This is a genomic window from Kitasatospora sp. NPDC089913, from assembly GCF_044748625.1.
In the GTDB taxonomy this organism is placed as follows: Bacteria; Actinomycetota; Actinomycetes; order Streptomycetales; family Streptomycetaceae; genus Kitasatospora.
This window is the reverse complement of sequence record NZ_JBIVGI010000023.1, coordinates 1-112504: the sequence shown is the minus strand read 5'-3', so window position 1 is coordinate 112504 and position 112504 is coordinate 1. Positions and strand designations below refer to the sequence as shown.

Here is a 112504-nt window from a genome sequence, read left to right as displayed (position 1 = left end):
GACAGGGTCCGGCCCCGGGGGGCCGGGAGGACCGGGAGGCCCGACCGCCGGGACCGGACCCGCGGGTGCACGGACCCGATCTGACGGGCCGTCCGGCCCGCGCTCTAGGATCGACGGTTCACGAAACATCGATCCCGGAGGTCACAGCCATGTCGGACCAGCGCGTAGTCGTCGTCACCGGCGGAGGGAGCGGCATCGGCGAGGCCACCGCGCGGCTGCTGCGGGCCGAGGGTCACCACGTGGTGGTGTCCGGCCGTCGGCGCGAGCCGCTGGAGCGGGTCGCCCGGGAGACGGGGGCGCTCGCGCACGTCTCCGACACCACCGAACCGGACGGCGTCCGCGGTCTGGTCGCGGCCGCCGTCGCCGCCTACGGCCGGATCGACGGACTGGTGCTCAACGCCGGTGTGGGCCGGGGCGGTTCGGTGGGCGAGGTGACACCGGAGGACTGGGAGCTGGTGATGCGGACCAATCTCACCGGCCCCTTCCTGCTGCTGCGCGAGGCGCTGCCGCACCTGCTGGTCGCGCGCGGCGCGGTGGTGGCGGTCGCCTCCGTCTCCGCGCTGCGCAACGGCGCCGGCAGTGCCGCGTACGCGACCTCGAAGGCCGCGCTGCTCCAGCTCTGCCGCTCGCTCGCCGTCGACTACGGTCGGCTCGGCCTGCGGGCCAACACCGTCTGTCCGAGCTGGGTGCGCACCGAGATGGCGGACCGCAGGATGGCGCGCTTCGCCGAGGAGGCCGGGCTGGCCGGGGGTGTCGACCAGGCCTACCGCGAGGCGACGGCGCTGACCCCGGCGGGCCGGCCGGGGGAGCCGGAGGAGGTGGCCGCCGCGATCGGCTGGCTGCTCTCCCCGGCCGCGGGTTATGTGAACGGCGCGGTGCTCACGGTCGACGGCGGGGTGACCGCGCTGGACCCCGGTACGGCGGCCTTCGGACTCCGGATGGAGCCGCGCTCGGACGGCTGACCGGAAGGCCGGTCGAGCGGCCGCTCGGTCGAGTGGCCGCCCGACCGGCCGGAGCGATGCATTTCAGTCATTGAAAGGCTGAAATCAGCAAGCGGCTTCGAAGATAAGGCTGGACGGTAATCCTCCGCTTGAATCGATGGCAGCATGTGAGGTGTGAAGCATGAAATGTCACATGGCTTCACTCTGCCGTCCCTACCCACGAACGGGAAAAGCCCGATGAATCGGCCCCTTGCCATCCTCGCCACCAGCGCCGCCCTGACCCTCGCCGGTGTGCTCCCCGGTACCGCGCTCGCCGCCGACGCGGCCGCCTCCCCGAGCGTCCCGGGGACCTGCGCCACCAGCTACCGGGGCGTGGTGGTCAACGAGATCTGCGCCATCGTCAGCGGCGACCAGGTGACCTTCCACGGCCGGACCACGCCGACCAGTGTCAGCTGGACCCCTCGCCCGGTGCCGTTCCGCCTCACCGCGAGGATCGTCGACGGCGCGGAGATCGGCACCGTCACGCAGACCGTCAACGTCAGCTGGTCGGCCACCCCGGTGGGCCGGATCTCCGGCGCCCTGCCGTGCGGCTCCACCGCCGAGGCGACCCTCGAAACCACCCAGTGGGGGTGGCCGCCGGCCGCCGTCACCCTCTCCGTCGCGGCGTCCTGCTGATCCCCGCAGAGACGTCCGCACGGCGAAGGGCCCTGCCTGGTCGGCCAGGCAGGGCCCGTCTTCCTTCGGTGCGTCAGCCGTTCCGGGCCGTTGCCGGCCGTTCGGCGCCCGCTCCCCCCGTTTCCCGACCGGGAGCCGCCCACACGGTCCCGGTCGGTGCTCAGTGCGCCCAGTGGGCTCCGGGGCCGGACCGGCTCAGCCGGGCCAGCCGGACCAGGGCGACCGGGTGGTGCCCGGCCTTGCGGGGGGAGGGGGAGAGTCGGACCGTGGACCCGGCCTCGGCCGGGCCGTCGGTCGCCGGTCCGGCGGTCGCGCTCGACGCGTGGTGGCGTGCAGTCATCACTCGGGATCCCTCCTGGTCGGGGAGCGGCTGCCCCGCTCGCTCGCCAATGACCACCAGGGAACCGGCCCGGCCCGGCCGGATCAATGCGGGTGACTACCTATCGGCGGGCGGGAACGCTGGGGGCGCCCGCCGCGCGGCACCCACGCGGGCCGGCCGACCGGTCGCCGGGCCGGCTGCGGGTGACCCCGGCCCACCCCGGCCCACCCCGCGCACCGCTCGGCCGCCGTCCTCACCCGCCCGCGCCCGCCGTCCTCACCCGCCGCCCCCGCCCGCCGGGTCCTCGGCGTCCGCCCGGGCCAGCGCCTGCGCCGTCCCGGCCCGTCCGGTGCCCAGCTTGGCCAGCACGTTCGCCACGTGGTGCTCCACCGTGCGCGGTGACAGGAAGAGGGCCTGGGCGATGTCCTGGTTGCCCGTCCCCTGCGCGAGCAGCTCCGCCACCTGACGTTCGCGCGGCGACAGCCGCTTGCCGTAACCCCGGCGGCCCGGCGAGCCGATCCCGCCGAGATCGAGGTCCCGGCGCAGCTTCCGGCAGCGGGCGGTGTCCGTGGTGGCTCCCAGCTCCAGGTAGACCCGCTCGGCGGCGGTCATCCGCTCCGCCGCCCGCGCCCGGTCGCGCGCGGCCAGCGCGGCGGCGATCCGCTCGTCGGCCCGCGCCGCCTCGTACGGCCGCCCGATGTCCTGCCAGTGGTCCCGGGCCCGGGTGAACGCCTCCGCCGCCCCCGGATCGCCGTCCGCCTCCAGCAGCAGCCCCCGGGCGAGGTGCAGCGCCGCCGTCACGGCCGGCGCGTCCCGGTCGGTGAGGGACTCCGTCGCCTCCTCGACGACCCCCGCGGCCTCGGCCCGCCCGCCCGTCGCGAGCAGCGCCTCGACGGCGACCGGCAGCAGATCGGCGGTGCGCGCCCAGGCGTCGGCCTGCCGGGCCGTGGCCAGCGCCGGCCCCACCGTGCCGGCGGCCCCGGCAGTGTCGCCCTCCAGCAGCTGGAGGCCGCCGAGCCCGGCGGCCGCCCGCAGCGCCACCGTCACCTGCGACTCCCGCTGGCCGAAGCGGGCGGCGATCTCGAGCTCCTCCCGGGCCAGCGCCAGCCGGCCCCGCCCCGCCGCGAGCCGCCCGAACAGCAGCGAGCGCTCGGCACCGGCCATCGCCAGGTCGTCGAACTCCGCTCCCAGCCGGGCGAACCGGGGCTCCACCAGGTCCCAGCGCCCGGCCAGCATGTCGAGCCGGATCAGCGCCAGCCGGCTGTAGCACTCCAGGTACGGAATGCCCGTCAGCCGGGCCAGCCGGCGGCTCTCCTCCAGCAGGTTCGCGGACCGCCGGTCGTAGCCCAGCTCGATCGCGATCTCGCCCGCGTTGTACAGCGCCCGGGTGGTCTGCCGCATCACCTCGGGGCGCTCGGAGTCGCGCGGCAGCTCGTCCAGCCGGTCCCAGACCGCCGGATCGGCGTCCCGGGCCTGGAAGGTGAGCGTGGTGGCCCGCACCGCGGCGGACACGTCCTCGTCCGGGTTGGCCGCCAGCAGGCCCTCCGCCCGGGCGAGCCACTCCCCGGCCCGGCGGCCGGCCCCGTCGCGCTCGTCCATGGCGATCGCCACCATGGCCCGCGCCGCCCGCACCGGGCGCTCCTCCAACTCCTCCAGGGACTCCCGGATCCGGTCGAAGCCCGCGCGGTTGCCGCTGTGCACCGCCATCAGGAACCCGAGCGCGAGCCGGATCTCGCCCCGGTCGGCGACCGGCAGCCGGGGGTCGGCGACCATGCCGCTCAGCACCTGCACGCTGGCCGCCGGGTCGACGTCGTCGGCCGCCAGCCGGGCCAGCGCCAGGGCCGCCCGCCCGCGGCGGCGCGGGTCGAGGTCGGGCTCGTCGAGCAGACCGCGCAGCATCCGCCGGGCACCGCCCGGGTCGCCGAGGGCGGCGGCCTGGTCGGCGGCGGCCTGGGCGAGGTCCTGCCAGGCCGGGCGGTCGCCCATGGCCAGGGTGTGTTCGGCGATCCGGGCCAGCGGCCGGGGCTCCCTGGTCCCCAGCGCGGCCGCGGCCCGCTGGTGCAGGACCCGGCGCCGCGGCCCGGCGATCCGCCCCTGCGCGACCTGGCGGGCGGCCGGGGAGCGGAAGGCGTAGCGGTCCGGTGCGGTCTCCCGCAGGACGGCAGCGTGCAGCGCCTCGGTCAGGCCGTCGGCCCCGGCCTCGGCGTCCAGTCCGGCGACGGCGGTCAGCAGCGCCTCGTCGGCCGGCGCCCCGAGGACGGCGGCGGCCGCCACGACGGCGGCGCCGTCGCCGCCCAGGCGGGCGAGCCGCTCGGTCACCGCGTCGCGCAGTCCGCGCGGGATGTCGGCGGCGGCCAGGACGGCCGCCGGGTCGACGGGGGCGGTACGCGCGGCGGAGGCACCCGCGCGGTCGGCCGGGGCGCGCTCGGCGAGTGCGGCGTCGGTGGGCGCGCGGCCGGCCGCGGTGCGCTCGGCCAGGGTGCGCTCGGCCGTCGTGTGCTCGGCCAGGGTGTGCAGGTCCTCCTCGACGGCCAGCGGCAGACCCTCGCTGCGCTCGTGCAGGACCCGCGCGAGGTCGGGCGTCGCCGCCGGGCCGAGTACCGACCGGGCCAGCGCCGCGACCGCCGTCTCGTCCAGGGGTTGCAGCCGCTCCAGCCGCACCGGCGCGTCGACATCCCCCCGCCCACCGGTCGGGTCCGGCGCCGGACGGAAGACCGCGCCGGGCGCCGGGGCACCGGGCGGCAGCTCCTCGGGACGGTAGGTGAGCACCAGCGCGAGCCGCGGCGGCAGGTCACGGGCCAGCCGCACCAGCAGGTCGAGGGTCGCGTCGTCGGCCCACTGGAGGTCCTCGACCACCAGCACCGGGGCGTCGAGCGTGGTGAGCAGCGCCCGCACCCCCTGGGCGAGCAACCGGCGCGCGGACAGCAGGGTCCCGCCGTCCGGCGGCACGGTCGGCAGCTGGGCGGCGAGATCGGGCAGCACCAGGCGCAGCGCCCCCGTGCTGGGCGGCAGCTCGGCGGGCGGCGGCAGCAGGGCGGCGGCGTCCCGCAGCGCGTCGACCACGGGCCCGAACGGCTCCGGTTCGCGCAACGGGTGGCACCGGCCGAGCAGCACCGGCCGACGGGGGGCGGTCCCGCCCCCGGAGGTCCCGCCCAGCGCCCGGACCGCCTCGGCGACCAGCCGCGACTTGCCGCTGCCCGCCTCGCCCTCGACGAGCAGGACGGCCGGGGGCCGGGCGAGCGCGTCCGTCAGCCGGGCGAGTTCACCGGCCCGGCCCACGAAGGCGGCCCCCGGGGCTCCCCCCTCCGGCGCGGCCGGCGACGACGGCCGGTTCATCGGCGCCGCGCCCGGCCGCGCCCGGCGCGGCCGTCGGCACCCCGGCGCGGGGCGGATCCAGTCTGAGCGGGCATACCCCCATGATGCCCGCGCCCGACGGGGTGGCACCGGGCGGGTGGGTCGGTGGCCCGCACGGGGCAGCGTCCCGCGGCCCCGTCCGGACGGCCCGGTCTCAGACGGCCTGGTACGCGGCCGGGTCCCCGCCGGGAGCGGGACGACGCGGGCGGACCGGGCCGAGACCGGGGACGGCGGACAGCCGCGGCACCCCGACGGGCCGGACCACCCGCCCCGGTGCCTCGACCACCTCGCAGCCCGCCCGGGCGAACCGCCGGACGGTCTCCGCGGCCGCCCGGTCGTCGAGCGCGAACACGAACGGGCCCGGCACCAGCACGACGTCCACCCAGCGGCGCTCGGCCGCCACCAGCAGGTTCTCCAGCGCCGGCAGCGGTTCCCGGGTGCTGAGCCCGTGGTCGGTGTACACGTCCGGCATCGGCAGGGCGAGCCGGTCGGCCAGCTGCTCCATGGCCGTGCGCATGTAGTCGGCCTCCCGCGCGTCGTAGGGCCGGCACCGCAGGTACACCGCGGCCCGCCGCATCGTCGGACGTGCCGCTCGGTGGAGGTCGTGCATGCCGTTCACCTGGCTCTGGTCACTGTGCGTGCGGGGGAGGTCGGCACCGGGCGGCAGGTGGGGGAGGGGCGGGGCCGGGACGGATCCCGGGCGGCCTCGGGGCCGGTACCCAGCGGACTCCCGGAACGGTACGGGGATCAATGGGGGCCACTACCTATTGCTGTGCGGGGCCGTACGTACCGCCCCCGCCCGGGCGGCCCCTGCTGCGCCCCGACAGGCGCCGGCGGCGCCCGGACCGTGCAGGTCGGCCAGGAGTCACGTCAGCCCGGGGTCCGGTCACCAGGATTCTGGTGACCGCACTCCAGCTCGGTCCCACGACGGTCGGTGACCACGTGGTCGACAATGACGTCCTCGGGGTCACCACTCTCGAAGATCCACACGACCGGGCGCTCGTCGGCAGCGACGACCGTGAACCGGGGATCCCGCGCTCCGTCTCCCGGGATCACGGTGAATTCGTCGCCCGGTGGCAGCCAGAAGTCCTCGCCGACCGGGCCACGTTCCGAGGTGGAGGTCGGCCGTGCCGTGGTGATGCACTTTTCCGCTCGGTACCTTCCTTCCTGGGCATCGCCGTGTCCGGAGGACGCCGGATCCGGCGTCCTCCCGTGCTCCGGGGCCGGGCGTTTGGGCACTGGCCCTGCGGGGAACGGGAGTTCGACAATGCACCTGATCAGCCGACCGAAGGGCCAGGACCGTTGACTCCTCCACCGCCGGGGCGGGTCGACCCCGACCTGGCCGACCGTCTGACCGACGCGGTACTGCTCTCCGGGCTCCCGGTCGCCTTCGGCGAGGAGGGGCCCGGTGTGCGGATCCGCCCGGCCCGGCCCACCGGTGACGCCGACCGGTGCGCGGGCGCGGCGGCGCTCGACTGGCTGCCCTCCCCCCGGCTGACCGGCGCCGCCGCGATGGCCGAGCCGGGGCAGTCGGCCGGTCCGGCCCGCGAGGTGGTCGGGACGGCCATGCTCAACGCGCTCGCCGAGTTCCTGCCCGCGTTCGGTCTGGAGACCACCCGGGACGGCTCCGGCGGGGAGCTCCGCGTCGTCCCGCCGGCCGTCCCGGCGGCGGGGCTCCGCGTCCCGCCCGGGGTCCTGGTGCCCCGACCCGCCGGTCCGACTCCGGTCGAACTGGGTATGACCGCCGCCCTGTTGGAGACGCTCCGGCGCAGTGCCGCGCTCGCCGGGCTGCCCCTCGCCGCCCACCTCGGCGGCACCGGCATCACGCTGGCGCCCTGCCCGCCGGGCGAGGGTGAGGGCGACGGTGGAGCCGGGGAAGGGGCCGTCGGCGCGGGCGGCGCGGCGGACATCGGCTGGAACCCGTCCCGCCGGCTCGCCGACCTGGCCGACAGCGACCGCCCGGAGGCACCCGGCGCCGGCGCCGCCCGCGCGGCGGTCGACGCCGCGATGCGCCACGCCCTCGGCACGGCCCTGCGCGCCTGCGGCACCGAACTGCGCTGGCTGCACGCCGTCCACCGCCTGCGCGCCTACGGCGAGTCCGTCCCGACGATCCGCCGCTGACGACCCGCGGCCGACGGCGGGCAGCCGTCGGCCTGTGATGATGACGAGATGGACACGAGGACCAGCGTTCTGATGGGTGGTCGGCTCCTTCGCCCGCCGTCCGAGCTCCGTCCGGGGGAACGGGCCCGGGCGGAGGCCGTCCCGGTGACGGCGGTCCGGGACGCCGATCCGGCGGCCGCGCCGCCGGAGGTCCGGACCGTCGCGGGGGAGACGCTGTTCCTCTCGGCCGTGCAGCGGGCCGAGCTGGAGGACTTCTGCCGACGGCACGGGATCCCTGTGGTGTGCAGGCCCGACGTGTGGGGCCATCTTCTCGAACCCTTCCTCGACACGGAGTTCACACCGGCGCGGCGGGCCGCGACCGCGGCGGCCCTGGCCCGGGTGGGGCTCGACGAGGCGGCGGTGGCCGGCCTCAGGGCCGAGGTCGGCCCGCTCATGGTGGCCTACAACTCCCTGCACGGGGACTGGACCCACCTGGGCCTGGCCGACCTGCTCGACGCCGCGAGCGCCGCCACGGTGCCGGAGCGGTACCGGATCGCGCCCGACCGGCTCCCGGCCTTCCGCGCCCGGGCGATGGCGATCGCCGAGCTGGGGCACACTCCCGGCGGGCCGGGCGGCCCCTGACCGTCCGTCCGCGGACCTCCGGGATTCCGCTCCGTCGCCGCAGGTGGGTGGCCCTGGGGAGCGGCGCGGCGTGTCGGCCGGGCGTGGTGCCGGGGCGTCTGCCGAAATGAGGGACGGTGGCCACTTTCCCGGCCGCCGTCCCCTTCTCACGTCTGGTGGTAGTCCATGCGTTTGTCCCCGAAGCTCGTCGGCCCCGCCGTGGCGGTGTGTCTGGCCCTGGGCGGAACCGTCGCGGCGGCCCCGCCCGCCCCGCAGGCGCCGTCCAGGACGGCGGCACAGTACTGTGCCGCCGTCGTCAGCAAGACCCTGGATCCCGCCGGGCACTCCCGCGTCCTCGGCGAGGCATGCTCCGCCGTGTCCCGCGAGGACGCGCTCGCCCTCGCGGACGCCCCCAACCGCTCCGCCGGCAAGCGCAACACCCCGGAGCGGACGATCATTCTGGAGGAGTACAAGGACGTCAACCGCGTGGAGAGCATCTACTCGTTCTACGGGGACGCCGGCGGCTGCGACGCGGAGGGCTACCACCTCGTCAACTACCTCGAGGCCGCGGAGCACGTGTCCTCGATGGACGGTTACTACGGCTGCAACAAGGTCCACCTGTGGGGCCGGGACTTCCGGGAGTCGGAGCCGGACCTGGAGCTGCCGGCCTTCGGCCTGGGTTCCTTCAACGACAACGTCCGCGAGATCCAGGTCTACCGCGGCTGACCCCGCACACGGCGGGTGGCCCGCCCCCGGACCGGTCCGGGGGCGGGCCACCCGCCCGCGCACCCGGGCCGGGGTGCGCGGGGGCGGGCGGTCAGTGGGCGCGGACGGGCACCCAGGTGCCGATGCCCCGGCAGGGGACGGTGAACGCCTCCCCGTCGACATCGCCCATCAGGCACAGGCCGGTGCCGACGTCCTGGAGCTGGAAGGCGCCGCTCGGCGCCTGCTGGTAGTTCCACTGCTGGGAAGCCGTGCCCGTGACGCAGGGGCTGGTGCGGACGGTGCCGTCGGCGTCGCTGTCCAGACACAGCCCGCTCTCCCGGTTGGTGAGGGTCGCCGGGCCGACCGGTGCCAGCGGGGTCCATGTCCACTGCTGATCGTGCGCCCGGACGCTGCAGAGGGCGGTGGAGACGGAGACACCGCCGACGTTCTCCAGGCAGCGGTCGGACATGTACTGCTGCAGCCGCACCGTGCTGCCCGCGGACGGGACGGTGGCTGCGGACGGGCCGGTGGCCGAGGCCGGTGTCGTGGCGGTCAGGGTGAACGCGGCGGCGGCCGCGGCGGCGAACAGGAACTCTCGACGCATCACTGGGATCCTTCCGGTCGTCGCGACCGCGCATCGGCCGCGCCAGGACATACCCGTCCCACGGCGCGGTCCGAGCACTCCGTCCCCAATCGTCCCTCTGTCGCACGAACCGCTCGGCCCGGTCCGGTCGGCTCCGGGCCGGTGGCGTCACCCGTCGGCGGCGTCCGGGGCGGAGGTGCCGGCCGCCGCGGCCGGGCGCTCGTGGTGGTCCAGGAGGCGGGTCAGCAGCTCGGTCAGGCGGGCGCGTTCCCCGGCATCGAGGGGGGCGAGCAGGGCGTCCTGGGCCGCGTCGACGACGGCGTCGAGGCGCCGGAGGTGGGCGCGCCCCCCGGTGGTCACCGTGATGACGTTGCGGCGGCGGTCGGCCGGGTCGGGAGTGCGCTCGACCAGGCCGCGTTCGGCGAGTTCGTTGACGACCGCGACCATGTCGCTGCGGTAGATGCCGGTGCGTCGGCTGAGCTCCGACTGGCTCGCCGGGCCGCCCTCGGTGAGTGCGGTGAGGGCGGCGAAGTGCCATTTGCGGGCGCCCTCCGCCGCCAGGCCGTCGTTCACCAGGCGGTCGGCGTGCAGGCCGTTGAGGGCCAGCAGTCGGCTGGGCAGGCTGCGGATCCGCACTGGAGCGGTGTGGCCGGTCATGGCGCCCGGGGAGCGGGGCGTCTCGTCGTTGTTCACGCCCGAAGTCTATCCATTGTGTTAGTCGCACTAACGATGTACCGTCGTGCTCGTTTACCGTTAGTGCAACTAACAAATGTGTCGGAGTGGCCGAGCGCCGCCCCGCGCGCCTCGCCCCGTGCGTGCGACGAGAGGAACCGTCCCGATGCTCACCGTCCCCGTGATCGACTCCCATCTGGCCTACCTGGACACCGGTGCCGACGACCCCGCCGCCGAGGCGGGCGGCCCGCCGGTGGTGCTGCTGCACGGCAACCCCACCTCCTCCCACCTGTGGCGCAAGGTGGTCCCGCAGCTGACCGGTCGCTCCCGGGTGCTCGCGCCCGACCTGATCGGCATGGGTGCCTCCGGCAAGCCTGCCGTCGACTACGGCTTCGACGACCAGGCCCGTTATCTGGATGCCTGGTTCGAGGCGCTCGGCCTCGACCGGGTCGTCCTGGTGGGCCACGACTGGGGTGGCGTCCTGGCGCTCGACCGGGCGGCCCGGTGTCCGGACCGGGTGGCCGGGGTCGTGCTGCTGGAGACCTTCCTCAAGCCGCTGGCCGCCGAGGAGCTGCCACCGCCGGCCCGGGCCCGGGCCGAGGCGTTCCGCACGCCCGGTGTCGGCGAGCAGCTCGTGCTGGAGCAGAACATCTTCATCGAGACGGCATTCAAGGGCGGGGTGCTGAACCCGCTCGGTGAGGACGAGGTCCGGCCCTACCGCGAGCCGTTCCCGACGCCGGAGAGTCGTCGCCCGATGCTGGCCTGGTCCCGGATGACGCCGATCGACGGCGAGCCGGCCGAGGTGGTCGCGCGGATGGAGGCGTACGGCCGCTGGCTGGCCGACAGTCCGGGGGTGCCTAAGCTGCTGCTGACCTTCGACTCCTCGCCGACCCTGCTGGTCGGGGAGGCCGTGATCGCCTGGGCGCGCGAGCACATCGCCGCGCTCACCGTCGAGCACTGCGGTCCGGCCGGGCACCATGCCCCCGAGGACCGACCGGAGGAGATCGGCCGCGCGATCGCCGGATGGCTAGGGCGGCGCCGCTTGGTGAATATCAACGCACCTGTTGTACAAGGGGATTGATTGTTGCTCGGCAAGTGGTCCAGACCATTGACGAGGGGTCGCGCGCTGCCTACGGTATGGGCATTCACCTGGCGCAGGCATGCCAAGATCCTCTTGGTCGGCGCACCCCCACGCGCGTGTCCTGGGCCGGGCGCACTCTCCATCCACCCCCACGGAGGAGCATCATGCGCAAACGCCTTGCCGTCGGCGCGGCCCTGGCCGCCGTCGCCGTCCCGCTCGCGATGGCCGTCCCGGCCAGTTCGCACGGATTCATCAACCTGCCGCCGAGCCGCTCGGCCCTGTGCGGTGCGGGTGTCGTCAAGAACTGCGGCGACATCCAGTGGGAGCCGCAGAGCGTCGAGGGCCCGAAGGGCTTCCCGACCCGCGGTCCCGCCGACGGCACCATCTGCGCCGGGGCGGACGCCCGTTGGGCCCCGCTCGACAACCCGCGCAACGGCGCCTGGCCGACCACCAAGGTGACGGCCGGTGCCCAGCAGACCTTCACCTGGGAGATCGAGGCCCGGCACTCGACCACCAACTTCCGGTACTTCCTGACCAAGCCCGGCTACGACCCGACCCAGAAGATCACCCGGGCGAACCTGGACCTCACGCCGTTCCTGACGGTCCCGTACAACGGCCGTCAGCCCGCCGCCACGACCACCCACACCGGGACCCTCCCCACGGGCCGCACCGGTCACCACGTGGTCGTCGCGGTCTGGGACGTCGCGGACACGTCGAACGCGTTCTACTCCTGCACCGACGTGCTCTTCTGAGCCGATCGGTAGCAGCACCCGCGCCCCGGGGCCGTCGGCCCCGGGGCGCGGGTGTCCGAGCGCGCGGGTGTGCCGCTCAGCCCTCGGTCCAGCCGTGGCCCTTGGCGCAACGGAGCATCGCCTCGCGCACCTTGAGCACCTGCTCGCCGGTCAGCGACGGCACCTGCGCCAGCAGCAGTTCGGTCACCTCCGCCACGAACTCGGCGGAGGTGAGGACGTCGCACTCCGCGTCGTCGTGGTCGGCCGCCGACCGCGGCACGAGCGGGACCGTACCGGCCGCGCCGGCCGGACGCGCGAGCGCGCCCTTGGGAAGGCGCACCGAGGAGGCCTTGAGCCCGCGGTCGCCCTCCTCCATCTCGAACTCGACCACCAGGCCGGAGTGCACCACGGACTCCGGCATCAACATGTCATTGACGTGCAGGAAGACGTCCTCCCCGCCGTGGTCCGGAGCGATGAACCCGTAACCCCGCACACTGTCGTAACGCACCACACGACCGGTGACCACTTCGTACCCCCAAGGACAACCCGGGCCCCCTGCCCGACACCTGACGTAGAGGATAGACGACCGGGCGCCCGGGGCGGGAGCGGACCGGGCGCTGCCGTTCGGCCGTCACCGTGTTTCGGCCGTCACCGGACCAGACCCGCCACCCGGGCCTTCCGGCGGAGGAACACCGCGAGCATCACCGTGCAGACGAGGGCGGCCGCCGCGGTCGCACCCCAGAACGGGACGGCGATCCCGCTCGGCCGCTCGGTGATCATCCGGTCCCCGTCGAGCCACACCGAGGTCTCGCGGCCGTCCGGGTACAGCTCCCGGGTCGGCCGCTCCTCGCGGAACTCCCGGTCGTCGACGAACCAGCGGTAGGTGCAGCCGTAGAGGTCGCGCCCGATGTTCTGGTCGTTGACGCTGCGCCCGGTGACCCGGCAGTCGGTCGTCGTGGCGGCCACCCGACGCGGTTCGTGCCGCGCCGCGTCGACGGCGTGGGCGGTCTGCGCGGCCGCGAACACCGTGCCCAGCGCGAACGCGGGGACCGCCAGCAGGCCGACCCAGGCCGCCGCGAAGTCGCGGTCGGGCAGATCGTTGATCACCGTCCGGGCAGTGGCGAGGAGTGCCACCAGGGCGGCGCCGGCGGCCAGCAGCCAGCCGGTCCGGCCGCCCGGCGTGTCCTGGGACTCCCACCACACGACCGGCGCCGCCGCGGCGACCAGCCCGGCCGCCACCACCGGTACCAGCACGGCGCTCCGCCGCTGCGCCGCTGTCCACCGTTCCGTGTCCCTGTCCCTGACCGCAGCCGTCAACTCGGCCCCCTTCCCCCGAGACCCGTGGTGGCGGACGCCCCCCCGGACGTCCGCCGTGACGAGTGTCACGTGCTGCTGCCCGGTGTGCCCAGCCCGTGGGCGGTCCCGGGCCCGGCCCGGGGCGGAACGGTGACACGGCCGCGACATCGTCACCCGCGCGCGACACCGTCGCCGCGGCTCTACCAGGGCACGACCTCGCCCAGGTGGTCGACGAAGTGGAGGCCGCCCGCCCCGCGGTGGCCCTCGACGGTCTCCACCACCCCCGGCACGCTCTCCTCAACGCTCAACTCGGCGTGCGGGCCGCCGAGTCCGGTGCGAACCCAGCCCGGGTCGACCAGCAGCAGGGTCCGGCCGTCGTCGGCGTGCCGGGCGGCGTCGCAGCGCATCAGCTGGTTGAGTGCGGACTTGCTGGCCCGGTAGAGGTCCTGCCTGCCCCGGGTGTTGTGCGTGATGCTGCCCTGGTCGGAGGACATGACGCCGATGGTGCCGTTCGGCGCGACCAGCGGGCGGAGGACGTCGACGACGCGCAGCGGGCTCAGCGCGTTGGTGACCATGACCTCGGTGAACATCTCCGTCGGCACCTCGCCGATCGGCAGGTCGCCCCGGGTGATGGCGGCGTTGACGAAGAGCAGGTCGAGGGTGCGTCCGGCCAGCCGGTCGCGGAGCGCCGCGACCGAGGCCGGATCGGTCATCTCCAGCGACTCGACGGTCAGTCGGCCGTCGGCGGTGTCCAACAGCTCGTGCAGGCCGGTGGGCCGGTCGCCGCGTACGGTGCCGATGACGTCCCAGCCCCGGCGGAGGTACTCGGCGGCTATCCCGAGGCCGAGGGTCCGGGAGGCACCGACGACGAGGGCGGTCCTGCGGGTGCCGGTCGTGTGCGTGTCGTTCACGAAGGCGTCGTTCATGGGGCTGTTGTTCACGAGGGTCCTGATTCGACGAGGGCCTGACGGCACCGGTGCGGAGAGCGGGACGATGTCCCGGGGCGCCCGCGCCGAGGGGCGCCGGGCGGTCACGGTACGAGTCTCCGAGCAGTGCCGACCGGGCGTCCAATACCCTTTGGGGCGCATTGATACCGTGCGGGCATGGATCTGGACCTGCGCAAGCTGCGCTACTTCGTCGCGGTGGCCGAGCACCGGCACTTCGGCCGGGCGGCGGCCGCACTGTTCATCGCCCAGCCCGTCCTCAGCCGTCAGATCCGGGCGTTCGAGCAGGAGGTGGGCTGCCCGCTGTTCACCCGGACCACCCGCAGCGTCGAACTGACCGCCGCCGGGCAGCGGTTGTACGAGGAGGCGCCCGGGATCACCGCCGCGGTGGCGGGCACCGTGCGCCGGGTGCGGGAGGCGGGCAGCCCGGAGCGCCGGCTCGTGGTGGGCTTCTCGGCGGGCCTGCACGTCGCGGAGGCGATCCGGGCCTTCACCGCGCGCCACCCGGACGTCGTGGTCGACGTGCTCCCGCTGCCCTGGGTCGAGCGGGACGTGCCGCTCCGGGACGGCCGGGCGCACGTCGGTTTCCTGCGGCACCCGTTCGACGACTCGGGGCTGCACACCGTCCCGGTCGGCCACGAGACCAAGGTCGCCTGCCTGCCGGCGGGCCACCCGCTGGCCGGGCGGCAGGCGCTGGTGCTGGCGGATCTCGAGGGTGAGCCGGTCATCACCCGGCGGACGGCCTCGTTGGAGGAGAAGTTCGAGCTGATCGCCTCCGGCCAGGGCGTCGCCCTGGTGCCGCTGAGCGTCATGCGGGCGTACGCCCGTCCCGGGCTGGTCCACCTCCCGGTCGACGACCACCCGCCGGTCGCGACCTGTCTGGCGGCGCCAGAGGGCCACGGGCCGGGACCGGTGGCCGACTTCCTGGAGACCGCCGCCGAGGTGCTCCGCGCGCCGGGGTCGTGATCCGGCCATCGTCGGAATTCCGTGCGGTGAAAGCCGGTTCGCCGTAGCATCGTCGCCGGAACGCGCGAAAGCACAGCCCGGTCGGTAGTCCGGGTGCCGCCGGCCCCGGCCGACAGTCAGTCATTCCCTCCCAGGGTGTCCGGTGCGTTCCTCCCGGCGCGCGGTCGCGCGCGGGACGCGGCACCACCATGGGGGGAAGCAGCATGGCGAGGACGTTCGCCGCCCGGCCGCCGGAGGCCGCGCCCGCAGGCCGGCCGTGCCGCGCGGGCGCCGACGGCCCCGCCGTCGACCCCCCTTCCGGCACAGCCTGTTCCGCAGCGGTCCGTCCTGTCGCAGCCGGTTCCGCCGCCGCCCGTCTCCAGGAGAGACAGGCCCCGGCCCGGACGCGTACGGGCGGCTAGCCCCTCCTCCCCGGGCACGGTCCGCGCCCTCGGCGGCACCCCGGTACCACGCGGTCGGCCGTCCCTCCCCGCTCCGGACACTCGAACGTCCGATTGTCGATCCTTCGTGGAAAGAGATCTGACCGTTCGTCAGTTGACGTTGACGGGGGACGGATCGGTCCGTGGTCGATCCGTGGCACGACCCAATCGAGAACGATCAGGAGATCACTGTGCGCATACTCTTCACCGGCCCGGCGGCGCCGAGCCACCTCTTCCCGATGGTGCCGACCGCCCAGGCCCTGCGGGCCGCCGGGCACGACGTGCTGTTCGCCAGTCCGAGCCCGTACGACCAGCTCCGGCAGGCCGGCTTCCCGATCGTCGGGATCGGCGACGGGCGGCCGCTGCGCGATTCCTTCGAGGCGACCTGGGGCGGGCAGGTCAGCTACGCCCAGCCGGGCATGACCCAGGACGAGATCCTGGAGATGGCGGCGGCCGCCTTCGCCCACGCCTCGCGCTCCACGGTCGAGGACCTGCTCGCGGTCGCCGAGCGCTGGGGCGCCGATCTGCTCGTCCACGACTCCTGCCTGGCCTCCGCCCAGCTGGTCGCGGCCCGGCTCGGCATCCCGGCGGCGCTGCAGAACTTCGGCGTCATCTCCGGCCTCGAGCTGGCCGCCCGGCTGGCCGCCCACTTCACCGATGTCTACGAGAAGCACGGTGTGGCCGCCCCCGCGCCGACCACACCGCTGAACGTCGTCCCGGCCTCGCTCGGCGGCGACCCGGGCGGACTGCGGATGCGCTACCTCCCGTACAACGGTGGGGGCGTGGTCCCGGTCGAGCTGCTGGAGCGGGGCCACCGGCCGAGGGTCGCGGTCACCCTGGGCACCGTGATCGCCGGGATCGACGGCGTGGCGGCGATCGCCCGGCTGGTCGAGTCCGCCGGGGCGGTGGACGCGGAGTTCCTGCTCGCCGTCGGCGACGCCGACCTCGGCAGGCTGGGCACCCTGCCGGACAACGTCCGCCCGCTGCCCTGGGTGCCGCTCGCGGAGCTGCTGCGGGTCTGCGACGCGGTGGTGCACCACGGGGGGTCCGGCAGCACGCTCACCGGGCTCCAGGCGGGTGTGCCCCAGCTGCTGCTGCCCCAGGGCGCCGACAACTTCGCGGTGGCCGATGCCCTGACCGCCGCCGGGGCCGCGCTGAGCGCCGGCTCCGACGCGGTCGACACCGCCCTGCTCACCCGGCTCGTCACCGACCCGGCGCTGCGCGAGGGCGCCGCGCGGCTCCGGGCCGAGAACGCGGCGCTGCCGACCCCGGCGGCCCTCGTCCCGGAGATCGAGGCCCTGGTCACCGCCCACCGGTGACCGGTCCGGACGTTCGTCGGGGGCGCTGAGGGAACGCCGCTCCCCGTCCCCGGTGGAGGTGCCGCCCCGCACCCCCACCGGGGACGGGACGGCCGCGCCGGACTCGGGCGCTCCCTGGGTGATCGTCCAGCTCCGGGGCGGTGCGCTGGTGCGCGGATCCACTCGTTCCGGGCCCGGCGCGTTGCTGCAATACCCATGTCGATCTGTCGAGGACGGTGGATGCACATGGACCTGAACACCGTGGTGGAACTGCGGGATGCCCGCGAACGCGGGACGTGGCGGCCGGGGGACGCCTGGCTGGGCGGCGGGACGTACCTGTTCTCGGAGCCCCAGCCGCACATCCGGCGGCTGTTCGACCTCAACCGGATGGGCTGGGAGCCGCTGCGGCCCACTCCGGACGGCGGGCTGGAGATCGCCGCGACCTGTACGATCGCGCAGCTCTCCCGCCACCCGAAGCCGGCCGGCTGGACGGCGGCACCGCTGTTCGAGCAGTGCTGCCGGGCCTTCCTCGCCTCCTGGAAGATCTGGAACGTGGCCACCGTCGGGGGCAACCTCTGCAACGGCCTGCCCGCCGGGCCGATGATCTCCCTCACCGCCGCCCTCGACGGCGTCTGCCGCCTGCTCGACCGCAGCGGCGCGACGCGCGTCCTGCCGGTCGGGGACTTCGTGCTCGGCGCCGGGGTCAAGGACCTGCGGCCGGGCGAACTGCTGCGCTCGATCACCCTGCCCGGCCGGGCGCTGGCCCGTCGGACGGCGTTCCGTCAGGCCTCCCTCTACGGGCTCGGCCGCTCCGGCGCCCTGGTGATCGGCACCCTGGACCCGGTGGACGGGGAGTTCGCGCTGCACATCACCGCGGCCACGGTCCGGCCGGTCCGGCTGGCGTTCGCGGTGCCGCCGAACGCCGAGGCGGTACGGGAGGCGGTGGAGCACGCCGTCGCGCCGGACGAGTACTTCGACGACATCCACGGCCTGCCGGCCTGGCGGCGGCACATGACCCTGCGGTTCGCCGAGGAGGTCCGGCGCGAGCTGGTCGAGCCCGGAAGGCCGGTCGAGCCGGTCGCACCTGTGGCACCCGCGGCGCCCGCCACCACCGAGGAGACCGCCCGATGAGCTTCACCGTCCGCGTCAACGGCGAGGACTCCGACGCCGAGCCGCGCCCCGGCCAGTGCCTGCGCACCTACCTGCGCGAACGCGGCTGGTTCGGCGTCAAGAAGGGCTGCGACGCCGGAGACTGCGGCGCCTGCACGGTGCACGTCGACGGGGAGCCGGTGCACAGCTGCCTCTACCCGGCGCGGCGCGCCGAGGGCCGCGCGGTGACCACCGTCGAGGGCCTCGCCACCGAGGACGGCCTGCACCCGGTGCAGCAGCGCTTCCTCGACGCCCAGGGCTTCCAGTGCGGCTTCTGCACGGCCGGTTTCCTGATGACCGCCGCCAAGCTCGACCAGGACCAACTCACCGACCTGCCCAGGGCACTGAAGGGGAACCTCTGCCGCTGCACCGGCTACCGGGCGATCGAGGACGCGCTCCGCGGGGTGAAGCACACCGAGGAACCGGCCCCCGGGGAGGCGGTCGGCCGCAGTCCGGGCGCCCCCGCCGGACCGCAGGTGGTCACCGGAACGGCGCGCTACACCTTCGACCTGGAGGTCGAGGGCCTGCTGCACATGAAGCTGCTCCGCTCCCCGCACCCGCACGCCCGGATCGTGTCCGTCGACACCTCGGCGGCGCTGCGCGTCCCGGGGGTACGGGCGGTGTTCACCCACCACGACGCGCCGGAGCGGCTCTACTCCTCCGCCCGGCACGAGCACCCGACCGAGGACCCGGACGACACCCGGCTGCTGGACGACGTGGTCCGCTTCGCCGGCCAGCGGGTGGCGGCGGTGGTCGCCGACAGCGAGGCCGCCGCCGAGGAGGGCTGCCGCCGGGTCGCGGTGGAGTACGAGGTGCTGCCGTACGTCCTGGACCCCGAACTCGCCATGCTGCCCGGCGCCCCGGTGCTGCACCCCAAGGGCCCCGAGTCGCGGATCGCCCGCCCGGAGAACAACGTCTGCGGCGAGGTGCACGGCGAGCTCGGCAGCGTCGAGCAGGGCTTCGCCGAGGCGGCGGTCGTGTACGAGGAGACCTTCCGCACCCAGCGGGTCCAGCACGCCAGCCTGGAGACGCACGGCTGCCTGGTGTACTTCGAGGAGCACGAGGAGACCGGCGAGGAGCGGATCGTGGTGCGCTCCTCCACCCAGGTGCCCTTCCTCACCCGGCGCGCCCTGTGCGCGCTGTACGACCTGCCGCCGGAGCGGGTCCGGGTGGTGGCGGGCCGGGTCGGCGGCGGGTTCGGCGGCAAGCAGGAGATGCTCACCGAGGACATCGCCGTCCTGGCCGCGCTGCGGCTGCGCCGGCCGGTGAAGCTGGAGTTCACCCGGGCCGAGCAGTTCCTCGGCGCCACCACCCGCCACCCGTTCACCGTCACGGTGAAGGCGGGCGCGAGGGCGGACGGCACCCTGACCGCCCTGGCGTTCCGGGTGGTCGCCAACACCGGGGCGTACGGCAACCACGGGCCGGCGGTGATGTTCCACAGCGTCGGCGAGTCGATGGGCGTCTACCGGGCGCCGCACAAGAAGGTCGAGGCCTACTCGGTCTACACCAACGGCGTGCCCGCCGGGGCGTTCCGGGGCTACGGCCTGGGCCAGGTGACCTTCGCGGTGGAGTCGGCGATGGACGAACTGGCCCGCCGGCTGGGCATGGACCCGCTGGAGTTCCGGGAGCGGAACATCATCGGCCCGGGCGAGCACATGGTCGGCCCGGCGGGCGAGGAGGAGGACCTCCACATCGCCTCCTACGGCCTGGACCAGTGCCTGCGGGTGGTGCGGGACGCCCTCGCCGACGACCGCAGCGCCGAACTCGCCCCCGAGGGCTGGCTGGTGGGCCAGGGCTTCGCGATGTCGGCGATCGCGACCGGCCCGCCCGGCGGCCACTTCGCGGACGCCGCCGTGACGCTGCTGGAGGACGGCGGTTACGACATCGCGGTCGGCACGGCCGAGTTCGGCAACGGCACCACCACCGTGCACAAGCAGATCACCGCCGGGGCGCTCGGGACGACGGTCGACCGGATCACGGTCCGGCAGTCCGACACCGACGTGGTCCGCCACGACACCGGAGCGTTCGGCTCGGCCGGTACCGTGGTCGCGGGCAAGGCTGTGATGAAGGCGGCCAACGCGCTCGCCGAACGCATCCTCAGCTTCACCGCCGAGTACGCCCGCACCCCGCGCAGCCGGATCACGCTCGGCGCCGAGGCGGTGGAGTGCGAGGGCCGCCCGGTGCCGCTCAAGGAGGTGTTCGCCGCGGCCGCGGCGCAGGGCGTGACGCTGACCGGCGAGGGGCACTGGGGCGGTTCACCGCGCTCGGTGGCGTTCAACTCGCAGTGGTTCCGGCTCGCCGTCGACCCCGACAGCGGGGAGATCCGGATCCTGCGCAGCGTCCACGGGGCCGACGCCGGCCGGGTGATGAACCCGCTGCAGTGCCGGGGCCAGGTCGAGGGCGGCGTGGCGCAGGCCCTCGGCGCCACCCTGTTCGAACGGGTCCTGGTCGACGAGCGGGGCGAGGTGACGACGGCCGCGTTCCGCCGCTACCGGCTGCCGGCCTTCGCGGACGTCCCGCGGACCGAGGTGCACTTCTCCGAGACCTCGGACGCGATCGGCCCGCTGGGTGCCAAGTCGATGAGCGAGAGCCCGTTCAACCCGGTGGCGCCGGCCTTCGCCAACGCGCTGCGCGACGCCACCGGCATCCGGTTCACCGGCACGCCGTTCCTGCGCGACCGGGTGTGGCAGGCGATCGACGAGCACCGCCGCGCCGGGGGAGTCGCCGGCGGGGGAGTCTCTCCGGCGGGCGGGTCGTCGGCGGGGTAGCCGGTGGCGGGCGGGTCGTCGGCGGGGTAGCCGGTGGCGGGCGGGTCGCCGGTGGGGAGGCCGGCGGCGGGGGAGCCGGCGCCCCGGGCCGGGGCGCCACGGCCGGGGCCTGCGGCGGAAGCGCGCGGCCGACCCGCTTGAGGTCGGGGCGGCCGCGCGTTCCCCGCACACCGATCCAAGCGGAGCGCCACTGTCCGGACCACTGGACATCGGTACCACCCGCGGGCCCCGCCGTCGGGTGATCGAACAAGAGGGAAGAAGCCACATGGCCCTTGCATTTACCATGCCCGAACGCACAGAAACATCGCATGGGCGAGGGCGGCCCGTGCGGACGGCACAGGGAGCACAACATGATCGTCGGGGACCTCCTGGCGCTGGACGAACTGCACATCGAGGTGGCCTGGGCGACCCCCGACCTGCTCGGCCGCGAGGTCACCGGGGTCACCTCCACCGACCTCCAGGACCCCGCCCGCTACCTCCGGCCCGGCGAGGTCGTGCTCACCGGCCTGGTCTGGTGGCGGCCCGAGGACACCCGCCCCGCCCCGCGGCTCGCCACCGCCCTGCGCTTCGCCAACGCCCTGCGCAGCGCCGAGGCGGCGGCGCTGCTGGCCGGCGAGGGCACCCACGGTACCGTCCCCCCGGAACTGGCCGAGGCCTGCCGCCGCCACGGCGTACCGCTGCTGTCCGTACCCAGCGGCACCAGCTTCCGGGCCGTCACCGACCGCATCTACCTGCGGCTGTGGGGCGACCTCCAGGCCGGTGCCGAAGGCCGGGCCGGGCTGCCGGCCGGCGTCCGGCGCACCCTCACCTCGATGCTGGGCGCGGACGCGCCGCTGGACGGACTGCTGCGCCGCGCCGTCGCCGACCTGGGCGTGCCCGACTGCTCCCTGGTCACCGGCGCCGGCCGGCTGCTGGCCTCCTCGGCGGACGTCCGCCCGGCCCCTCCGCGCGGCCCGGTCGCCCGCCCGGCACCGTCGCGTGCCCCGGTCGCCGTCCCGGCCCCTGCGCCCGCCCCGATCCCGGTCGGCCCGCCCGGCACGACGCCCTTCGACGGCTGGCTGCTGCAGCCGCACACCGCTCCGGGGCCCGCCGCCGCCACGATGCTGCACGGACTGGCCGAGCTGCTCGCACCGCTCGCCGAACGCGCCCGCGCCACCGCCACCGCCCAACGGCAGGCCGGTACCCGGCTGCTGGAACTCCTCGCCGCCGGCGCCGACCCGGAGGCCGACCACGCGCTGTCCCTCGCCGGACTGCCGCCGCGGCTGCCGCTCACCCCCGTGGCCGCCCGCTTCGGCCCCGCCGCCGGTACCGCCCCCGGTACCGCCCCTGGAACCCCCGCCGGTTTCGTCCCCGGCACCGCAGCCGCGCCCGGTCCCGCCGACCCGTCCGGGGCCTGGGCCGCCGCCGCGCTCGCCGAGGCCCTGCACCCGACGGCCGCCCCGTTCGTCGCCGCCCCGGACGGACGCGGCGGCGCCGTGGCACTGGTCGCCCTCCCAGAGGACGCCGTCGCCGCCGCCCTGGACCTCGCCCTGCCCCGGCTCGGCGCGGAGCCGGGGCCGGAGCCGGCCGGTGCCCGGACCGGACCGGGACGACCCGCCGCCGGCGTCGGCCCCACCGTCCCGCCCACCGCCGCCGACCTGCGCCCCGCCCTGGTGCAGGCACGCTACGCGCTGGACGCCCGCCCGCCCGGCGCGGTCGGCCGCTGGGCGGGCACGGCCTCCCTCGCCGACCTGCTGCGCGGCATCCCGCCCGAGGTCACCGCCGCCTTCCACCAGCGGCTCCTGGCCCCGCTGGTCGACCACGACCGGCAGAACACGGTCTCCCTGGTCGACACCCTCGACGCCTTCCTGCGCCACAACGCCTCCTGGTCCCGCACCGCCGAGGCCCTGCACGTCCACGTGAACACCGTGCACTACCGGGTCAAGCGGATCGAGGAACTGACCGGCCGGAGCCTGCTGCGGCTCGACGACCGGCTCGACCTCCGCACCGCCCTGCTCTGCGCCCCCGCCGCCCTGCTCCGCGCCCCCACCGTGGCGGAGGAGCCCCGGGCCGCCAAGGGACGGACCCGGAAAGCAGGCTGACGACCCGTCGGGCCGGTGCCGATCCGCGACCGTGTAGTTGGTGGTATCCCTGCACGGGACGGATGCGGTCGCCTATCCTCCAGGCGCACGGCGAGGTACGGCCTCGCCGGACGACTGGGGGGTCGCGGTGGTTCTGCACGGACGTGCGGCGGTGTTCGAGACGGTCGTGCCTTCGCTCGTCGGCCTGGAGGTGACCGGTGAGGCACCGGGCGTCAGGACGCGGCGACTGCCCGTCCCGAACGGCACCCCGCCGGTGGTCGAGTGCTCGGGCGGGCGGCTCGCCGGACGCACCGCCCTCCTGGCGGGCCTGGACGCGCGGTACGCGGCACACCTGCGCCGGGCCTCGGCCGACCTCGGCCGCCCCGACCTGGGCCGGGCCGACCTCGCACTGGCCGCCGACGACGAGGACCCGACCCGGCGCAACGCCTCGCACACCTCGGACCTGCTGTTCCACCTGCGCCGCGAACTGGGCCGGCGACCCGGGGACTTCGGCGGCAGCATCGCCTTCCCCCGGCTGGTCCAGGGCCTGCTGGCGGTCACCTCCTGGCAGGCCGCCGGCGCCGGCGAGCCGGAGGCGGCCGCCGGACGCCTGGAGAGCCTGCTCGGGGAGAGCGTCCCCACCGGCCCGGCCCGGCGCGCGCGGGTCACCCAGTGGATGCGGCAGACGGCCCCCGGCCCGGCCGCGGCGGCCCCCGGGGCCGGGCCGGACACCCTCGCAACCCGCCTGGTCGACCTCGTCACCCCGGAACTGCTCGGCCCCTCCGCCCACCGGCACGGGCTGCGCTGGTGGGCCGGCCGACAGGTCGCCGGACCGGGCACCGACCGCGTCCAGCTGAACGAGCTGGCCCGGCGCTTCCGCGGCGACCCGGACGACCGGGAGATCGCGGAACGCCACCTGATGGCCGCCTTCCTGGCGGACATCGACAGCCACTACACCTGGTCGCGCCGGATGAACCGGCTGCCGCGCCCGCTGCTGCTCCTCGACAACGCCCACACCCGGCTCGGCCGGCCGGTGATGCGCACCCTGCTCCAGGTCTGGCACGAGGAACCGCCCGGGACGCGGCCCGCCGTGGTCACCACCGTACTGGCCGGGCAGCCCTCCGGCCCCGAGCCCGACGACACCGCCCCGTCGACGCGCCACGCCGGGAGCCCGTTCTGGCGCCAGGACCGCCCCGGGACGGCGGCCGGCTGGACGGTGCGGCTGCCGCTGGCCGGGCTGGGGCTGGAGGAGGTGACCCTGATGTTCGGCACCGAGCACCCCCCGTCCGGCACCGCCCGGGTGATCCACCGGCTCAGCGCGGGCCGGGCCGGGATCGCCCACGCCCTGGTGGAGGCCGCCCGGAGGGCGATCCGCCAGGGGGACAGCGCGGAGCCGCGCCGGCTGCTCGACCTCCCGGCCCACGACGCGCCCGCGCGGACGGTCCACGAGCAGCTGCTGCGGGTCCTGGTCCCCGGGGAGCGCGACCTGGAGCGGCTGACGTACTACAGCCCGGCCCTCGACGACGGGGCCGCCGACCTGCTCGGCGCCTACTACCCGCCGAGCGACGGCAGCCCGCTGGACGTCCAGGAGGCCAGGAGGCTGCTGGAACGCAACCACTGGGCCGTCACCGCGCACCAGGCCGTCGACGCGCCCTTCGTTCAGGACCGCACCCTGCGCGCCCTGCTCGGGCACCGACTGGCCGTCCAGGTGGCCGGGGAGCCCGGCATGCAGACCTGGCGGCACCTGCACGGCACCGTGCGCGCGCGGTACGCGCCGAACGGCGCCGGGCTGCCGGACCAGGCCCTGTACCACGCGCTCGCCGTGCACGACACCGGAGTCGTCGTGCGCACCCTGCACCAGCGCCTGGCCGAACGCAGCGCCGCCGACTGGCTCGCCTCGGTCAACCTGATCTGCTCCGCGCCGCACCCGCCGGGGCCCCTGCCGGCCGCCGCCGCGACCAACGAGCAGTGCCAGGCCTGCCGGCACGGCGACGTCGCCGTGCACCGGGCGATCGACCTCCTGGTGCGCAACCTGTGGGTGCAGTCCCACCCGCTCTCGGCGCCCGCCCCGGCGCTGACCGACAGCATCCGGCTCCAACTGCTCACCCTCGCCCAGTACACCGGGGCGGCCGACCAGGCGGTGTTCTTCCAGGCGCACGAGACCTGGCCCGGACGGCTGCGCCGCTGGCACCAGGCACCCGACCTGCCGGTCTGACCCGGTCCCCGACCGCCGACGCCGATTCGCCGCCGATTCGCCGCCGGTCCGCCGCCGGTCCGACCCCGGTCGCCCCGCCCCGCCGCCGGTCCGCCGCCGGTCCGACCCCGGTCGCCCCGCCCCGCCGTTCGCCCCGGCCCGCCCTGCCCCGACCTGAGGAGACGCCCGACCGTGAAACCGTTCCTGCCCCAAGGGCCCCTGAACCGCGCGCTGGTGATCCTGCTGGCGGTCGCCGTCCTCGGCACCGCCGGCTACTTCGGCTACGGCCTCCTGACGGACCGCAGCTGCGCCGCCGGTGTGACCGAGATCGGGAACGAGTGCGTCGGCGTCACCGACGGGTCGTACGTCTTCAACGACGACCTGGGGCCGGTGACCGCGCGGATCAAGGAGGAGAACGACGGCGTGGCCGGGAAGAACCCGGTCACCGTCGCCCTGATGATCCCGCTGATCTCCGACCAGCAGGCCGAGCGGCGCGAGATGGTCGAACAGGTCCAGGGCGCCTACCTGGCCCAGTACCGGGCCAACCGCGAGGACGGGAAGCAGCCGCCGGTCCGGCTGGTCCTCGCCAACCCCGGCCGGGAGTACGGGCAGTGGCGGCACGTCGCCGACCAGCTGACCCGGTCCGCGACCGACGGCAAGGTGAACCTGCGGGCCGTCACGGGCATCAACATCAGCATCGCCAACAGCGAGGCCGCCGTGCACTACCTCACGGCGGAGAAGCACATCCCCGTCGTCGCCGGCCCGATGACCGCCGACGACATCGCCAACAGCGCCGCCGACCCGCGCCACTACCCGGGCCTGGCCCGGATCGCCCCCAGCAACAGCGACCAGGCGGACGCCCTCGCCGCCTACGGCGCGGGCATCAAGCCCGCCGAGACCCTGGTGATCGAGGACACCCGGGAGGGCGACAACTACCTCTCCACCCTGCGGGCCACCTTCGCCGAGCTCACCAAGGGCGCGCCCAACGCCCCGGAGACCTTCGAGTCCCCGCAGGACTTCACCCAGGAGGGCAACCTCGGCAACGTCTTCGACCAGATGGTGCCCGACATCTGCAGCTCCGCCGCGTCCACCCTGTTCTTCGCCGGACGCCCGGTGCAGCTGCGGCTGTTCCTGGTCGCGCTGGGCGACCGCAAGTGCAACAAGCCCTACACGGTCATCACCGGCTCGCACGCCTCCACCCTGATGGTCGACCAGAAGTTCGAGAGCAAGTGGGACTCGCTCACCAAGAGCGCGGGCATCACCGTGCGGTACACGGCGCTCGCCCACCCCGACAGCTGGGGCGGGTCGAGCACCGAGGGCCCCGGCGGCTCGAAGGGCCCGACCGCCGAGCTCGCCGCCCTGCTGCTGGCGGACGCCACCAAGCAGCCCGACCGGATCGGGCCCGCCGACCGCCGCGACGGCCGGATCATCATCACCTACGACGCGGTGACCACCGCCGTCGCGGGGATCCGCAAGGACGTCGGCGGATCCGTGTCCATGCCCTCCCTCGACGACGTCACCCAGAGCTGGCGCCGGCTGCACGGCGGCAACCGGGTGGACGGCGCCAGCGGCTGGATCTGCCTCGACCAGTACGGCAACCCGCACAACAAGGCCGTCCCGATCGTCCACCTCGACCCGGCCGTCCGCGGCGCCGTCCTGGACACCGTCGCCTGGCCGCTCGGCCACGCCCCCGACGCCAACTGCTCCATCGGCGCGGAAGGCTGAGGACCCTACCGGCCGCCCAGCGCGCCGGGCACGGCCCGGGGGAGCGCGCGGGGGAACGCGCGGGGAAGGGTGAAGCCGACCTCCGCGCCGCCCTCCGGTCGGGTGCCGGCGAACACGGTGCCGCCGTCGGCGGTGACGAGGTCGTGGACGATGGCCAGCCCCAGCCCGGAGCCCGGCGTCGACTGGGTGCCCGCCCCCCGGTAGAAGCGGTCGAAGACGGCGTCCCGCTCCTCGGGCCCGATCCCCGGCCCGAGGTCGCGCACCACCAGCCGCACGCACGGCACCCCGCCGGCACCGCCCGCACCGGCGCCGTCCCTGCCGGCACCGCCCGCACCGGCGCCGTCCCTGCCGGCACCGCCCCCGCCCCCGCCGTCGTCCCGGCCCGCACCGGCCGGTGCCGTCCCGACCAGCACCGTGACCGGAGTGTCCCCGGGGCTGAACTTGACCGCGTTGGCCAGCAGGTTGTCGATGCAGCGGTGCAGCGCGCGCGGCCGGGCGAGCACGACCGCGGCCGGGTCCCGGTCCGGCCCGGTGCCCGCCGTGCCCACGGTGATGACACGCCCGGTGCGCCGCCGGAACCGGTCCGCGCAGTCCTCGGCCGCCGCCGCCAGGTCCAGCGGCTCCGGGTCCTCGTCGGCCTGCCGGTCGACGGACAGCTCGACCAGCTCGCGCACCAGCTCGTCGAGCGCGACGCTCTCCGCGACCAGGGTGGCGAGGATCTTCTCCTCGTCCTCGGGCGCCAGCCGGCCCCGGGCCCGCTGCAACAGCTCCGCGCTCCCGCGCACCGAGGTGAGCGGGGTGCGCAGCTCGTGGCTGGCGTTCTGCACCAGCCGCTGCTGCGCCTCCCGGGAGCGGCGCAGCGCGTCGAGCATCACCTCGAAGGCGAGGGTCAGCCGACCCACCTCGTCTCGCCCCGCGGCCGGGAGCGCGGTGCCGAGGTCCTGGGTCGAACTGATCCGCTCGGCGGCGCGGGCCAGCCGACGCATCGGACGCAGGATCCGGCCGATCAGCAGCCAGCTGAGCGCGGCGCAGGCGGCGGCCGAACCCGCCGTCGTCCAGCCGATCCGCCCGAGGAACTCCCGGTCCACCCGCTCGGCGTCCGCGTAGTCCTGACTGACGACCAGCGCCCCGTGGCCCTCGCCGCGCCCCAGCACCAGCACCCCGAAGGTGCGGTCGCCGACCGAGCTCTCGGCCAGCAGCCGGCCCTCGCCGGAGCGGGCCACCGCGAGCGCGCCCGGGGGGACCGGCAGGGCGGTGCGGCCGGGGGAGAGCGGCCGCACCGTGCCGTCCGCGAGGAGCAGCTGCTCGGCGGTGTCGGGCCGCTCGGCGGGGACCCGCCCGGCGTCGAGGACGGCGGCGACGGCTTCCGCCCGGTCGGCCAGCGCCCGGTCGAACTGGTCGGCGACCGTCGCGGTGACCCCGCGGTAGGAGCTGACCACGGAGACGACGACGGCCAGCAGGGTGGCGGCCACCACCACGAGGGTGATCCTGGTGCGCAGCACTACGCGGCCCGCACGAGGTAGCCGACGTTGCGGACGGTGTGGATCAGCCGGGGTTCGCCGCCCTCCTCGCTCTTGCGGCGCAGATAGCCGATGTAGACGTCGAGCGAGCGCGAGTCGGTGTCGAAGTCGTAGCCCCAGATCCGCTCGTAGATCTGCGGGCGGGTGAGCACCGCGCCCTGGTTGCGCAGCAGCAGTTCCAGCAGGTCGAACTCGGTCTTGGTGAGGTCGAGGAGCCGGTCGCCGCGGTGGGCCCGACGCGCGGCGGTGTCCACCGCGAGGTCCTGGCAGGCCAGCACCCCCGGATCGGCGGCCGGGGCGGAGCGCCGGAGCAGGGCGCGTATCCGGGCCAGCAGTTCCTCGGTGGCGAAGGGCTTGGCCAGGTAGTCGTCCGCCCCGGCGTCCAGCCCGGCGACCCGGTCGCCGAGCTGGTGCCGGGCGGTGAGCACCAGGACCGGCAGCCGGTCGCCGCGGCGGCGCAGCATCCGGCACAGGGCCAGCCCGTCCAGCCGGGGCATCACCACGTCCACCACGGCGAGGTCGGGGCGGTGTCGCTCCAGCAGCTCCAGGGCGTCCTGCCCGTCGGTGGCGGTGAGGACCGAGTAGCCCTCGAAACGCAGCAACTGGTCGAGGGTGGTGCGGACACCGGGGTCGTCCTCGACGACGAGCACGGTGCGGCCGTGGGTGGCGGTGGCATCTGTCATGGCGTCATTCTCGCTGGTCGTGGTGGATGGTGGGGGTGCGGACGGACGCCCCGTCCGGTGTCAGCGGCGCACCGGGGAGACGGTGATCGGCGGCACGGCGGCCGTGCACGAGGTGTCGCCCGGCTGCCCGGTGCGGACGAAGGAGTCGACGATCCCCAGCGTGCAGTGCGTGGACTCCAGCTCCGCCACGTGTCCGGCGTTGGGCACCGTGACGACGGTCGAGCGCCGGAACTGGGCCGCCGACTCACGGGTGGCGCTCTCCGGGGTGTTGGAGTCGAGGTCGCCGGCGAACAGCAGCACCGGCACGTCCGGCTGCGCGGCGTCCACCGGCTGGGGGCGGGCGGTGCCGGTGCGCGGCCACCGGATGCAGGCGTCGGCGCCGTCGGTCTGCCCCTCGGTGAAGCCCTTGACGCTGAACGCCCCGAACCGGCCCGGGTCGGCCGCCGACAGCGCCGCCCGGTACTCGCGCCGGCGCTCCGGCAGCGACGAGTCCACCGACCAGGCCCGCGGGTAGTCGTTGCAGACCACGGCCAGGAAGGACGCCTGGTCCTCCCGGGTGGCGAGCCGGTAGTCGGCGTCGACCAGGGACCGCAGCGCGCGGTCGTCGCCGCGGGCCGCGTCGTGCAGCGCGGCCGGCAGCCCGCCGAGCAGCGAGGGCTCGGCCGGGCTCTCCCCGGCGCCGCGGCTGGCCGCCTCGTACAGCAGATTGGCGAGCTTGTCCTCGGTGAAGCGCAGCGTGCGGGTCGCACCGGCGGCCTCGACCCGCAGCGTGAGGGGCCGCTCGCGCAGCCTCCCGGCCACGGTGCGGAGGTCCTCGACGGCGGTGTCCCCGTCGCAGGCGCCGCTGCGCTCGCAGACCCGCTTCAGGGCCAGCGACACCGCGTCGGCGCTGGGGCGGGCCAGCGGGTCGACACCGAGCGGGTAGGCCCCGGACAGCACCATCGCGTCGACCCGCCCGGGGTGGCGGCTCGCGTACACCGGCATCAGATAGGTGCCGTAGGAGAGCCCGTAGGGGATCAGCGACTCGGCGCCGATCCGGGCCCGCACCGCGTCGATGTCGTCGGCGGTCGCGGCACTGGTGTAGCCCTCGGCGCGGGCACCCAGCGCGGCCGCGCAGCGGGCGACGGCGTCGCGCTGGCCCGCACGGTCCGCGAAGCGGTACTCGGCGTCGGTGACCCCGCACGGGATCCGCCCGGAGCGCCCGGTGCCGCGCGGGTCGACCAGCAGCACGTCGTGGCCGCCGAGCACCCCGTCGAGCCCGGCGGCGAACGCCCCGGCCCGGTCGATCGCGGTCTCCCCGGGCCCGCCGGGGTTGACCGCGACCGTCCCCAGGGCCGGGCCGGCGTCCCGGTGCCGGAGCACCGCGTACGCGACGGAGACCCTGCCCAGCCACGGCTTGCCGCTCACCACCGGCCGGTCGACGGTGCCGCAGTCCACCCGGATGCCCTCCACCGAGGGGCACCGGGCGGCGTTGCCCGGCCGTGCCCCCTGCGGCGACGCGACGGCCGCCCCGGCGGGCAGCACCGTCATCAGCACCGCCGCCCCCGCGACCGCCCCGGCCCGCCGCAGGATGCCCGTGTTCCTCGTCATGGTGGTGTCCCTTCCGTCCTGTCGTCCCCGGGTGCTTCCGGTGCTTCCCGGTGCTTCCCGGTGGTGAGGACGACACTGCCGGGCCCCGGTCAGGGGCCCGGCAGAGCGACGGCAAGGACGTGTAAGAAAACGCGGGGCCGGTTGTGCCTAGGGGTGGCGAGGTCCTCCGGTGGCACCGGTGAGCGCACAGCCCGGGCGGGTCAGGTCCAGTCGCGAGCCCGTGGTGAGGCAGCCGGCGATCCGGTCGACCTGCTGGCCGTAGCTGCGGCCCTGCACCGCGGTCACCGATCCGTCCCGGCCGACCTCACAGGGGTTGTTGTTGGTGCACTGCTCGCCGTCGCGGTTGTGGGTGTTGTTGATGCCCACGACGGTCTCCCCGTCGGACGCCAGCAGCGCGCTGCCGGAGTGGCCGGGCCCGCTGGTGCAGCCGGCGTAGCGCACCGAGCGGTCCTGCTGGTAGCCGTCCTCCCGCAGGTGCGGCACCACGGCGTCCACCGTGCACGACGGACGGTTGAAGTTGTAGGCCATGGTCAGCCGGTCACCCTTGCGCATCGGGGTGGTGGACAACCGGAAGACCTTCGCGCCCTCCGCCGCCAGCTGTGCGTACGTCTTGTCCAGCCGGTACAGCGCGATGTCGGTGCCCGACATCGTCGCGTACACCAGCCGGGTCGCGCGGGCGCTGGTCCGGGTGTAGCCGGCGGAGTCGGTGATGGTGACCGGGTCCTTCAGATCGGCGGGCCGGTCCACCAGGGCCGTGCCCGGTGCGGGCCGACCGCTCGGCACGCAGTGGCCGTTGGTCAGCACCAGTGCCGGGTCCTTGGGGCGCGCGGTGGGCGGCCGCACCACGGACCCCACGCAGTTGCCCACCTTGGCCGCGCCCTCGACGTTCGGGATCGGGTCGAACGGCGGCACATCGGTTCCGTTCACGATGCCGTTGATCCAGGGGGTGTTCTTCGCGACATCGGAGTACACACCGGGGAAGTCGGAGTCCTTGCTGCTGCCACCGACGACCGTTCCGGCCAGCACCCACTCGTTGCCCTCGCGAACCAGGGCGGGCCCTCCGGAGTCCGTCGTCCCCGGCCCGGCGGCAGGATCGACACGGCCGATGCACAAGGGCGGAATGCCCTCGACCTCGTCCAAGCACTTCTGGAGCTGCGTGACCTCGGTGTCGACCTCGCGCAGTTTGTTGGAGAAGCACGTGGTGTCGGCGAAGTCGTCGCAGCCCGTCGAGGACGGGCCCCAGCCGAGGAGGCGGGCGGGCGTCCCCGCGGCGGGCGTGGTCCCGGCCAGCCGTACGGGCTCGGCCCGCACCGGGGTGCGCAGGTGCAGCAACGCGATGTCCTCGCCCGGGGGGTCGTACTTGGCGATGCGCCGGTAGAACCGGTCGACCTCGGCGACCTCGCCGCCGGTGGTCACGTCCAGCGACCCGACGCGGACCTTCCAGTCACGGGGAACGCCCGCCTTCGAGCCGGTCGGGGTGCTGGCGCAGTGCCCCGCGGTCATCACCCAATCGGGAGCGACGAGCACGCCCCCGCACCGGTGGCCGTCCGCGCGGGGAGCGTCGTACTGGACCGAGACCATGAACGAGTACGGTTCGGTGGACTCGCTACCCCCGACGACGGCCTGTGCCGGTAAGGCGGTGGCCAGGCTCGTGATCGCCGCTGCCGCCGTCGTCAGGACGGCGGCCGTCCTCCGGCCCATCCATGTGCGCATGTGTGACTCCCGTTCGTCCGCCGCCGGCCACGAGGCCGGGCGGGTGTGTACGGAGGAACAGCATCCGGCTGTTCCGCATGGCCACGATCTTGGACGCGGGGGGCTTCCGGCAGGCTTCACCCGTGCTTCAGGCACCGCACGGCAACCGCTCGAACGTGTTTCAGCAACGTGCTTCGGCAACGTGTTTGAGCGAGGACCGGCCCGGGCCTCGGCGGGGCGGCGGACGGCCCCGCCGGCCGGCTCGACCGGGCGGCGGGCGGCCTCACCGCGGTCCTCGCACCGCTGCGTTACCGGCGCGGTCGTGCGCGCTCCCCGGGCGCACGAGGTCCCGGGGAGCGGCGGTGCCGAGGGAGCGGTCAGCGGCAGGGGAGGAGGGCGAAGGTGTAGCCCCGGGACTTGAGGGTGCGCAGGATGGCGGGCAGCGCGGCCACGGTCTGACTGCGGTCGCCGCCCCCGTCGTGCATCAGGACGACGGCGCCGGGAGTGACCCGGTCCAGCACCCGGCGCTCGATCGCGGCGCGCCCCGGCCGGGCCCAGTCCTGCGGGTCGACGCTCCACAGCTGGACGGTCTTGCCGAGCCGCGCCGCGCCGGAGCGCACGGCGGTGTTGACCGCGCCGTACGGGGGGCGCAGGCAGCTCGGCGTGGTCCCGGTCCGGGCGCGGATGCGTGCGTCGGTGGACGTCACCTGGGAGTCGAAGGCGGACTTGGAGAGGGAGCGCAGGTCGGGGTGGGACCAGCTGTGGTTCTGCACGCTGTGGCCCTGGTTGTGCACCCGGCTGGTGACCTCGGGGTACGCGGCGACGTTCTGGCCGATCTCGAAGAACGTGGCCCGGGCCCCGTACTGGGCCAGCAGCGCCAGGACCTGAGGGGTGTACCGGGGGCTCGGTCCGTCGTCGAAGGTCAGGTAGACGACCTTGGCCGGTGCCGCCTGGGCGGGGGCGGCGGGCAGGGCGACCACGGCGGTGGCGGCGGCCAGCAGGGTGCCGACGGCGAGGCGGGCGGCGCGGCGGCCCCGGGGCCGGTGCGGGGCCCGGGGCGAGGTCAGTGAGGTCACTCGGGTCGTGGTCACGGGTGCTCCCAACGGCCGCGGAACCGGAACGAACCCGGTGCCCGCCCCCCTCCCCGGCCCTCCGTCCAATGTAGCGGCCCGTACCCGCACCGTCCCGGGGCCGGACGGCGCGGGGGCGTTCTTCGGCCAGACCCGGCGTCGGCCCGGGTCGGCGGGGGCGCGCCGCCGCATTGGACGGGCGGTCGGACGGCAACCGGCCCGGCGCCGCCCGGATGCTCCGGCAGACGTCAGTCGACGCGTCGACCGAGCGCCGCGACCAGGGCGCCGACCAGCGTGTCGACCATCGCCCCGTCCGGGTCGCGGTCCGGGTTGACCTCGGTCACCACCAGCCCCGCCATCGGTGGCGCCGCGCAGAACTCGGCCAGGCAGTCGAAGGCCACGCCGATCGGCAGCCCCTCGTTGAAGTGCGGGAAGTTCGCCAGCGGGAAGTCCACCGAGTCGATCACGTCCACGTCGAAGTGCAGCACGAACCGCTCGTGGTCGGCGGCGAGCGCCCGCCAGGCGGCCCGCGCCTCGACGACCGGGTCCACCCGGGGGGCGGTGAGCTCCGTGCACGGCAGGGCACGCAGCCGGTAGCGGCCCAGCCGTTCCCGCCCCGCCGCGCCGAGTTCCACCGGGTCGTAGCCGAACGCCACGATCCCCTCGGGGCCCAGCAGCGGGGTGCGCGGACCGGCCTCCCGCAGCTCCGGCGCGCCCTCGCCGAGCAGGTGCGACAGCACCATGGTGTCCAGGATCCCGGAGCGGCTGGTGTCCGGCACCGACAGGTCGAGGTCCCCGTCGAAGTACAGCAGGCCGGTGCCGGGCCGGCGGGCCACGTACGCGGCGAGCACGCCCAGCGTGATCGTGCAGTCCCCGCCCACGACCAGGGGCACCGCGCCGTCGTCGAGGATGGCGCCGACGGCCTTGGCCACCGCGCGCACCACCTCGACCACCAGCGGCAGGTTCTGCCGGTCCCGGTGGTCGGGGTCGGTCCGGAACGGCACCACCGGCAGGTCCCCGCGGTCGGTCACCGCCACTCCGGCCGTCCGCAGCCGTTCCACCAGGCCGGCGGAGCGCAGGGCCGCCGGGGCCTTCTCCTGGCCGGGGCCGTGCGTGCCCGCGCAGGACGGGACTCCCAGCAGTGCGAACTCCTCGGCCACGGTCGCTCCCTGTCCGTTCGTCGTCCGTTCGTCCCGGTCCTGCTTCCGGCCCTGTTCCCGGCCCTGTTCCGGGCGCTGCCCGGCTCCGCCCGGCGGACCGGTCCCTGCCCGGCGGCCCCGTCCTCGTCCGGGGCCGCGTCCGCACCGGGACCGGGGCGGACGGCGGCAGCGGGCCGAGCGTAGTCGGCGGACGGCGCCGGAGGCGCGTTCATCCCGGGGTGTCGGTCCTGCCGGTCGTCGGGGCAGCGGCGGGCCCGGTGCCCGCCGGTGCCCGGGAGTACCCCGGTACGGTGGTCAGCGGGTGAAGCCGGTGACCACCTCGGCGAACTCGACCACCGGTTCCTCCGCCAGCAGCAGCGGGAACCGGTCGAGCAGCCCGGCCACGTACGGCGCCGCGAAATGGGCGTCCCGGGCCGGGCCGTCCGCGTACCGCTCCACCACCAGGAACCGCCCGCCGTCCTGGCGGGCCACCGAGTACGCCAGCGCGCCCGGTTCGCCGGCCGTGCGCCCGGCCACGTCGCGCAGCGCGGCGTCCAGTTCGTCCGCGTGCTCCGGCCTGGCCCGCAGGATCGCCAGCACCATGGTCATGAGGTCTCCTCCCGTGTCGTCCGGGCTCCAGGCTGGCCGTCGGGAGGCAGTGACGGATAGTAGAAATGCGACCGGCCGGGCCCGAGCAGCTCGGCCGGACGCTCCCCGGTGAGCCGGCGGAACTCGCGGGTGAAGTGGCTCTGGTCGTAGTACCCGGCGTCCAGCGCCGCCGGGAGGCTGTGGGGCGGCTCCTCCCGCAGCAGCAGCCGGGCGAGCCGCTGGAACCGGGCCAGCCGCTGGAACTCCTTGGGCCCGGCGCCGACCGCCGCCGGGAACATCCGTTGCAACCGCCGCGGGCCGACCCCGACCGTCTCCGCCAGCCGGTCGATCCGCAGCCCGGCGGGCCCGCGGTAGATCCGCCCCACCGCGGCGTCCAGCCACGGCTCCGGCCGCCGGTGCGCTTCGAGCAGACCGGTCAGGAAGCGGTCCAGCACCGCCACTCGCGCGACCGGACCGCGGGCCGACCGGACCCGTTCGACCAACCGCCGCCCCGGAGCGCCCCACAGCTCCTCGGTGTCCACCACCCGGTCGGCCAGTTCGTCGAGGCCGGCCGGCACCAGGTGACGCAGCGCACCGGCCCGGAACCGCACCGCCACGAACCCGGGCCGTCCCGCGCCCGCCCGGTGCTCCAGGGACCAGGGAGTGCGCCGGAGGCAGACCAGGTGCCCGGCCGGCAGCGGGGTCGGCGGTCCTCCGCCCACGGGCCGCAGGTCCACCCCGCCCGACCAGTGCACCCAGAGCTCGGCCCCGGTGCCGGGAAGCAGCCGGGGCAGCGCGCCCGCGCCGCCCTCGGACCACCAGTACCGCTCGACCAGGGCCGCGAGGGCCAGCGCGGGACGGGTGTACCTCACGGCCCGTCGGTCCGTCAGTTCCGCTTCCTGATAAGGCGATCGGCTCACCCGGAAGATGGTACGGCCATCGCCGTCGGGTCCGCGTACGATCGATCGCCATGGTGGATCTCTACGCTCCGACCGAACCGTACGACCGCGGCTTCCTCGACACCGGGGACGGCAACCGCCTCTACTACGAGCAACTGGGAAACCCGGGCGGCAAGCCCGCCGTCCATCTGCACGGCGGACCGGGCGCCGGCACGCGCGACCGTCCCACGCGGGCCTGGGACCCGTCCCGCTACCGACTGGTCCGCTTCGACCAGCGCAACTGCGGGCGCAGCACCCCGCACGCCTCGGACCCGGCCGTGGACCTGGGCGCGAACACCACCCGGCACCTGATCGAGGACATCGAGCGCCTGCGCGAGCACCTCGGCATCGAGCGCTGGCTGGTCAACGGCGCCTCCTGGGGATCGGCGCTGGCGGTGGCCTACACCCAGCGGCACCCGGAGCGGGTCACCGAGGTGGTGATCGCCGCCGTGACCACCGCCCGCCGCTCGGAGATCGACTGGCTCTACCGGGGCGTGGCGCGGTTCCGCCCGGAGGCCTGGGAGCGCTTCCGGGACGCGGTGCCGGAGGCCGAGCGCGACGGGGACCTGCTCGCCGCCTACGCCGGGCTGACGGCACACCCCGACCGGGCGGTGCGCGAGCGGGCCGCCGCCGACTGGCTGGCCTGGGAGGACGCGGTGGTGTCCGGCGAGCCCAACGGCGTGCCCGGCATGTACAGCCGCCGGGAGGCCGACGCCCGGGTGGCGTTCGTCCGGATCTGCGCCCACTTCTTCGGCCACGGTGCCTGGTTGGAGGAGGGGCAGCTGATCCGCGACGCCGGGAAGCTGGCGGGGATCCCGGCGGTGCTGGTGCACGGGCGGCACGACCTGAGCTGTCCGCCGCGGACCGCCTGGGAACTGGCCGCGGCCTGGCCGGGCGCCCGGCTGCACATCGTCGAGGACTCCGGCCACGCGGGCAGCGGGGAACTGGGCCGGCTCGTCCGCCTGGCGCTGGAGGAGTTCAAGGACCGCTGAACCGCACGACCGCGCCGGACGGCCCCGAGAGGGGCGTCCGGCGCGGTGGCTGAACGCGTCGCAGTTGTCACGCGCGGTGGTAGGGCATCGGGCCGGTGACCTCGACGCCGAGCGCACCGGCGGCCTGGCGGGCCCAGAACGGGTTGCGCAGCAGCTCGCGGCCGACCAGGACGGCGTCGGCCCGGCCCTCGGCGAGGATCCGCTCGGCCTGCTCGACGTCGGTGATCAGGCCGACCGCCGCCACCGGCAGGTCCGTCTCCGTGCGCACCGCCTCGGCGAACGGGACCTGGAAGTCGGGGACGGACTCGATCCGGGCGTCCGGGACGAGGCCGCCGGTGGAGACGTCCAGCAGGTCGACGCCGTGGGCCTGGAGTTCCTTGGCCAGCCGGACGGTGTCCTCCGAGGTCCAGCCCTCGCGCCCGTCCTCGGGGTTCTCGGTGAGCCAGTCGGTCGCCGAGACCCGGAAGAAGAGCGGGAGTTCCTCGGGCCACACCTCGCGCACGGCGTCGACGACCTCCAGCGCGAACCGGATCCGGCCCTCGAAGGAGCCGCCGTAGCCGTCGGTGCGCCGGTTGCTGTGCGGGGAGAGGAACTCGTGCACGAGGTAGCCGTGCGCCCCGTGGATCTCGGCGACCTGGAAGCCGGCGTCCAGGGCCCGGCGCGCGGCGTCGGCGAACTGCCGCACGATCGCGCCGATCTGCTCCACCGTGAGCTCCTCGGGCGAGACCCGGTCCGGCGCGAACGGCAGCGCGCTGGGTGCCACCGGCCGCCAGCCGTGCGTCTCGTCCGGAGCGATGGCCCGGCCCCGGTCGACCCAGGTCCGCTCGGTCGACGCCTTCCGCCCGGCGTGGCCGATCTGGATCGCCGGCACGGTGCCCTGCTCCTTGAGGAAGGAGGTGATCCGCCGGAACCCCTCGACCTGGGCGTCGTTCCACAGCCCGAGGTCGTAGGGCGAGATCCGGCCCTCGGGGCTCACCGCGGTGGCCTCGACGATGATCAGCCCGGTCCCGCCGGCGGCGCGCGCCGCGAGGTGGGTGAAGTGCCAGTCCGTCGGCACGCCCGCCGCCTCGCCGTCCGGCGCGGCGCTGTACTGGCACATCGGCGGCATCCACACCCGGTTGGGGACGGTCAGCGACCGCAGGGTGAAGGGGGTGAACAGGCTGGTGCTCATGTCGGACTCCAGGAGAACGGCCCAAGAGTGATTGCAGATGCAATCTCTGTGGGAACAATAGTTGCATGCGCGCCACAATCGCAAGCCTTGGTCGTGGCCGGCCGGGAGCCGGGCACGGGCCGGACACGCGCCGGGCGCGGGCTTGCCCCTGACGCGCGGGGCAGGGGTTAGCGTCCGGATGTCGGGCCGCCCCGAGGCGGCCGCACGACGCCACCAACACCACCACCGGACCCTGGAGTTCGCCATGTCCCCGTTCCCCGCCCGCACCCGTGAGGTCCGCCTCGTCGCCGCTCCGGACGGGCTTCCCGTCCCCGCCGACTTCGCCCTCGTCGAGACCCCCCTCGCCGCACCGGGGCCGGACCGGGTACTCGTCCGCAACCGCGCCTTCGTGGTCTTCCCCGGGCTGCGCAGCCTGATCGGTGGCGAGCTGCCCGCCGCCGCGCTGCCGACGGTCCGACCGGGGGACCCGATCTTCGGGCCCGCCCTCGGCGAGGTCCTGGCCGCGCCCGCCGAAGGACCGCTGCGCCCCGGGGACCTGGTGACCCACCTGCTGGGCTGGCGCGAGCACGCCGTCGCCGAGGCCGCCGCGTTCACCCGGGTGGCCGACGGCTTCCCCGACCCGCTCGCCCTGCTGTCGCCCGGCCTGGCCGCCTACGGCGCGGTGACCCGGGCGGCCGGGGTGCGGGAGGGCGACATCGTCCTCGTCACCGGCGCGGCGGGCGCGGTCGGCACGGTCGCCGGACAGGTGGCCCGGCTGCTCGGGGCCGCGCGGGTGATCGGCACCACCGGGTCGGCCGCGAAGGCGAAGCGGCTGACGGAGGAACTCGGCTACGACGCCGTCCTGGTGCGCGGTGAGCGCCCGATCGCGGACCAGCTCGCCGAGGCGGCCCCGGAAGGCATCGACGTCCTGCTCGACATGGTCGGCGGCGAGCAGCTGACGGCCGCCGTCGACGCCGCCCGGCCGGGCGCGCGGGTCGCGCTGATCGGCGCGCTCGCCGGCCAGTTCGACCCGGCCCGCCGCGGTGCCAGCTCGCCCGCCGTGGTGGACAGCTTCCGCCTGCTCCTCCTCGACGCCACCGTCCACGGCATCTCCGGCCGGCGCTACCAGGACCTGGACCCGGAATGGCGCGAACGGCTCGCGGACTGGCTGCGCTCCGGCGAACTGACCGTCCCCCGGACCGTCCTCACGGGCATCGAACAGGCTCCCGGGGCGTTGTCCAGGCTGATCGAGGGCGACCTCTTCGGCGCGCTGATCGTGGAACTGACGGACTGACGGACCGGCCGGCTCCCCGGCCGGTCGGCCGACGGACACACGGAGGACGGATGGCCGCTCGGATGAGGATCGGCGACGCGGCGGCAGCCGCCGGCACCACGCCCAGGGCGCTGCGCTTCTACGAACAGCGCGGCCTGCTCCCGCCGCCCGCCCGCAGCGCCTCCGGCCAGCGCGAGTACGGCTCGGGCACTGTGGGCAGGGTGCGGGTCATCCGCGCCCTGCTGGCCCTCGGCCTGACCGTGGAAGACCTCGTCAGCCGCTCGCACCGGCTCGACCTGCTCGCCGAGGACCCTCCGCGCAGCTGCGCCTCCGACGGGGACTTCGGGCCGGACACCTTCGCCCCGGTGGTCGAGCGGCGGCTCGCCGCGCTGGACGCGGAGATCGCCCGGCTGACCCGGCTGCGCGAGGCCCTGGCCCGCCACACCGGGACGCCGCCCGGTCCGGAGCTCCCGGGGCAGTGAGTAGTGCCGGACCCGGTGGTGCCGGACCCGGTGGTGCCGGGCAGGGTGGCGGGTCCGGCCGTCGTTCGGGTGACCCTGCGGTGCGGCGCCGATCGTGCGTGGGCGATCGAGGGTTAGGAAGTGCAGGACCGCACCGCGCCGGTGGTCCGTGGGGCCGCCGGCCCGACGAGAGGAGTCCCCGGCGTGGCCGTCCCCACCACGTTCGACCAGCGGGTGAAGAGCTACAGCCTGCCCCACGCCTACTGGCTGGCCCGGGCCGCCGATCTGGCCTACAAGGACGAGGAGACGATCGAGCGACAGGCCCGCGACTGGGGCTTCACCGAGGTGCGGCACCACGAGACCAGGTTCGCGCCGCCCTTCCCGCTCCAGGACACCCAGGCCTTCACCATGGCCGGTGAGCACATGGTCGTGACCGCCTTCCGGGGCACCGAGCCGCAGCAGATCCGCGACTGGCTGTCGGACGCCACCACCCCGCCCTGGCCGGGGCCGGCCAGGACCGGTTACATGCACTACGGCTTCGGCGAGGCCCTGGAGTCGGTGTTCCCGGACGTGCGGAAGGCCGTCACCGAGCTCCGCACCCAGGACCAGAGCGTCTGGCTCACCGGCCACAGCCTCGGCGGGGCGCTGGCCATGCTGGCCGGCGCCCGGCTGCTGCTGGAGGAACCGCGACTGGCGGCCGACGGCGTGGTCACCTTCGGCCAGCCCCGGACCTGTGACCGCCTGCTGGCCGCGGCGTACAACAAGGGCTTCCAGAAACGGATGTTCCGCTTCGTCAACAACAACGACATCGTTCCCCAGCTGCCGCCCGAGCCCGCCTACACCCATGTCGACGCGCTGCGGTACATCGACTCCGGCGGGAAGCTGCACGACTCGGTCGGCCTGGTCGGCGGGCTGGCGGACCGGGCGAAGGGTCTGACCGCCGACGCCTTCGCGCCGGCCAGTGACGGCATGCGGGACCACTTCATGCGCAACTACCTCGCCGCGCTGGAGAAGAACCTCGCCTGACCGCGGTGGGGATCCGGGCCCGTCGGGGTCCGGATCCCCCGAACGGGCCGGATTTCCGCGAACGTGTCCTCCCTGCAACCGAGTTCTGGAAGCATCGGCCTGGTTCCGGACCGATCCCGTTCCGGGAGGTGCGGCAGGAGAGGGGCCTCGGGGCGATGCAGAGGACTGGTACGAGGCGTGCGGGGTCGGCGGTTCTCGCCGGGGCGGCGGCCGCCGTGCTGGGGGTCGCGGGCTGTACGTCCGCCGGCTCCACCGGGGCGGCGGGACCGCCGTCGTCCTCGGGCCCGGTGAGCACCACGGCACCCGCTCCGACGGCCACCCCGTCGAGCGGCTCGACGGGAGCGGCGACCGCATCCCCGTCGACCGCCTCCCCGACACCCGCCGCACCGGCGCCGAGCCCGACCTGCTTCGACACCGGCATGGTCGGCGACACCACGGCGGCCGGCTACCTCTCCCGGCTCCCGGGCGCCGCGCGGATCATCGATCCGGGGATCTTCATGGACCTGGACGGCCTTCACCTGGACACCACGGGGGACCAGCGGCCCTGCGGACCGGTGACCGTGCGGATCACCCGGTTCACCGTGCGGCTGTCCCACACCGGTTCGGGCACCGTCACGCGCCCCTCGTACGCCTACAGCCCGCTGGACACCACCGAGGTGACGGTCGGCCCGGCCAACGGCATCGCCCCGGGGAGCGTGCCCCCGGCGACCTCGCACTGCGCCGGGGTGCTCTCCGTGGTCCAACTGGGCGCGCCGGTCAAGGAGGCCGACCTGCCGCAGCGGCTCGACCTGGTCGCCCCGAGCCCTGCGCCCAGCGCGCCGTACCACCAGCGGGTGAAGGTGACCGGCGAGCGCCAGGTGGCGGCCGGACTGGCCCTCCCGGCCGACGCCGCCACCTGCTGACCGCCGCCGCTGCCGCGCTACGCGGCCGGCGGCGCCCACTGCGGGTTGCGGCCGGTGAAGCCGAGCAGCACGGCCGCCCGGCCGGCGTCCGCGGGGACCTCGACCACGGGGCCGAACTTGCCGAAGGTGTCCCGGACGAAGTCGACGATCCGGGCGGCCGGGCTCTCCAGCCCCTCCGCCAGGGCGTCGGTGAGCGGGAGGTCCTGACCGGTCGCGCGGGCGATGTCCCAGGCGTGCACGGCGGCGTCCAGCGCCGCGACCGCCGCCCCGGCCCCCGCCGGCATCGGGCCCATCGGCGTCGGCACGCTCTCGGCGTCCCGGACCGACTGCCAGGCCTTCGCCGCCGCCTCCAGCACCGCCGCCAGCTCGGCGACCGCGTCGCCGCCGCCCGCCGGAGCGTCCGCCGGGGCGAACGGGTCCCCCGCCGGGGCCTCCTCGGTGATCTGCATGACCAGCGCCTGCTGGTCGAGCCGCGCGTGGTTCAGCACCTGACGCACCGTCCACTCGCTGCACGGCGTCGGCGCGCCCCAGGCGCCCTCCGGCACCCCCCGCACCACGGTCAGCAGGTAGTCGTGCGCCCCGGCCAGCAGCGCGAAACCGTCGACGGACATCCGGCATCCCCTCCAGATTCGTTCGGCATCGACCCGGGCGGCAGCAACGTCCGCCCCGAAGTCGTTCACCCTCACCATAGGCCCCACCACTGACAATCGGCAGCTCCGGCGGTCCCGGCGGCTCCGGACGGGCGGGCGCGGCCCGGGCCGCTCAGGGCGTCAGCACGATCTTGCCGCCGACCGTGCCGGACTCCGCGAGGCGCAGCGCCTCCGCGGCCCGCGACAGCGGGAGTTCGGCGGCGACCCGGGCCGTCACCTCGCCGCGGCGCACGGCGCCGAAGACCTCGCCGAGGTCGGCCCGCAGCCGGGCGCGGAAACGGTCCTTGCCCAGCCCCCGGCCCGCCCAGATGTTGTAGAAGTGGGCCCGGCGGCCGTTCGGCAGGGTGTTCCAGAGCCAGGTGCGGGCCAGGATCTTGAGCACGGGCCACTGCTTGGAGCCGCTGTCGTCCCGGGTCGAGGCGCTGCCGTAGGCGATCAGCGTGCCGCCGGGGGCGAGCAGGCTCCAGGAGTCGATCACGCTGCGCCCGCCGACGTGGTCGAACACCGCGTCCACCCCACCCGGCGCCAGCTCCCGGACCCGGGCCGCGACATCGCCGGCGCGGTAGTCGACCGGCTCGACCCCGAGTTCGCGCAGGGCCTCGTGGTGGCGGGCGGAGGCGGTGCCGATCACCCGGACGCCCGCCGCGCCGGCGAGCTGGACCAGGACGGAGCCCACGCCGCCGCTCGCACCGTGCACCAGGACGGTCTGTCCGGCGCGCACCCGCGCCCTGCGGTGCAGCATCTGCCAGGCGGTGATGCCGTTGACCACCACGGTCTCCGCCTCGGCCGGGGTGAGGCCGTCCGGCACCGGCACGGCGTCGGCGGCGTCGACGGCCACGTGGCTGGCCCAGCCGCCGACCTTCACCAGGGCGGCGACCCGCTGCCCGAGCAGCCCCGGGTCGACGCCCTCACCGGTGGCCAGCACCCGGCCCACCAGGTCGTATCCGGGCACGAAGGGGAAGGGCGGCTGGTCGTAGTACCGGCCGCGGCGCATCTGCTGCTCGGCGAAGGAGACGCCGGTGGCCTCGACGCCGATCACGATCCGGCCCCGCCCGGCCTCCGGCACGACCCCGTACCGGAGCTCCAGTCCCTCGGGGGCCACGACACCCGGCAGTACGACCTCGACCAGACGCTCGTCACTCATGGTCCTGCTCTCCTTCTTCGCTCGTCAGATGCTCTTGCGTTCGTTATAAGTTATAACTCCTTCGGGTCGTGAGCGTCAAGAGCGATCGTGAGACCCTCTAACTGCGTGCTTCCTCCAAGATCGTCGTGATAACTTCGCTCCCGCCGTGCGCCGCTGTTACCGGAGGAGGTGGGACCGATCAACGCTGCAACCCGTCGGGTACCCCTCTCTCGCATGGCCTGAGGGCTGCCCGCACCAGGCATCCCGAAAGGCCCGAACGCTGTGCACCTCGTCTCCGAAACCTCCTCCGACGGCATCCGCGAGCAGCTCCTCGTCGTCGACGACGTCCCCGCCGCGCTGTGGACGCCGGCCGGATCCGCCGCCGCCCGCCCGCTGGTCCTGCTGGGCCACGGCGGCGGCGAACACAAGAAGCAGCCCGGCATCCTGGCCCGGGCCCACCGGCTCGTGACCGAGTGCGGCTTCGCCGTGGTCGCGCCGGACGTCCCCGGACACGGCGACCGGCCGGTCGTGGAGGAGTACGACCGGCTCGCGACCGCCAATCAGGAGCGGATCGCGGCCGGCGCGGAGCCGGGGCGACTGCTCGCCGAGTTCCACGCCCTGGTGGCGCGGCGGACGGTCCCGGAATGGCGGGCCGTCCTGGACACCGTCCAGCGGCTCGACCACGTCGGCGCCGGACCGGTGGGCTACTGGGGCGTCTCTCTGGGCTGCGGGCTCGGCGTGCCGTTCGTCGCCGCCGAACCCCGGGTCCGTGCGGCGGTCCTGGGCCTGGGCGGGGCGCTCGCCTCGGCCGCCGAGGCCGCGCGGATCACCGTTCCGGTCGAGTTCCTGCTGCAGTGGGACGACGAGCGGGTGCCGCGCGAGGCGGGGCTCGCCCTCTTCGAGGCGTTCGGCTCCGCCGAGAAGACCCTGCACGCCAATCCCGGCGGGCACGGCGAGCTCCCGGCCTTCGAACTCGACAGCACCCTGCGGTTCCTCGCCCGCCACCTCGGCTGACCGCGAGCGCGGCCACCGTCCGGCCGGCTGCCGACGGTCCCTCCGGGGGCTGTCGGCGGTCTGTCGGGGGCCTGTCGGTGCGCCGACAGCGGCACTGGTGTCCTGCCGGTGTCCTGACGGTGCGTCGACAGCGGGCGCGGGGAACCTGGTCCGTGGCAGCACACGAACCAGGGGAGGCCCGCCATGCCCAACAGCACGCGACCGCAGCACTCGCGCCCGACCACCGTCCTGATCTCCGGCGCCGGGATCGCCGGCACCGCCCTCGCCCACTGGCTGGACCGCTACGGCTTCCGCGTCACCGTGGTCGAGCGCGCGCCCTCCCTGCGTGGAGGCGGCCAGCCGGTGGACATCCGCGGCAACGCCCTCGAAGTCGTCGACCGGATGGGCCTGTTGAAGGAGGTGAAGGCGCTGCGGACCGGTCTGCTGGGGATGTCCGTCGTCGACGGCGACGGCCGGGAGCTGAGCCGCACCACCGAGCGGACGGCAAGCGGCGGGCCCGTCGACGGGCCGGACGTGGAGATCCTGCGCGACGACCTGGCCGAACTGCTCGCCGGGGTGACGGACAGCGGCGTCGAGTACCGGTTCGACGACTCGATCGACACCCTGGTGCAGTACGAGGAGGGGGTCCAGGTCCGGTTCCGGGGCGGCGAGGAGCGATCCTTCGACCTCGTCGTGGGCGCCGACGGCCTGCACTCCAACACCCGCCGGCTCGTCTTCGGACCGGAGGAGGACTACCTGCACCCGATCGGTACCTACGTGGCGGGCTGGAGCGTGCCCAACCACCTGGGCCTGGACCGCTGGCAGGTCATCCACCGGCCGGGCGACTCCTCGGGGCGGCTGTGCATGGCGATGACCGTCCGGGACAACGCCGAGCTGCGTGTCTTCGTCGGCTTCGGCTCCGACGAGCCGGTCGCGCGGATGCTCCCGCGCGACCCGGCCGAACAGCGCCGCCTGGTCGCGGGAATCGCCGCGGACCTGCGCTGGGAGGTGCCGCGCTTCCTGGCGGCCCTGGACGACACCGAGGTGTTCCACTACGACGTGATCGCCCAGATCAAGATGGACCGCTGGTGGAACGGCCGGGTCGTGCTGCTCGGCGACGCCGGGTACTGCTGCTCGCCGCTGACCGGCCAGGGCACCAGCGTCGCCCTGACGGCGTCCTACGTGCTGGCGGGGGAGCTGCACCGGGCCGACGGCGACCACGGCACCGCCTACCCCGCGTACGAGCGGCGGCTGCGCGAGCACGTGGCCGCCAACCAGGCGATCCTCGAACTCACCGGCGACCGGCTGACGGCGGAGGGCGCCGAGGGCGGCTACGAGGAGATCGGCCCGGAGATGGACGAGGTCTTCCGCGCGGCCACGGTCTTCGACCTGCCGGACTACTGACGGGCTGCTGCCGGAGCGCCGGTCGCCCCGAGGTAGGCCGAGGTGTCCCGAGGTGTCCCGAGGTGGGCCCGAGGGCGGGGCACGTGCGCGGACGGCCCCGGCCCGCCGAGGAGGCGGGCCGGGGCCGTGGTGCGGTTCGGGTCACGGAACACTTTGCAAAGTCGCCGGTGACTTTGCAAAGTGTTCTGCTTCGCAAAGCGCGAGGCGCGCGAGGCGTGGGCGGCGGGAGCGGTGGGTGGACCGGGGGGGCGCTGCCGACGGCCCCGGGCCCGGGCCCGCGCGTCAGTCGGCGAGGTGCCGGAGGGCGGCGGTGGCGAAGCCGTGGTCCTGCTCGGGAGCGCCGCCGCCGACGCCGAGGGCGCCGATCAGCCGGCCGTCGCGCCGGACGGGGACGCCGCCGGCGATGAACAGCAACGGCCGGTCGAGCGCGGTCGGCAGCGAGTGGAACGGCCCGTCGGGCTTGACCAGGTCGACCAGGTCCGCGGTCGGGGCGTTCAGCTGGAGCGCGGTGTAGGCCTTGCGGGTGCTGGTCTCGCCGGAGACGAGGACGGCCCGGTCGTCGCGGCGGAAGGCGAGCAGGTGGCCCCCGGCGTCGAGGACGGTGACGCTGACCAAGACCCCCGCCGCCTCGGCGGCGGTGCGGGCGGCGGTGACGAGGGCCTCGGCGTCGGCGGTGGTCAGCGGTGTGACGGTGGTGGTGCTCATGGTGGTGCTGCTCCCTGGAGACATGGGGGACGGTCAGTGGTGGACGGGAACGGGGGTGGGTGACGGCGCGGTGGCGGCCGTCGGGGCCTTGGCGGTGCGGCGCTCCAGCGCGGCGGACCAGACGGCGAGGACCAGCGCCGCGGCGGCGAGCAGCGCGCCCACCCAGTTGGGCGCGGTGTAGCCGAAGCCGGCGGTGATGACCGTGCCGCCCAGCCAGGCGGCGAGCGCGTTGCCCAGGTTGAAGGCGCCGATGTTCACGGCCGAGGCGAGCGTGGGGGCGCCGTGCGCCTGGTCCAGCACCCGCTTCTGCAGCGGCGGTACGGTGGCGAAGCCGAGCGCCCCGACCAGTACGACGGTGATCGCGGCGAGGACCTTGTTGTGGGCGGTGAGGGTGAAGAGCGCGAGCACGAGGGCGAGGCCGCCGAGGGTGGTGTACAGCAGTGGCATCAGCCGCCGGTCCGCGAACCGGCCGCCGAGCAGGTTGCCGAGGAACATCCCGACGCCGAACAGCACCAGCAGCCAGGTCACCGCGCCGTCCGAGTAGCCGGCCACCTGGGTCATCATCGGGGCGATGTAGGTGATCGCGGCGAAGACGCCGCCGAAGCCGAGCACGGTCATCGCCATCGCCAGCAGCACCTGCGGGTTGCGGAAGGCCGTCAGCTCGCGGCGCAGCCGGGCGCCCTCGGGGCGGGGCTGCTCCGGGACGAGCCTGGCGATCCCGGCCATGCCGGCCAGTCCGAGTGCGGCGACGATCACGAAGGTGATCCGCCAGCCGACGGCCTGGCCGATGTACGTGCCGAGCGGCACGCCGACGATGTTGGCGACGGTGAGCCCGGTGAACATGGTGGCGATGGCGCCGGCCTTCTTGTCCGGGGCCACCAGTTCGGCGGCGACGACGGAGCCGATGCCGAAGAACGCGCCGTGGGCGAGCGAGGCGACCACCCGGCCGGCGAGCATCGTGCCGAACGAGGGGGCGGCGGCGGAGAGCACGTTGCCGACCACGAACAGGCCCATCAGCAGCATCAGCATCCGCTTGCGGCTGACCTTGGTGCCGAGCACGGTGAGCAGCGGCGCGCCGAGGACCACGCCGAGGGCGTAGCCGGTGACCAGCAGGCCCGCGGTCGGGATGGAGACGCCGTAGTCGGCGGCGATCTCGGGCAGCAGGCCCATGATCACGAATTCGGTGGTGCCGATGCCGAAGGCGCCGACGGCCAGAGCGAGCAGTGCGAGTGGCATTGGGCCCGACCCTCCTGTGATTGCTTGAGTGAGCTCCTTGCGTGTCTTCACAATAATTGCAGACGCGTGCTAACTGCAAGCGCGGGCTGTCGCTGTGGTCTGGATGTCGGCTGGTGCAAGCCGTAGGGCGGGGTCCGGAACGCACAGGACCGGTCCCAGCGCAGTGCTGGAACCGGTCCTCGGGGTGCTCGGCGGAAGTCGGTGCGAAAGGCGGGGCTACCGGGCGGCGGCCGGGGCGTCCACGGCTTCGACGGCCTCGACCAGGGAGGCCAGCTCGGGGTTGCGGGCCGCCTCGGTGAGTGCCTCGCGCAGGGCGGCGTCGTTGGTCGGCCGGGCCTGTGCCAGCAGCTCCAGCCCGGCCTCGCTCACATTGGTGTAGATGCCGCGCCGGTCGGTGGGGCACAGGTAGCGGGACAGCAGGCCCCGGTCCTCCAGTCGGGTGACCAGTCGCGTGGTGGCGCTCTGGCTCAGGACGACCGCGTCGGCGACCTGCTTCATCTGCAGGTGGCCGCCCTCGCCGTCGTGCTGGCGGCTGAGCACGTCGAGCAGCGAGTACTCGCGCACGCTGAGGTCGTGCCCGCTCTGCAGGGCGCGTTCGATGTGCCCCTCGATCCGGCTGTGCAGGAGGGAGAGCGCGCCCCAGCCGCTGGCCAGGGCGGTGAGCGCGGGGTCCGTCGCGGTCATGGTCCGGGTCTCCTTCCGGGGGTGACCGTTCCAGGATAAGTCATCGGAGGAAATACCGGCCAGGGCCGTTAGTCCGCGAGTGCAATCACTTCAGGGGCGGTCGCCCCCGCCCGACGCCGTGTTCAGCCGGGCGGCCTGGCGGGTCAGATGGTCCCGCTCGGCGAGGCTGGACGCCGCCTGGGCCGCCTCCGCGTACAGGCCCGCCGCCGTCGCCCGGTCGCCCGCGCGCTCGTGCAGATAGGCCGCCGCCGCCGCGCGGCGCGGCACCGCCGCATCGACGCCCGCGAGCGCCGCCAGCCCCGCGCGCGGCCCGTCCGCCTCGCCGACGGCGACCGCGCGGTTCAGCGCCACCACCGGACTGCCGGTCAGCCCCAGCAACTCGTCGTACCACTCGACGATCTGCACCCAGTCCGTCTCCCCGGCCGTCGGCGCGTCCGCGTGCAGCGCCGCGACCGCCGCCTGCGCCTGGAACTCGCCTAGGCGGTCGCGGGCCAGCGCGCCCTGGAGCACCGCGACGCCCTCGGCGATCGCCGTGGTGTCCCACCGGGAGCGGTCCTGCTCGGCGAGCGGCACCAGCGCGCCGTCCGGCGTCGTCCGGGCCGCCCGCCGGGCATGGTGCAGCAGCATCAGCGCCAGCAGCCCCGCCACCTCCGGATGGTCCACCCCGGCCGCCAGCTGCCGGGTGAGCCGGATCGCCTCGGCGGCGAGGTCGACGTCCCCCGAGTAGCCCTCGTTGAACACCAGGTAGAGCACCCGCAGCACGGTCGCGACGTCGCCGGGGCGGTCCAGCCGCACCCCGGACACGGTGCGCTTGGCCCGGCTGATCCGCTGCGCCATGGTCGCCTCGGGCACCAGGTAGGCGCGGGCGATCTGCCGGGTGGTGAGCCCGCCGACGGCGCGCAGGGTGAGCGCGACCGCCGAGGCGGGCGACAGCGAGGGGTGGGCGCACAGGAAGTACAGCCGGAGCGTGTCGTCGGCCTCGGCCACCGGCCCCGGCGCGGGCTCCTCCTCGGCCCGGTCCTCGCGCCGGCGCCGGGCCGTGTCCGCCCGGGAGGCGTCCAGGAACTTCCGCCAGGCGACCGTGACCAGCCAGCCCTTCGGATCGCGCGGCGGGTCCTCGGGCCAGACCCGCAGCGCCTCGACCAGCGCGTCCTGGACGGCGTCCTCGGCCGCCGCGAAGTCGGCTCCGCGGCGGACGAGGACGCCGAGCACACCCGGGGTGAGACCGCGGAGCAGTGCCTCGTCCATGGGAACGGTCACTCGGTGACGGTGGGCGCGACGCCGTAGAAGGGACGCAGCTCCAGCCACTCGTGGATCGGCCGGCCGCCCGCGCCGGGGGCGGCGGACAGCTCGCCGGCCAGCTCGACGGCGCGCTCGTAGCTGTCGACGTCGATCACCATCCAGCCCGCGATGAGGTCCTTGGTCTCCGCGAACGGGCCGTCGGTGACCGGCGGGCGGCCCTCGCCGTCGTACCGCACCCAGGTGCCCTCGGGGGCGAGCGCCTGGCCGTCGACGAACTCGCCGGTCTTCTCCAGTGCGGCGGCGAAGTCGTTCATGTACTGGATGTGGGCCGACACCTCCTCCGGCGTCCAGCGGTCCATCGGCACGTTGTTGACGGGCTCCGGCGCGCCGCGGTAGTGCTTCAGCAGCAGGTACTTGGCCATGATGACCCTCTCCTCGGGGGTGGTGCGGCCCATTCTGGCCGCGCTCACCCCTGGGACGGAGCAGGCCGGCGGTTCTCGACACCGTCGCCGAAGATTTTTCCGGAATCCTCGCGGGCCCGTCCGGGGCGGGTCGGCGCGACCCGCCCCGGACGGGCCCGACGCAGGTCAGGCCCGGGCCCGACGCAGGTCAGGCCCGGTACACGCCCACGTCGTACAGCGAGTACCCCCACGAGGTGGCCCGCTGCTCGCCGTGCACCCGGACGTAGCGCGCCGGGACGCCGGGGAACCGGGCGGTGTCCAGCCCGCCGTCACCGGAGGTGGTGGACCAGACGGTCCGCCAGTCGGTGCCGTTGGTGGAGACCTCGATCCGGTACGCCCTGGCGTAGGCGCGCTCCCAGTCCAGGGTGACCCGGGAGACCAGGGTGGTGGTGGACAGGTCGAGCTGGATCCACTGGTCGTCGCTCCAGTCGCTGGCCCAGCGGCTGGACGTGCTGCCGTCGATCGCTCGGTCCGCCGCGTAGCTGACGAACGGGTTCCACTCGGTGGAGCTGGCGGAGGCGGTGGCCCCCACGCCGAGGTTGACGGCCGCCTGGTGGTGCTCCGCGGCGCCGAGGGTGGTGAGGTAGGACTCCGCGCCCCGGAACAGGTCGTCGACCACTCCCTGCCCGCCGACCTGCCGGATGTCCTCGATCCAGTCCGGCACCAGGCCGTAGTGCGCGGCCCCGTCGGTGTTGAGGTCCCAGGTGCGGCTGCCCGCGGTGGCGCGGTCGACCAGGGAGCCGCCGTCGGCGGTGCGGAACGGGTAGCGCACCGGGTTCGGGGTGTCGGCCCCGCGCGGGCCGGGCCAGCCGCCGACGCCGTTCATGTCGGTGCCGTAGCCGTACCCGACGCCGTACTTGTCGCGCAGCGCGTCGGTGCGCTTCGCCTCCGCGCTGAACGCCTCCGCGCCGTTCATGTACTGGGCGACGAAACCGCCGAGCTTGTAGACCCGCTCCATCCAGCCGAGGTCCATCCAGCTGTGCGAGGAGACGACGCCCGGGTAGGACTGCGATTCCAGGATGTCCAGGGCCCGGCCGGCGGCCTTGACGCTCATGTGGTCGAGTTCCAGCATCATGCCGCGCCGCATCATGCCGCGCAGGGCGTACTCGCCGAGTTCGGTCAGCCCCCTGGTGTTGCACTGTGCGTCCCCGGCGTACGAGGGGACGGTGACCCCGGCGGGCAGCTGCTGCTGGATCGAGGCGGGGGTGGGTGCCAGCCCGATCGGGTTGTCGTGCTGCGGACCGGGGCAGGTCTCGGTCTGCCAGAAGGTGCCGGTCGACAGGAACTGCCCGGCGTTGATCGCCGTGCCGAGCGCGCCCTCGTCGAACCGGACGCCGCACAGCGCGTTGTCGAACTTGTGGCACAGGAACATGCTGCGCACGCCGAGCCCGTACAGCTCGTCGAGGCCGCGGTCGATGTCCGCGCGGCTGCACTGGGCGATGTCCAGGACCTGCTTGCAGCCGAACGGCTCGGAGGTCTCCACGCCGAGGACCACGGCGAGTTTGCCCTGCTTGACGACCTCGCGGGCCTGCGCGCTGTCGGTGACGATCCGGAACCAGCCCTTGCCGGGCCCGCCGTACATCTTGTCGACGTACGCCTGGAGGTCCCAGGACTTCTGGGCCTCCAGCCGGATCGCGGTCATCTCGTCGCAGCTGCGGTCCTTGAAGAAGTAGACCGAGCAGATCACGCCGTTGGTCACCAGGTCGTTGACCAGCACCCGCTCGCCGCCGCGCCAGGCGCGCTCGATCCAGGCGTAGTAGTTCTGCTGGTGGGTCAGCGAGTCGTGGGCCGGCCAGTCCTTGAAGGTCGGCCAGCCGACCGGGTCGTGCTTGCCGTCACCGCCCTTGGTGATGAGGTCGAAGATGGCGAGGGAGCCGTCGGGGTAGTGCTCCGGACAGTCCTTGAGGGCGTCCTCGACCCCGGCCTCGGAGAAGGCCTTGCCGCAGATGAGGCGGCCGCCGAAGCCCTCGGCGGCCATGATGTGGTCGTGGGCGTCGACGAAGCCGCGGACCTTGCCCTGGGCGTCGGTACCGGTGAAGGGCGCGCCGGTGACGCCGATCGCGGCATCGGGGGCGGGCCGGGCGACCGGGTCCCACCAGTTCGGCCCGGTGGCGCCGTGCGCCGGCGCGGCGAGGGCCGCGGCGACCAGGGCGAGCAGCGTGGCGATCAGGGTGGCGATCCGGCGGCGGACGGGGAAGCGCTGTGCGTGGGGACGACGTGGGTGGGGGAGTCGCGTCATGTGCACCCCAGTTCCGGGTGGCGGGCGGACGACGCGGACGACGCCAGCCCGCGGCACGGCGCGCCGCCCGGGCGGGCTGTCATGTCCTGCGTACTCGGTGGGTCGAGAATCGCCACTGTTGGATTTTTCGTCAATAGCCGTGGCACAACCCGCTCGTGCCAATACCGGCCGGGCCTCGCCGAGCGCACCGACGAGGGTCCCGTCGCGGGCACCGGCGGGGCTCAGTGCCCGGGCGCGCCCGCCGGCCGGTCGTGCGGCAGGAACAGCGCCGCGCCGAGGCCGACGACCCCGAAGACGGCGAGGACGATCATCGCCGCCGCGTAGCCGCCGTTGGTGAGTTCGGCGACCAGGATCGTGCCGGCGATGGCGGTACCCAGCGAGGAGCCGAGGTTGGAGACGCTGCGGGACAGACCGGAGATCTCGCCCTGCCGGCTGTCGGGGAACGCCGACTGCACCACGTTGACCGAGGGCGTGAGCATCAGTCCCAGGCCCAGCCCGATCAGCAGCAGCCCGGGGGTGAAGGCCCAGATGTCGTCGACCGCGCGCACCAGCAGCAGCAGGACGACGATGCCGGCGGTGGTCGTCGCGAAGCCGGTGACGATCAGGGCGCGCTGGGACCACCGTTCCGCCAGCCGTTCGGCACCGAGCGAGGAGGCGAGCAGGCCCAGGGTGGCGGCGGTGAAGACGCCGCCGGTGGCGACGGCGCTGTAGCCGCGGACCACCTGGAGGTACGCGCCGACCGTGAACGAGACGCCCATCAGCACCAGCCACTGCGCGTTCTGGGTGACCAGACCGAGATCGGACACGCGGTCGCGGAACAGCGAGGTGGCCAGCAGCGGTTCCCGTCCCGACCGTTCCAGCCGGCGGATCCAGCCGAAGAAGCCGGCCAGCACGGCCGCGCCGGCCGCCAGCAGACCGGTCATCAGCCACACGTCGTCGTCCGCGGCGAGGATGCCGGTGACCAGCAGCACCAGGCCCGCCGCCGACAGCACGGCGCCGACGGCGTCGAACGGCCGGTCGGGGTCGGGCGGCAGCGGGTCCTCGAGGGTGCGGGTGAGGAGGAGGATCAGCGCCACCACCACGGCCTGGAAGCCGAAGTTGGCGCGCCAGCCGATCGCGGTGGTCAGCAGTCCGCCGATCAGCGGGCCCGCCGCCGCACCGATGCCGCCCAGGGCCATGATGGCGCCGAACGCCTTGGCCCGGGCGGCGGTTCCGGTGAACAGCAGGGTGGTGAGGATGTAGACCGGCGGGATCAGCAGGGCGGTGCCGACGCCCTCCAGTACCGAGTTGCCGAGGATCAGCACGCCGAGCCCCGGCGCCGCCGCGCTGAGCAGCGCGCCGACCCCGTAGACGGCGAGGCCGAGCATCAGGCAGCGCTTGCGGCCCCAGCGGTCGGTGAGCTTGCCGCCGGGGATCATCAGCGCGGCCATCACGAGCAGGAAGACGGTGATGGCGACCTGGACGCCCTGGACGGTGGTGCCGAGGTCCGCGCTGATGTCGTTGATCATCACGTTCATGCTGGAGCCGGCGAAGCTGCAGATGAACTGGGCCAGGGCCAGCGGGACGAGGACGCGTCGCCCGCCCGCCGTGCTCGTGCCGGCCCCCGGTGCGGCGGTGGTCATGCCGGGCTCCTTTCGAACTCCCGTGCTCCGCCGGCCCTCCGCGGGCGGGCCGGCCCGCCCGCGGAGGGCCGGTCAGGCGATGCCCCGGCGGTCGAGCTCCTCGTCCAGCGCGAGGGCCGCGTCGATCAGCGCGAGATGGGTGAACGCCTGTGGGAAGTTGCCCAGTTGCTCACCGGAGGGCCCGATCTCCTCCGCGAACAGGCCGACGTGGTTGGCGTAGGTGAGCATCTTGTCGAAGGCGTACCGGGCCCGCTCGATCCGGCCGGCCCTGGCCATGGCCTCGACATAGAGGAAGGTGCAGAGGTTGAAGGTGCCCTCGGAGCCGCGCAGCCCGTCGGGGGAGGCGGCCGGGTCGTAGCGGTAGACCAGGCTGTCGCAGACCAGTTCGCGGTCCATCGCGTCCAGGGTGGACAGCCAGTCCGGGTCGGTGGGGGAGAGGAAGCCGACCTTGGGCATCAGCAGCAGCGAGGCGTCGAGCACCTCGGTGCGGTAGTGCTGGGTGAACGCCCGGCGCTCGGGGTTCCAGCCGCGCTGAACGATCTGGCGCAGGATGTCGTCCCGTTCGGAGGTCCAGCGGTCCAGGTCCGCCGGGCGGGCGTGGGCGCGGGCGAGCCGGATCGCCCGGTCGAACGCCACCCAGCACATCAGCCGGCTGTAGGTGAAGTCCTGGCGGCCGCCCCGGGTCTCCCAGATCCCCTCGTCCGGGCGGTCCCACTGCTCGGTCAGCCAGTCGACCATCCGGCGGAAGGCGTCCCAGCCGCGCAGCGCCCCCATGTCGCCGTTGCCGTCACCCTCGCCGGCCGCGAACGCGAACGCCGCCTCGCCGTAGATGTCCAGCTGGAGCTGGTCGGCGGCGCCGTTGCCGATCCGCACCGGGGCGGAACCCCGGTAGCCCTCCCAGTGCGGCAGCGTCTCCTCGCCCAGCAGGCGTTCGCCGTCCACCCGGTACATGATCCGGAGGCCGTCGTGCTCGGCGCCGGCGCTCTCGATCCGCTCCCGGACCCAGTGGCGGAAGGCCTGGGCCTCCTCCCGGAAGCCGAGGCCGATCAGGGTGTGCACGGACAGCGAGGCGTCACGGATCCAGGTGTAGCGGTAGTCCCAGTTCCGCTCGCCGCCGACCTGTTCCGGCAGGCCCGCGGTCGCGGCGGCGATCGGGGCGCCGGTCGGGTGGTAGCTGAGCAGTTTCAGCGTGATCGCCGAGCGGTCCACCATCTGCCGCCAGCGGCCCCGGTAGGTGGACGCTCTGAGCCACTCGTACCAGAACGAGCGGCAGGTGTCGAAGGCCGCGCGGACCGTCCGGTCGTCCGGGGGCGCGGGCGGCTCGGCGCCGGAGGGCAGGGCGGTCAGGCACACGGTCGCCGTTCCCCCCGCCTCCAGGACGAACCGGGCGGTCGCGTCGGCCCCGTCCGGGCGCAGCACCACCGGCCCGGTGGCCTGCACGCACAGGTCCTGCCCGGGCCCGCGCAGACGCACGCCGCGGTCGTCGAGCACGGACAGGGTGTGGTCGGCGCGCCCGTAGTCGAACCGGGGCCGGCACTCCAGGAGGAACGGCACCCGGCCGCGGACCACCCGGGCGGTCCGGACGATCCGGTGCAGGTCGCCCGGGGCCGGCGAGGTGTCGGGCAGCATGAAGTCGACCACCTCCGCCACCCCGTCGGGGGAGAGGAAGCGGGTGACCAGGATCGCCGTGCCGGCGAGGTACAGCTGCTTCACCGTGACGTCGGGCGACGCCTCCCGGTCGACGGCGAGCCGGCACCGGCCGCCCCCGGCGGCGTCCAGCAGGGCGGCGAACAGGCTGGGGGAGTCGAACCTCGGGGCGCACCACCAGTCGATGTCCCCCGCCGTGGAGACGAGGGCGGCGGTCTGGAGGTCGCCGATCACACCGTGCTCGGCGATCGGGGGGTAGGCACTCATGACGGGGACTCCCCTGGCGGACGGAGGGACTGCCGGCGCCGCCACCGTACGGACCGCCGCCGGAACGGCGGATCACCCGCGGTGGGTGACCGGCGGACCGGTCCCGAGCGACCGGTCCGTCCGAGGCGGTCCGCTCCCCGCACGCTCACCTCACCGGGGTGATGCGGCGGGCGCCGCGCGGCGGCGAGACTGGACGCCACCGCCGAGGCGAAGGGAGCCGGCCCCATGCGCTACGAGATCCGGGTGTCCGGCGTACTGCAGGAGACGACCCGCCGGGAGGGCTTCCCGGAGCTGGCGAGCGCGGTCGTCCCGGACCAGACGGTGCTGGTCGGCGAGGTGGTGGACGAGGCCCACCTGTACGGGCTGCTGAACCGGTTCCAGGCGCTCGGGCTGACGGTCACGGAACTGCGCCGGCTGCCCGAGTGAGCCGTTCGGGCCCGGTCCGGCTCAGGGCGCGTCGAGCAGCCGCAGCCGGGTGGCGGTGCGCACCGCGTCCCGGCGGCTGGCCGTCCGGAGCTTGCGGTTGACGCTCTTGAGGTGCGTCTTGACGGTGTTCGGCGACACGTACAGCTCCTCGGCGATCTCCTGGGTCGACAGCAGCCGTGCGGCGCAGAGCAGGATCTCCCGCTCCCGGCCGGTCAGCGGCTCGACCGGCGCTCCCGCGACCGGCCCTCCCGCGACCGGCGCCGGCCCGGCGTCCGCCTTCCGCCCCGGAGCCGGGTCGCGGGCGGGCGGCCGCAGATCGGCCGGCAGCCAGCCGTGGGCGGCCGCCACCCGGGGGAGTCCGCGCAGCCGTCGGCGCACCCAGGGCGCCGACTCGCGGAACGGGCGGCACAGCCGCTCGGGCTCGGCGGCGGCGAGGGCCTCGGTGAGCAGCCGGGCACTGTCCGGACCGTCCGGCTCGGCCTGCGCCAGCAGCAGAAGTGCCCGGGCACGGGTCGCGCCGCCCACGGCCGGGTCCTCGCGCAGGGCCCGCAGCCCGGCCAGGGTGTCCGACACGTCCCGGCCGGCCGCGAGCCGGGCCCGGGCGGCCACCACCAGGGACCCGGGCGTCCGGACCGGCACGTCGTCCAGGGCCGCGACGGCCTCCTCCGGCCGTCCGGCGGCCAGGTGCGCGGCGCAGGCCGTGACGGCGAGGCGTTCGCGGCTCCAGTCGGAGGCGCGCTCCCCGAGCCCGTGCCGCCGGGTCTCCTCCAGCAGCCGCAGCGCGCTGTCGGGCCGGCCCCGGGCCAGCTGGAGCCCGGCCCGGACCACGGCGTTGCCGAGCGCGACCACCGGGTCCCGGCCCGGCGTGCGAGCGCCGGCCGCCCGGTTCAGCGCCGTCCGGGCCTCGGCGGGCTCGTCGCGCTCCAGGGCGACGGCGGCCAGTACGAGGTCCCGGACCTCGGTGCGGCTGTCCGGCGGCAGACTGGCCCGGTCTGCCTCCTCGTCAGCCTCGCGCACCCGGCGCTCCGCCCGCCCCGGGCTGCCGCGCAGGTGTTCGATGAGCGCCAGCCGGCACAGCGCGTCGTGGCGCAGCCGGGCGGTGGTGGGCGAGAGCGGCGCCCGCGCGGCGCGTTCGAGTGCCTGGCGGGCCTCGTCCAGGCGCCCGTGCCAGAGCAACGTCGAGCCGAGGTCGGCGGCCACCAGGGTGAGCAGCTCGGGGTGGCGTGCCAGCAGCTCGGCGGGCACCAGGTGGCCGAGCTCCTCGGCCCGGCGGGCGGCCCGGTCGGCGAGCGCGGCCGAGCCGAGCAGCCGCGCGGCGCCGGTGCGCACCAGGACGGCGGCCAGCTGGAGCGGGGTCCGCTCGGCAGGCAGCAGCGGTTCGACGCGCTCCAGGATCCGCAGCGCGCCGGCGGCCTCGTCGCGGGTGAGGTGGACGGCCGCCCGGACCAGCTCGGCGGCCGGGCTGTGCTCGGTCGGCGGCATCCGGGTGAACAGCGCGCGCAGCCGGGTCGCGTCGCGCCCGGCCAGCAGCTCGCCGACGGCGTACTCGTCGACCAGCAGCCGCGCGGCCAGCGCCCAGTCCCCGGCCTCGGCCGCGTGGTCGAGCGCCGCCCGGTACTGCCCGTGGCCGGCGAGCCAGTGCGCGGCCCGCACCCGGAGCTCGTCGACCCGTTCCGGGGCGGCGGCGCGCAGGCGCAGGCGCAGGATCCCGGCGAACATCGGGTGCAGCCGGTACCAGCCGTCGGGCAGGGCGTCGGTGAAGGCGTTGTCGTGGTGCAGCCGCTCCAGGATCCGCCGCCCGTCGCGGCGGCCGGTGAGCGCGTCGGCGAGGTCGGGGTGGACCCGGCCCAGGATGCTGCAGCGCAGCAGCAGGTCCTGGGTCGGCGCGGGTTGGGTCCGCAGCACTTCGGCGAGCAGGAAGTCCGCCAGCGCGGCGGGACCGGCGTCGATCCGTCCGAGGTAGTCCTCGGGGTCGTCGGCGTCCTGCGCGGCGAGGGCGAGCAGCCGGACGCCGGCGGTCCAGCCGGACAGCGCGTGGTGCACGGCCCCGACGACTGCCGGGCCGACCCGCAGCCCGTGCCGTTCCAGCACGGCGGCCGTCTCGCCGCGGTCCAGCGCGAGCTCGCCGGCCCGGATCTCGGCCAGCTCGCCCGCGGCCCGGTAGCGGTGCAGGGGCAGCAGCGGTTCGCTGCGGCCGACCAGGACGAGCCGCAGCCGGCCGGCGGTGTGCCGGACCAGGTCGTGCAGCTGTTCGGCGAGCCGAAGGTTGTCGAGGTGCTCGCACTCGTCCAGGACCAGTACCAGCGGCCGGGGTAGGGCGTTGATCCAGGCGGCGAGCCGCAACAGCAGGGACGGCTCGACGTGCTCGGCCCGGGCGGGGGCGCCCACCTCCGCCGGCAGTCCGCCGACCCCGGTCTGCAGGGCCTCGCGGACATAGGCCCAGAAGGTGCCGGGCTGGTTGTCGCTCGGCTCCAGGGTGAGCCAGCCCACCGGGCCGGGGAGGCGGCCGCGGGCCAGCCAGTCGGCGACCAGCAGCGTCTTGCCGGCCCCGGCCGGGCCGTTGACCAGGGTCACCGGGCGGAGCGCGGCCGCGTCGAGGCGGCCGAGCAGGCGGTCGCGGTGCAGGAAGGCGGCGGCGGGCGGGTGGGGCGGCCGGACCCGGGTGGCGAGCATCGGGTCGCCGTTGGGCAGCCGGGCCGGGGCGGGCGGGGCCGCGACCTCCGGGAGGGTGTCCGCCGAGGGGACGGGGTCCGCCGCGGGGACGGGGGCGGCGGGCGCGGGGGCGAGTACCGGTGGGGAGGCGTGCCCGGTCCGGGAGAGCGGTTCGGGTGCTGCGCGGGTGTACGGCATGGGGCCACCGCCTGGTGGTTCCGCCCCCGGAAGGGCACGTCCGGGCGTGATGCGGGACGCGGTCCCCGGCGACGGGCGCCGCCGGACCGCCGGGGGGAACGTCCCTTCGACCGTAGTACGGCCCCGAGGCCGGGTGCCATCCGAGCCGCGTGCCCACCCGGGCCGAGCCGGGTGCCGACCCGGGCCGGGCAGGTCGGCACCGGTGCCCCGCCCGCCGGCCGGCCGGAGGTGGCCGGGCGGGCGGGGAGCGGCGAGGATCGCGGCAAGGACTCGGCGCGCCGGCCGAGCACAGCCCCCAGGAGGCCGCCGTGAGCGACCCCGGACCGGCACCCCGTCGCCGCGCCCCCGGCCCGCCCGGACCGGGCGCGGCCGCACCGGAGAAGCGGACCGACTACGCGGGCGCGGTCTACGGCTCGATGCTGGCGGCCTCCGTGATCGCCGCGTCCAGCGCGCAGGAGTCCCACCCGAGGCTGTCGCTCGTCCTGCTGCTGGTCATCACCGGGCTGGTCTTCTGGGCCGCCCATGTCTACGCGCACGTCGCCGGCCAGCGGGAGGCGGGGAAGGACGTGACGTTCCGCCAGGTGCGCCGGGTGGGCCGGCACGAGTGGCCGATCGTCGAGGCGGCGGCGCTGCCGGCGCTGGCGGTCCTGGTCAGCCCGTGGCTGGGCGCGGGGGAGAACGCCTGGCTCGCGCTGGCGGTCGCGGTCTCCCAGCAGGTGGCCTGGGCCGCCCTGGGCGCCCACCGGGCCGGCGCCCGACCGCGCCAGGTCGTCGCCGAGGGCGCCGTCAGCCTGGTCCTGGGACTGGTCATCGTCGCGGCCAAGGTCGTCGTCGGCCACTGACCGGCGCCACCGGGGCAGGGCGGTCCCGTCACCCGTTCGGCGGGACGGCCGGGCGCTCGTCCGCACCCGCGTTCCCGCGCCCGTCCAGCCGCTCGCTCACGTGCCCGTTCGCGGGCCCGGGCGGGTGCCGGGCAGACGGCCGGTGAACAGCAGCGCGCCGGCCGTGATGCAGGAGCAGGCGAGCACGGCGGCCTTGAGACCGTCGATCTGCGCGTCCTGGTAGTTCTCCACCACGGCCGCCGCCTCCGCCGGCGGCACGTCCGGACGCGCCGCCAGCGCGGCGGCCACCTGGTCGGCCGGGACGAAGGACAGGCCGGCCTCCACATGCACGGCGGTCTGCTGCGCGACGGCCCCCGAGACCCGGGGGTCGCTCTCGATCTGGCTGGTCACGGAGGTCGCGAGGGCGCCGATCAGGATCGCCCCGATCAGCGCCGTGCCGAGCGAGGAACCGAGGTTCTGCGAGGTGTACTGCAGTCCGCCGGCCTCGCTGCGCTCCTCCGGCAGCACGCTGGACTGCACCGTGTTGCCGAGCTGCGAGGCGAGCATCCCCATCCCGACGCCGAGCAGGGCCATCGCCCCGGCGAAGGAGGCGCCGTGCAGGTCCGGTCCGATGGCCGTGATCAGCCACAGCGTGGCGGCGAGCAGGACCAGCAGACCCGCCCTGGCGACGGTGCGGGGCGAGGCGAAGCGCAGCAGCAGGGTGCCCGACATCGAGGCGCCGAGCATCGTCACGGACACCGGCAGCAGCCGGAGGCCGGTCTCGAAGGCGTTCAGGCCCTGCACGACCTGGAGGTAGAGCGGGATGACGAAGAACAGGCCCAGCAGGACGGTGTTCTGGTTGAACAGGGTGATCAGCCCCGAACGCAGCGTCCGGTTGCCGAACAGGTCGAGCGAGACCAGGGGCGTGCGGCCCCGGCTCTCGCGCCGGCGTTCGTGGACGCAGAACGCGTAGGTCAGAGCGGCGCCGAGGGCGACGAGGAACAGGGTCGGCGCGAAGCTGAGCACGGTGAACGGCGGGTTGCGCGGCCGGACCCAGCCCCAGGTGCCGCTCTGCAGTACGGCCAGCACCATCAGGGCCAGGCCCGTGGCGGACAGCACGACGCCGAGCAGGTCCAGCCGGGGCGGGTCGGTCGGCCGGGGCTGCGCCGGTATCCAGCGCATCAGCAGCAGGATCGTCACGACCAGCACCACTTCGCCGGCGAACACCAGCCGCCAGGTCAGATAGGTGGTCACCCAGCCGCCGAGCAGCGGGCCCACCGCGATGCCCGCACCCGCCAGGCCGCCGATCACGCCGTAGGCGACGGCTCGGTCGCGGCCGGAGTAGGAGCCGGCCACCAGGGCGGCGAGCGCGGGCAGCACCAGGGCCGCCCCCAGACCCTCGATGACCGACCAGCCGAGGGCGAGCACCCCGACCGTGGGCGCCACCGCGGTCAGCCCCGAGCCGACCGCGTACACGGCCAGGCCGATCACGAAGACCCGGCGGCGCCCGTACATGTCGCCGATCTTGCCGCCGGTCAGCATGAAGGCCGCCATCACCAGGGTGTACAGGGTGATGACGGCCTGGATGGCGGTCACCTCGGTGTCGAAGTCCTCGACCAGCTGGCTGATCGAGACGTTCATCACCGAGGCGTCCAGCACCATCAGGAACTGGGCGGTGCCGAGGACGACGAGGGGCTTCCAGCGGTTCGCCATGGTCAGCTGCCGAGGATCCGGGCCTTCTGCGCGGCGAACTCCTCCTCGGTGAGGACCCCCTGCTCCTTGAGCGTCGCGAGGTCCTTGAGCTGGTCCAGCTTCTCCTCCATGGTCGCCGGGGCGGGCGCCGCGGCGACCGGCGGGGGCGCGGCCTGGGCGGCGGGGGCGGGTTCGGCGTAGGACTCCTGCCTCGCCCAGCGGCCGGCCTGGCGACGGGAGACTCGGTTGGAGACGGCGGTGGCCGTTCCGGCGACGACCGCGGTGCGGGCGACGCCACGTAGCAGTCCGGGCATGGCTTCCTGCCTGGGGTGAGGGAGATCGGGGGTGGAGTGGGGCCGGGGGGTGGGGCCGGGCGGGGTCAGCCGGTGGCGTCGAGCTCCTCCAGCGCGTCCAGCACCTCCAGGAGGTCCTGGACCGGGACGCGGCCACTGGCGACCATGCGGGCGTCCGCCCGCCGCAGGGCGGCGGCCAGCGGGGCCGCCCACCGGTTCTCGTAGAGGAGCACCACGGCGGAGTCGCCGGGCTCCAGGAGCAGGCCGGCCTCGGTGACGTCGGCGTCCCCGAGCAGACCGGAGGAGGCGCCCTCGAAGACCGTCAGGTCGAGGACCCCGTCGCCGTCCACGTCGGCCAGTTCGACGGCGGTGACCGTGCCGTCCTCGTCCTTGCGGACGAAGATCAGGTCGAGGATCCGGACGATGTCGCGATCGACCAGGTCGACGAGCAGCGGCAGGCCCTCGCCGCTGAGGTGGCTGCCGGGGAACGCGATCACCAGGTAGTCGATGGGGCCGAGGTCCACCGGTTCGGATTCGTCCGCCCCACCGGGCGCATCGGGTGCGTTGCTCACGTCGGCTCCTCCTGGCGTGCGGGTGCGGTCCGGCCGGTCGGGGGCGCCGGTCGGGGGCCGGTCCGGGCGCCGCCCGGACACCTACCCGGAGCGACGCTAACCCGCCGTCCCGGGCCACCGGCTCACCTGTTCGGGGTGACGGTGAAGCGGGGTGCCGGGTTGCCGGAGCAGCGGATCGCCGGGGTGCCGGAGTTACGGAGTTGCGGGGCTCCGGTACCGGCCGTCGGGCGGCGCCCGGTACCGCCCCGGGTCACCCCGCTGGGTCAGCCCTGCTCGCCGAGCGCCGCGCCGGGCCCTTGGCTGGGTGCACCGGTGTTCGCGCCTCCCGGCGCCACCGGTCCGCCCGGGGCGCCCCCTGACCCCGGGCCGCCCAGGACGAGGAGTCCCGCCCATGCCACCGACCGAGCCCGGCCCCGCGCAGCCAGGCCCCGCGCAGCCCGGCCGCCCGGACAGCGTCGAACTGGACGCGCTGCACCGCCGGGTCGCCGAGCTGGAGGCGGACGCCCGGACCAGGAAGGAGCACCACCGGCTGCGCACCACCGGCTCGGTGGTCCTGGTGGTGGTCGCGTCGGTGCTGTCGCTGCTGGCGGTCGTCGCGGTCTGGGCCCACGACGAGATCACCGACACCGACCGGTTCGTCGCCACCATGGCGCCGCTGGCCCACAACCCCGACGTGCAGAACGCCCTGGCCAACCGGATCACCGACGCCGCGACCGAGCAGGTCGACGTCAAGTCCCTGGTGAACGACCTGTCCCAGGCCGCCGCCGAGCAGGGTGTGCCGCCCCGGCTGGCCCAGCTGCTGGGCGGTCTGACCGGCCCGCTGGAGGGGGCGCTGACGAACCTGGTGCACGCCGCCGCCGAGCGGGTGGTCACCAGCGACGCCTTCGCCACCGTCTGGGAGGAGGCGGTCCGGGCCGGGCACGCCACCATGGTCAAGGCCCTGACCGGCGAGGGCGGTGGCGCGGTGGTGCTGAAGAACGACGAGGTCGTGATCGACATCGGGCCGATGGTGGACCGGGTGAAGACCGCCCTGGTCCAGGCCGGGTTCGCGCCCGCCGCCAAGATCCCGGAGGTGCACACCGAGTTCGTGGTGTTCTCCTCGCCCGACCTCGCCAAGATCCGCGGCGGCTTCCGGCTGCTGGAGATCCTCGGCTGGTGGATGCCGGTGATCACGGTCCTGGTCGCGGCGGGCGCGGTGTTCACGGCCGTCAACCGCCGCCGCGCGCTGGCCGGCGCCGCTCTCGGCATCGCGGCGGCGATGCTGCTGCTCGGCCTCGCCCTGACGGTGTTCCGCTCCTACTTCCTGGACCACCTGCCCACCGACGCCTCGCCCGCCGCGGCCGGCGCCGTCTACGACGCGCTGGTGACCTATCTGCGCACCTCGGTGCGGGTGGTCGGCTTCCTGGCCCTGGTGGTGGCGCTCGGCGCGTTCCTCGTCGGCCCCTCGAGGGCCGCCGTCACCGTGCGTTCGGTGGCCGGGCACGGGGTGGCGGCGCTGCGTTCGGCGGCCGACTCGGCGGGTTTCCGGGCGGGTCCGGCGGAGCGCTTCGTCCGCCGCTACAAGCGCTGGACGGGCGTGGCGATCCTGGTCGTCGCCGCCGTGCTGTTCGCGTTCTGGGACCACCCGACGGCGATGGTGGTGTTCTGGTTCGCCGTGGTCGTGCTGGCGGCGTTCGCGGTCCGGGAGTTCCTCGCCCCCGCCTACCGGACCGCCGCTCCGGCCGAGCCGCCGCCCGCCCCCGGGCCGCCCCCGGGGCCGCCGACCCCGCCGGTGCCGCCCGCACCGCCGGGTCCCCCGACCGTGACGGCCCAGGGCCCCTGACGGACCGGGCGCCGGACTCCGGGCCCGTCCCCGGTCACTCCAGCACGAGCGCCTTGGCGCGCTGGTACTCGTCCTCCGTGATGGAGCCGTCCCGCCGCAGCTCGGCCAGCCGGGCGAGTTCCTCGGCGGCGCTGGGCTTCTTGGCCTCGGACCCGGCCGCGTCCCGCACGTAGTCCCGGAACTCGGCGTCCGCCTGCTTCACCCGGGCCGCCTCCCGCATCCCCATGCCCTTGCCCCGGGCGATCAGGTAGACGAACACGCCCAGGAACGGCAGCAGGATCAGCAGTACGCACCAGCCGGCCTTGCCCCAGCCGCCGACCGAGTCGTCCCGGAAGAGGTCCCCGAACACCCGGAACAGGAGCATGAACCAGAGGATCCACAGGAAGATCCACATGGTCGTGAGGAAGATGTTCAGCAGTGGGTAGTCGTCCATCGCCTGCCTCCGGAGTGCGAGCCGACCGGGCCACCGGGCACCGGGGTCCGACCCCCCGTGGCCCACGGTGACGCCCGCCGCCCGGGCGCGCACCACCCGGGGCGGGTGAGGCGGGGACCGGCGCGGGCGCCCCGGGGCTCCGCCCGGCTCACCCTGCGGGCGCCGGCCTCACTCGGGCCAGTCCGAGCCGAGGATCACCTCGACGAAGTCGCCCCGTTCGAAGCCCGGGACGAAGTGCGCCAGGACATCGGTCTTGACGTTGCCGAAGGTGGTGGCCGGGCGGTCCCTGATGCCCTCGGTGAACGCGGCGAGGATCCGGTTCTTGAAGTCCGGCCGGGGGTGCGCGGCCGTGACGGCGGCGCGCTGCTCGTCGCTCACGGCGTGGTAGCCGATGCCGAGGACGTCCAGCTCCACACCCCGGGTGACCAGCGCGATCTCGGGTGCCATGTGCAACGGGACCTCCGGGGTGGTGTGCAGGGCGATCGCCGTCCACACCCGGTCGGCCGGCTCGCCGGTGATGCCGTGGGCGTGCAGGAACCGCCGCGCCTCCTCGGCGCCGTCGATCTCGAACCGCCGGTCGGTCCGGGCGAACCGCGCGGTCAGCCCGAGGTCGTGGAACATCGCCCCGACGTAGAGCAGCTCGGGGTCGAAGTCCAGCCGCTGTTCGGCGCCGCGCAGCGCCCCGAACAGGAACACCCGGCGGGAGTGGTCGAACAGCAGCGGCGAGGCGGCGTCCCGCACCAGCTCGGTCGCCTGCCGGGCCAGGGCGCTGTCCGGGACCCGGACTCCGGCGATGGTCTCGATCATCTCGACTTCCCCATTCCCTTGCTACGTCCGGAAGTTCGGGAACTTCCGGACCTTCGGTGCTTCGAAGGCACCTCGGTGGACTCCTCCACTCTCGCGCGGCGGCGTAGCCTGGTGCCATGTCCTTTCTGCCCTCTGCACCACGGATCCGGACATGACGGGGCGGGGCCCGGCCGGCCGGGTCGCGTTCCTCGTGTTCGACGAGCTGACCCTGCTCGACCTCAGCGGTCCGCTGGAGGTCTTCCACCAGGCCGGTGCGCTCGGTCACCCGTACCCGACCGTCCTGGTCTCGCCCCTGGGCGGCACCGTCACCGCCGCCAACGGTGTCGCCCTGGCCGGGACCGTCGCCCCGGCCGACGCGGGCCCGCTGGACACCCTGGTGATCGCCGGGGCCGAGCACCTCGCCACCCGGGGGCCCGGCCGGGAACTCCTCGCCGCGGCCGGGGAGCTCACCGCGCGGGCCCGCCGGGTCGCCACGGTCTGCAGCGGCGCCTTCGTCCCGGCCGCGCTGGGACAGCTGGACGGCCGCCGCGCCACCACCCACTGGCGGCACGCCGCCGCGCTGGCCCGGCGCCACCCCGAGGTGCGCGTGGAGCCCGACGCGCTGCACCTGCGCGACGGCCGCTTCCACACCAGCGCGGGCATCACCGCGGGCATCGACCTCGCCCTCGCCCTGGTCGAGGACGACCACGGCGCCGACGCCGCCCGGGGCGTCGCCCGCGAACTCGTGATGTTCATGCGGCGCCCCGGCGGCCAGTCCCAGTTCGCCACCGCCGCGGCGGGCCCGCCGGTCCGGGGCGAGCCGCTGCGTGCCGTCACCGATGCCGTCCTGGCCGACCCGGCGGCCGACCACGGCCTGCCCGCGATGGCCGCCGCCGCGGCGGTCAGCACCCGTCACCTGACCCGGCTGTTCCGGGCCGAGCTGGGTACCACCCCGGCCCGCTGGGTCGAGCGGGTGCGACTGGAGCGCGCCCAGCAGCTGCTGCTGGACGGTCTCGGTGTCACCGCGGCCGCCCGGCGCAGCGGTCTGGGCAGTGACGAGAGCCTGCGCCGGGCCTTCGCCCACCACCTCGGCACCACCCCCTCCGACTACCGCCGACGGTTCGGCACCACCCGGCTCCCACCGCGCTGACCTGCGAAGCCCGTGCCGCCGACCACCGGCGGCACGGGCTTCGGCATGTCCGGACCGGGCTCCGTCGTCACGTTGTAACGTTTTCGCTCTGCACGACGAAAAACTTTCGAAAACTGTTGTTAACCCTCCATGGGCTGGCTAGATTCACTCCCGTTCCCGCGATCAGCGGAACGGCGGCGGCACCGATCGGTGGTGCGTCGCAGTCGGTCGGGACCGCCGTGTGCGGCGCGGTCCCGAGCAGAGCGAAGGAGCTCCGGACATGAGTGGCAGAATCGTGGGCGGGCCGAGCCGGCGCGGATTCCTCAAGGGGATCGGCGCGGCCGCGGTGGCCGCCGGCGGGGGTTCGGTCCTGGCCGCGTGCGGCGGTTCGGACTCCGGCGGGGGAGACTCCGGCGGTTCCGGCGAGCTGTCCGGCTCGGTCACCGTGTGGAGCTGGAAGAACCCGGCGGCCGAGCTCAAGGCCCTGGTCCCGGCCTTCAACGCCGTCCACCCCAAGGTCAAGGTGACCGTCCAGGACATCGGCAACCCGGCGATCTGGGACAAGATCACCATCGCCATGGCCGCCGGCGGCCAGGGCCTCGCCGACGTCCTGCACATCGGCGTCGACTACCTGCCCGGCTACATCGAGAAGTTCCCCGGCGGCCTCGCGGACCTCGGCGCACTGGGCGCCGACAAGTACTCCACCGCCTTCGCGCCGGGCCTGTGGCAGACCGTCTCCCGCCAGTCCAAGGTCTACGCCCTGCCGTGGGAGGCCAACGCGAGCGGCTTCTTCTACCGCTCCGACCTCTTCCAGAAGGCCGGCGTCGACGCCGCCTCGCTCGCCACCTGGGACGACGTCATAGCCGCGGGCAAGAAGGTCAAGGAGGCCACCGGCACCGCGCTGCTGGCCGTGGACCGCTCGGCCTCGCAGGCCGACTCGGCCAACCTGTTCCAGCTGCTGCTCCAGCTCCAGGGCACCTTCTACTTCAACATCGACGGCAAGATCACCATCAACTCGCCGGAGGCCGTCCGGGCGCTCACCCTGATCAAGGAGATGAACGACGCCGGGCTGCTGCTCGACGTCCAGGGCTCGCCCGGCGCGCCGGGCTACGACTCCGCGGTCAAGGCCGGCGAGGTCGCCGTCTGCCCCAACCCCGCCTGGTACGGCGGCTACATGGAGTCCCTCGCCGCCGACCAGAGCGGCAACTGGCGCCTGATGCTCCCGCCGGCCGTCACCCCCGGCGGCTCGCGCTCCGCGATCGTCAACTCCACCCACCTGGCCGTCGCCGGATCCAGCAAGAACCAGCGGGCGGCGTTCGCCTTCGCCGAGTTCGCCCTCACCCGCCCCGAGTCCCAGGTCCCGATCTACCAGAACAAGGGCATCTTCCCGGCCCTGCTCAAGGCCTACGACGACCCGGCCTTCCACACCGAGAGCGCCTTCTTCGGCGGCCAGAAGTACGCCGAGGTGCTCCTGGAGGAGCTCTCCAAGCCATCCGTGCCGACCAACTACACCGCCGACTACGCCCGGGCGCTGAAGGTCGTCTGCGACGCCCAGACCAAGGTCCTGCTCCAGGGCGCCGACCCGGCGACCGTGCTGCGCGCCGCCGCCGACCAGCTCGTCCAGCAGACCCTGAGGGCCCAGGCATGACGACCGCCGCACCGGCGAGGGCGGGAGCCGGACCCCACCCCGGACCCGCCGCCGCCCCGGCCCGCCGGCGGGCGGGCCGGGGCGGCGGCGCCCGCCTGGCGCCGTACCTCTTCGTCCTCCCCGCCCTCGCGCTCTTCGCCGCCTTCCGGCTCTACCCGGTGGTGTGGTCCTTCGTCCTCAGCCTGTACCGGACCGAGGGCACCACCCAGACCTGGACCGGCCTCGGCAACTACGAACGGCTGCTGCACGACCCGCTGTTCTGGAAGGCCCTCGGCAACACCGCGCTGATCCTGGTGGTCCAGGTCCCGGTCATGCTCGCGCTCGCACTGGGCCTGGCCGTGGCGCTCAACTCGGCGCTGCTGCGCTGGAAGCCGCTGTTCCGGCTGGGATTCTTCCTGCCGGTGGTGACCGGCCTGGTCACCTACGGCCTGATGATGGGAGCCCTGCTCAACCAGGACTCCGGCGCCGTCAACTGGCTGCTCCAGCTGGTCGGTCTGCCCGAGGTGCACTGGCTCAACGACCCGTTCTGGGCCCGGGTGTCCATCATGCTCGCGCTGACCTGGCACTACACCGGCTACAACGCGGTCATCTACCTCGCCCGGCTCCAGTCGATCCCGGCCGAGCACCACGAGGCCGCCGCCGTCGACGGCGCCGGCCCGCTGCGCCGGTTCTGGCACGTGACCCTGCCCGGCCTGCGCCCCGCCCTGCTGCTGACCGTGGTGCTGTCCACCATCGGCACCCTGCAGCTGTTCGACGAGCCGTTCATCATGACCGGCGGCGGCCCCGACAACGCCACCACCACCATCGGCGTGTACCTGTACCAGACCGGCTTCCGGTACTTCGACTTCGGCTACGCGTCCGCCATCGGCTACGCGCTGGTCCTGATCATCTCGCTGTTCGGCCTCGTCCAGGTCAAGCTCGCCAAGGAGGAGGACTGATGCCGGCCACCACCAGCCCCGCGTTCCGCGCGTCCCGACGCGGCCAGGTGCTGCTCACCGCCGGGATGCTCGCGCTGCTCGCGTTCACGGTCGCCCCGCTGTACTGGCTCGCGATCGCCTCCACCCACACCTCGCACGACATCTTCGGCCGACCGCCGCAGCTGCTGCCGGGCGGCGAGCTGGGCACCAACCTCGGCCACCTGGAGGAGTCCGTCGGCTTCGGCCGGGTGGTGCTCAACTCCCTGATGCTGTCGGTCACCTACACCGTGCTCGGCGGGATCGTCTGCACCCTGGCCGGCTACGGCTTCGCCAAGTTCCGCTTCCGCGGCCAGGGCCTGATGTTCTCCGTGCTGCTGCTCGCCCTGGTGGTGCCGACCCAGCTCACCATCGTCCCGCTGTTCAAGATGATGGTGAACCTGGACTGGCTCAACACCTACCAGGCCGTGCTGCTGCCCAACCTGGCGCTGCCGTTCGGCATCTTCCTGATGCGCCAGTCGATGGGCTCGCTGCCGGACGAACTGCTCCAGGCCGGCCGGATCGACGGCTGCGGCGAGCTGCGGCTCTTCCTGCGGATCGCCCTGCCGACCATGCGTCCGGCGCTCGCGGCGCTCGCCATGTTCCTGTTCCTGTTCCAGTGGAACGACTTCCTGTGGCCGCTGATCGCGCTGCGCGACCCCGCCTCGTACACCATCCCGGTCGCCCTGGCGGCGCTCACCGGCAGCTCCGACGTCGACTACGGCCAGCTGCTCACCGGCACCGCCGTCGCGGCGGTCCCGATGGCCGTGCTCTTCCTGTTCCTGCAGAAGCACTTCGTCTCCGGGATGCTCGCCGGGGCCGTCAAGCAGTGACGACCACCGCAGCGCCCGGCACCGGCACCCCCGGTAGTACTCCCGTCCCCGCCCCGACCCCGACCCGAGAGAGGCCCGCCGTGCAGACCGGCTCCATCGACCTCGCCGCGCTGCCCACCTTCACCCCGGACCAGTGGGAGGGCGGTGCGCACGAACTGCTGTTGCAGGGCGCCCGGATCACCGTCCAGGCCACGCCCGGCACCGTCGAGACGGCCCACGGGGCCGACACCACGGCCACCGGGGCCGACGCCACGGACACCACGGCCCACGGCGCCGACGACACCGCCTGGAACAGCGCCGGGATCACCGCCACCGCCGACACCGAGGTGACCGTCCGCCTGGACGTCCCGCTCGGCGACGCGGCCGGCTTCTGGCACCCCAACGCCGGCTGGGAGCGCACCCTGCCCGCCGACTGGTCGCCCTGGCGCCCGGTCTCCCTGGTGGACTCCGCCCCGGTGGGCTGCCTGTACGACACCGCCGGGCGCACCCTGCTCGCCTTCGCGGCCGACCGCACCGTCCGCCAGACCGCCGTCCGGTTCGGCGTCAGCGAGGAGCACAAGCGCTTCGGCGTCTGGCTGCGCTTCCCGCTGGCCGCGGGGGAGAGCTTCCGGCTGCGGCTCGCCGCGCCCGGCGCGACCCTGGCCGCCGCCCTGCGCGACCTGCGGGAGTGGTTCGCCGCCCTGCCCGGCGGCGCCCCGATGCCCACGCCCGACTTCGGCCGCACCCCGGTGTACTCCACCTGGTACGCCTTCGCCCAGGACGTGACCGCCGCCGGGGTCGAGCGGGAGGCCGTGCTCGCGGCCGAACTCGGCTGCGGGCAGCTCTTCCTGGACGACGGCTGGCAGCGGCACGGCGACGGCCGGGGCTACGCGGGCTGCGGCGACTGGACCGCCGACCCGGTCAAGTTCCCCGACCTGCGCGCCCACGTCGAGACCGTCCGGGCGGCCGGCCTGCGCTACACCGCCTGGATCGCCCCGCTGCTGCTCGGGGCGCGGGCCGAGGCCCACCGCGACTGGGCCCGGTACGCCCCGCACTACGTGCACCGGCTGGACTGCCGGATCCTCGACCCGCGCCACGCCGAGGTCCGCGAGCACGTCGTCCGGGTCTGCCGCGACGCCGTCGCCGACTACGGCCTGGACGGGCTGAAGATCGACTTCCTGGACGAGGCCGTGGCCTACGGCGCGGCCCCCGTGCCCGAGGACGCCGGCCCGGGCTTCGTCGCCGACGTCGGCGAGGCGATGGCCCTGCTGCTCGGCCTGCTCCGCGAGGAGCTCCGGGAGCTGCGGGGCGACGAGTTCGTGATCGAGCTGCGCCAGCGCTACACCGGCCCGGCGATGACCGCCTACGGCAATCTGCTGCGCGCGATCGACTGCCCGGCCGACGCGGTGGCCAACCGGGTCCGCACCCTGGACATCGCCATGCTCGCCCCCGGCGGCGCCGTCCACTCCGACATGCTGATGTGGGACCCGCAGGGCCCGCCCGAGGTGCTCGCCCGGCAGGTCCACGGCGCGCTCCACTCGGTGCCGCAGATCTCCGCCCGGCTCACCGGACTCCCCGCCGCGCACCGGGAGGCGCTGGCGTTCTGGCTGGCCACCTGGCGCCGGCTCGCACCCGCCCTGACCGGCGGCCACTACGAGCCCGGCCGTCCGGACGAGCTGTACCCGCAGGTCACCGCCCGGCACGGGGAGCAGTGGGTGGTCACCGCCTACGACGAGCGACCGGTCACCCTGCCCACCGGCCTCTGGCGCGACCTCACCCTGGTGAACGCCTCGACCGCCGGCCGGCTGCTGCTGGAGGTCGGGGGGCCCGCCCGCAGGGTCCGCATCCAGCCCCACGACGCGGCCGGCCGCCCCGGTCCCGAGCTGCTGCTGGACCTCGCGGCGGGCCTGCACTCGGTCGCCGTCCCGGCCGGCGGTCTGTGCGACGTCACCGAGGCCACGGGATGACATAGTTACGGCCGACCGGCCAAACGATCAACGCATTGGGGGCAGGGAAGTGGAGCACGAGAAAATCGGGATCACCGAGGTCGCGCAGCACGCCGGTGTCAGCGTGGCCACCGTCAGTCGGGTGCTCAACCGCAAGGCCGGCGTCTCGCAGAAGACCCGTCAGCTGGTCGAGCGCGCCATGGAAGAGGTCGGCTACGAGCGCGGCACCGCCTCCGGCGGCATCGTCGGGGTGATCACCCCGGGGCTGTCGATCCCGATCTTCGGCGCGATGGCGGAGCGGATCGGCCTCGCGCTGGCCCCGCACGGCCTGCGGGCCGTGGTCTGCCCGGCGCTGCCGGGCGGCGTCCAGGAGCGGGACTTCCTGAAGTCCCTGCTGGACCTCGGCGCCAGCGGAATAGTGTTCTGCTCCGCCAGCAACACCCTGGAGAACTTCGACCCCGAGGTGCTCCAGCTGCTGGAACACCGTCCCGTCCCCTATGTCTGCATCAACGGCCGGTTCGAGGACAGCCCCTCGGTCGCCTTCTCCACCGACGACGCCTACGCGGCCGAGCTGTCGGTGCGCCATCTGCACGGGCTCGGCCACCGCCGGATCGCGATGGCGGCCGGACCGGTCGGCAACCGCCCCACCGACCGGAGGGTGGCCGGCTACCGGGCCGCGATGACGGCGCTCGGCCTCGGCGAGGACGAGCAGCTCGTGGTGCACCAGACCTACTCGGTCGAGGGCGGCCAGTTCGCCGCCGAGCAGCTGCTCGCCCGAGGCGTCACCGGGATCGTCGCCGCCAGCGACCAGATGGCGCTCGGCGCGATCCGGGCGATCCGCCGGCAGGGCCTGTCCGTCCCCGAGGACGTCTCCGTGATCGGCTACGACGACGGCCCCCTGATGGAGTTCACCGATCCCCCACTGACCACGGTGCGCCAGCCCGTCGACCGGCTGGCCGCCGAGGTCGCCCGGGCCCTGGTCGGTCTGCTGTCGGGCCACCAGGTCCCGGTCGGCGAACTGATGTTCCAGCCGGAGGTGGTCGTGCGCGGCACGACCGCCCCCCACCACCCCCGACGGCCGCCTGCCTGAGGCCGCCGGGGGCGCCCCTTCCACAACGATGTCGGAGGATACGTTGCCCCACCCCGTTCCCCGTCGCAGCGCGCCCCGCGTCCACGCCCACCTGGGCCTGGTCTCCCTCGCCGCGAGTGCCCTGACCCTGCTCCCCGCCGGCGCGGCCCGTGCCGCCGGTGAGCCGGTGGCCGCCGGAGCCGCCTACACCGTCGCGTCCGTTGCCGGCGGCCAGTGCCTGGGCGGTCTGTGGGCCGCCGGCACCGACCGCACCCCGGTCGTGCAGCAGCCCTGCCAGGGCCTCCTCGGCCAGCGCTGGCAGTTCACCCCCAACGGCCGCGGCGGCTACCGGATAGCCGACCGCTCCGCCCCGCAGTCCTGCCTCAACGTCGAGGGCGCCTCCACCGCCCCCGGCGCGGCGCTGATCGAGTACGCCTGCGACGACTCGGCCAACGAGCAGTTCACCCTGGAGAGCGCGGCGAACGGCGCCTTCCTGGTCCACCCCGCCAACAGCGCGCTCTGCCTCGACCTGCCGAACGGCACCCCCACGCCGAACGCGCGGATCCAGCAGTACACCTGCCACGGCGGCGTCAATCAGCAGTGGCTGCTGACCCGGGCCGACCCGCTGGTGTTCGGCGACCCGGGCTTCGAACAGAACGGCAGCGGCTGGACGTTCGGCCCCCACACCGGCACCGCCGGGAACAACGCGCACCGCGGCTCGCGGGCCGCCTACCTGGACGCCGGCACCGGCTACCGGATCAGCCGGAGCACCACCGCGCCGCAGGCCGGCGGTTACGACATCGGCGCCTGGATCGCCTCCGGCGCGGCCGGCGGCACCCTGACCGTGCAGGTCAACGGCGCCACCGCGGGCACGGTGACGATCCCCTCGCAGCGCGTCTACGCCCAGTACACGGTGTCCGGCGTGCGGGTGGCGGCGGGCGACACCGTCACCGTGGCCGTCGACTCGGCGCCCGGCGGCTGGGTCAACGTCGACGACGTCACCGTGGCCCCCGCCGCCCCCAACGCGCCGCGGATCACCTCCTCCGACGCCACCGTCACGGCGATGTTCGAGTGGGCCCGGGCCAAGGCGAACGCGTTCAGCTCGCAGCCCGGCGCCACCGGTCCGCTCAACGCGGACGAGGGCAACACCGGCGGCAGCGGCCAGGGCGTCCAGGCCGCCTCCTACTGGGCCGGCTACCCGTACCGCTCCGCCTTCTACTCGCGGGACTTCGCCCACCAGGTGGTCGGCGCCCACCTGCTCGGCCTCGACGGGGCCACCAAGACGATGCTCCGCTCCTTCGCCTCCTCGGCGGCCGGCGCCCCGGACCACATGCCGTACTGGGCGGTCAACTTCGACGCGAAGACCCCGCTGTCGATCGACTACCACAGCCCGACCTCGTTCGTCCGCGAGCTCCCCGCCGCGTTCGAGCTGGCGCAGAAGATCGACGAGGCGTACCGCTGGACCGGTGACACCGACTACCTGAACGATCCGGCGATGTCCGGCTTCGTCGCGAGCACCGTGGGTCCGTACATCACCGGCCACACCGGTCCGATCGACAACGGCTCCGTCCCCGTCGCCCAGGCCACCAGCGGCGACATCTTCCAGGGCGTCGCCAGCTACAACGAGAACGGTGCCACGCTCGCCGAGTCCGGCGACGCCATCGCCTCCCAGTACCGCGCCTACCTGTCCGCCGCCGCGCTGGCCACCGCCAAGGGCGACACCGCCACGGCCGCCGGGCTGACCACCAAGGCAGCCACCCTGAAGTCCTACTTCAACTCCACCTGGAGCGTGGACCCGGCGAACCCCGGCCGGGTGGTGCGCGCCTACGACGTCAACGGCACCGCGTACAGCGACTGGGGCAAGGAGAACTCCTGGTTCGTCCCGCTCAAGGGGATCATGGACCCGGGTGCCCGGCAGAACGACTACCTGGCCTGGATCGACGCCCAGGCCTCCGGCAGCGGCGCGCCGGAGAACCTGGAGGCCGCCACCTACCTGCCCGACGTCTTCTTCGCCCACAACCAGCCCGACAACGGCTGGAAGTGGATGCGTTACGTCTACGACCGGGCCGGCGCCCTGCACAGCACCGGGCGCTTCCTGAACGGCGACTACCCGGAGATCGCCTTCACCCTGCTCGGCCAGACCGTCCAGGGTCTGCTGGGCGTCCAGCCCGACGCCGCCGGCCGGGCGCTCACCACCGCCTCCGGCCTGCCCGCCGGCATGGGGTGGCTGCAGCTGAGCTCCGTCCCCGTCGGCACCGGCACGGTGACCCTGCGCCACGACGGCGGTACCCGGTCGACGCTGACCAACACCTCCGCCGCCGGCAGTCTGACCTGGACCGCCCGGTTCACCGGCGTCCACAGCGGCATCACCGTCGACGGCGCCGCGCAGACCGCCCGCACCGTCACGGTCGACGGAACGGTGTACACCTACGCCACGGTGACCGTCCCGGCCGGTCGCACCTCGGTCGTCGAGGTCACCGGCTGACAGACCCCCGGCCGGGGCGCGGGATTCCCCCACGCCCGCGCCCCGGCCGGGAACCCGAGGGTCCGCGGACGAGGGCGGGCTCCACCGGCCTGCGCCGGGTGGAGCCCGCCCTCGTCCGCGTCGCCGGCTCCGTAGCGCCCGGCCGCCTCCCGGGTCAGGACGGGGGCCCGCCGGGGGGAGGCGGCAGGAGATCGAGCCCGATCGCCTCGGCCGCGACGGTCATGGCGGCGTCGAAGTACGCCGGGCAGTCCGTGATCACCTTGTTCAGATGGCCGAACAGCTCGAAGCTGATCGTGCCGATCAGCGAGACCCACAGGGTCAGCGACCGTTCCACCAGGTCCGCGTAGGGTGCGGCCGGTGCGCCGCCCGCACTGTCGAGCACCTGCTGGGCGACGAGTCTCGGCCCGGGGAGCGGCCGCGCGGGGGGTCGCAGGAGGCCCGAGGCGTGCGCCTCGACGACAAGAGCGGCCATCAGACGGGTGACCCGGGTGGCGGGGTCGACCGTGTCGGTGGGGGCCTGGTAGCCGGGGACGGGCGAGCCGTAGACCAGGGCGAACTCGTGCGGGTGGAGCAGGGCCCACGCGCGGACCGCGCGGCACGCGGCGAGCCACCGGCCGCCCGGACCGGCGGGAGCGGCGGCCGCCGCCCCTGACTCCGCGGCCTCGCCGATCGCGTTGAACGCGTCGATGATCAGCGCGGTGAGCAGCGCGTCCCGGCTGGGGAAGTAGCGGTACAGCGCCGAGGAGGCCAGGCCCAGGTCACGCGCCACCGCGCGGAGCGAAAGCGCGGCCGCCCCGGTCTCGGCGAGCTGGCGGGTGGCGGCTTCCTTGATCGCGCGAGTGAGCTCGGCGCGGGCCAGTTGCCGCGCGGTCTGCGATGCCGTCATGCCGTGCAGTCTCTCATTCAAGAGCAGTGCGCACAATCGAGAGCACTGCTCTTGACTTCTCCCGGCCGCTTCGAGAACACTCCTCCCCGAAGAGAGAGCACTGCTCTCTCAACTCTCCAGGAGGACCTCCATGGCACGGCACATCGTCATCGGCAAGGGCCCGGTCGGCGCCACCACGGCACGACTGCTCGAGGAACAGGGGCACGAGGTCGTCCTCGTGAGCCGTTCCGGCGGCGACGGGAGCACGGCGCTCGACGTCACCGACACGGCGGCGCTCGGGCGGGCCGTCAGGGGCGCCGAGGTGATCTACAACTGCGCGAGCCCGCTGTACCACCGGTGGCCCACCGACTGGCCGCCGATCGCGAACGCGCTCCTCGACGCGGCGGAGTCCGCCGGCTCGGTACTGGTGACGACGGGCAACCTGTACGGCTACGGTCCCGTCGACGTCCCCATGACGGAGGACCTGCCGCTCGCGGGCGCCGGCCCCAAGGCCCGGGTCCGCGTCGGCATGTGGCGCGACGCGCTGGCCCGGCACCGGGCGGGCCGGATCCGTGTCGCGGAGGCGCGGGCCTCGGACTTCTTCGGGCCCGGCGTCACCGGTAACGGCCACCTCGCCCAGCGGATGATGCCCGCGCTCCTGGCCGGCCGTGCGGTCAGGGTGATGGGCGACCCGGACGCGCCGCACAGCTTCACCTATGTGCCCGACATCGCCCGCGCGCTCGTACGGCTCGGCGCCGACGAGCGGGCCTGGGGGCGCGCCTGGCACGTTCCCACCGCGCCGCCGCTGCCGATCCGGGACGCGGTCGGGCGGCTGTGCCGGCTGGCGGATCTGCCGCCGGCCGGGGTCGGCCGGATCCCCTGGTGGCCGCTCCACCTGGCCGGTCTGGTCAACCCGATGCTCGGGGAACTGCGGGAGGTGCGGTACCAGTTCGACCGGCCGTTCGTGGTCGACTCCCGGGCGTACACCGCGACCTTCGGCGAGGCGCCGACCCCGGTCGACGAGGCGCTGGGCGCGACCGTCGAGTGGTGGCGCGCACGGCTGGGCCGGTAGCGCCGGCTGCCCGGCTCCGGCCGTCGGTCCGTCGGGCCGTGCAGATCCTGCGGCGAGGTCGGGAGAAGGCCGAAGCCGCGTTCGCCGCATCGACTCCGAGCACGGCGTGGCGCAGCGCGACGCGGTGCCGTCCGCCCACTGCCCGCCCACCGAGGAAATGATGACGATCCGCCACTGGCACCGCCCGCTGGTCCTGCTCGCCGCCGCGACGGCGGCCCTCGCCCTGGTGTCCGCCGTCGGGCTCGCGGTCGACGACCGGATCCTGGTCGGCGAACCGATCTGGCTGAAGCCCTTCAAGTTCTCGCTCTCCATCGCGGTCTATTCGGTGACCCTCGCGTGGATGCTGTCCCTGGCGCGCACCACCCCCCGCTGGGTCCGGTGGCTCGGGACGGTGATCGTCGCCGCGAACGCGATCGAGACGGTGGTGATCGTCGGCCAGGTGCTCCGCGGCAGGCGGAGCCACTTCAACGTCGCCACGCCGCTGGACGCCGGCCTCTGGTTCGTGATGGCCGCCTCGATCGTCACGCTGTGGCTGGCGAACCTCGGCATCGCGGCCAGGTCGTTCCGCGAGCGGACCGGGGACCGTGCGGCGACCTGGTCCGTCCGGCTCGGCCTGCTGCTCGCGGTGGTGGGCATGGCGCTCGGCTTCCTCATGACCGGTCCGACGCCCGCCCAGCTCGAAGCGATGCGCGGCGGGGCCGCCGTGGGCGTGGTGGGGGCGCACGGTGTCGGTGTCGCCGACGGCTCGCCCGGCATCGCCGTCACCGGCTGGAGCAGTACCGGCGGCGACCTGCGCGTCCCCCACTTCGTCGGCATGCACGCGCTGCAGGCCGTCCCGCTCTTCGCCTGGCTGCTGGCCGCCCTGTCCCGCCGGTTCCCGTGGCTGGCCGACGAACGGACGCGCCTGCGCCTGGTCCTGGTGGCGGGCGGGACCTTCGCGGGCGTGCTGGCGATACTGACCTGGCAGGCGCTGCGCGGCCAGTCGCTCGTCCGTCCCGACGGCGCGACCCTGACGGCCTCGGCCCTGCTGGCCGTCGGCGCGGTGGCGTCCGCGGTGGCGGTCGCCCGCCGCCGCCGTGTGCCGCCGGAGCCGTCCTGACCGGCCTGACCGGCCTGACCGGTCGCCCGGCGGCGGCGCGTCCGACGACGGCGCGACCGGCAGTCGGCCGCCGGAAGGGTCAGCCGGTGGGCCAGGCCCGCAGCAGGGCGTCGAGGGCGTCCAGGATCCGGGTCCAGCTGTCCTCGGCGGTGCGGGGGGTGTACTGGAACCCGCCGGAGCGTTCGAGGGCGACATAGCCGTGGAAGGTGCTGCCTAGCAGGCGGACGGCGTCCGTCTCGTCGGGCTCGGCGAGGTGGTAGCCGCGCAGGATGGCCCGGGTCATCTGCGAGTGGCGGACGGCCGCACTGGTGCGGGCGGTCTCCGGGTCGAGGTCCAGCTGCGCGGCGGCGTAGCGGCCGGGGTGCTCGTGGGCGTAGCCCCGGTAGGCGTCGGCGAAGGCCGTCAGGGCGTCCTTGCCGGCCCGGCCGGCCAGGGCGGCGGCGGCACGGTCGGCGAGTTCCTCCAGGGCCAGCAGGGCGATCCTGGTCTTGAGGTCCTGGGAGTTCTTGACGTGGGAGTAGAGGCTCGCGTCCTTGACGCCGAAACGCCGCGCGAGCGCGGAGACGGTCACCTTGTCGAAGCCGACCTCGTCGGCGAGCTCCGCCCCCGCCACCGTCAGCCGCTCGGTGTTCAGTCCCACCCGTGCCATGCCCGTCCTCTCGCTCACCTGGGGCCATAATACATTTGCCTAGGATGCCTAGGTAAATTACGTTGCTTCCTATGAAGCCATTGACCGAACCCGAGATCCGCGCCGCCTTCGTCAACTGCACCAAGGGTGAGGCCTCGCGTCTGAACGTCCCCCGCGACCTGGCCGAGCAGCCCTGGGAGGACCTGGACTTCCTCGGCTGGCGCGACCCGCAGGCCCCCGACCGGGCCTACCTCGCCGCCGTGATCGACGGCCGCACGGTGGCGGTCGCGCTGCGCTCCTCCGGCGCCGCCTCCTGGCAGGCCCGCCGCAGCCTCTGCTCGCTGTGCGTCACCACGCACACCGGGGGCGTCTCGCTGCTGGTGGCGGCCCGCGCCGGGAAGGCCGGCAAGCAGGGCAACTCGGTCGGGGCGTACATGTGCTCCGACCTCGCCTGCTCGCTGTACGTGCGCGGCAAGAAGGAGGTCGGCACCAAGCTGCACGAGTCGCTCACGCTGGAGGAGAAGATCGGGCGCACGATCGCCAACCTCGCCGCCTTCCTCGCCAAGGTGACCGCGTGACCCGCCCCGGCGCCGTTGCCGGGGCGTCGGCGTGACCTTCTCCGGCGCCGCCCCGCACCGGTGCGCGCCGATCGTCGGAGTCGGCCGTTCGGCGGTACGGGGGCGGCCCGGCCGGGCATACTGAGGGGACCGCCGGGCCTGCCCGGCGGTGACGCGACGAACCGTCAGTTCCCTTCAGTGAGCGGCGGTTCGGCCACCCGGCGGCCGCTCCCGGAGCCAGGGAGGGCCATGTCCGAGGAGATACCGGGCACCGAGCAGCCAGCACCGCAGGACGTACCGTCCGACGCCACCGCGCCGTCCGATCACGCCGCGCCGTCCGGCACCGTACCGGCCGCCTTCGAACGGTGCGCCCGGCTGGTGCTCGCCGGCCGCTACGAGGAAGCCCTGACGGCGACCGAGGAGACGGCCGTACTCCTGCGGGGGCGCACCGGCGGCAGCCGCCCCGCGGACCGGGAGACGGCGGCCGTACTCGCCTACGTCCTGGTGCTCCGCTGCGAGGCGCTGTCCAAACTGGGCCGCTGGGACGAGTGCCTGAGCACCGCCTCCGAGGCGGTCGACCTGGGGCGCGGGCAGGCCGTGACGGCGCCGTTCACCGCGCCGCTCGGCGCCACCCTGCTCGGCCTCGGCACCGCGCTGTGGGGCCTCGGCCGCCCGCAGGAGGCGGTCGCCGTGACCCGGGAGTCCGTCGACCTGCACCGGCAGCTCGCCCGTGCGGACCACTCCTTCCGGCCGCAGCTCGCCAACGCGCTCAGCCAGCTCGGCGTGGTGCTGTCCCGGCTGGGCCGGCACGCCGAGGCCCTGGACGTCACCAAGGATTCGGTGTCCCTCTACCGCCGACTGGTCGCGGCGGACCAGGCCGACCACACCCACGGACTCGCCCAGGCGGTCAACAACCTGGCCCGTCGTCAGTCGGCGCGCAACCAGCACCGCCGGGCGCTCAGGAGCATCCAGGAGGCGGTGGCGCTCTACCGCCGGCTGGCCGCGGCCAATCCGGCGGTCCACCGCCGTGACCTCGCGATGGCGCTGGGCAACGCGGCCCGGATGCACAACGGCCGGGCCGAGTCGCTGGCCGCCGTGGCGGAGGCGGTCGCCATCCTGGAGGAGCTGGAGCGGACCGAACCCGGGGTCCACGGCGGGCTGTTCGCCGACTCGCTGTCCCTGCACGCGGCGGCGCTCGCCGACCTGGGGCGGTTCCGGGAGGCCGCCGAGGTCACCACCAGGGCGGTCGCGATGATGCGCGAGCAGGCCGCGCTCAACCGGGTGGCGCGGCGGGGCGACCTGGCCGTAGCACTGGCGTTCCACGCCCGGGTGCGGGTCGAGGCCGGCCTCGACCTGGCCGGCGGCCTGGCCGCGGCGACGGAGGCGGTCGCGCTGATGCGCGTCCTCGCGGCCGAGATCCCGGCCCTCTACGCGTCCTCGCTCGCGGAGGTCGTCGCCCTCGAGAGCCGGCTGCGCGCGGCCGTACCGCGGGGGGACGCGCCCTGACCGTTCCGTCCCGCCCGTCCGTCCGTCCGCGATGTTCCGCCCGGTCCGCGCTGTTCCACCAGGCCCGACTGTTCCGCCCCGCCCGTCCGGCCCCGTCCGACCACCCGGGCGGGGCCGCGTCGGATCGGCGGCCGGCTCGTTGGACCGGGCATGGCGGACGACGCGGACGAGACGGACGGCCCGGGCGACGGTGGCTCGGTGCCGATGGTGTGGGCGCTGGCGGTGCGGGCGGTCGAGCTCGGACCGCCCTTCGCCGAACTGATCGTGGAGATCGGCCCCGCCCTGTTCGCGGCCTTCGTCGACAACGCGGTGGACAGCGGGTTCGTGCTGGCCGCGGGGGAGCCGCCCGCCACCACCGCCGTGGTGGAGCTGGCGGGCAGTGCCCTGGTCCGGCTGGTCATGGTGGGCGGGCGGCAGGCCTGGGAACCGGCTTCCGAGGTCCTGGCCTCGCCCGGCTGGCTGACCGCCGCCGCCGGACGGCGTGCCGTCGTGGTGCTGGTCGTCCCGCCCGGCACCTGGCCGCCCGGCCTGATGGACCTGGACCCGGCGGCCGGCGCCGAACTGCTGACCCGCAGCCTGGAGACGGCCCGGGCCGCCGGAGCGGTGCTGCACGGCACGGCCGGCTACCGGCGGTACGACGGCTGACCGGCCCCCGCCCGGGTGGCAGTTCGCCCGCCCGGGCGGGCGTTCGTGCAGGTGGAGCGGGGCCTCCACGGTGCGTCAGGTGGCGTAATGCGGTGGCAACGAAAAACCGGCCGCCGCCGCTCTATGGTTCTCGCCGAACCCGTCCCCGGCCCCGGAGCAGCACCGATGACCAGCGAGAACCCGACCCGCACCGGCTCCCGCCGGCTGCGCGCCGACCGTGCCCGGCAGGTGGCCGACGTGCTGCGCCGGCAGGTGCTCGGCGAGGCGTTCGCGGACGGCGCGCTGCCCCGCGAGGACGAACTCGCGGAGGAGTTCGGTGCCTCCCGCAACACCGTCCGGGAGGCGCTGGACCTGCTGCGCGGCGAGGGGCTGGTGCGCCGGGTGCCCGGCTCCGGCACGCTCGTCGTGGCGGAGAAGGTCCCGCACGGGCTGAACCGACTCCAGGGCCTCGCCGAGACCCTGCACGAGCACGGCGAGGTGGTGAACGAGGTCCGCTCCTTCGGCCCGGTCCGCGCACCCGGCCCGGTGGCCCGCCGCCTCGGACTGCCGGAGGGCGCCGACGTGGTCTACGTCGAGCGGCTCCGGCGGCTGAACGGGCTGCCGCTCTCGCTCGACCTGACCTATCTGGCCCCGGACATCGGTGCCGAACTGACCGCCGAGGCCCTGGTGGACCAGGACATCTTCGGCCTGATCGAGCAGGTCACCGGGCGGTCGCTGGGCCGCGCGGACATCACCCTGGAGGCGGTCAACGCCGACGCGCACTCCGCCGCGATGCTCGAAGTGCCGCGCGGATCGGCGCTGCTGATGCTGGAACGCCTCACCTCGCTGTCCGACGGGCGGCCCGTCGACCTTGAGTACGTCCGCTTCCGCGGCGACCGCATCACCATGCAGGGCAGCCTGCTGCGCGACATCCCCTGAGCGCTGCCCCGCCCGTCCCACCGCCCGCCCTACCGACCGCCCTGTCGCCCGCCCACCGCCCGTTCCACCGCGCGACACCCCGTCGGCGCGCCCCCGGCGCGCCCCGACCCCGACCCCGAGGAAGCCCATGGCACTCGCCGACCACCGTACCGACGTGCCCGTGACCGTCGACGCCTCCCTGTGCATCGACGGCTGCACCCTCTGCGTGGAGATGTGCCCGCTGGACTCCCTGGCCATCGACCCGGAGAGCGGCAAGGCCTACATGCACGTGGACGAGTGCTGGTACTGCGGCCCCTGCGCCGCCCGCTGCCCCACCGGCGCGGTCACCGTCAACATGCCCTATCTGATTCGCTGAGGTGCTGCCGGATGCCTTCCAACACCAGAGCCGAGGTCAGCACCGCCGCCGGAACCGCCGCCCGGCCGCGGCGGGTCGCGGCGGCGCTGCTCGCCGCCGCCTCGCTGACGGCCGCGACCGCCTGCTCCGCCGCCTCCGCCGACGCCGGGACGGTCGAGGTGGTCGTCGGCTACCAGTCGAAGACCATCAACACCGTGACCGCCGGCACCCTGCTGCGGGTCCAGGGCTACCTCGAACAGCGCCTCGCCGAACAGGGCCGCACCGACGGCCGCACGTACCGGGTCAGCTGGCAGGACTACGACTCCGGGGCGCCGATCACCGCCCAGATGCTCGCCGGCAAGATCGACATCGGCTCGATGGGCGACTACCCGCTGCTCATCAACGGCTCCCGCGCCCAGGACGCCGGCGGACCCGGCACCCGGCTGGTCTCCGTCACCGGCTACAACCTGCTCGGCGCGCTCAACTCCGTCGTGGTGCCCACCGGTTCGCCCGCGCACACGCTGGCCGACCTCAAGGGCCGCAAGGTGTCGACCTCGGTCGGCTCCGCCGCCGACGGCACCCTGGTCCAGGCGCTCGCCCGGGCGGGCGTGGCGGAGGGCGAGATCCAGAAGCAGAACCAGCAGCCCGCCGTCGGCGCCTCCGCGCTCAAGGCCGGCAGCGTCGACGCACTGGCCCAGTTCGTCGCCTGGCCCGGCGCCGTGGTCTTCGCCGGCGAGGGCCGGCTGCTCTACGACGGCGCCGCGCTCGGCCGCCCCACCCTGCACGGCGTGGTGATCCGCCAGGCCTACGGCACCGAACACCCCGCCGTCGTCCGGGCCTTCCTCCAGGCCCAGGCCGACGCGACCCGGTACCTGAACGAACACCCCCTGGACGCGAGCCGCAAGGTCGCCGACGCCACCGGCCTGCCGCCCGAGGTCGTGCACCTCTACAACGGCCCCAACGGCATCGCCACCTTCGCCACCCCGCTGGACCGGGAACTGCTGGACGCCCTGCGCGCGGACGTGCCCTTCCTGCGCTCGGTGGGCGTGCTCAAAGCCCTCGACGTCGAGCGCTTCGTCGATCCGTCCTACCAGGAGCGGGCCGCGCTCCCCGCCGTCCCGCCGGCCCGGATCACCGGCACCGACGAGGTCTGCGGCCGTCCCGTCACGGACCCCCGGCTGGCCGGTGAGATCTGGTACGAGGGCGAGGACACCACCCACCCGGCCGCCGACCCCCGCTGCCTGCTGCGCGCCCTGAAGGCGCCCGGCCGCAAGGCCCGCGCCGCCTACGTGCCCGACGCCGCCACCGGGACCCGCTGGTTCGCCGACAAGGACCAGTGGGTGCGCGACGGCGACGCGCTGCTGCCCTTCACCACCGAGGAGGGCGCCGCCGGATACCTGGCGGCGCACCCGGACGCGCGGCGGATCTCCTACCGGGAAGCCCTGGAGGCCGCGTGACCGCGCCACCGCAGGCCCCCCGGGCGGCCGCCGCGCCGTCCGCCGGGCCCGCCGGCACTCCGGACGGGCCCCTCGCCGTTCCCGCCGCGAGCCCGTCCGGGGGCGGTGCCCGGTCCGGCCGGGCCGCCCGGCGGACCCGGCAGGGGCTCGCCCTGCTCGCCTTCGCCGGGATCTGGCAACTGCTGACCGCCCGGAACGTCCGGTTCTGGCTGCGCTTCGACCAGCTGCCGACCGCCGTCGAGGTCGGCCGGGCGCTGGTCCTCCGCATCGGCACCGCCGAGTACTGGCACGACCTCGCCGACAGCCTGCGGCGGATCGGCTGCGGATTCCTGCTGGCCGCCCTGCTCGGGGTCGCCGCCGGGGTGCTGACCGCCCGTTCCCGCTGGGCGGCCGACCTGCTCGGCCCGGTGCTCGAACTGGTCCGCCCGATCCCGGCCATCGCACTGGTCCCGGTCGCGATCATGCTCTTCCCCGAGAACGAGCAGGGCATCGTCTTCATCACCGGCACCGCGGCCTTCTTCCCCGTCCTGGTCGCCACCCGGCACGCCGTCCGGGCCGTCCCCCCGCTGTGGGAGGAGGCCGTGCGCACCATGGGCGCGGGCCGGGCCCGGGTGCTGTGGAGCGTCGTCCTGCCGGGTGCCCTGCCCGGGGTCGCCGGCGGCCTGTCGGTCGGGCTCGGCGTCGCCTGGATCTGCGTCATCTCCGCCGAGATGGTCTCCGGCCAGTTCGGCGTCGGCTACCGGACCTGGTCCGCCTACACCGTGCTCGACTACCCGGGCGTGTTCGTCGGCATGGTGACGATCGGGCTGCTGGGCCGGGTCACCTCCGGCGCCGTCGAACTCCTCGGCCGCCGGCTCACCGCCTGGCTGCCCCCGACCGGGCCCACCGCCCCCGCGGCCGTCGCCCCGGGACCCGGCCCCACGGAGGTGCGGACATGAGCCTGCGACTGACCGCCAGGGGCCTGCGGCTCGGCCACCCCGGACACCCCGTGCTCGACGGCGTCGACCTCGACGTGGCCCCGGGCGAACTCCTCACCGTGCTCGGCCCGTCCGGCGGCGGCAAGTCCACCCTGCTGCGCGCCCTGGCCGGCCTGCTGCCGCCGGCCGGCGGCGAACTCCTCGCCGACGGACGGCCGCTGCGCGGACCGGACGCCGAACGGGCGCTGGTCTTCCAGGAGGACGGCCTGCTGCCCTGGCGCACGGTGCGGCGCAACGTCGAACTCCCGCTGGCCGTCCGGCGCACGCCGAGGGCCCGACGGCGCGCCCCGGTCGCCGAGTGGATCCGGCTGGTCGGCCTGGACGGGCTCGAACGCCGCTTGCCGCGCGAGCTGTCCGGCGGCCAGCGCCAGCGCGTCCAGCTCGCCCGCGCCCTGGTCGGAGCGCCCCGCGCCGTCCTGATGGACGAACCGTTCGGCGCCCTCGACGCCGGGACCCGAGCCGGGATGCAGCGACTGCTGCTGACCGTCCGCGAGCGCGAGGGCTGCACCGTCGTCCTCGTCACCCACGACGTCGACGAGGCCCTGCTGCTCGGCGACCGGGTCGCCGTCCTCGGCGGGGGCACCCTCGCCGCCGTCCACGACGTCCCCCACCCCCGTGGGCCCGCCGCCCGCACCGACCCGGCGGCCCGCACCGCCCCGGCCGTCCGCGCGCTGCGCGGCCTCCTGCTGGAACAACTCGCGGGCGCCGCCGCGACCCTGCCCGGGCAAGCGCCGGAAAAGCCCGCCGGTCCCGCCCCGACCCCGCCCGGGCAAGCGCCGGAACAACTCGCCGGTCCCGCCCCGACCCCGCCCGAGAAAGGCCCCCGATGAGGATCCCCGACCTCGCCGACACCCGGCAGCTGAGCTGCGACGTCCTGGTGGTCGGCGGCGGCACCGCCGGCTCGATGGCCGCGATCAGCGCGGCCGAGGCCGGGGCGCGCGTCCTGCTGCTGGAGAAGGCCCACGTCCGCCACTCCGGCGCCCTCGCCATGGGCATGGACGGCGTCAACAACGCCGTCGTCCCCGGTCGCGCCGACCCGGACGACTACGTCGCCGAGATCACCCGCGCCAACGACGGCATCGTCGACCAGCGCACCGTCCGGCAGACCGCCACCCGGGGCTTCGCCATGGTCCGGCGCCTGGAGGGCTACGGGGTGAAGTTCGAGAAGGACGAGCACGGCGAGTACCTGGTGCGCCAGGTCCACCGCTCCGGCAGCTACGTGCTGCCCATGCCGGAGGGCAAGGACGTCAAGAAGGTGCTCTACCGGGTGCTGCGGGAACGCCGGCTGCGCGAGCGGATCACCATCGAGAACCGGGTGATGCCCGTGCGGGTGCTCACCGCCGACGGGCGGGCGGTGGGCGCCGCCGGGTTCGACACCCGGACCGGCGGGTTCGTCACCGTCTCCGCCGGAGCCGTCGTCCTCGCCACCGGGCCGTGCGGCCGCCTCGGCCTGCCCGCCAGCGGTTACCTCTACGGCACCTACGAGAACCCCACCAACGCCGGCGACGGCTACGCCATGGCCTACCACGCCGGCGCGGAGCTGAGCGGCATCGAGTGCTTCCAGATCAACCCGCTGATCAAGGACTACAACGGCCCCGCGTGCGCCTACGTGGCCAACCCCTTCGGCGGCTACCAGGTGAACCGGCACGGGGAGCGGTTCGTCGACTCCGACTACTGGTCCGGCCGGATGATGGCGGAGTTCGCCGACGAGGTCGCCTCCGACCGGGGCCCGGTGTTCCTGCGCACCACCCACCTGCCGGAGGAGACCGTGCAGGCGCTCGAATCCATCCTGCACACCACCGAGCGCCCCACCCGCGGCACCTTCCACGCCGGGCGCGGGCACGACTACCGGACCCACGACATCGAGATGCACATCTCCGAGATCGGCCTGTGCGGCGGACACTCCGCCTCCGGCGTCCAGGTCGACGAGAACGCCGCCACCACCGTCCCCGGGCTCTACGCCGCCGGGGACCTCGCCTGCGTCCCGCACAACTACATGATCGGCGCCTTCGTCTTCGGCGACCTCGCGGGCACCCACGCCGCCACCCACCTGCCGGCCGGGCACGCCGACCTGCCGCAGGACCAGATCGAGGCCGCCCACGCCCTGGTGTACCGGCCGCTGCGCAACCCCGACGGGCCGCCGCAGGCCCAGGTCGAGTACAAGCTCCGGCGCTTCGTCAACGACTACATCGCCCCGCCGAAGACCGGCGCGCGGCTCTCCCTGGTGCTCGACCACCTCGACCGGATGCGCGGGGAGATCGCGGCGATGGGCGCCCGGACCCCGCACGAGCTGATGCGCGCCGTCGAGGTCGACTTCATCCGGGACTGCGCCGAGATGGCCGCGCGCTCCTCGCTCGCCCGCACCGAGAGCCGCTGGGGCCTGTACCACCAGCGCACCGACCACCCCGGACGGGACGACGAACGCTGGTTCAGCCACCTCAACCTGCGCCGGAACGCCGACGGCGCGATGGAGTTCCTCACCCGCCCCGTCCACCCCTACCTCGTCCCCGTGGAGGGCCTGGAACCGCCGGCGCTCCCGGTGACCCTGCTGGGCGAGGTCCACCCGGAGCCGGTCGGCCGCGCCCCCGGCACCGCCGCCCCGGTCCGGGCCGCCGGGGCCGCCCCCGCCGTCGCCACGTCACCGGCCTCGCCCCGGCTGCTCGACCTGCTGCGGGTCGCCGAGGGGCGGCCGACCGTCGACCGGCTGGCCGGCTTCCTGGCCGACCCGGCGGCCGAGGTGCGCCGCACCGCGCTCACCGTGCTGACCGAGCACGCCCCGCCCGGTACCGGCCCCGCCCTCGCCCGGGCCCTGACGGACACCGACGGTCCGGTCCGGGCGGCTGCCGTCGCCGGACTGCGCGAACTCGCCGAGGTGCTGGACGGGCCTGAGCTCGGCCCCGCCCTCGACCTCGGCGCGGACTCGCCCGACCCGGTGGTCCGGGCCGGGGCGCTGGAACTCGCCCGGGTGCTGCGGACCGGCACCGCCCGGCGGTTCGCCGGGGCCCTGGCCGACGCCGCCGTGCCGGTGCGGCTCCAGGCCGTGCGCGGCCTGGTCGCGCTGGACGACGCCGCCGCGCTGGCGGGCGCCGCCGGGGACCCGGCCCGGGAGGTCCGGGTGGCGGTGGCGGAGGGGATCGGCACCGTCGGCGACCCCTCGGGCGGCCCCGCCCTGGTGGCGCTCGCCGCCGACCCGGATCCGCTGGTGCGGGCGGCCGCCCTCACCGGGGCCGCCGGGATCGGCTGCCCGCCGGAGCTGGCCGCCGTCGCCGTCGCCGTCGGCGCGACCGCGGCCGGGTCCTGGCGGATCCGCCGGGCGGCGGCTGCCGCGCTCGCGGTCGCGGGCGAACTGCCGCCGCTGCTGGCCCTGCTGGACGACCGGGAGGCCGATGTGCGGAAGGCCGCGGTGCGCGCCCTCGCGTCCCGGTCGGGCGAGCCCGTGGTGGCGGCGGCGCTGCGCGAGCGGCTCGCGGACTCCGACGCGGACGTGCGCGCGTACGCGCGGCTCGCGCTCGCGCGCCGGCCGGTGGCCGCGGGCGCTTGACGGCTCGCGGGCGGGGCCGGCGGTCAGTGCGCCGCCGGGCCGCTCCAGCCGACGGGTACGTGGCCGAGCCGGACGCGTTGCGGGTGGTCGCCGACGTCGACCGAGGAGGTGCGCAGCCCGGTGGCGAAGTCGATGGCGCTGACCCGGTCGGCCCCGGCCTCGGAGACGACGCAGGACGTCCCGTCGCCGTTGACGGTCGCCCAGTAGGGCTTGACGGCGGGCACCAGCGGCCCTTCCCGGAGGGTCGCCCGGTCGACGACGGTGGCGTAGTCGTCCACGGTGCCCGCGACGCAGAGCCGGTCCCCGGCGGGGCTCATCGCCAGACCGTGGTGGCGGGAGTCGTTGACCCAGGTGGTGCGGTCCTCGTCGGTCGCGGGGTTGGTGGGGAGGGTGCTGATCCGGGTGATCCGGTCGGCGGCGACGTCGTACTCCACCAGGCCGTTGAAGAAGGAGACCTGGAAGTACAGCGTCGAGCCGTCCGGGCTGAACGCGGCGGGCCGGACGGCGTCGGACAGGTCGGGGCGGCCGAAGGCGTCCAGCCGCTCCCGCATGTCGATCACCCGGACGGTGCGGAAGGTCGTCGCGTCGGCCACGGTGATCCGGCGGTCGCCCTTGGTCCAGTCCAGCCAAGGGGCGTCGAGGGCGGTGGTGACGTCGCCGATCGACATGTTCCAGATGGACCGGCCGCCGTCGGTGAAGAGGTTCTCGTGCGGCTTGTCGCCGGTCCGGAACGAGCCGAGTTGGCGGCCGGTGGCGATGTCGAGGACGTGCACGGTGTTGGCGGTGGAGGCGGAGACCACGACCCGGGTGCCGTCGGGCGAGAGCGCCATGTGGTCGGACCGGTAGCCCGCGACCGGGAAGCGCCAGTTGATCCGTCCGCTGGCGAGATCGATCGACACCACGTCGGCGAAGCTCGGCCGGGAGACGACGACGGCCGTGCCGTCCGGGGTGGAGTACATGTCGTCGACGAACTGGTCGTGGCCCTCGCCGGGGCCCAGCCTGATCCCGAGGAAGTAGCCCAGCTTGATCGGGTCGAGGTAGATCTCGGCGAGGCGGCGGTCCTTGTCGGGGACGACGTCGATCCGGGCGATCCGGGCCAGGTCGCCGCGCGAGGTGATGACGTCGGCGGTGCCGTCCCAGTTGTTGCCCACGAACATCACCTCGCGCAGGGCGGTGGCGGGAGGGGGCGACCCGGTCCGGTCGGCCGGGGACGCGTCCGCCGCGGTCCGGTCCGCCGCGGTCCGGTCCGCCGCGCCGGCGGTGGCGGTGGCGGCCGGCAGGGCGAGGGCGAGCGCGGCCGCGATGCCGAGGAGGGTCCGCAGGCGGTGGGGGCGCCGGGGGTGGGGGAGGGGCATCGAGGGCTCCTTGGAGAAGCGGTGCTCGGTCGGTACCCGGGTGTTCGCCGGTACCGGGGCGCTACTCGACGGTAGGGAGGGTCCGGCCGCCCTGGCAAGACCTCGGCGGCGCCTTGCTGACGATTCGTCAACAAGTCCCGCCCGGCTCCTTGACGGTGCATGGACACCGCTCTACAACGTAGTCAGCTCCCGGAATCCCCCACCTCGGCCCCCTGCCCGGGCCCCGGAAGCATGCCCGCTCGTCGTCCCCCACCGAGCTCGCCGAGCCCACCCGGCCCACCGAGCCCACCGAGATCGAGGCCCCCATGCGTATCCGCACCTGCCTTGCCCTGGCCGCGGCCGCCACGACCCTGGCCGTCGGCGCCGTCCCGGCGTCCGCCGCCCCCTCCGCCGTCGCGGTGCTGACCACCGGCGACGCCGCCGGCGCGGCCGTGACCGCGGGCGACACCCTGGTCGCGTCGCTCGCGGCCGGGACCAAGGCCACCTTCTACTCGGCCACCACCGGAGCCACCGGCGTGACCTGCGGCGTTTCGCCGTTCACCGCCCGGGCCCTGACCAACCCCGACGCGCCGGGGACGGCGACCGCCTCCCTGACCGGCATGAGCTTCGGCTCCTGCACGGCCAATGTCACCGGCGTCACCTCGGTGAAGAGCCTCACGGTCGGCAACCTCGCCTACACCCTCTCGCTCGGCGGCGGGCCCGTCGTGCTGGCCGGCGGCGCGGCCGGCCCGATCCAGGCCACGGCGGTGCTGAACAGCTGGTTCGGCACCCTCACCTGCACCTACCAGCTCAGCGGCGCCTTCACCGGCACCTCCGACAACGCCACCCACACCCTGGCCTTCCGCAACGAGCACTTCGTCAAGAGCGGCGGCTCGGGCCTCTGTCCCGGCGAGGGCTACTTCTCGGCGACCTACGGCCCGCTGGCCGACTCCAGCCGGGCGGGCTCCCCGGTGGTTCACGTCAACTGACGGCACGTGCCGCCGGCCCGGACGCGTCGTCGCCCGACTTGTCCGGGCCGGCGGTTCCCGTTGCTCGTGCGCACGACGTTCGCGCACGCGCCGGTCGGGCTCCCGTTGCTCGTGCGCCTGCGGCTCAGACGCCCGCGGTCGTCACGGACTTCGCGAGCTCCAGCATCGCGTCGTTGCCCGCCTTCGCCGCCGTGAGCTCCGGCTGCCTCAGCCGGATCAGCTCCTGCTCGTACGCGGACTCGACCGTGAACCAGACGCCCACCACGTTGACCCGCTCCTTGCACTCGACGTCCGCCGTGGCGGTGGCGACCTCCTCGGCCGACGGGGTCGTGGTGGCGCCCCAGCGCGGGTCCTTCAGGGCGTCCGCGGGTGTGCCGTAGGAGTACCCGCGCTCGGCCATGCAGCGCGACCAGTCCCGGAAGACGGCCAGGACCCGCGGGTCCTGCCGCGAGCGCTCGAAGCCCTCGTAGTTGACCCCCACCGCGACGTCGGCGTCCCGCCCGGTGCCGCCGCGCGCGGCCAGCTGCCGCTGCGCGTCCGCGATGCACCCGCCGGACGGCAGTTGCTTGCCGCGGTAGTCGACGGCGGTGCCGGGGGCGGGCCTGCCGTCCGGACCGAGGCCGGCACCGAGCACGGTGGTGACGTCGGGGCCCAGGGACGGTGCCGTGCCGGGCTTCTTGCCGCGGTCCGGGTCCGGCGAGTGGTAGCCGTTCGCGGAGACGTCGGCGAGCTCGACCGGGTCGTACCGGTGGGTGGTCTGGGTCGTGCCGGACGCGGTCGGCGCCGGTGCGGAGTAGTCCAGGCCGAAGCCCCGTACGCACCGGGTGACCAGGACGCCCTGGGCCGCGTCGAGCTGCCGGAACTGCTCCCCGCTCAGCAGGTAGGCCTCGACGGGCAGGATCCGGTCGTCCACCCGGCTCAGCCGGGGGATGTCCCCGATCGGCGGCGGCTCCATCGGCGCGAGGGTGGCGGGCGGCGTCGCGGCGGTGGTTCCGGTGGAACCGGAGGCGCAGCCGGCGGTCAGGGCCAGGGCGGAGGTCAGGGCGGCGGTCAGCAGCAGGACCGACAGCGGGCGGCCGCGGCGCGGGGGTGTCATGCGAGGCTCCTCGGGCACCCGCCCGCGCGGTGCTGCGGGCGGTTGGGCGAGCGGTTCGGCGGGTGGTTCGGTCCGGTTCGGTGGATCGGAGGTTCGGGTGCGACCCGGGTGCCGGGCTCCGGTGCTTCGGAGCCCGGCACCCGGGTCGGTCCCTGACTAGAGGGTTTCCCAGCTCTGCGAGTGGTTGTTGTTGCGCATGTTGATCGAGCCGCCGTTCCAGGACACATTGCCCAGGTTCGCCCACTGGTCGTGCGCGACGAACTGGCTCGGGCCGCTGTCGCGGATGCTGAACTCGCGGTAGTGGACGCGGAGGTTGTGGTAGTGGTCCATGTTCCACACCGAGGCGGCGTTGTTCAGGACCGGCTGGCCGTTGCCGGCGCCGCCACCACCGAAGTTGCCGTCGTAGTTGCCGAACTCGCCCTTGCCGAACTTGGCGCCCGCGAGGTTCGGGCTGTAGTAGAGGCACGCGTCACCGCTGACGCAGCCGCCGCTGCTGGCGAAGGCCGGCGCGGACGCGCCGAGCAGCACCGAGCCCAGGGTGGCCGCGGCGAGTACGCCGGCAGCGATCTTCTTCTTCATGTTCATGCCTCTCCATCGGTGGTTCGGGAATTCCCGCGCGCCTTCGCCGTCGGGGCGCCGGTGGATTTCCCGGATCGGTTCCGGGCTGTGCACCGCCCGACGAGGAACGACTGTGCCGGAACGACCGGGCCGGATGGAGGGGGGAAGCGGGCTTTGAGACGTCTCACCCGGCCGCGAGCCGCTGAGCTGGGGTTTGAGAAATGGTCTGGACCAATTGTGAGACGCCGTCAATCCGGATCGCGGGCGATTCGTTCGAATGCTCCCCGCTGTCCGCATTCGCCGCGAGTGGTCCGCTGCAGGAGTACTTCTGACGTATTCTCAGGTCTCCCTGGCGGCGGAATTCCCGGTGATTCCAGAAGCGGAATTCACCGTTCCGGCGCCGGGGGAACGCGCCGTCGGCGCCGGCCATCGGCCTCCGGCCGCTCCGCCGGTGCGAGGATGGGCCGCCACCGCCCCCACCCCGACAGAACAGGAACCGCACCATGGAACGCGTCCTCGGCATCGGCGGATACTTCCTGCGAGCCGCCGACCCGGCCGCCCTGATGACCTGGTACCGCGAGAGCCTGGGCCTGGGCACCGACGAGCACGGCCTGTGGCAGCAGGACCGGGGGCCGACGGTCGTCGCGACCTTCGAGGCCGACACCGACTACTTCGGCACCCGCAGTCAGCAGAGCATGCTCAACTTCCGCGTCCGCGACCTCGACGCGATGCTCGCCCAGCTCCGGGCCGGGGGCGCCGACGTCGCGGAGGACGTGCAGGAGATGGCGGGCGTCGGGCGGTTCGGCTGGGTCACCGACCCGGAGGGCAACCGGATCGAGCTGTGGCAGCCCGCCGGCTGAGCCGTCCCGGCGTCGCGCCGGACGGGAGCGGGCCGGCCCCGGTCCGCTCCCGTCGCCCGCCGGGTCGGGTCAGGCCGCGACGCCCTCGACCACCGAGAGCACCGTCGAGGTCGGGATCACCCGGGACAGCCGCAGGCCCGCCCGCCCGAAGAGCTCCGCGAAGTCGGCCTCGGTCCGCTCGCGCCCGGTGAGCGAGGCCATCATCATCAGGTCCAGCGTCTTCGACTGGTGGGGTCCGTTGCCCGGCGGCACCACGGCGTCCAGAACGAGGACCCGGCCGCCCGGTCGCAGGGCGCGCCGGCAGTGGCCGAGCAGGGTCACGCAGCTGTCGTCGTCCCAGTCGTGGGTGATCCGCTTGAGCATGTGGACGTCGCCCGCCGGCACGGAGGCGAAGAAGTCGCCGTCCTGCGGCGTCCAGCGGCCCGCGAGCTCGCCGTGCGCGTCGAGCCGGTTCCCCGCGAGGACGTGCGAGCGGTCGTAGAGCACGCCCTCCAGGCCGGGGTTGCGGCGCAGCACCTCCAGCAGCAGTCCGCCGTGGCCGCCGCCGATGTCCACGACGGTCCCGCTCGCGGGGAAGTCGTAGGCGGCCGCGATCGGGGCGTTCTCGGGATCGGACATCGCCGCCATGCCCACGTGGAAGACGGCGGCGGTGCGCTCGTCCTTGGCGAAGTGGTCGAAGAACGGCATGCCGAAGAGCTTCTCGAACGCGGTGGCGCCCTCGGTCAGACAGTGCGTCAGCTCTCCGGCGGGCCCCCACATGGTGCCGTCGGTCAGCATCCGGATCGCCGTCCGCGCGGAGTGTGGCACATCGCTCCGCAGTGCCTGCCCGCTCCCGGTCAGGGCGAAGCGGCCCTGTTCGTCCTCGGTCACGATGCCCCGGGTGGCGAGCAGCCGCAGCACCCGGTGCAGATTGCGGGCGTCCGTCCCGGTCGCGGCGGCCAGGTCGGCGGGGTGGGCCGGACCGGCCGCGAGGTGGTCGGCGACCCCGACCTCGGCGGCGGCCCGGAGTGCGGCGGGGAACAGGAAGCCGAGCGCCTCGTCGACGAGGAAGGCGGCCGAGGCCCGCAGTGCCTCCTCCGGCTCGTCGCCGCCTCCGGCCGCTGCCGCCTCCGCTGCCGCGGCGGTTGTCGATCCGGCCCGCTCGCCGTTCGCCCGGCTGTCGTTCTGCTGCATGCCGTCCTCCTTCGGTGGATTCCCGGTCGATCCGTCCGTACCCGGTCGTTCCGCCCCGGATGCTGCCCATGGGTGACCGTTCCGACACCCACCGCCACGGAATCGGGGAGCACCGGAACCCGCTCACCGCACCAGGCGCAGCCAGGCCGAGGCGAGGGCGGCATGGCCGGCCGCCGTCGGGTGCACGCCGTCGGCCGACCATTGCTCGGGGTCGGTCCGCGTCGAGAGCTCGGCGAACATCGCGTCCGCGGCCAGCAGTCGCGCGCCGTACGTGCGGGCGAGTTCGCGGACGGCCTCGATCTTCGGGTCCAGATCGGCCCGCCACAGCTTCCGCACCTCGTCGTCGACGGTCGCGTGCCCGGCCCGGAAGGTGCCGCCGACCGGGAGGAGGAACGGTTCGACGAGGATCAGCTCCGTGCCCGCCGCGGCCAGCGGGGCGAGCAGCCGGTCGTAGCCCGCCGCGAACTCGGCCGCGGGGACCGGGCGGCCGTCCGGTGCCGTGGTCTGCCACCCCGCGTCGTTGACGCCGACGAGGACCGACACCACGTCCGCCCTCGCGTCGAGCACGTCCGCCTGCCAGCGGGCCTCCAGATCGCTCACCCGGTGGCCCGCGATCCCGGTGTTCAGCCAGGTGACGGGCCGGTCGGGATGCCGGCGGCCCCATTCGTCCGCGATGCGCGGCGGGTAGCCGAACCCCAGGCCGTCCTCGCTCGCGAGACGCGCGCCGTCGGTGATGGAGTCCCCGGTGAACATCACGGTGCTGCCCGGGCGAAGGGTGATCGTCATCATTTCTCCTCTGGTAGGCGGGGGAGGGCGGCTGCCCGCCAGGAAGGTTTCCGGAAACGAGCGGTTCAGACCTCGGTGGCGGCCCCCGCTCCGGCTGCGCCGTCCGCTGCGACCTCCGCGGGGGCGGGTGCGGGGGAGGGGGCGGCACCGTCCGCCGGCCCGGGGCGGCCGGGCAGCAGCAGGCAGAGCGGGACGGCCACGGCGGTGAGGGCCGTCGCCCACCGGAAGGCGGTGCCGAAGCCCTCGGCCAGGGCGTCGGGGGAGTGCGCACCGGCGGTGGCGTGCTGGAGGACGACGGCGATCAGGGCGATGCCCACCGAGCCGCCGAGCTGCTGCGCGAGGCGGGTGATCATGCTGGCGTCGGGAACCTCCCCGCGTTCCAGCCCGACGTAGGCGGCGCCCATCGGCGCGATCATGGCGGCACCCAGGGCGAGACCGCGGACGAACAGCGCCGCCAGGAGCAGCTCCTCGCCGGTCCCGGCGGTGACGAAGGCGAACGGCACGGTCGTCGCGGCGACGAGTGCGAACGCGGCGACGGCGACCCGGCGCGCACCGAGGCGGTCGGTGTACCGCCCCGCCAGGCCGCGTGCGAGCAGTGCGCCGACGCCCTGCGGGACCAGCAGCAGCCCGGCCCCGAGCGCGTCCTCGCCCCGGACCTGCTGGAGGTAGAGCGGCAGCAGCATCATCGAGCCGTACAGCGAGATGCCGCCGAGGAACAGCAGGGTCGCGGAGGAGGCCACCGCGCGGTGGCGGAACAGCCGCACGTCGACGACGGCGCCGCCGCCGGTACGGGTCAGGGCCCGGGCGACGAAGCCGCCGACCAGCGCGAGCCCGACGGCCAGCGGGGCGAGGACCCCGGCGTCGGTGAGGCCCGCGCTGCCCTCGACCCGGGACAGGCCGTACACGAGTACGGCGCAGCCGGGGGAGAGCAGGAGCAGGCCGACCGCGTCCAGCGGCGCGCCGGGGCGGCCGGGGCCGGGCCGGTCGTCGGGCAGGTTGCGCAGGGCGAGCCGGGCGCCGACGGCGCAGAAGGGGAGGTTGACGAGGAACAGCCAGCGCCAGTCGGCGAGGTGCAGGATCAGGCCGCCGAGTACCGGACCGAGGATCGGGCCGAGGGCGGTGGGGACGGTGATGATCGCCATGACCTTGCCGATGTTGCGGCCCCCGGCGGCCTGTACGAGCAGTGTGGCCATCAGCGGCATCATGACGCCGGCGGCGGCGCCCTGGAGGACGCGGAAGGCGATCAGGCTGGGCGCGTCCCAGGCCAGTGCGCTCAGCAGCGAGCCGAGCAGGAATCCACCGAGGGCCGCGACCCACAGCCGCCGCCCGCCGAACCGCGCCTGGGCCCAGCCGGCCACCGGGACGGTGACGAACACGGCGAGCAGGTAGCCGGTGCCCACCCACTGGACGGTGGAGAGCGGGGCGGCGAGGTCCTTGGTGAGGTCGTCGAGGGCGACGCTGACGATCGTGGTGTCCAGGACGACGGCGAGTGCGCCCACGATCAGGGTGATCGCCGTCCGCCACACGGCGGGGTCGACCCGGGCGGGGTCCGCCGTGCCGGCGCGTGCGGTGCCGGGGTCCGCTGTGCTGACGTCCGCTGTGCCGGCGCCCGCGCGGCCGGGGTCCGTGCGGGCGGATTCGGCCCGGTCGGGAGTGGGCATGAGTGACAACCGCCTTAAGATACATCGCTCTATCTTACGGTCGTCAGGCTAGGCCGCTAGGATAAGAAAGGCAAGTCTTTCCAAAGGAGCAGCGCATGGCCGAACGACGCCGCGGACCGGCACTGGAGAAGGCACTCCTCGACGCCGCCTGGGAAGAACTCGCGGACCACGGCTACGCGCGCTTCACCATGGACGCCGTCGTCAAGCGCGCGGGCACCAGCCCGCCCGTGCTCTACCGCCGCTGGGCCAATCGCGAGGAGCTCGTCCGCGCCGCCGTCGCCCACACGCTCAAGGTGGTCCCGCTCCTCCACGCCGACACCGGAACCCTGCGCGGCGACGTGCTCGCCCTGCTGCGCGAACTCAACTCCCCGGCCCGGGTCCGCCTCGTCACGGTGATGAACCTGCGCCTGGCCGACTTCCACCGCGAGACCGGCACCAACCCGGCCGACCTGCGCGACCCCCTGGTGACCGGCCGCGCCGAAGCCCTCGACGAACTCTTCGCCCGCGCCGCTGCCCGCGGCGAGGTCCAGCCCGAACACCTCACCCCTCGCCTCAAGTCGCTCCCCTTCGACCTGCTGCGCCACGACATCCTGACGACCTACGCCCCCGTCCCCGACGAGGCCCTCGAGGAGATCGTGGACACGGTCTTCCTCCCCCTGGTCCTGGTCCGCTGACGGACCGTCCGAAAACCCTTTGAGCCGATCCCGCCCCTGTGGCATGCTCACGCGCCGTGAACAACCCGCCGGGACTGTCCCCGGCGGACGGCGAGTGCGACGGAGGACGGATGGCATCGGTCAAGCAGGTCCAGATCACCTTCGACTGCGCGGAACCCGAACGGGTCGCGCGGTTCTGGTGCGAGGTGCTGGGCTACGTGGTCCCGCCACCGCCGGAGGGCTTCGCCTCCTGGGCCGATCACGACCGCACCCTGCCGACCGAGCGCCAGGGCGCCGGCTTCGTCGCGCAGGACCCCGAGCGCGTGGGCCCGCGCCTCTACTTCCAGCGCGTTCCCGAGGGCAAGGTCGTCAAGAACCGGCTGCACCTCGACGTCCGCGTCGGCACCGGCCTCGTCGGCGAGGAGCGCGTCGCCGCCCTCGAGGCCGAGTGCGCCCGCCTGGAGGCCCTCGGCGGTACCCGCCTCCGCCTGCTGCGCGCCGACGGCTTCAACGAGTCCTGCCTCGTGATGCAGGACGTCGAGGGCAACGAGTTCTGTCTCGACTGACCTGCCCGGCCGCCGGCCGGTTCCCGCCGCCGAGGCGCGTCAAGTCCGCCGGCCGGCCGCGAGGTTGCCGACGAGTGCCCGGGACGGCTGGGGGACCTCGCCGAAGTCCTCGTCGTCGCTGTCGACGGCGAGTCCGTTGATCACCGCTTCGAGTCGCGGGGGCAGCCGCGGCCGGAGGCCGTGGTGACAGCGGACCAGGAGGTCGTGCCGGACCCGCTCCGGCAGCAGCGGGGTCACGGCGGGGCCGGGGCGGGCCCCGCCGCCACGAGTGTTCGCGAGGTCCTCGGCCTGGGACCGCCAGTAGGCGGCGTCGCGGGTCTCCCCGAGTCGCTGGTGGTACAGGTGCAGGAGGTACGCGGCGGTCGTGCTGCCCGATCCGGCCGCGAACTGCCACCAGAACTGCGCGGCCTGGATCCGGTCGGTGACGGAGAGCAGACAGCCCAGGACGAGCGCACCCTCGGGGTGGACGTGAGGGTCGTTGACCAGCAGCTCCAGTGAGGAACCTGCCCGCGGGTCGTTGAGAACCAGTGCGGTGGCCAGCCCGAGCTCGTGGGCCGCCTGCTCGTGGGCGGAGGGGAACGGCCGCGGCGCGGCGGTGACCTCGGGCGGCCGGGCGGGTGGCACCGCCGCGGTGCCGGTGAACACCTCCGCGGGCCCGGCGGTCGGCCCGGTGCCTGTGCCGTTACCGAGTGGCCGTTCCGTTCCCCGGCCCGACGCGGTGTCGGGAAGCGGATGGCCGAGCCAGGCGGCGAGGCCGCCACCGTCGGGGCGGTGCTTCACGCCTCCACCTCCTTCTCGGCGAGGTCGGGCCGCCCGATCGCGGCGGCGAGCCTGCGGCGCGCGTGACGGCGGTTGGACCGCAGGGTCGTGGCGGGCGTGCTGAGGTACGCCGCGGCCTCGTCGTCGTCGAGGTCGAGGCAGTAGGTGAGGACCACGATGTCCCGTTGGCGTTCGGGGAGGGCGAGGATGGCGCTCAGCAGGCCGAGTTGCTCGGGCAGGTTCTCCAGGCTCCACCGCGCTCGTCGGCAGAAGCCGGATATCACGGCGTCGAGGGCGGCGGTCTGTACGGCGGTGGGCTGGGCCTGGGTGTCCAGCCAGGACCCGATGTGCTCCTTGAGAAGGCGCCAGGCGTAGGCCGCGGGGATCTCCTGGCGGAGCGCCAGCTCCCAGTTGCGGTGGAGGTGGCGCTTCATGTCGGCGACGACGAGCTCGGCCGCGTCCTGGTGCGCGCCTACCTGGGTGCGGGCGAAGCCCCGCCAGGCGCGTTCGTGTGTCCTGCAGAACGCTTCGTAGGTGAGTCGCAAACGGGCACCGTCCGGTGCGCTGCTGTCGTTCATCGCCTGTTCTCCCCTGGATCCGCCCGCGAGGCGCGGTGTCGGCCGGTCGATCGTCATGTCGTCCTCCCCGTGGTCGCGGCGGCCGGGCCGCCGGGCGTGAGGAACGGGAACTGCGAGTCCCCGTGGGACATGCAAGCGCAGCCGGGGCCCCTGCGTGCAAAGGAGCCGGCAACAATACTGACCCAGAGTAGTAGTACGACTACGACTGTGACCGGGTTTCCACTGTCGAACGCGGCCGGTGCGGTCCCGAACGCCGGAGGCGCTTTCGGGCGTTCCCCGGTTGCCCGGCCACGGGCGAGGGCAGGCTGTGGGCGGAGGGGCGGCGTGCCTGTGGCACGCCCGGGCGCACAGCGGACGGCGTGAGTGGTCGGCGTGAGTGGTCGGCACGGCGTTCCGGCAGACCGACCAGGGGGCGGGATGGCAACAGACGGCGAACGCGACGACGGTGTCCAGGTCGATCTGCAACTGCACCGGGCACACTCGGCCCGGATGTACGACTACTACCTGGGCGGCACCACGAACTTCGCGCCCGACCGCGAGGCGGCCGGCCAGGCGCTGGCGGTCTTCCCCTGGGCGGCGCTGGCGGCGCGGATCAACCGGGCGTTCATGCATCGTTCCATCCGGCTGCTCGCGGCTCGGGGATTCGGGCAGTTCCTGGACATCGGCACCGGCATCCCCACCAGTCCCAACCTCCACGAGATCGCCCAGGGTGTGAACCCCGGCGCCCGCGTGCTGTACACCGACAACGACCCGATCGTCCTGGCCCACGCCCAAGCGCTGCTGCACTCCGACCCCGCCGGGCGCACCGCCTACCTCGAGGGTGATGTGCTCGACCCGAAGGCAGTGCTGGAGTCCGACGAACTCCACGACATTCTCGACCTGGCCCGGCCCGTCGTGCTCAGTCTGGTGGCGCTGTTGCACTTCGTGCCGGACGACCGGGAGGCGCGGAGCGTCGTCGAGCAGCTGAAGGCCGCCCTCGCCCCGGGCAGCGCGCTCGTCATCAGCCACGGAACCCCCGAGTTCGCGCCTGCGGAGGCGGAGCGGGTGGCCCGGATCTACGGTGCCAACGGCACTCCGGTCCGCATGCGCACCCGGGAGGAGATCGCGCGCTTCTTCGACGGCTGGGAGTTCCTTCCGCCCGGCCTGGTGGCCACTCGGCGCTGGCGCCCGGAGCCCACCGACCCCGGACCCGGGGCCACCGACGCCGAGGCGTCCGCCTACGCCGGGGTGGCCGTCAAGCCCTGACCGCCCGCCCGGGCGCCGCCGGCGGATCAGCACGAGGTTCACGGTGCAGCCGAGGACTGCCGCGGGAGTCGCATCCGGTCCCAGCGGCGCTTCGGGGCCGGTCGAGGACGAACTCCCGCAGGGGCACGACATTCGGCATGTTCTCACTCCGTCGGCTCGGGAAGGCTCCGCCCGGCGGTACGGGCGGTGGGTCCACTGGTGGGTCCACTGATCGGGAGCCTGGGCCACGGTGGGTGCGGGATCCACTACTTGGGTGAACTCGGAGTTCTCGTAGGCCTCTTCACGTACGACGGTGATGAGAACGGCGCGGTGGAGGCACTACGGAGGGGGAGCAGTGCCTCGGATGTGCCTCCGATGGTTCGTCGGGGGCCGTGCTTCGCGGGTGATCCCTACGATTCCGTTCTGTCACCGGCAGGACCTCTGCCCTGCCGCCCCCGGACGAGACTGGTGACCACCCCCCATGACACGGCATCCACTTGCAGCGCTCCGCTCCGGCCTCGGCCTCTCCCAATCGACCTATGCCCAACTGGTCAGTGACAGAAGGGCGGTGCAGGGAAACGGGCGGATGGCCGCCCGACGGGAGAAGGTCGCCCGCTGGGAGTCGGGAAGAGTCGTGCCCGACCTCGCCACGCAACGGGCGATGGCGGAGCTCCACGCCGTCCCGTTCGCGGAGGTCCTGCGCCTGGGCTGGCCCCGTTGGTTACCGGGCCGGACTGCCGACGGGGCCGCGAACCACCGGTCCACCCGCTGCGGTAGCGCCACGCTCTCCGGCGCCTCGTTGGCCGCCTACCTGCGCCGGCTCGTGGCGAGGGTGACGCCCGCGCCGATGCCGGCGGTTCCCGAGGGGCTCGCCGCGCAGATCCATGCCCGGGTCGTGGCCGCCGAGGCGCTGCGCCTCGACGTCGGACCGACGGTGCTGCTGTCCGCGGTGGAGGGGGATCTCGCTCTGGTCCGGACGCTTCTTTCCCGTCTCGACCGATCGGCGGCCGACCGGCCGGGAGTAGCCGCGGTCCACGCGCGGACGGCGGACCTGTGCGGGCGGCTCGCCGCGGCCGTCGACGACCGTGGCCGCGCCGAGGCGTACCTGTTCGAAGCAACGCGGTCGACGGCCCCACTGGGGGCGGCCGAGTTCCTGGCGATCCAGTTGTCCCATCTCGCCGGCGGTCGCCTGCGAGCCGGTGCCACGCAGGATGCCCGGCTGCTCCTGCGGGCCTCGCGCTCGGTCTGGCCGGAGCCCGGTCCGCTGCGGATCGTGACCGGATCGCGCGAAGCGCGGATGTGGGCCCAGCTCGGTGAACGCTCGGCCGCGATCCGCTCCATGGAACGGGCCGACGCGGCGCTCGCGGAGCAGTCCGCGGACCGACGGCCGACCCTCGCCGTCATCCGTGACGTCGACAGGAATTGGCTGGGCGTCAACAAGGCACTGACGTGGCTCCAGTTGGAGGAACCGCGCCTCGCCGTTCGGGAGTTCGACGACGTCCTGGTGCGCGACATCCCGGCCTCGCCGTTCCGGGTTCCGGTCTGGCTCCTGCAGCCGTTGGTCCGGGCGCACATCCAGGTCGGCGACCTGGATGTGGCGGTGTGGCAGGTCCGCAGGGCCCTGGACCTCTTCGGGTGGCTTCCCGAGCCGCTCACCCGTCAGGTCAAGGCGCAGTTCGCCGGGCACCGTCGGGAGCGGATCGTCCGGGGTCTGTGGGCGGATCTCGGCGCCTGAAGCCGACGCGGTCGGCCGCGCGCCCCATCAGGCGGGACCGGTGTCGCGCAGGTGGTCGAGGGCGGCTCCGATGAGTGGTTCGCGACGGTGCGGGGCGAGCAGCCGGCGGTAGCGGAGGCTCAGGTCCGGTCCCATCTCGCCCATGACGTCAACGGTGAAGTGGACCATCTGCGCGGCCTGGTCGAGTGCTCCGAGCGCGAGCTGGGCCGTCACGCCGGGCAGCAACCACCGGCCGATGGTGGGCAACGGTCCCTTCTCCGGTGCCGCTTCCGTCGGCTGGGCCAGTGCGTCGAAGTACTGTGCGGCCCGGGCAGGGCGGCCGAGGTAGAGCCAGGTCTTGCCGTGGGCGGCGGTGAGTGCGCGTCTCCCGACGACGGGATCGAGACGGTCCCCGGGGCTGACCCGATGGTAGGCGTCCGCCAGGACGGAGGTCGCCAGGTCCAAGGAGCGGACGGCCTCGACGGCCCGGCCTTGACGGGCGAGGGCCATGGCCCCGACGCAGTGCAGAAAGGCGGCTGTGGGCGGCGGACAGTCCCGAGCCGCGTTGTGGCCGGCACTGACGATCAGCAGGGCTTCCTCCGGGTCTCCCAGATGGGTGTGGCGGGCTCCCAACTGCTCCAGGGCGCCGGCGAGCAGCGTGGTGTCCTGCGCCGCCGCGGCGGCGCGGATCGCCGTCAGCGCGTACCGCTCGGCGGCGGCCTCGGCGCAGAGGGCGTGACCGAGCCGCCCACAGATCAACGCGGTTCGGGCGACCAGGGTCGAGGTGCTGGGAGAGGGGGCACGGCGGTGGAGGTGGAGTGCCAGCCTGTGTTCGGCGCGGGCGGTGGCGTACAGGTGCGTGGCCGGGATCAGGGTGCCGTTGAGTTGCTGCTCGAGCGCCGAGGTTCTGGCTTCGATCCAGGCGAGCCGTTCGTCCTCGTCGTCGGTGTCGTACTCGACGGCCGTTTCGGAGCGGCACTCGGAGGCGGCGGTGAGTGCGGCGCGCAGCCGGGCGTGGAGTGCCGGCCCGGTGAGGAAGCGGACGGGTGGTTCCGGTGTGTCGGTCCGGTGTCCGGGCGGGCCGCCGCCGTAAACGGTCCGCCGGTCGAGCACCGCGCCGGTGCCGGCTGCCAGGCGGAGCCAGTGCGGCCAGTCCCGCAGGTGGATCTCACGGGCCGGGACGCCGTGGATGTGGGCTATCGCCAATTGTGCGGTGAACTCGGGGACGATGCGGCCCGACTCCCAACGGGAGACCTTCTCCCGGCGGGCGGCTGTTCGGCCGAGGCCGAGGTCGTGGTGGGTTCGCGCGACGAGGTCGGCGTACTCGTGCTGCGCCAGTCCGAGTGCGGTCCGCAGCTGGGCAAGAGGGTGGGGCAATCTATCGCACCTTACCGGTCGAGACGTGACACAAGTGGGTGATCATGGGGGAGCGGGGTCGAATCGTACGCGGCCGGTCCAGGCGGTGCTACAGGCCGAGGCACCCCGGAAGCACCTCCCGCGACCTTCTGCCGAAGGCTTCGTTGAGGTACGCACCGACAGTGGAGTTCTCTTCCGGGAGGGTGCGGAGTCGGCCGCCCTGCTGGTGCCCACTGCGGCCCATGCCTCCGGGGGTGCCTCGTCGCATGGCGATTTATGCATGGACCCTTCTAATATCCGCTCCCGATGCGAATTCACGCTCCCCGCACCAGCCCTAGACATTCCGAGACTGAATCCATGCCACACCCGCTCACCCTGCTTCGCACCGCGAAGGGGCTCTCCCACCCCGCCTACGCCACCCTCGTCGCCCGGACCCACGCCGAGCTGGGCCTCGGTCAGATGGCTGCCCGTAGGGAGAAGGTCTCCCGTTGGGAGTCCGGGCGGACCGTCCCGGAGCGCACCGCGCAGCTCGCGATGGCCCACATCCACGGGATCGCGTCGGACGAAGTGCGCCGGCTCGGCTGGCCGCACTGGCTGGACGTGGCCGTGGGCGACGCCGTGCTCCTGGGCCAGCGCTACAGCGAAGCAGGTGCGGAACTCGCCCTGCGGAGTTCGCTCCACCTGCCGACGGGGCCGTGCGCCCCGGCGCTCCTCCTGCGCGGATCCGCCCTCGATCTCCAAGTCCGCTCGGCCCTGGAGCAGTTGGCGACGCCCGACCGTACCCCCTGCTACGATGCCGGATCTCCCGCCGCCGAGCAGGTGCACTGGTGCGAGGCCAGGGTCGCTTCGCTCGAACGACAGGAGAGCGGCACTCTTTTCCCGGTGGCGGAGCTCTACAAGGCGGCTCACGCCGAACACCGCCTCGTCGTTCAGTTGCTCGGCGTCCGCGGACCGGACTCGCCGGAGTTCCGCCGGCTTCTCTGCCTCGCAGCCCGCACCGCGCTGCTCTGTTCCTGGTTGAGCAGCGCCCTGGGTGAGGAGACCCGCGCCGAGCGGCACGGCCTCGCGGCCGTCAGGGCGGCTGCCGCGGCGGGTGAGCCCGTGGTCGTCGCGGTTGCTTTCGCCAGGATCGCCCACAGTCATCTTGTCGCCGGGGACCCGGCCGACGCGTTGGCGTTGATCCGCGCGGCGCGGACTGCCGACCGGGCGCCGGCTCCGGGTACCGGGACCGTCCTGTCGATGGCCGAGGCACTTGCCCTGGCCCGGCAGGGCAGCGCCGCCGGCGCGACGGAGGCCCTGGGTCGGGCGGCCGTGAGTCATGCCGCGGCGCGTCGTGCCGCAACGCCGACTCCGGACGCGTGGCCCGGAATCGTCGTGCACGAGCAGGCGGTGACGGTTGCTCGTGGCCGGGCCGCCCTGCTCCTCGGCGCCCCGCACGGGGCACGACCGTATTTCGAGACCCTGGCGGATTCGTTGACGCTGCCCCAGGTTGCCGCCCCGTCGCCCCGGACCGCCGTCTGGTTGCTGGATGCCGTCGCCGCGTACCTCGCGCTCGGCGAGACCGACCTCGCCGCCCGTGCCGTCCGGCGTGCCGTCGATGTCACGGGACTGCTGCCGCCCGGCCTCGCCCTCCAGTACCGTCGGCGGCTCGCCCCCTATGTGCGGGAGCCCGCTGTCAGGCGGGTGCTCGAGCATCTGGCGGACCTCTCCGGGGCGGCTCGGACGGCACGGCACCCGAAGCCGTCCGCGAACCGGCGGGAGAAGGTTGCCTCCGGCGTGCCTCGACCAGGGATTGTCATGCAACGGCTGATCTGAAATCCCTAACATCCTTGGGGGGTAAGGACGATGAGCTGTCCTGAAGAAGGGTGACACCTGTATGACGCGGCACCTTCCGACGCTGTTCCGTGCTTCCGCGGTTCCGCCGCGACACAGGCCCAGGGAGGTCGTGCTCGACCGACCACCGGTCCGCCGCCGCCCCAGGGGCGCCCCCTGGCGGGTGTCGGCGGAACATGCTTCCGGCGCGGCAGTCCCGGCCCGGTGAGCCCCCGTGACGGAGATCGCGGGGCGACGGGGGACAGGTCCGTGTCGCACGGGCACGAGAGCCGCGACGCCGGCCCGGTGCCGGCGCCCGAGGGCGGTACCGGGCCGGCCGGACCCCGGCGGGAACGCTCCCGCGCTCCCGCGGGAGCGCGCCACCCGCTGCTGATCCTCCGCGTGAGCCTCGGCCTGACGCAGACCGACTACGCCGAACTGGTGGCGCGGACGCACGCCGCACTGGGATACGGCCACCTCGCGGCACGGCCGGAGAAGATCTCCCGCTGGGAGAACGGCCGGGTCGACCCCGATCGTTCCAGTCAGCTCGCCATCGCTCGGATCCATCGGGTGTCGCCGCGCGAGGTGGACCGTGTCGGGTGGCCGTGCTGGCTCCACCCCGCCGCCCGGCGTGCGGTGATGTCCACGCTGCCCTGGACCCGGCCGAGCATGGTCGAAGTCCTCCGGAGTCTGGAGGGGGACTCGCGGTCGGCCCGCTTCCCGGCGGGCCGCGGTCCTGTGGTGACGGGCCCGGAGCTCGTCTCCTTCGTCGCCCGCGCCCTCGGCGCCCTCGTGGCGCCCGTCGAGGCCCGCCGGGAGCATCCGCCGATGCCGGGCGTGGTGGCCGCCCTGGGGAGGAGGGTCGAGGTGCTCGAGGGCATGCTCGACGGGACGGGCGCCGATGCGCTGTGCCCCGTCGTGGCGGCGGAGCTCCGCCTCCTCGCCGCCGTACTGGCCGGCCGCGACGGCGGTGGTCGCGCCGCGGACCGGCTCCTGCTGCTCCTCGTTTCGCGGGTGGCTGCACTCGGTGCGCGCATCTACGAGACCCTGGGGCAGCCCGCCGCGGAGGAGGACCAGTACCTGTTGGCGGTGCGGGCCGCAGCTGCCGCGGGCGTGCCGTCGGTCGTCGGGGCCGGGCTGGCGGGCCTCGCGCGACTGCACGAGCGGACCGGGCGTGCCTCGGACGCCCGGGTGCTGCGGCGGGCTGCGCACGCCGCGCGGCGTGACCGGGACACCGGCTGTCCGCCTCACCCGTTGTCATGACGAAATGCCTCGCCGTTTTCGCCTTGTACAAATCGGATGAACACTCACCGGGGGCGCAGCCGCCGACCTACGCTTAGGTGGGCCGAGTACCCGAAATGAAATCACCTCCGCAGTGGCGTGCGAAAAACTGTGCCCGGAGCCGGAAAAGATAGCGGCTCCCCCGCGCCCTCCGGTCCCTGATTCGGACAGGTCGGCCACGAATGCGAATGCAGCTATTGCTTTGATCGACATCGGAGCAGGACCACGACCTTCGTCCCGGCCGGTACGGAAGACTCCGGGCGCCACGCCCGGTCGAATTCCATGGAACCGCGCGGCCGGCCCGACGGGTCCCGAGTTGAAGACGAGGAATGCCTGTGGCCAGCGGAGTGGCGCCGAATTCGGAAGGAAAGCCGTGCACCGGTATCCCCCTGCATACCTTCTTCCCCCACCACGAGAGCCGCAATGTCCTGCGGCCGGGAGCGGAGGAACGCCGGGCCCTGGCGTTCTGCGCCCGATGCGGTCCACGGGTCCGCGAGGTGTGCCTGGAGCGTCAGATCGCACACGGAATCTCCGAGCAGAACGGAGTCGTCGGCGGCACTACGGCTGCACAACGTCGCGAACTTATCCGGCTCCGTGTTCAGGGCACCCGGCTGCCGCGGGAACTGGCCCGCGCGATCGAACGCCAGATCGCAGCCGCACCGGAGTTCGCCGTGGACCGGTCGGAACGGCCCGCGGACAACGCACAACCATCATGAAGAGGTCGCACCATGAACGAACCGACTACCCAGCTCCACTGTCCGCCCCGGGGGATCGACCGGTCTCTCCAGGGCGCCATCGAGTCCTTTGTCAGAAGCCTGATGGAGATCGTGGAACACCAGAGGCGGGAGGAACCGGCTGAACTGCGCCCCGCGACGGAGGAGCGCTGGGAGGCGGTCCGGCAGGCACTCGTCACCTCCTTGGAGAACGGCTGGCCGGAAGGCGGAGTGTCGGGTACCGCGGACGAGTTAGCCGGCGCGGGCGGAGCGGATCCGCGCCCCCCGCTCCTGCAGCCCTTGGACCAGAACACCGTCGGCCAGCCACAGGCCCGCCGCTTCCTGTTCGACGCCCTGACCGGTCGGATCGCCGTTTCGACGGATGCCGTCCGCTCCCTCGCCACCGTGATCGGCTGGCCCGGTCTCCCGAAGGAGGTGCAGCTGGTCGCCATGGCGGAGGGCCGAGGTCTGCCTCGAGTGGTTCCTCCGGAGGCCCTGGTGGTCCCCGCCGCCCCCGGCGAGCTCAACATCCTGGTCCCCGAACCCGCCCACCGGGGGGCCTCGGTCCTCCACCACGTCCTCGACGGCCGCCTGGCCGTCGTCAGCCCCGTGGTGGCCCTCGGCGACGCGGGATCCTCGCTCCGCTGGGCCCGGCGGCTCTTCGGCTACCGCCGGACCCACCAACCGTCCGGGGCCGGCGCCGTGTACGTCGAGGACCACCTCTCCACCCTGCTGCTCCTCCAGGACGAGGCCCTCGCCGGATACGCCCGCGAAAGGCTCCTCAAACCGTTGGAGGGGCTGACCTACCACCAGCGCACCCAGCTGGGCGAGACCCTCACCGCCTGGCTCGCGGCAGGAGGGCCCTCCGCCACCGCGAAGGCGCTCGGTGTCCACCCGCAGACCGTCCGGTACCGGGTCCGCAAACTGGAGAAGCTGTTCGGTCCGGCGCTGTACGACCCGCGGACGAGGCTCGATCTGGAGATCGCCCTGCGCATCCACCGGCTGGCCCCCGCCCTGCGGAGGAGCGGCCTCGCCCGGCAGTGAGCCGGCGGGACCGGGCGGCCGTACGACGCGCCCACCGTGCACCCGGAGTGGTCGGTCGTCCCCCTCGGGGACCACCACCCGGTCGAAGACGCAACGCCTTGCAACGTCGTAGAGGTTCCCAAGTACCCCACCTGGAGACACCGTGACTGGCTTGACGCCCGGGTTCGTGGAAATCGTGCTCGGATGTTCTCTCGATCTTGTACTCATCACCAGGCTCATGCAGGACACCGACCGGCTCGAGGGCCTGCCGGCCGGCCGCCCGTACGACCACCGCACGGGCCTCGAGTACCGGTCCGACCCGCTCGGAACGGCGGCCGCGGGCAGCGCCGCCGTCAGTGGGAAGTCCCGGTGCCCGTCCACCCGCGGACCCGGCTCCGCGGCGGACGGACCCGTCGCCGTGCCCGGGGCCGGACCGGCCGGGGCCGTACTGCGCGGCCGGATCGGACGGGGCGATCTGGCGCGGATCGCGGAGGTCCGGGCGGAGCTGCGGGACGCGCTGCGCCGGTGGGGTGTCGCCGAGCTGATCGACACCGCGGAGCTGCTCTCCTCGGAGCTGGTCACCAATGCGATCCGGCACACCGACCGGGACGCGATGTTCACCGCCCGGCTCTACCGGGAGCCGGCCGCGGCCGGCGGTCGGGCCCGGCTGCGGGTCGAGGTCGAGGACGAGTCGGACCTCCGGCCGACCCGCCGCACGCCGGGGGAGCAGGCCTCCTCCGGGCGCGGGCTGATGCTGGTCGAGGCGCTGGCCGACGGCTGGGGCGTGGAGCCCCGGGGGTCGGGCAAGCGGGTCTGGTTCGAACTCACCACCCCCGGCCCTGCTCCGCGGCCGGTTCCGGCCGGCTCGACCTGAGCCTGTCGCTCCGACCGGACGCGGAGCGGCGGCCGGGGCTCTTCCCGATTCCTCACGGAAGGACGACGTACCGTCATGTCCAGTACTCACACGACTCGTTGGTCGAGTCGCGCCTCGGGGCCCGTCCCCCGGCCGCCCCGGCGACCGGCGGCTCACGGTTCCCGGTCGACTGCCGTACGCGGGACCGGCGGGTGTCCGTGGTGACCGCCGCGTACCGCGAAAGCAGGGGTCACATCCTCCTCCTCGCGACCGCTGCGAACGAGCGCCACCAACGGTTCGACCCCGAGCTCGGAGTCGCCGCGATGGCCTCGGTCCCGATCGCACGGCTGCTCCCCGACTGTCCCGGCCCCGTCGACGTCACCCAGGTCGTCAACCCCGGGGAGCCCCAGTCGGTGCTGGCCCGTGTCCACGCCGCAGCCATCACCGAAGGACCGCTCCTGATCTACATCTGCGGCCAGATCGCCCGGGAGCGCAAGCATCGGCAGATCCACCTGCGGCTGGCCAAGACCACGGAGGGCAACACGCGGACCACCGCGCTGCCCTGGCAGTGGATCGACCTGGAACTCGCCGGCCGCAGGCCCGGCACCACCCGGGTGGTGGTGGACCTGCTCGGTCATGCGTCCTGCGGGAACCTCCACCCCAACGACCTGCAGCTCCCGGCCCATGTCGACCGCTGGGGGACCGTCGCCAGGCCCGACCGCCGAAGCGCCTGGACGGTCCCCGCCTACACCAAGGCCCTGACCAGACTCGCCTCGGCGCCCGGAACCGAAACGCTGGGGCAACTGCACACCCGGGCCCTGGCGGAGTCCGGTCCCGGCCCCGGCACCGTGGTGTTCGGTGGCACCCTGCCCGCCGCCGCGCCGGATGTTCCCGCGACGCCCGGCCGGCAGCTGGACCGTCTCCTGCCCGACCCGGCGGTGGTGTCACCGCGACTTCCCGGCTCCCGGGCCTCCGGCCCCGCCACTGTGGTGGACGACTACCGCTCGGCTCTCGCGCAGGCCATGCGGGACGGTCGGCGGACCGAGGCGTCGAGGCTGGCCTCGCTCTGGGAACACCAGATCATCCGGAGCCACGGTTCGCACTCCATGCCCATGGGTGACGTCCTGGAGGCCCAGGCCTCGATCGCGATGGAGAGCGGCGACGTGGCCCGTGCCGCCCAACTGTGGATCAGCACCGCTCGGAACCGCACCACCTGGTGCCGGCCGTCGGCCGAACCGCTCCAGCTGGCCCTGCGAAACGCCCAGGCCAGCTGGTTCCAGCTCGACCTGAGCTGGCCCCAGGGGAGGCAATTGGGCGCCGACCTGGTCGACGTCCTGCGCAAGGCCGGACAGCCCGGGCCGATCGTCGCCGTCGAGCGCCGGCTCAACAACCCACAGACGGTGTCCTGAGACCCCTCGTCGGACGCACGCCCGTCGGTGCGCCGTCGACGTACGACAACGTCAGAAATATGGCATTTCACCACATCTGCTGGGGCGGGACTCCGGACGCCCGGACGATCGGAACACACAGCAGAACCCCACGGAACCGCGAGCGAAGGGAAGGGGAACCATGCCGAACGAGTCCGAGGACACGATGGCGATCGAGTGCGAGGAGGCGCCGGAGGCCGAGGAGGCGGTCGAGGACGCGAAGGAGCTCGCGTTCGCTCAGCTGGTGCAGGAGCGGCGGAACTGGTGCTGGGCGGCCGCGGGCCTGAGTATCGCCCAGTACTTCGGCGCCGGAACGGACGTGACGCAGGCGGACTACTGTGCGCTGGCCGCCGGACCGGAGTACAACTGGGCGACCTGCCCCGACACGAGCGCGCCGATGGAGGTCGTGCAGGCCGGGCTTCGCGGGCTCGGTCTCGAGCCCGGTCTCATCGTCGAAGGCCCCCTCGACCTCGACCTGGTCAAGGAGGAGATCGACGCCGGGCGACCGGTGCTGACCAGGGTGAACCTGGCGGCCGGCGGCGCGCACGCCCTTGTCGTCCACGGTTACTGGGACGACCACCTGATCTTCAGCGACCCGGACCCGGACGCCGAGCGGCACCGGACGATGGAGTACCGGCGGTACCGGGAGAACGAGACCTTCACCTGGGTGCGGTCCCTCATCGGCGTCACCCGTTGACGGGTCGCTCCCGGCTGTCGCCGTGAGCAACCCCCGGTCGCGGGGGGGGGGGGGGGGGGGGCCGGGGGGGGGCCCCCCCCCCCCCCCGCGGCCGGGCCCCCCCCCCCCGGCCCCCGCCCCCCCCCCCCCCCCCCCACCCACCCACCCCCCACCCCCC

Annotated in this window: 99 protein-coding genes; 55 read left to right on the top strand and 44 right to left on the bottom strand. The window is 74.5% G+C overall.

Going from position 1 to position 112504, the window contains the following annotated elements; genetic code table 11:
* Positions 1-149 precede the first annotated feature (149 nt).
* Positions 150-962: an SDR family NAD(P)-dependent oxidoreductase gene (locus ACIPYS_RS29245; protein ID WP_400751565.1), complete on the top strand. Its 813-nt coding sequence runs from the start codon at positions 150-152 to the stop codon at positions 960-962.
* Positions 963-1178: 216 nt separating this feature from the next.
* Positions 1179-1616, top strand: a complete 438-nt coding sequence (locus tag ACIPYS_RS29240) for a hypothetical protein (protein WP_093863993.1) — start codon at positions 1179-1181, stop codon at positions 1614-1616.
* A 160-nt stretch (positions 1617-1776) separates the two neighbouring features.
* On the opposite strand, the gene ACIPYS_RS29235 is transcribed toward ACIPYS_RS29240, so the two are convergent.
* The 3 genes from ACIPYS_RS29235 to ACIPYS_RS29225 all read right to left on the bottom strand — a co-directional run bounded on the left by ACIPYS_RS29235 (position 1777) and on the right by ACIPYS_RS29225 (position 5899).
* Complete coding sequence (locus ACIPYS_RS29235) at positions 1777-1956, bottom strand: hypothetical protein (protein WP_093863994.1); 180 nt, start codon at positions 1954-1956, stop codon at positions 1777-1779.
* A 255-nt stretch (positions 1957-2211) separates the two neighbouring features.
* Positions 2212-5271, bottom strand: coding sequence for an AAA family ATPase (locus tag ACIPYS_RS29230; RefSeq protein ID WP_400751560.1), 3060 nt, complete (start codon positions 5269-5271; stop codon positions 2212-2214).
* Positions 5272-5443: 172 nt separating this feature from the next.
* Entirely contained in the window at positions 5444-5899 is a 456-nt protein-coding gene (locus tag ACIPYS_RS29225) for a hypothetical protein (protein ID WP_400751558.1), read from the bottom strand.
* Positions 5900-6591: 692 nt separating this feature from the next.
* On the opposite strand from ACIPYS_RS29225, the gene ACIPYS_RS29220 reads away from it, so the two are divergent.
* The 3 genes from ACIPYS_RS29220 to ACIPYS_RS29210 all read left to right on the top strand — a co-directional run bounded on the left by ACIPYS_RS29220 (position 6592) and on the right by ACIPYS_RS29210 (position 8736).
* Complete coding sequence (locus tag ACIPYS_RS29220) at positions 6592-7410, top strand: hypothetical protein (protein WP_400751555.1); 819 nt, start codon at positions 6592-6594, stop codon at positions 7408-7410.
* Positions 7411-7458: 48 nt separating this feature from the next.
* Positions 7459-8031 carry a hypothetical protein gene (locus ACIPYS_RS29215; RefSeq protein WP_400751552.1) on the top strand — a complete coding sequence of 191 codons (573 nt, stop codon included), beginning with the start codon at positions 7459-7461 and terminating at the stop codon, positions 8029-8031.
* Between the two features lie 165 nt (positions 8032-8196).
* Positions 8197-8736: a hypothetical protein gene (locus ACIPYS_RS29210; protein WP_400751550.1), complete on the top strand. Its 540-nt coding sequence runs from the start codon at positions 8197-8199 to the stop codon at positions 8734-8736.
* 91 nt (positions 8737-8827) lie between these two features.
* On the opposite strand, the gene ACIPYS_RS29205 is transcribed toward ACIPYS_RS29210, so the two are convergent.
* Positions 8828-9319, bottom strand: a complete 492-nt coding sequence (locus tag ACIPYS_RS29205) for an RICIN domain-containing protein (protein ID WP_400751547.1) — start codon at positions 9317-9319, stop codon at positions 8828-8830.
* A gap of 147 nt (positions 9320-9466) precedes the next feature.
* The gene (locus tag ACIPYS_RS29200) at positions 9467-9955 is read right to left on the bottom strand and encodes a MarR family winged helix-turn-helix transcriptional regulator (protein ID WP_400751677.1); all 489 of its coding nucleotides are present in this window, start codon (positions 9953-9955) and stop codon (positions 9467-9469) included.
* Between the two features lie 181 nt (positions 9956-10136).
* Between ACIPYS_RS29200 and ACIPYS_RS29195 the strand changes: the two genes are divergently transcribed.
* A complete protein-coding gene (locus tag ACIPYS_RS29195) occupies positions 10137-11051 on the top strand; it encodes a haloalkane dehalogenase (protein WP_400751544.1) in 915 nt (304 codons plus the stop codon).
* Positions 11052-11215: 164 nt separating this feature from the next.
* Positions 11216-11803: a lytic polysaccharide monooxygenase gene (locus ACIPYS_RS29190; RefSeq protein ID WP_093864005.1), complete on the top strand. Its 588-nt coding sequence runs from the start codon at positions 11216-11218 to the stop codon at positions 11801-11803.
* 76 nt (positions 11804-11879) lie between these two features.
* Here ACIPYS_RS29190 and ACIPYS_RS29185 read toward each other — a convergent pair whose 3' ends face one another.
* The 3 genes from ACIPYS_RS29185 to ACIPYS_RS29175 all read right to left on the bottom strand — a co-directional run bounded on the left by ACIPYS_RS29185 (position 11880) and on the right by ACIPYS_RS29175 (position 14004).
* Positions 11880-12293: a cold shock domain-containing protein gene (locus ACIPYS_RS29185; RefSeq protein WP_400751674.1), complete on the bottom strand. Its 414-nt coding sequence runs from the start codon at positions 12291-12293 to the stop codon at positions 11880-11882.
* Between the two features lie 137 nt (positions 12294-12430).
* On the bottom strand, positions 12431-13036 hold the full coding sequence (locus ACIPYS_RS29180; RefSeq protein WP_400751541.1) for a hypothetical protein: 606 nt from the start codon (positions 13034-13036) through the stop codon (positions 12431-12433).
* Positions 13037-13278: 242 nt separating this feature from the next.
* Positions 13279-14004 (bottom strand): SDR family oxidoreductase, encoded by a 726-nt coding sequence (locus ACIPYS_RS29175; protein ID WP_400751670.1) that lies wholly within the window; start codon positions 14002-14004, stop codon positions 13279-13281.
* A 177-nt stretch (positions 14005-14181) separates the two neighbouring features.
* On the opposite strand from ACIPYS_RS29175, the gene ACIPYS_RS29170 reads away from it, so the two are divergent.
* The 7 genes from ACIPYS_RS29170 (at position 14182) to ACIPYS_RS29140 (ending at position 26601) form a co-directional block, all read left to right on the top strand.
* Positions 14182-14988 carry a LysR family transcriptional regulator gene (locus ACIPYS_RS29170; protein WP_400751538.1) on the top strand — a complete coding sequence of 269 codons (807 nt, stop codon included), beginning with the start codon at positions 14182-14184 and terminating at the stop codon, positions 14986-14988.
* Between the two features lie 610 nt (positions 14989-15598).
* Complete coding sequence (locus ACIPYS_RS29165; RefSeq protein ID WP_400751536.1) at positions 15599-16726, top strand: nucleotide disphospho-sugar-binding domain-containing protein; 1128 nt, start codon at positions 15599-15601, stop codon at positions 16724-16726.
* Between the two features lie 225 nt (positions 16727-16951).
* Positions 16952-17836: an FAD binding domain-containing protein gene (locus tag ACIPYS_RS29160; protein WP_400751667.1), complete on the top strand. Its 885-nt coding sequence runs from the start codon at positions 16952-16954 to the stop codon at positions 17834-17836.
* Complete coding sequence (locus ACIPYS_RS29155; protein WP_400751534.1) at positions 17833-20622, top strand: molybdopterin-dependent oxidoreductase; 2790 nt, start codon at positions 17833-17835, stop codon at positions 20620-20622. The genes ACIPYS_RS29160 and ACIPYS_RS29155 overlap by 4 nt, the downstream gene beginning before the upstream one ends.
* 350 nt (positions 20623-20972) lie before the next feature.
* Positions 20973-22703, top strand: a complete 1731-nt coding sequence (locus tag ACIPYS_RS29150; protein ID WP_400751531.1) for a helix-turn-helix domain-containing protein — start codon at positions 20973-20975, stop codon at positions 22701-22703.
* Between the two features lie 151 nt (positions 22704-22854).
* Positions 22855-24897 (top strand): hypothetical protein, encoded by a 2043-nt coding sequence (locus ACIPYS_RS29145; protein WP_400751528.1) that lies wholly within the window; start codon positions 22855-22857, stop codon positions 24895-24897.
* Between the two features lie 171 nt (positions 24898-25068).
* Positions 25069-26601, top strand: coding sequence for a hypothetical protein (locus ACIPYS_RS29140; RefSeq protein WP_400751525.1), 1533 nt, complete (start codon positions 25069-25071; stop codon positions 26599-26601).
* A gap of 5 nt (positions 26602-26606) precedes the next feature.
* Here the strand turns inward: ACIPYS_RS29140 and ACIPYS_RS29135 are convergent, their stop codons facing one another.
* From ACIPYS_RS29135 to ACIPYS_RS29100, 8 genes are all read right to left on the bottom strand, one after another.
* Positions 26607-28103 carry an ATP-binding protein gene (locus ACIPYS_RS29135; protein ID WP_400751522.1) on the bottom strand — a complete coding sequence of 499 codons (1497 nt, stop codon included), beginning with the start codon at positions 28101-28103 and terminating at the stop codon, positions 26607-26609.
* Complete coding sequence (locus tag ACIPYS_RS29130; protein WP_400751519.1) at positions 28103-28804, bottom strand: response regulator transcription factor; 702 nt, start codon at positions 28802-28804, stop codon at positions 28103-28105. Before ACIPYS_RS29130 ends, ACIPYS_RS29135 begins: the two co-directional genes overlap by 1 nt.
* A gap of 60 nt (positions 28805-28864) precedes the next feature.
* Entirely contained in the window at positions 28865-30394 is a 1530-nt protein-coding gene (locus tag ACIPYS_RS29125) for an alpha/beta fold hydrolase (RefSeq protein ID WP_400751516.1), read from the bottom strand.
* Between the two features lie 147 nt (positions 30395-30541).
* Positions 30542-32107, bottom strand: coding sequence for a trypsin-like serine protease (locus ACIPYS_RS29120; RefSeq protein WP_231978103.1), 1566 nt, complete (start codon positions 32105-32107; stop codon positions 30542-30544).
* 356 nt (positions 32108-32463) lie between these two features.
* Positions 32464-33177, bottom strand: a complete 714-nt coding sequence (locus ACIPYS_RS29115; protein WP_197698670.1) for a polysaccharide deacetylase family protein — start codon at positions 33175-33177, stop codon at positions 32464-32466.
* Positions 33178-33404: 227 nt separating this feature from the next.
* Positions 33405-34316, bottom strand: a complete 912-nt coding sequence (locus ACIPYS_RS29110) for an arginase family protein (protein WP_400751512.1) — start codon at positions 34314-34316, stop codon at positions 33405-33407.
* Between the two features lie 294 nt (positions 34317-34610).
* A complete protein-coding gene (locus ACIPYS_RS29105) occupies positions 34611-34904 on the bottom strand; it encodes a putative quinol monooxygenase (protein WP_400751509.1) in 294 nt (97 codons plus the stop codon).
* A complete protein-coding gene (locus tag ACIPYS_RS29100) occupies positions 34901-35755 on the bottom strand; it encodes a helix-turn-helix domain-containing protein (RefSeq protein ID WP_400751506.1) in 855 nt (284 codons plus the stop codon). The genes ACIPYS_RS29105 and ACIPYS_RS29100 overlap by 4 nt, the downstream gene beginning before the upstream one ends.
* A 98-nt stretch (positions 35756-35853) precedes the next feature.
* Here ACIPYS_RS29100 and pip point away from each other — a divergent pair, with 98 nt between their 5' ends.
* Positions 35854-36813 (top strand): prolyl aminopeptidase, encoded by a 960-nt coding sequence (pip, locus tag ACIPYS_RS29095; RefSeq protein WP_400751503.1) that lies wholly within the window; start codon positions 35854-35856, stop codon positions 36811-36813.
* A gap of 67 nt (positions 36814-36880) precedes the next feature.
* On the opposite strand, the gene ACIPYS_RS29090 is transcribed toward pip, so the two are convergent.
* Positions 36881-37984 (bottom strand): NADH:flavin oxidoreductase/NADH oxidase, encoded by a 1104-nt coding sequence (locus tag ACIPYS_RS29090; RefSeq protein WP_400751500.1) that lies wholly within the window; start codon positions 37982-37984, stop codon positions 36881-36883.
* Between the two features lie 244 nt (positions 37985-38228).
* Between ACIPYS_RS29090 and ACIPYS_RS29085 the strand changes: the two genes are divergently transcribed.
* The 4 genes from ACIPYS_RS29085 (at position 38229) to ACIPYS_RS29070 (ending at position 41625) form a co-directional block, all read left to right on the top strand.
* On the top strand, positions 38229-39257 hold the full coding sequence (locus tag ACIPYS_RS29085; RefSeq protein ID WP_400751497.1) for an MDR family NADP-dependent oxidoreductase: 1029 nt from the start codon (positions 38229-38231) through the stop codon (positions 39255-39257).
* 62 nt (positions 39258-39319) lie between these two features.
* Positions 39320-39718, top strand: a complete 399-nt coding sequence (locus ACIPYS_RS29080; protein WP_400751664.1) for a MerR family transcriptional regulator — start codon at positions 39320-39322, stop codon at positions 39716-39718.
* Between the two features lie 183 nt (positions 39719-39901).
* Positions 39902-40723: a lipase family protein gene (locus ACIPYS_RS29075; RefSeq protein WP_400751494.1), complete on the top strand. Its 822-nt coding sequence runs from the start codon at positions 39902-39904 to the stop codon at positions 40721-40723.
* 287 nt (positions 40724-41010) lie between these two features.
* Positions 41011-41625, top strand: coding sequence for a hypothetical protein (locus tag ACIPYS_RS29070; protein ID WP_400751492.1), 615 nt, complete (start codon positions 41011-41013; stop codon positions 41623-41625).
* 17 nt (positions 41626-41642) lie between these two features.
* Here ACIPYS_RS29070 and ACIPYS_RS29065 read toward each other — a convergent pair whose 3' ends face one another.
* Both ACIPYS_RS29065 and ACIPYS_RS29060 read right to left on the bottom strand, forming a co-directional pair.
* A complete protein-coding gene (locus ACIPYS_RS29065) occupies positions 41643-42236 on the bottom strand; it encodes a TIGR03086 family metal-binding protein (protein ID WP_400751489.1) in 594 nt (197 codons plus the stop codon).
* A gap of 151 nt (positions 42237-42387) precedes the next feature.
* Complete coding sequence (locus tag ACIPYS_RS29060; RefSeq protein ID WP_093864030.1) at positions 42388-43419, bottom strand: medium chain dehydrogenase/reductase family protein; 1032 nt, start codon at positions 43417-43419, stop codon at positions 42388-42390.
* A 261-nt stretch (positions 43420-43680) separates the two neighbouring features.
* Here ACIPYS_RS29060 and ACIPYS_RS29055 point away from each other — a divergent pair, with 261 nt between their 5' ends.
* Together ACIPYS_RS29055 and ACIPYS_RS29050 are read left to right on the top strand one after the other, a co-directional pair.
* On the top strand, positions 43681-44412 hold the full coding sequence (locus ACIPYS_RS29055) for a dienelactone hydrolase family protein (protein ID WP_400751486.1): 732 nt from the start codon (positions 43681-43683) through the stop codon (positions 44410-44412).
* Positions 44413-44595: 183 nt separating this feature from the next.
* A complete protein-coding gene (locus tag ACIPYS_RS29050; protein WP_093864032.1) occupies positions 44596-45795 on the top strand; it encodes an FAD-dependent monooxygenase in 1200 nt (399 codons plus the stop codon).
* 282 nt (positions 45796-46077) lie between these two features.
* On the opposite strand, the gene ACIPYS_RS29045 is transcribed toward ACIPYS_RS29050, so the two are convergent.
* The 8 genes from ACIPYS_RS29045 to ACIPYS_RS29010 form a co-directional block, all read right to left on the bottom strand.
* Positions 46078-46500: a heme-binding protein gene (locus tag ACIPYS_RS29045; protein WP_400751482.1), complete on the bottom strand. Its 423-nt coding sequence runs from the start codon at positions 46498-46500 to the stop codon at positions 46078-46080.
* A 33-nt stretch (positions 46501-46533) separates the two neighbouring features.
* Positions 46534-47736, bottom strand: a complete 1203-nt coding sequence (locus tag ACIPYS_RS29040; protein WP_400751479.1) for an MFS transporter — start codon at positions 47734-47736, stop codon at positions 46534-46536.
* A 216-nt stretch (positions 47737-47952) separates the two neighbouring features.
* A complete protein-coding gene (locus ACIPYS_RS29035; protein ID WP_400751476.1) occupies positions 47953-48420 on the bottom strand; it encodes a MarR family winged helix-turn-helix transcriptional regulator in 468 nt (155 codons plus the stop codon).
* Positions 48421-48510: 90 nt separating this feature from the next.
* Positions 48511-49668, bottom strand: coding sequence for an RNA polymerase sigma factor (locus ACIPYS_RS29030; protein WP_400751661.1), 1158 nt, complete (start codon positions 49666-49668; stop codon positions 48511-48513).
* 8 nt (positions 49669-49676) lie between these two features.
* Positions 49677-50084 carry a YciI family protein gene (locus ACIPYS_RS29025; protein ID WP_093865433.1) on the bottom strand — a complete coding sequence of 136 codons (408 nt, stop codon included), beginning with the start codon at positions 50082-50084 and terminating at the stop codon, positions 49677-49679.
* A 187-nt stretch (positions 50085-50271) separates the two neighbouring features.
* Positions 50272-52362: a discoidin domain-containing protein gene (locus ACIPYS_RS29020; protein ID WP_093864037.1), complete on the bottom strand. Its 2091-nt coding sequence runs from the start codon at positions 52360-52362 to the stop codon at positions 50272-50274.
* A 221-nt stretch (positions 52363-52583) separates the two neighbouring features.
* Entirely contained in the window at positions 52584-53984 is a 1401-nt protein-coding gene (locus ACIPYS_RS29015; protein ID WP_400751472.1) for an MFS transporter, read from the bottom strand.
* Positions 53985-54056: 72 nt separating this feature from the next.
* Positions 54057-55898 carry a glycoside hydrolase family 15 protein gene (locus ACIPYS_RS29010; protein WP_400751469.1) on the bottom strand — a complete coding sequence of 614 codons (1842 nt, stop codon included), beginning with the start codon at positions 55896-55898 and terminating at the stop codon, positions 54057-54059.
* 225 nt (positions 55899-56123) lie between these two features.
* On the opposite strand from ACIPYS_RS29010, the gene ACIPYS_RS29005 reads away from it, so the two are divergent.
* Positions 56124-56324 (top strand): hypothetical protein, encoded by a 201-nt coding sequence (locus tag ACIPYS_RS29005; RefSeq protein ID WP_093864038.1) that lies wholly within the window; start codon positions 56124-56126, stop codon positions 56322-56324.
* Between the two features lie 21 nt (positions 56325-56345).
* Here the strand turns inward: ACIPYS_RS29005 and ACIPYS_RS29000 are convergent, their stop codons facing one another.
* Positions 56346-59174, bottom strand: a complete 2829-nt coding sequence (locus tag ACIPYS_RS29000; RefSeq protein ID WP_400751466.1) for a LuxR C-terminal-related transcriptional regulator — start codon at positions 59172-59174, stop codon at positions 56346-56348.
* 308 nt (positions 59175-59482) lie between these two features.
* Here ACIPYS_RS29000 and ACIPYS_RS28995 point away from each other — a divergent pair, with 308 nt between their 5' ends.
* Positions 59483-60016: a hypothetical protein gene (locus ACIPYS_RS28995; RefSeq protein ID WP_093864040.1), complete on the top strand. Its 534-nt coding sequence runs from the start codon at positions 59483-59485 to the stop codon at positions 60014-60016.
* Between the two features lie 96 nt (positions 60017-60112).
* Here ACIPYS_RS28995 and ACIPYS_RS28990 read toward each other — a convergent pair whose 3' ends face one another.
* The 3 genes from ACIPYS_RS28990 to ACIPYS_RS28980 form a co-directional block, all read right to left on the bottom strand.
* Complete coding sequence (locus ACIPYS_RS28990; RefSeq protein ID WP_400751462.1) at positions 60113-61708, bottom strand: MFS transporter; 1596 nt, start codon at positions 61706-61708, stop codon at positions 60113-60115.
* A 2-nt stretch (positions 61709-61710) separates the two neighbouring features.
* Positions 61711-62001, bottom strand: a complete 291-nt coding sequence (locus ACIPYS_RS28985; protein ID WP_093864042.1) for an SHOCT domain-containing protein — start codon at positions 61999-62001, stop codon at positions 61711-61713.
* 65 nt (positions 62002-62066) lie between these two features.
* Complete coding sequence (locus tag ACIPYS_RS28980) at positions 62067-62552, bottom strand: DUF6325 family protein (RefSeq protein WP_231978104.1); 486 nt, start codon at positions 62550-62552, stop codon at positions 62067-62069.
* Between the two features lie 391 nt (positions 62553-62943).
* Between ACIPYS_RS28980 and ACIPYS_RS28975 the strand changes: the two genes are divergently transcribed.
* Positions 62944-64374 carry a hypothetical protein gene (locus tag ACIPYS_RS28975; protein WP_400751457.1) on the top strand — a complete coding sequence of 477 codons (1431 nt, stop codon included), beginning with the start codon at positions 62944-62946 and terminating at the stop codon, positions 64372-64374.
* 34 nt (positions 64375-64408) lie between these two features.
* On the opposite strand, the gene ACIPYS_RS28970 is transcribed toward ACIPYS_RS28975, so the two are convergent.
* On the bottom strand, positions 64409-64807 hold the full coding sequence (locus ACIPYS_RS28970; RefSeq protein WP_400751454.1) for a PLDc N-terminal domain-containing protein: 399 nt from the start codon (positions 64805-64807) through the stop codon (positions 64409-64411).
* Between the two features lie 168 nt (positions 64808-64975).
* Complete coding sequence (locus ACIPYS_RS28965) at positions 64976-65614, bottom strand: HD domain-containing protein (protein WP_400751451.1); 639 nt, start codon at positions 65612-65614, stop codon at positions 64976-64978.
* Positions 65615-65765: 151 nt separating this feature from the next.
* Here ACIPYS_RS28965 and ACIPYS_RS28960 point away from each other — a divergent pair, with 151 nt between their 5' ends.
* The 7 genes from ACIPYS_RS28960 to ACIPYS_RS28930 all read left to right on the top strand — a co-directional run bounded on the left by ACIPYS_RS28960 (position 65766) and on the right by ACIPYS_RS28930 (position 75635).
* Entirely contained in the window at positions 65766-66743 is a 978-nt protein-coding gene (locus ACIPYS_RS28960; protein ID WP_093864045.1) for a GlxA family transcriptional regulator, read from the top strand.
* A 259-nt stretch (positions 66744-67002) separates the two neighbouring features.
* Positions 67003-68370: an ABC transporter substrate-binding protein gene (locus ACIPYS_RS28955; RefSeq protein WP_400751447.1), complete on the top strand. Its 1368-nt coding sequence runs from the start codon at positions 67003-67005 to the stop codon at positions 68368-68370.
* Positions 68367-69308, top strand: a complete 942-nt coding sequence (locus ACIPYS_RS28950) for a carbohydrate ABC transporter permease (RefSeq protein WP_093864047.1) — start codon at positions 68367-68369, stop codon at positions 69306-69308. The genes ACIPYS_RS28955 and ACIPYS_RS28950 overlap by 4 nt, the downstream gene beginning before the upstream one ends.
* Positions 69308-70156 (top strand): carbohydrate ABC transporter permease, encoded by an 849-nt coding sequence (locus ACIPYS_RS28945; protein WP_400751443.1) that lies wholly within the window; start codon positions 69308-69310, stop codon positions 70154-70156. The genes ACIPYS_RS28950 and ACIPYS_RS28945 overlap by 1 nt, the downstream gene beginning before the upstream one ends.
* A gap of 80 nt (positions 70157-70236) precedes the next feature.
* Complete coding sequence (locus tag ACIPYS_RS28940; protein WP_400751440.1) at positions 70237-72102, top strand: glycoside hydrolase family 36 protein; 1866 nt, start codon at positions 70237-70239, stop codon at positions 72100-72102.
* Positions 72103-72151: 49 nt separating this feature from the next.
* On the top strand, positions 72152-73171 hold the full coding sequence (locus ACIPYS_RS28935; RefSeq protein WP_093864050.1) for a LacI family DNA-binding transcriptional regulator: 1020 nt from the start codon (positions 72152-72154) through the stop codon (positions 73169-73171).
* 43 nt (positions 73172-73214) lie between these two features.
* Positions 73215-75635 (top strand): RICIN domain-containing protein, encoded by a 2421-nt coding sequence (locus ACIPYS_RS28930; protein WP_400751436.1) that lies wholly within the window; start codon positions 73215-73217, stop codon positions 75633-75635.
* A 154-nt stretch (positions 75636-75789) separates the two neighbouring features.
* Here the strand turns inward: ACIPYS_RS28930 and ACIPYS_RS28925 are convergent, their stop codons facing one another.
* Positions 75790-76521, bottom strand: coding sequence for a TetR/AcrR family transcriptional regulator (locus ACIPYS_RS28925; protein ID WP_400751433.1), 732 nt, complete (start codon positions 76519-76521; stop codon positions 75790-75792).
* Between the two features lie 130 nt (positions 76522-76651).
* Here ACIPYS_RS28925 and ACIPYS_RS28920 point away from each other — a divergent pair, with 130 nt between their 5' ends.
* Both ACIPYS_RS28920 and ACIPYS_RS28915 read left to right on the top strand, forming a co-directional pair.
* On the top strand, positions 76652-77572 hold the full coding sequence (locus ACIPYS_RS28920) for an NAD-dependent epimerase/dehydratase family protein (protein WP_400751430.1): 921 nt from the start codon (positions 76652-76654) through the stop codon (positions 77570-77572).
* 106 nt (positions 77573-77678) lie between these two features.
* On the top strand, positions 77679-78671 hold the full coding sequence (locus tag ACIPYS_RS28915) for a hypothetical protein (protein WP_400751427.1): 993 nt from the start codon (positions 77679-77681) through the stop codon (positions 78669-78671).
* Positions 78672-78750: 79 nt separating this feature from the next.
* Here the strand turns inward: ACIPYS_RS28915 and ACIPYS_RS28910 are convergent, their stop codons facing one another.
* Entirely contained in the window at positions 78751-79320 is a 570-nt protein-coding gene (locus tag ACIPYS_RS28910) for a TetR/AcrR family transcriptional regulator (protein WP_400751657.1), read from the bottom strand.
* A 71-nt stretch (positions 79321-79391) separates the two neighbouring features.
* Here ACIPYS_RS28910 and ACIPYS_RS28905 point away from each other — a divergent pair, with 71 nt between their 5' ends.
* The 9 genes from ACIPYS_RS28905 to ACIPYS_RS28865 all read left to right on the top strand — a co-directional run bounded on the left by ACIPYS_RS28905 (position 79392) and on the right by ACIPYS_RS28865 (position 89234).
* A complete protein-coding gene (locus ACIPYS_RS28905; RefSeq protein ID WP_400751425.1) occupies positions 79392-79877 on the top strand; it encodes an FBP domain-containing protein in 486 nt (161 codons plus the stop codon).
* 228 nt (positions 79878-80105) lie between these two features.
* Complete coding sequence (locus tag ACIPYS_RS28900) at positions 80106-81362, top strand: tetratricopeptide repeat protein (RefSeq protein ID WP_400751423.1); 1257 nt, start codon at positions 80106-80108, stop codon at positions 81360-81362.
* A 150-nt stretch (positions 81363-81512) separates the two neighbouring features.
* Positions 81513-82007, top strand: coding sequence for a hypothetical protein (locus ACIPYS_RS28895; protein ID WP_093864057.1), 495 nt, complete (start codon positions 81513-81515; stop codon positions 82005-82007).
* Between the two features lie 165 nt (positions 82008-82172).
* Positions 82173-82925, top strand: a complete 753-nt coding sequence (locus tag ACIPYS_RS28890; protein ID WP_400751419.1) for a GntR family transcriptional regulator — start codon at positions 82173-82175, stop codon at positions 82923-82925.
* A 127-nt stretch (positions 82926-83052) separates the two neighbouring features.
* Entirely contained in the window at positions 83053-83280 is a 228-nt protein-coding gene (locus ACIPYS_RS28885; RefSeq protein ID WP_093864059.1) for a ferredoxin family protein, read from the top strand.
* Positions 83281-83291: 11 nt separating this feature from the next.
* Entirely contained in the window at positions 83292-84716 is a 1425-nt protein-coding gene (locus ACIPYS_RS28880; protein ID WP_400751416.1) for an ABC transporter substrate-binding protein, read from the top strand.
* A gap of 152 nt (positions 84717-84868) precedes the next feature.
* Entirely contained in the window at positions 84869-85654 is a 786-nt protein-coding gene (locus tag ACIPYS_RS28875) for an ABC transporter permease (protein WP_400751654.1), read from the top strand.
* A complete protein-coding gene (locus tag ACIPYS_RS28870) occupies positions 85651-86523 on the top strand; it encodes an ABC transporter ATP-binding protein (protein WP_400751413.1) in 873 nt (290 codons plus the stop codon). The genes ACIPYS_RS28875 and ACIPYS_RS28870 overlap by 4 nt, the downstream gene beginning before the upstream one ends.
* Complete coding sequence (locus tag ACIPYS_RS28865) at positions 86520-89234, top strand: fumarate reductase/succinate dehydrogenase flavoprotein subunit (protein WP_400751410.1); 2715 nt, start codon at positions 86520-86522, stop codon at positions 89232-89234. Before ACIPYS_RS28870 ends, ACIPYS_RS28865 begins: the two co-directional genes overlap by 4 nt.
* Before the next feature lie 23 nt (positions 89235-89257).
* Here the strand turns inward: ACIPYS_RS28865 and ACIPYS_RS28860 are convergent, their stop codons facing one another.
* Positions 89258-90589 carry a YncE family protein gene (locus tag ACIPYS_RS28860; protein WP_400751407.1) on the bottom strand — a complete coding sequence of 444 codons (1332 nt, stop codon included), beginning with the start codon at positions 90587-90589 and terminating at the stop codon, positions 89258-89260.
* Positions 90590-90894: 305 nt separating this feature from the next.
* Here ACIPYS_RS28860 and ACIPYS_RS28855 point away from each other — a divergent pair, with 305 nt between their 5' ends.
* Positions 90895-91557 (top strand): hypothetical protein, encoded by a 663-nt coding sequence (locus ACIPYS_RS28855; RefSeq protein WP_093864065.1) that lies wholly within the window; start codon positions 90895-90897, stop codon positions 91555-91557.
* 124 nt (positions 91558-91681) lie between these two features.
* Here ACIPYS_RS28855 and ACIPYS_RS28850 read toward each other — a convergent pair whose 3' ends face one another.
* Entirely contained in the window at positions 91682-92653 is a 972-nt protein-coding gene (locus tag ACIPYS_RS28850; protein WP_400751403.1) for a hypothetical protein, read from the bottom strand.
* 156 nt (positions 92654-92809) lie between these two features.
* Positions 92810-93232, bottom strand: coding sequence for a hypothetical protein (locus ACIPYS_RS28845; RefSeq protein ID WP_159425193.1), 423 nt, complete (start codon positions 93230-93232; stop codon positions 92810-92812).
* 482 nt (positions 93233-93714) lie between these two features.
* Between ACIPYS_RS28845 and ACIPYS_RS28840 the strand changes: the two genes are divergently transcribed.
* Positions 93715-94071, top strand: a complete 357-nt coding sequence (locus ACIPYS_RS28840; RefSeq protein WP_400751399.1) for a VOC family protein — start codon at positions 93715-93717, stop codon at positions 94069-94071.
* Positions 94072-94140: 69 nt separating this feature from the next.
* Here ACIPYS_RS28840 and ACIPYS_RS28835 read toward each other — a convergent pair whose 3' ends face one another.
* The 3 genes from ACIPYS_RS28835 to ACIPYS_RS28825 all read right to left on the bottom strand — a co-directional run bounded on the left by ACIPYS_RS28835 (position 94141) and on the right by ACIPYS_RS28825 (position 97691).
* Positions 94141-95244, bottom strand: coding sequence for a methyltransferase (locus ACIPYS_RS28835; protein WP_400751396.1), 1104 nt, complete (start codon positions 95242-95244; stop codon positions 94141-94143).
* Between the two features lie 123 nt (positions 95245-95367).
* Positions 95368-96030, bottom strand: coding sequence for an SGNH/GDSL hydrolase family protein (locus tag ACIPYS_RS28830; RefSeq protein ID WP_400751393.1), 663 nt, complete (start codon positions 96028-96030; stop codon positions 95368-95370).
* A gap of 65 nt (positions 96031-96095) precedes the next feature.
* Positions 96096-97691: an MDR family MFS transporter gene (locus tag ACIPYS_RS28825; RefSeq protein ID WP_400751390.1), complete on the bottom strand. Its 1596-nt coding sequence runs from the start codon at positions 97689-97691 to the stop codon at positions 96096-96098.
* 95 nt (positions 97692-97786) lie between these two features.
* Between ACIPYS_RS28825 and ACIPYS_RS28820 the strand changes: the two genes are divergently transcribed.
* Entirely contained in the window at positions 97787-98365 is a 579-nt protein-coding gene (locus ACIPYS_RS28820; protein WP_400751387.1) for a TetR/AcrR family transcriptional regulator, read from the top strand.
* A 110-nt stretch (positions 98366-98475) separates the two neighbouring features.
* The gene (locus ACIPYS_RS28815) at positions 98476-98910 is read left to right on the top strand and encodes a VOC family protein (RefSeq protein ID WP_093864073.1); all 435 of its coding nucleotides are present in this window, start codon (positions 98476-98478) and stop codon (positions 98908-98910) included.
* A 39-nt stretch (positions 98911-98949) separates the two neighbouring features.
* Here ACIPYS_RS28815 and ACIPYS_RS28810 read toward each other — a convergent pair whose 3' ends face one another.
* Together ACIPYS_RS28810 and ACIPYS_RS28805 are read right to left on the bottom strand one after the other, a co-directional pair.
* Positions 98950-99690, bottom strand: a complete 741-nt coding sequence (locus ACIPYS_RS28810) for a hypothetical protein (protein WP_400751383.1) — start codon at positions 99688-99690, stop codon at positions 98950-98952.
* On the bottom strand, positions 99687-100247 hold the full coding sequence (locus tag ACIPYS_RS28805; RefSeq protein WP_400751380.1) for a sigma factor-like helix-turn-helix DNA-binding protein: 561 nt from the start codon (positions 100245-100247) through the stop codon (positions 99687-99689). The genes ACIPYS_RS28810 and ACIPYS_RS28805 overlap by 4 nt, the downstream gene beginning before the upstream one ends.
* Before the next feature lie 417 nt (positions 100248-100664).
* On the opposite strand from ACIPYS_RS28805, the gene ACIPYS_RS28800 reads away from it, so the two are divergent.
* Entirely contained in the window at positions 100665-101492 is an 828-nt protein-coding gene (locus ACIPYS_RS28800; RefSeq protein WP_400751377.1) for an SAM-dependent methyltransferase, read from the top strand.
* A gap of 565 nt (positions 101493-102057) precedes the next feature.
* Complete coding sequence (locus tag ACIPYS_RS28795) at positions 102058-103206, top strand: hypothetical protein (protein ID WP_400751374.1); 1149 nt, start codon at positions 102058-102060, stop codon at positions 103204-103206.
* 27 nt (positions 103207-103233) lie between these two features.
* Here ACIPYS_RS28795 and ACIPYS_RS28790 read toward each other — a convergent pair whose 3' ends face one another.
* On the bottom strand, positions 103234-104562 hold the full coding sequence (locus tag ACIPYS_RS28790; RefSeq protein WP_400751371.1) for a helix-turn-helix transcriptional regulator: 1329 nt from the start codon (positions 104560-104562) through the stop codon (positions 103234-103236).
* A gap of 285 nt (positions 104563-104847) precedes the next feature.
* Here ACIPYS_RS28790 and ACIPYS_RS28785 point away from each other — a divergent pair, with 285 nt between their 5' ends.
* The 7 genes from ACIPYS_RS28785 (at position 104848) to ACIPYS_RS28755 (ending at position 112347) form a co-directional block, all read left to right on the top strand.
* Positions 104848-106356, top strand: coding sequence for a hypothetical protein (locus ACIPYS_RS28785; RefSeq protein WP_400751368.1), 1509 nt, complete (start codon positions 104848-104850; stop codon positions 106354-106356).
* A gap of 399 nt (positions 106357-106755) precedes the next feature.
* Entirely contained in the window at positions 106756-107616 is an 861-nt protein-coding gene (locus ACIPYS_RS28780) for a hypothetical protein (RefSeq protein ID WP_400751366.1), read from the top strand.
* A gap of 353 nt (positions 107617-107969) precedes the next feature.
* The gene (locus ACIPYS_RS28775) at positions 107970-108350 is read left to right on the top strand and encodes a WhiB family transcriptional regulator (RefSeq protein ID WP_400751363.1); all 381 of its coding nucleotides are present in this window, start codon (positions 107970-107972) and stop codon (positions 108348-108350) included.
* 12 nt (positions 108351-108362) lie between these two features.
* Positions 108363-109391, top strand: a complete 1029-nt coding sequence (locus ACIPYS_RS28770) for a PucR family transcriptional regulator (protein WP_400751359.1) — start codon at positions 108363-108365, stop codon at positions 109389-109391.
* A 217-nt stretch (positions 109392-109608) separates the two neighbouring features.
* Positions 109609-110244: an ATP-binding protein gene (locus ACIPYS_RS28765; RefSeq protein ID WP_400751356.1), complete on the top strand. Its 636-nt coding sequence runs from the start codon at positions 109609-109611 to the stop codon at positions 110242-110244.
* A 191-nt stretch (positions 110245-110435) separates the two neighbouring features.
* Positions 110436-111632, top strand: a complete 1197-nt coding sequence (locus tag ACIPYS_RS28760) for a hypothetical protein (protein WP_400751353.1) — start codon at positions 110436-110438, stop codon at positions 111630-111632.
* 160 nt (positions 111633-111792) lie between these two features.
* Positions 111793-112347, top strand: coding sequence for a papain-like cysteine protease family protein (locus ACIPYS_RS28755; protein ID WP_400751350.1), 555 nt, complete (start codon positions 111793-111795; stop codon positions 112345-112347).
* Positions 112348-112504: the final 157 nt, after the last annotated feature.

Excerpts from the sequence above, each read along its gene's own strand:
- ACIPYS_RS29245 (WP_400751565.1), top strand. The coding sequence starts at position 150 with ATGTCGGACCAGCGCGTAGTCGTCGTCACCGGCGGAGGGAGCGGCATC.
- ACIPYS_RS29240 (WP_093863993.1), top strand. The coding sequence starts at position 1,179 with ATGAATCGGCCCCTTGCCATCCTCGCCACCAGCGCCGCCCTGACCCTC.
- ACIPYS_RS29235 (WP_093863994.1), bottom strand. The coding sequence starts at position 1,956 with ATGACTGCACGCCACCACGCGTCGAGCGCGACCGCCGGACCGGCGACC.
- ACIPYS_RS29230 (WP_400751560.1), bottom strand. The coding sequence starts at position 5,271 with ATGAACCGGCCGTCGTCGCCGGCCGCGCCGGAGGGGGGAGCCCCGGGG.
- ACIPYS_RS29225 (WP_400751558.1), bottom strand. The coding sequence starts at position 5,899 with ATGCACGACCTCCACCGAGCGGCACGTCCGACGATGCGGCGGGCCGCG.
- ACIPYS_RS29215 (WP_400751552.1), top strand. The coding sequence starts at position 7,459 with ATGGACACGAGGACCAGCGTTCTGATGGGTGGTCGGCTCCTTCGCCCG.
- ACIPYS_RS29210 (WP_400751550.1), top strand. The coding sequence starts at position 8,197 with ATGCGTTTGTCCCCGAAGCTCGTCGGCCCCGCCGTGGCGGTGTGTCTG.
- ACIPYS_RS29205 (WP_400751547.1), bottom strand. The coding sequence starts at position 9,319 with ATGCGTCGAGAGTTCCTGTTCGCCGCCGCGGCCGCCGCCGCGTTCACC.
- ACIPYS_RS29200 (WP_400751677.1), bottom strand. The coding sequence starts at position 9,955 with ATGACCGGCCACACCGCTCCAGTGCGGATCCGCAGCCTGCCCAGCCGA.
- ACIPYS_RS29195 (WP_400751544.1), top strand. The coding sequence starts at position 10,137 with ATGCTCACCGTCCCCGTGATCGACTCCCATCTGGCCTACCTGGACACC.
- ACIPYS_RS29190 (WP_093864005.1), top strand. The coding sequence starts at position 11,216 with ATGCGCAAACGCCTTGCCGTCGGCGCGGCCCTGGCCGCCGTCGCCGTC.
- ACIPYS_RS29175 (WP_400751670.1), bottom strand. The coding sequence starts at position 14,004 with ATGAACGACGCCTTCGTGAACGACACGCACACGACCGGCACCCGCAGG.
- ACIPYS_RS29170 (WP_400751538.1), top strand. The coding sequence starts at position 14,182 with ATGGATCTGGACCTGCGCAAGCTGCGCTACTTCGTCGCGGTGGCCGAG.
- ACIPYS_RS29160 (WP_400751667.1), top strand. The coding sequence starts at position 16,952 with ATGGACCTGAACACCGTGGTGGAACTGCGGGATGCCCGCGAACGCGGG.
- ACIPYS_RS29155 (WP_400751534.1), top strand. The coding sequence starts at position 17,833 with ATGAGCTTCACCGTCCGCGTCAACGGCGAGGACTCCGACGCCGAGCCG.
- ACIPYS_RS29150 (WP_400751531.1), top strand. The coding sequence starts at position 20,973 with ATGATCGTCGGGGACCTCCTGGCGCTGGACGAACTGCACATCGAGGTG.
- ACIPYS_RS29130 (WP_400751519.1), bottom strand. The coding sequence starts at position 28,804 with ATGACAGATGCCACCGCCACCCACGGCCGCACCGTGCTCGTCGTCGAG.
- ACIPYS_RS29125 (WP_400751516.1), bottom strand. The coding sequence starts at position 30,394 with ATGACGAGGAACACGGGCATCCTGCGGCGGGCCGGGGCGGTCGCGGGG.
- ACIPYS_RS29120 (WP_231978103.1), bottom strand. The coding sequence starts at position 32,107 with ATGCGCACATGGATGGGCCGGAGGACGGCCGCCGTCCTGACGACGGCG.
- ACIPYS_RS29105 (WP_400751509.1), bottom strand. The coding sequence starts at position 34,904 with ATGACCATGGTGCTGGCGATCCTGCGGGCCAGGCCGGAGCACGCGGAC.
- pip (WP_400751503.1), top strand. The coding sequence starts at position 35,854 with ATGGTGGATCTCTACGCTCCGACCGAACCGTACGACCGCGGCTTCCTC.
- ACIPYS_RS29090 (WP_400751500.1), bottom strand. The coding sequence starts at position 37,984 with ATGAGCACCAGCCTGTTCACCCCCTTCACCCTGCGGTCGCTGACCGTC.
- ACIPYS_RS29085 (WP_400751497.1), top strand. The coding sequence starts at position 38,229 with ATGTCCCCGTTCCCCGCCCGCACCCGTGAGGTCCGCCTCGTCGCCGCT.
- ACIPYS_RS29080 (WP_400751664.1), top strand. The coding sequence starts at position 39,320 with ATGAGGATCGGCGACGCGGCGGCAGCCGCCGGCACCACGCCCAGGGCG.
- ACIPYS_RS29065 (WP_400751489.1), bottom strand. The coding sequence starts at position 42,236 with ATGTCCGTCGACGGTTTCGCGCTGCTGGCCGGGGCGCACGACTACCTG.
- ACIPYS_RS29060 (WP_093864030.1), bottom strand. The coding sequence starts at position 43,419 with ATGAGTGACGAGCGTCTGGTCGAGGTCGTACTGCCGGGTGTCGTGGCC.
- ACIPYS_RS29050 (WP_093864032.1), top strand. The coding sequence starts at position 44,596 with ATGCCCAACAGCACGCGACCGCAGCACTCGCGCCCGACCACCGTCCTG.
- ACIPYS_RS29045 (WP_400751482.1), bottom strand. The coding sequence starts at position 46,500 with ATGAGCACCACCACCGTCACACCGCTGACCACCGCCGACGCCGAGGCC.
- ACIPYS_RS29040 (WP_400751479.1), bottom strand. The coding sequence starts at position 47,736 with ATGCCACTCGCACTGCTCGCTCTGGCCGTCGGCGCCTTCGGCATCGGC.
- ACIPYS_RS29035 (WP_400751476.1), bottom strand. The coding sequence starts at position 48,420 with ATGACCGCGACGGACCCCGCGCTCACCGCCCTGGCCAGCGGCTGGGGC.
- ACIPYS_RS29030 (WP_400751661.1), bottom strand. The coding sequence starts at position 49,668 with ATGGACGAGGCACTGCTCCGCGGTCTCACCCCGGGTGTGCTCGGCGTC.
- ACIPYS_RS29025 (WP_093865433.1), bottom strand. The coding sequence starts at position 50,084 with ATGGCCAAGTACCTGCTGCTGAAGCACTACCGCGGCGCGCCGGAGCCC.
- ACIPYS_RS29020 (WP_093864037.1), bottom strand. The coding sequence starts at position 52,362 with ATGACGCGACTCCCCCACCCACGTCGTCCCCACGCACAGCGCTTCCCC.
- ACIPYS_RS29015 (WP_400751472.1), bottom strand. The coding sequence starts at position 53,984 with ATGACCACCGCCGCACCGGGGGCCGGCACGAGCACGGCGGGCGGGCGA.
- ACIPYS_RS29010 (WP_400751469.1), bottom strand. The coding sequence starts at position 55,898 with ATGAGTGCCTACCCCCCGATCGCCGAGCACGGTGTGATCGGCGACCTC.
- ACIPYS_RS29005 (WP_093864038.1), top strand. The coding sequence starts at position 56,124 with ATGCGCTACGAGATCCGGGTGTCCGGCGTACTGCAGGAGACGACCCGC.
- ACIPYS_RS29000 (WP_400751466.1), bottom strand. The coding sequence starts at position 59,174 with ATGCCGTACACCCGCGCAGCACCCGAACCGCTCTCCCGGACCGGGCAC.
- ACIPYS_RS28990 (WP_400751462.1), bottom strand. The coding sequence starts at position 61,708 with ATGGCGAACCGCTGGAAGCCCCTCGTCGTCCTCGGCACCGCCCAGTTC.
- ACIPYS_RS28985 (WP_093864042.1), bottom strand. The coding sequence starts at position 62,001 with ATGCCCGGACTGCTACGTGGCGTCGCCCGCACCGCGGTCGTCGCCGGA.
- ACIPYS_RS28975 (WP_400751457.1), top strand. The coding sequence starts at position 62,944 with ATGCCACCGACCGAGCCCGGCCCCGCGCAGCCAGGCCCCGCGCAGCCC.
- ACIPYS_RS28970 (WP_400751454.1), bottom strand. The coding sequence starts at position 64,807 with ATGGACGACTACCCACTGCTGAACATCTTCCTCACGACCATGTGGATC.
- ACIPYS_RS28965 (WP_400751451.1), bottom strand. The coding sequence starts at position 65,614 with ATGATCGAGACCATCGCCGGAGTCCGGGTCCCGGACAGCGCCCTGGCC.
- ACIPYS_RS28960 (WP_093864045.1), top strand. The coding sequence starts at position 65,766 with ATGACGGGGCGGGGCCCGGCCGGCCGGGTCGCGTTCCTCGTGTTCGAC.
- ACIPYS_RS28955 (WP_400751447.1), top strand. The coding sequence starts at position 67,003 with ATGAGTGGCAGAATCGTGGGCGGGCCGAGCCGGCGCGGATTCCTCAAG.
- ACIPYS_RS28950 (WP_093864047.1), top strand. The coding sequence starts at position 68,367 with ATGACGACCGCCGCACCGGCGAGGGCGGGAGCCGGACCCCACCCCGGA.
- ACIPYS_RS28945 (WP_400751443.1), top strand. The coding sequence starts at position 69,308 with ATGCCGGCCACCACCAGCCCCGCGTTCCGCGCGTCCCGACGCGGCCAG.
- ACIPYS_RS28925 (WP_400751433.1), bottom strand. The coding sequence starts at position 76,521 with ATGACGGCATCGCAGACCGCGCGGCAACTGGCCCGCGCCGAGCTCACT.
- ACIPYS_RS28920 (WP_400751430.1), top strand. The coding sequence starts at position 76,652 with ATGGCACGGCACATCGTCATCGGCAAGGGCCCGGTCGGCGCCACCACG.
- ACIPYS_RS28910 (WP_400751657.1), bottom strand. The coding sequence starts at position 79,320 with ATGGCACGGGTGGGACTGAACACCGAGCGGCTGACGGTGGCGGGGGCG.
- ACIPYS_RS28905 (WP_400751425.1), top strand. The coding sequence starts at position 79,392 with ATGAAGCCATTGACCGAACCCGAGATCCGCGCCGCCTTCGTCAACTGC.
- ACIPYS_RS28900 (WP_400751423.1), top strand. The coding sequence starts at position 80,106 with ATGTCCGAGGAGATACCGGGCACCGAGCAGCCAGCACCGCAGGACGTA.
- ACIPYS_RS28895 (WP_093864057.1), top strand. The coding sequence starts at position 81,513 with ATGGCGGACGACGCGGACGAGACGGACGGCCCGGGCGACGGTGGCTCG.
- ACIPYS_RS28890 (WP_400751419.1), top strand. The coding sequence starts at position 82,173 with ATGACCAGCGAGAACCCGACCCGCACCGGCTCCCGCCGGCTGCGCGCC.
- ACIPYS_RS28885 (WP_093864059.1), top strand. The coding sequence starts at position 83,053 with ATGGCACTCGCCGACCACCGTACCGACGTGCCCGTGACCGTCGACGCC.
- ACIPYS_RS28880 (WP_400751416.1), top strand. The coding sequence starts at position 83,292 with ATGCCTTCCAACACCAGAGCCGAGGTCAGCACCGCCGCCGGAACCGCC.
- ACIPYS_RS28870 (WP_400751413.1), top strand. The coding sequence starts at position 85,651 with ATGAGCCTGCGACTGACCGCCAGGGGCCTGCGGCTCGGCCACCCCGGA.
- ACIPYS_RS28865 (WP_400751410.1), top strand. The coding sequence starts at position 86,520 with ATGAGGATCCCCGACCTCGCCGACACCCGGCAGCTGAGCTGCGACGTC.
- ACIPYS_RS28860 (WP_400751407.1), bottom strand. The coding sequence starts at position 90,589 with ATGCCCCTCCCCCACCCCCGGCGCCCCCACCGCCTGCGGACCCTCCTC.
- ACIPYS_RS28855 (WP_093864065.1), top strand. The coding sequence starts at position 90,895 with ATGCGTATCCGCACCTGCCTTGCCCTGGCCGCGGCCGCCACGACCCTG.
- ACIPYS_RS28850 (WP_400751403.1), bottom strand. The coding sequence starts at position 92,653 with ATGACACCCCCGCGCCGCGGCCGCCCGCTGTCGGTCCTGCTGCTGACC.
- ACIPYS_RS28845 (WP_159425193.1), bottom strand. The coding sequence starts at position 93,232 with ATGAAGAAGAAGATCGCTGCCGGCGTACTCGCCGCGGCCACCCTGGGC.
- ACIPYS_RS28840 (WP_400751399.1), top strand. The coding sequence starts at position 93,715 with ATGGAACGCGTCCTCGGCATCGGCGGATACTTCCTGCGAGCCGCCGAC.
- ACIPYS_RS28835 (WP_400751396.1), bottom strand. The coding sequence starts at position 95,244 with ATGCAGCAGAACGACAGCCGGGCGAACGGCGAGCGGGCCGGATCGACA.
- ACIPYS_RS28830 (WP_400751393.1), bottom strand. The coding sequence starts at position 96,030 with ATGACGATCACCCTTCGCCCGGGCAGCACCGTGATGTTCACCGGGGAC.
- ACIPYS_RS28825 (WP_400751390.1), bottom strand. The coding sequence starts at position 97,691 with ATGCCCACTCCCGACCGGGCCGAATCCGCCCGCACGGACCCCGGCCGC.
- ACIPYS_RS28820 (WP_400751387.1), top strand. The coding sequence starts at position 97,787 with ATGGCCGAACGACGCCGCGGACCGGCACTGGAGAAGGCACTCCTCGAC.
- ACIPYS_RS28815 (WP_093864073.1), top strand. The coding sequence starts at position 98,476 with ATGGCATCGGTCAAGCAGGTCCAGATCACCTTCGACTGCGCGGAACCC.
- ACIPYS_RS28805 (WP_400751380.1), bottom strand. The coding sequence starts at position 100,247 with ATGAACGACAGCAGCGCACCGGACGGTGCCCGTTTGCGACTCACCTAC.
- ACIPYS_RS28800 (WP_400751377.1), top strand. The coding sequence starts at position 100,665 with ATGGCAACAGACGGCGAACGCGACGACGGTGTCCAGGTCGATCTGCAA.
- ACIPYS_RS28795 (WP_400751374.1), top strand. The coding sequence starts at position 102,058 with ATGGCCGCCCGACGGGAGAAGGTCGCCCGCTGGGAGTCGGGAAGAGTC.
- ACIPYS_RS28785 (WP_400751368.1), top strand. The coding sequence starts at position 104,848 with ATGCGAATTCACGCTCCCCGCACCAGCCCTAGACATTCCGAGACTGAA.
- ACIPYS_RS28770 (WP_400751359.1), top strand. The coding sequence starts at position 108,363 with ATGAACGAACCGACTACCCAGCTCCACTGTCCGCCCCGGGGGATCGAC.
- ACIPYS_RS28765 (WP_400751356.1), top strand. The coding sequence starts at position 109,609 with ATGCAGGACACCGACCGGCTCGAGGGCCTGCCGGCCGGCCGCCCGTAC.
- ACIPYS_RS28755 (WP_400751350.1), top strand. The coding sequence starts at position 111,793 with ATGCCGAACGAGTCCGAGGACACGATGGCGATCGAGTGCGAGGAGGCG.